General features: G+C 72.7%; 71 protein-coding genes, 2 pseudogenes and 1 riboswitch. Of the genes and pseudogenes, 33 read left to right on the top strand and 40 right to left on the bottom strand.

What is annotated here, in order from left to right; translation table 11 throughout:
• The first annotated feature begins 534 nt into the window (after nt 1–534).
• Both ACWCXX_RS26930 and ptsP read left to right on the top strand, forming a co-directional pair.
• Nucleotides 535–984 carry a PTS sugar transporter subunit IIA gene (locus ACWCXX_RS26930; RefSeq protein ID WP_451131532.1) on the top strand — a complete coding sequence of 150 codons (450 nt, stop codon included), beginning with the start codon at nt 535–537 and terminating at the stop codon, nt 982–984.
• 76 nt (nt 985–1,060) lie between these two features.
• Complete coding sequence (ptsP, locus tag ACWCXX_RS26925; protein ID WP_451131530.1) at nt 1,061–2,731, top strand: phosphoenolpyruvate--protein phosphotransferase; 1,671 nt, start codon at nt 1,061–1,063, stop codon at nt 2,729–2,731.
• A gap of 69 nt (nt 2,732–2,800) precedes the next feature.
• Here ptsP and ACWCXX_RS26920 read toward each other — a convergent pair whose 3' ends face one another.
• Complete coding sequence (locus ACWCXX_RS26920; protein ID WP_451131528.1) at nt 2,801–3,667, bottom strand: hypothetical protein; 867 nt, start codon at nt 3,665–3,667, stop codon at nt 2,801–2,803.
• Nucleotides 3,668–3,844: 177 nt separating this feature from the next.
• On the bottom strand, nt 3,845–5,821 hold the full coding sequence (locus ACWCXX_RS26915) for an acetoacetate--CoA ligase (protein WP_451131526.1): 1,977 nt from the start codon (nt 5,819–5,821) through the stop codon (nt 3,845–3,847).
• Between the two features lie 221 nt (nt 5,822–6,042).
• On the opposite strand from ACWCXX_RS26915, the gene ACWCXX_RS26910 reads away from it, so the two are divergent.
• The gene (locus ACWCXX_RS26910) at nt 6,043–8,430 is read left to right on the top strand and encodes a glycoside hydrolase family 31 protein (protein ID WP_451131524.1); all 2,388 of its coding nucleotides are present in this window, start codon (nt 6,043–6,045) and stop codon (nt 8,428–8,430) included.
• A 104-nt stretch (nt 8,431–8,534) separates the two neighbouring features.
• On the opposite strand, the gene ACWCXX_RS26905 is transcribed toward ACWCXX_RS26910, so the two are convergent.
• Entirely contained in the window at nt 8,535–9,068 is a 534-nt protein-coding gene (locus tag ACWCXX_RS26905; RefSeq protein WP_451131522.1) for an NUDIX domain-containing protein, read from the bottom strand.
• A 57-nt stretch (nt 9,069–9,125) separates the two neighbouring features.
• Here ACWCXX_RS26905 and ACWCXX_RS26900 point away from each other — a divergent pair, with 57 nt between their 5' ends.
• Together ACWCXX_RS26900 and ACWCXX_RS26895 are read left to right on the top strand one after the other, a co-directional pair.
• On the top strand, nt 9,126–9,932 hold the full coding sequence (locus ACWCXX_RS26900; protein WP_451131520.1) for a M15 family metallopeptidase: 807 nt from the start codon (nt 9,126–9,128) through the stop codon (nt 9,930–9,932).
• 118 nt (nt 9,933–10,050) lie between these two features.
• On the top strand, nt 10,051–10,398 hold the full coding sequence (locus ACWCXX_RS26895) for an Mpo1-like protein (RefSeq protein WP_451131518.1): 348 nt from the start codon (nt 10,051–10,053) through the stop codon (nt 10,396–10,398).
• A 268-nt stretch (nt 10,399–10,666) separates the two neighbouring features.
• Here ACWCXX_RS26895 and ACWCXX_RS26890 read toward each other — a convergent pair whose 3' ends face one another.
• Genes ACWCXX_RS26890 through ACWCXX_RS26875 form a run of 4 tightly spaced genes read right to left on the bottom strand, consistent with a single transcriptional unit; the run spans nt 10,667 to nt 15,005 of the window.
• A complete protein-coding gene (locus ACWCXX_RS26890; RefSeq protein WP_451131516.1) occupies nt 10,667–11,272 on the bottom strand; it encodes a GTP-binding protein in 606 nt (201 codons plus the stop codon).
• On the bottom strand, nt 11,253–11,675 hold the full coding sequence (locus ACWCXX_RS26885; RefSeq protein ID WP_451131514.1) for a DUF742 domain-containing protein: 423 nt from the start codon (nt 11,673–11,675) through the stop codon (nt 11,253–11,255). Before ACWCXX_RS26885 ends, ACWCXX_RS26890 begins: the two co-directional genes overlap by 20 nt.
• Before the next feature lie 7 nt (nt 11,676–11,682).
• Complete coding sequence (locus ACWCXX_RS26880) at nt 11,683–12,126, bottom strand: roadblock/LC7 domain-containing protein (RefSeq protein WP_451131512.1); 444 nt, start codon at nt 12,124–12,126, stop codon at nt 11,683–11,685.
• Complete coding sequence (locus ACWCXX_RS26875) at nt 12,123–15,005, bottom strand: nitrate- and nitrite sensing domain-containing protein (protein ID WP_451131510.1); 2,883 nt, start codon at nt 15,003–15,005, stop codon at nt 12,123–12,125. The genes ACWCXX_RS26880 and ACWCXX_RS26875 overlap by 4 nt, the downstream gene beginning before the upstream one ends.
• A 477-nt stretch (nt 15,006–15,482) precedes the next feature.
• Between ACWCXX_RS26875 and ACWCXX_RS26870 the strand changes: the two genes are divergently transcribed.
• On the top strand, nt 15,483–15,956 hold the full coding sequence (locus ACWCXX_RS26870; RefSeq protein ID WP_451131508.1) for a hypothetical protein: 474 nt from the start codon (nt 15,483–15,485) through the stop codon (nt 15,954–15,956).
• 53 nt (nt 15,957–16,009) lie between these two features.
• On the opposite strand, the gene ACWCXX_RS26865 is transcribed toward ACWCXX_RS26870, so the two are convergent.
• From ACWCXX_RS26865 to ACWCXX_RS26840, 6 genes are all read right to left on the bottom strand, one after another.
• Nucleotides 16,010–20,824 (bottom strand): hypothetical protein, encoded by a 4,815-nt coding sequence (locus tag ACWCXX_RS26865; RefSeq protein ID WP_451131506.1) that lies wholly within the window; start codon nt 20,822–20,824, stop codon nt 16,010–16,012.
• An 85-nt stretch (nt 20,825–20,909) separates the two neighbouring features.
• On the bottom strand, nt 20,910–21,836 hold the full coding sequence (locus ACWCXX_RS26860; protein ID WP_451131504.1) for a hypothetical protein: 927 nt from the start codon (nt 21,834–21,836) through the stop codon (nt 20,910–20,912).
• A gap of 238 nt (nt 21,837–22,074) precedes the next feature.
• Entirely contained in the window at nt 22,075–23,601 is a 1,527-nt protein-coding gene (locus ACWCXX_RS26855) for a hypothetical protein (RefSeq protein WP_451131502.1), read from the bottom strand.
• A gap of 181 nt (nt 23,602–23,782) precedes the next feature.
• The gene (locus ACWCXX_RS26850) at nt 23,783–27,436 is read right to left on the bottom strand and encodes a hydantoinase B/oxoprolinase family protein (protein ID WP_451131500.1); all 3,654 of its coding nucleotides are present in this window, start codon (nt 27,434–27,436) and stop codon (nt 23,783–23,785) included.
• 150 nt (nt 27,437–27,586) lie between these two features.
• Nucleotides 27,587–29,005 carry a HEAT repeat domain-containing protein gene (locus ACWCXX_RS26845; protein ID WP_451131498.1) on the bottom strand — a complete coding sequence of 473 codons (1,419 nt, stop codon included), beginning with the start codon at nt 29,003–29,005 and terminating at the stop codon, nt 27,587–27,589.
• Between the two features lie 219 nt (nt 29,006–29,224).
• Nucleotides 29,225–29,617 (bottom strand): ankyrin repeat domain-containing protein, encoded by a 393-nt coding sequence (locus ACWCXX_RS26840; protein WP_451131496.1) that lies wholly within the window; start codon nt 29,615–29,617, stop codon nt 29,225–29,227.
• Nucleotides 29,618–29,919: 302 nt separating this feature from the next.
• On the opposite strand from ACWCXX_RS26840, the gene ACWCXX_RS26835 reads away from it, so the two are divergent.
• Nucleotides 29,920–30,114 carry a hypothetical protein gene (locus ACWCXX_RS26835; protein ID WP_018103962.1) on the top strand — a complete coding sequence of 65 codons (195 nt, stop codon included), beginning with the start codon at nt 29,920–29,922 and terminating at the stop codon, nt 30,112–30,114.
• 47 nt (nt 30,115–30,161) lie between these two features.
• Nucleotides 30,162–31,778: pseudogene (locus tag ACWCXX_RS26830) on the top strand (hypothetical protein); the annotation flags it as partial.
• A 72-nt stretch (nt 31,779–31,850) separates the two neighbouring features.
• Here ACWCXX_RS26830 and ACWCXX_RS26825 read toward each other — a convergent pair.
• Entirely contained in the window at nt 31,851–33,350 is a 1,500-nt protein-coding gene (locus ACWCXX_RS26825) for an SCO1417 family MocR-like transcription factor (RefSeq protein WP_451131494.1), read from the bottom strand.
• Between the two features lie 102 nt (nt 33,351–33,452).
• Between ACWCXX_RS26825 and yczE the strand changes: the two genes are divergently transcribed.
• The 4 genes from yczE to ACWCXX_RS26805 all read left to right on the top strand — a co-directional run bounded on the left by yczE (nt 33,453) and on the right by ACWCXX_RS26805 (nt 36,988).
• Nucleotides 33,453–34,166, top strand: a complete 714-nt coding sequence (yczE, locus tag ACWCXX_RS26820) for a membrane protein YczE (RefSeq protein WP_451131492.1) — start codon at nt 33,453–33,455, stop codon at nt 34,164–34,166.
• Nucleotides 34,163–34,927 (top strand): glycerophosphodiester phosphodiesterase, encoded by a 765-nt coding sequence (locus tag ACWCXX_RS26815; RefSeq protein WP_451131490.1) that lies wholly within the window; start codon nt 34,163–34,165, stop codon nt 34,925–34,927. The genes yczE and ACWCXX_RS26815 overlap by 4 nt, the downstream gene beginning before the upstream one ends.
• 80 nt (nt 34,928–35,007) lie before the next feature.
• Nucleotides 35,008–36,348 (top strand): MFS transporter, encoded by a 1,341-nt coding sequence (locus ACWCXX_RS26810; protein ID WP_451131536.1) that lies wholly within the window; start codon nt 35,008–35,010, stop codon nt 36,346–36,348.
• Nucleotides 36,349–36,613: 265 nt separating this feature from the next.
• Nucleotides 36,614–36,988 carry an RNA polymerase-binding protein RbpA gene (locus ACWCXX_RS26805; protein WP_007262928.1) on the top strand — a complete coding sequence of 125 codons (375 nt, stop codon included), beginning with the start codon at nt 36,614–36,616 and terminating at the stop codon, nt 36,986–36,988.
• Nucleotides 36,989–37,159: 171 nt separating this feature from the next.
• On the opposite strand, the gene fxsA is transcribed toward ACWCXX_RS26805, so the two are convergent.
• The 4 genes from fxsA to ACWCXX_RS26785 form a co-directional block, all read right to left on the bottom strand.
• Nucleotides 37,160–37,747 (bottom strand): FxsA family membrane protein, encoded by a 588-nt coding sequence (fxsA, locus tag ACWCXX_RS26800; protein WP_451131488.1) that lies wholly within the window; start codon nt 37,745–37,747, stop codon nt 37,160–37,162.
• A gap of 88 nt (nt 37,748–37,835) precedes the next feature.
• Nucleotides 37,836–38,603, bottom strand: coding sequence for a polyprenol monophosphomannose synthase (locus tag ACWCXX_RS26795; RefSeq protein WP_451131486.1), 768 nt, complete (start codon nt 38,601–38,603; stop codon nt 37,836–37,838).
• 546 nt (nt 38,604–39,149) lie between these two features.
• A complete protein-coding gene (locus tag ACWCXX_RS26790) occupies nt 39,150–40,796 on the bottom strand; it encodes an amidohydrolase (RefSeq protein WP_451131484.1) in 1,647 nt (548 codons plus the stop codon).
• Nucleotides 40,797–40,887: 91 nt separating this feature from the next.
• Nucleotides 40,888–41,328 (bottom strand): Lrp/AsnC family transcriptional regulator, encoded by a 441-nt coding sequence (locus tag ACWCXX_RS26785; RefSeq protein ID WP_352280100.1) that lies wholly within the window; start codon nt 41,326–41,328, stop codon nt 40,888–40,890.
• A gap of 203 nt (nt 41,329–41,531) precedes the next feature.
• Between ACWCXX_RS26785 and ACWCXX_RS26780 the strand changes: the two genes are divergently transcribed.
• The gene (locus ACWCXX_RS26780) at nt 41,532–41,930 is read left to right on the top strand and encodes a hypothetical protein (RefSeq protein WP_451131482.1); all 399 of its coding nucleotides are present in this window, start codon (nt 41,532–41,534) and stop codon (nt 41,928–41,930) included.
• Between the two features lie 537 nt (nt 41,931–42,467).
• Here the strand turns inward: ACWCXX_RS26780 and ACWCXX_RS26775 are convergent.
• Nucleotides 42,468–43,640 carry an acyl-CoA dehydrogenase family protein gene (locus ACWCXX_RS26775; RefSeq protein WP_451131480.1) on the bottom strand — a complete coding sequence of 391 codons (1,173 nt, stop codon included), beginning with the start codon at nt 43,638–43,640 and terminating at the stop codon, nt 42,468–42,470.
• 375 nt (nt 43,641–44,015) lie between these two features.
• Between ACWCXX_RS26775 and ACWCXX_RS26770 the strand changes: the two genes are divergently transcribed.
• A complete protein-coding gene (locus ACWCXX_RS26770; protein ID WP_451131478.1) occupies nt 44,016–45,290 on the top strand; it encodes a glycoside hydrolase family 18 protein in 1,275 nt (424 codons plus the stop codon).
• Between the two features lie 87 nt (nt 45,291–45,377).
• On the opposite strand, the gene ACWCXX_RS26765 is transcribed toward ACWCXX_RS26770, so the two are convergent.
• The 3 genes from ACWCXX_RS26765 to ACWCXX_RS26755 all read right to left on the bottom strand — a co-directional run bounded on the left by ACWCXX_RS26765 (nt 45,378) and on the right by ACWCXX_RS26755 (nt 47,789).
• The gene (locus tag ACWCXX_RS26765; RefSeq protein ID WP_451131476.1) at nt 45,378–45,539 is read right to left on the bottom strand and encodes an SCO1431 family membrane protein; all 162 of its coding nucleotides are present in this window, start codon (nt 45,537–45,539) and stop codon (nt 45,378–45,380) included.
• A 432-nt stretch (nt 45,540–45,971) separates the two neighbouring features.
• Nucleotides 45,972–46,139, bottom strand: a complete 168-nt coding sequence (locus ACWCXX_RS26760; protein WP_451131474.1) for a phosphopantetheine-binding protein — start codon at nt 46,137–46,139, stop codon at nt 45,972–45,974.
• A 207-nt stretch (nt 46,140–46,346) separates the two neighbouring features.
• Entirely contained in the window at nt 46,347–47,789 is a 1,443-nt protein-coding gene (locus tag ACWCXX_RS26755) for an MFS transporter (protein ID WP_451131472.1), read from the bottom strand.
• A 199-nt stretch (nt 47,790–47,988) separates the two neighbouring features.
• Between ACWCXX_RS26755 and ACWCXX_RS26750 the strand changes: the two genes are divergently transcribed.
• From ACWCXX_RS26750 to ACWCXX_RS26700, 11 genes are all read left to right on the top strand, one after another.
• Nucleotides 47,989–48,153 (top strand): hypothetical protein, encoded by a 165-nt coding sequence (locus ACWCXX_RS26750; protein WP_451131470.1) that lies wholly within the window; start codon nt 47,989–47,991, stop codon nt 48,151–48,153.
• A 163-nt stretch (nt 48,154–48,316) separates the two neighbouring features.
• Nucleotides 48,317–49,285: an iron-containing redox enzyme family protein gene (locus tag ACWCXX_RS26745; RefSeq protein ID WP_451131468.1), complete on the top strand. Its 969-nt coding sequence runs from the start codon at nt 48,317–48,319 to the stop codon at nt 49,283–49,285.
• A gap of 107 nt (nt 49,286–49,392) precedes the next feature.
• Nucleotides 49,393–50,073, top strand: a complete 681-nt coding sequence (locus ACWCXX_RS26740; RefSeq protein ID WP_451131466.1) for a HemK2/MTQ2 family protein methyltransferase — start codon at nt 49,393–49,395, stop codon at nt 50,071–50,073.
• On the top strand, nt 50,057–50,293 hold the full coding sequence (locus ACWCXX_RS26735; RefSeq protein ID WP_451131464.1) for a CDGSH iron-sulfur domain-containing protein: 237 nt from the start codon (nt 50,057–50,059) through the stop codon (nt 50,291–50,293). The genes ACWCXX_RS26740 and ACWCXX_RS26735 overlap by 17 nt, the downstream gene beginning before the upstream one ends.
• A gap of 76 nt (nt 50,294–50,369) precedes the next feature.
• The gene (locus tag ACWCXX_RS26730) at nt 50,370–51,407 is read left to right on the top strand and encodes an NAD-dependent epimerase/dehydratase family protein (RefSeq protein ID WP_451131462.1); all 1,038 of its coding nucleotides are present in this window, start codon (nt 50,370–50,372) and stop codon (nt 51,405–51,407) included.
• 126 nt (nt 51,408–51,533) lie between these two features.
• Nucleotides 51,534–51,689 carry a DUF6131 family protein gene (locus tag ACWCXX_RS26725; protein ID WP_385327443.1) on the top strand — a complete coding sequence of 52 codons (156 nt, stop codon included), beginning with the start codon at nt 51,534–51,536 and terminating at the stop codon, nt 51,687–51,689.
• Between the two features lie 162 nt (nt 51,690–51,851).
• The gene (locus ACWCXX_RS26720) at nt 51,852–52,400 is read left to right on the top strand and encodes a hypothetical protein (protein ID WP_451131460.1); all 549 of its coding nucleotides are present in this window, start codon (nt 51,852–51,854) and stop codon (nt 52,398–52,400) included.
• A gap of 89 nt (nt 52,401–52,489) precedes the next feature.
• Nucleotides 52,490–53,044, top strand: a complete 555-nt coding sequence (locus ACWCXX_RS26715; RefSeq protein ID WP_451131458.1) for a hypothetical protein — start codon at nt 52,490–52,492, stop codon at nt 53,042–53,044.
• A 191-nt stretch (nt 53,045–53,235) separates the two neighbouring features.
• Nucleotides 53,236–54,714: an aminotransferase class I/II-fold pyridoxal phosphate-dependent enzyme gene (locus tag ACWCXX_RS26710; protein ID WP_451131456.1), complete on the top strand. Its 1,479-nt coding sequence runs from the start codon at nt 53,236–53,238 to the stop codon at nt 54,712–54,714.
• A gap of 258 nt (nt 54,715–54,972) precedes the next feature.
• Nucleotides 54,973–55,839: a VOC family protein gene (locus tag ACWCXX_RS26705; RefSeq protein WP_451131454.1), complete on the top strand. Its 867-nt coding sequence runs from the start codon at nt 54,973–54,975 to the stop codon at nt 55,837–55,839.
• A 111-nt stretch (nt 55,840–55,950) separates the two neighbouring features.
• The gene (locus ACWCXX_RS26700; RefSeq protein ID WP_451131452.1) at nt 55,951–56,520 is read left to right on the top strand and encodes a type 1 glutamine amidotransferase domain-containing protein; all 570 of its coding nucleotides are present in this window, start codon (nt 55,951–55,953) and stop codon (nt 56,518–56,520) included.
• A 34-nt stretch (nt 56,521–56,554) separates the two neighbouring features.
• Here the strand turns inward: ACWCXX_RS26700 and ACWCXX_RS26695 are convergent, their stop codons facing one another.
• Nucleotides 56,555–57,520, bottom strand: coding sequence for an LLM class F420-dependent oxidoreductase (locus ACWCXX_RS26695; protein WP_451131450.1), 966 nt, complete (start codon nt 57,518–57,520; stop codon nt 56,555–56,557).
• Between the two features lie 127 nt (nt 57,521–57,647).
• Nucleotides 57,648–57,866, bottom strand: coding sequence for a hypothetical protein (locus tag ACWCXX_RS26690; RefSeq protein ID WP_451131448.1), 219 nt, complete (start codon nt 57,864–57,866; stop codon nt 57,648–57,650).
• A 203-nt stretch (nt 57,867–58,069) separates the two neighbouring features.
• On the opposite strand from ACWCXX_RS26690, the pseudogene ACWCXX_RS26685 reads away from it, so the two are divergent.
• Together ACWCXX_RS26685 and ACWCXX_RS26680 are read left to right on the top strand one after the other, a co-directional pair.
• Nucleotides 58,070–58,681 (top strand): annotated as a pseudogene (locus ACWCXX_RS26685) (PA14 domain-containing protein); the annotation flags it as partial.
• A gap of 445 nt (nt 58,682–59,126) precedes the next feature.
• Nucleotides 59,127–59,471, top strand: a complete 345-nt coding sequence (locus tag ACWCXX_RS26680; protein WP_451131446.1) for a VOC family protein — start codon at nt 59,127–59,129, stop codon at nt 59,469–59,471.
• Nucleotides 59,472–59,555: 84 nt separating this feature from the next.
• Here ACWCXX_RS26680 and ACWCXX_RS26675 read toward each other — a convergent pair whose 3' ends face one another.
• Nucleotides 59,556–60,923 (bottom strand): peptidase C39 family protein, encoded by a 1,368-nt coding sequence (locus ACWCXX_RS26675; RefSeq protein WP_451131444.1) that lies wholly within the window; start codon nt 60,921–60,923, stop codon nt 59,556–59,558.
• 181 nt (nt 60,924–61,104) lie between these two features.
• On the opposite strand from ACWCXX_RS26675, the gene ACWCXX_RS26670 reads away from it, so the two are divergent.
• Together ACWCXX_RS26670 and ACWCXX_RS26665 are read left to right on the top strand one after the other, a co-directional pair.
• A complete protein-coding gene (locus tag ACWCXX_RS26670) occupies nt 61,105–61,707 on the top strand; it encodes a uridine kinase family protein (protein ID WP_451131442.1) in 603 nt (200 codons plus the stop codon).
• A 385-nt stretch (nt 61,708–62,092) separates the two neighbouring features.
• Nucleotides 62,093–64,027: an AAA family ATPase gene (locus tag ACWCXX_RS26665; protein WP_451131440.1), complete on the top strand. Its 1,935-nt coding sequence runs from the start codon at nt 62,093–62,095 to the stop codon at nt 64,025–64,027.
• Between the two features lie 74 nt (nt 64,028–64,101).
• Here the strand turns inward: ACWCXX_RS26665 and ACWCXX_RS26660 are convergent, their stop codons facing one another.
• The 10 genes from ACWCXX_RS26660 to ribD all read right to left on the bottom strand — a co-directional run bounded on the left by ACWCXX_RS26660 (nt 64,102) and on the right by ribD (nt 72,649).
• Nucleotides 64,102–65,199: a hemolysin family protein gene (locus ACWCXX_RS26660; protein WP_451131438.1), complete on the bottom strand. Its 1,098-nt coding sequence runs from the start codon at nt 65,197–65,199 to the stop codon at nt 64,102–64,104.
• On the bottom strand, nt 65,196–66,569 hold the full coding sequence (locus ACWCXX_RS26655; protein WP_451131436.1) for a hemolysin family protein: 1,374 nt from the start codon (nt 66,567–66,569) through the stop codon (nt 65,196–65,198). The genes ACWCXX_RS26660 and ACWCXX_RS26655 overlap by 4 nt, the downstream gene beginning before the upstream one ends.
• Before the next feature lie 187 nt (nt 66,570–66,756).
• Nucleotides 66,757–67,221 (bottom strand): PH domain-containing protein, encoded by a 465-nt coding sequence (locus ACWCXX_RS26650; RefSeq protein ID WP_451131434.1) that lies wholly within the window; start codon nt 67,219–67,221, stop codon nt 66,757–66,759.
• A 35-nt stretch (nt 67,222–67,256) separates the two neighbouring features.
• On the bottom strand, nt 67,257–68,105 hold the full coding sequence (gene hisG, locus ACWCXX_RS26645; protein ID WP_451131432.1) for an ATP phosphoribosyltransferase: 849 nt from the start codon (nt 68,103–68,105) through the stop codon (nt 67,257–67,259).
• A gap of 66 nt (nt 68,106–68,171) precedes the next feature.
• Nucleotides 68,172–68,444, bottom strand: coding sequence for a phosphoribosyl-ATP diphosphatase (locus ACWCXX_RS26640; RefSeq protein ID WP_148833253.1), 273 nt, complete (start codon nt 68,442–68,444; stop codon nt 68,172–68,174).
• Between the two features lie 35 nt (nt 68,445–68,479).
• A complete protein-coding gene (gene ribH, locus ACWCXX_RS26635; protein ID WP_451131430.1) occupies nt 68,480–68,965 on the bottom strand; it encodes a 6,7-dimethyl-8-ribityllumazine synthase in 486 nt (161 codons plus the stop codon).
• A gap of 29 nt (nt 68,966–68,994) precedes the next feature.
• Nucleotides 68,995–70,293: a bifunctional 3,4-dihydroxy-2-butanone-4-phosphate synthase/GTP cyclohydrolase II gene (locus tag ACWCXX_RS26630; protein WP_451131428.1), complete on the bottom strand. Its 1,299-nt coding sequence runs from the start codon at nt 70,291–70,293 to the stop codon at nt 68,995–68,997.
• Nucleotides 70,290–70,934, bottom strand: coding sequence for a nicotinamide mononucleotide transporter family protein (locus tag ACWCXX_RS26625; protein ID WP_451131427.1), 645 nt, complete (start codon nt 70,932–70,934; stop codon nt 70,290–70,292). Before ACWCXX_RS26625 ends, ACWCXX_RS26630 begins: the two co-directional genes overlap by 4 nt.
• Nucleotides 70,931–71,548, bottom strand: coding sequence for a riboflavin synthase (locus ACWCXX_RS26620; protein WP_451131425.1), 618 nt, complete (start codon nt 71,546–71,548; stop codon nt 70,931–70,933). Before ACWCXX_RS26620 ends, ACWCXX_RS26625 begins: the two co-directional genes overlap by 4 nt.
• Entirely contained in the window at nt 71,549–72,649 is a 1,101-nt protein-coding gene (ribD, locus tag ACWCXX_RS26615) for a bifunctional diaminohydroxyphosphoribosylaminopyrimidine deaminase/5-amino-6-(5-phosphoribosylamino)uracil reductase RibD (protein WP_451131423.1), read from the bottom strand.
• Nucleotides 72,650–72,802: 153 nt separating this feature from the next.
• Nucleotides 72,803–72,933: riboswitch (FMN riboswitch) on the bottom strand.
• Nucleotides 72,934–73,200: 267 nt separating this feature from the next.
• On the opposite strand from ribD, the gene ACWCXX_RS26610 reads away from it, so the two are divergent.
• Complete coding sequence (locus tag ACWCXX_RS26610) at nt 73,201–75,534, top strand: chitinase C-terminal domain-containing protein (protein ID WP_451131421.1); 2,334 nt, start codon at nt 73,201–73,203, stop codon at nt 75,532–75,534.
• Between the two features lie 87 nt (nt 75,535–75,621).
• On the opposite strand, the gene ACWCXX_RS26605 is transcribed toward ACWCXX_RS26610, so the two are convergent.
• Complete coding sequence (locus ACWCXX_RS26605; RefSeq protein ID WP_451131419.1) at nt 75,622–76,806, bottom strand: ROK family transcriptional regulator; 1,185 nt, start codon at nt 76,804–76,806, stop codon at nt 75,622–75,624.
• Between the two features lie 148 nt (nt 76,807–76,954).
• On the opposite strand from ACWCXX_RS26605, the gene ACWCXX_RS26600 reads away from it, so the two are divergent.
• Nucleotides 76,955–78,187 carry an MFS transporter gene (locus ACWCXX_RS26600; protein ID WP_451131417.1) on the top strand — a complete coding sequence of 411 codons (1,233 nt, stop codon included), beginning with the start codon at nt 76,955–76,957 and terminating at the stop codon, nt 78,185–78,187.
• 347 nt (nt 78,188–78,534) lie between these two features.
• Nucleotides 78,535–79,926: a uracil-xanthine permease family protein gene (locus ACWCXX_RS26595; RefSeq protein ID WP_451131415.1), complete on the top strand. Its 1,392-nt coding sequence runs from the start codon at nt 78,535–78,537 to the stop codon at nt 79,924–79,926.
• Between the two features lie 21 nt (nt 79,927–79,947).
• Here ACWCXX_RS26595 and ACWCXX_RS26590 read toward each other — a convergent pair whose 3' ends face one another.
• Together ACWCXX_RS26590 and ACWCXX_RS26585 are read right to left on the bottom strand one after the other, a co-directional pair.
• Complete coding sequence (locus ACWCXX_RS26590; RefSeq protein ID WP_451131534.1) at nt 79,948–81,105, bottom strand: FAD-dependent monooxygenase; 1,158 nt, start codon at nt 81,103–81,105, stop codon at nt 79,948–79,950.
• Nucleotides 81,081–81,374 (bottom strand): hypothetical protein, encoded by a 294-nt coding sequence (locus ACWCXX_RS26585; protein ID WP_451131413.1) that lies wholly within the window; start codon nt 81,372–81,374, stop codon nt 81,081–81,083. The genes ACWCXX_RS26590 and ACWCXX_RS26585 overlap by 25 nt, the downstream gene beginning before the upstream one ends.
• Here ACWCXX_RS26585 and ACWCXX_RS26580 point away from each other — a divergent pair.
• A complete protein-coding gene (locus ACWCXX_RS26580; protein ID WP_451131411.1) occupies nt 81,373–81,696 on the top strand; it encodes a CGNR zinc finger domain-containing protein in 324 nt (107 codons plus the stop codon). The two genes, ACWCXX_RS26585 and ACWCXX_RS26580, sit on opposite strands and share 2 nt — an antisense overlap.
• Before the next feature lie 96 nt (nt 81,697–81,792).
• Here the strand turns inward: ACWCXX_RS26580 and ACWCXX_RS26575 are convergent, their stop codons facing one another.
• Together ACWCXX_RS26575 and ACWCXX_RS26570 are read right to left on the bottom strand one after the other, a co-directional pair.
• Nucleotides 81,793–82,725 carry a GNAT family N-acetyltransferase gene (locus ACWCXX_RS26575; RefSeq protein ID WP_451131409.1) on the bottom strand — a complete coding sequence of 311 codons (933 nt, stop codon included), beginning with the start codon at nt 82,723–82,725 and terminating at the stop codon, nt 81,793–81,795.
• On the bottom strand, nt 82,722–84,346 hold a 1,625-nt coding region (locus ACWCXX_RS26570), incomplete at its 5' end, for a peptidase C14 (protein WP_451131407.1). The genes ACWCXX_RS26575 and ACWCXX_RS26570, both read right to left, overlap by 4 nt.

The following is an 84,346-nucleotide window of genomic DNA, read 5'->3' as shown; positions in this document are numbered from 1 at the left end:
CGCGGGCTTTCCTCCGGGCTTTTCCCTCCGGTCTTGCGTTTCCGACTCTATCAGACCCTTCCGGGCCCGATTCCCGGCCGGACCGGGATCCGCCTCCGGGTTCCGCGCTTCCGCGTTTCCCTTTCCGGCGGTTCCGACTCTACCAGAACCTTTTCCCGTCCCGTTTCCGGACCGGATTTCGAATTCCAGCGACCGTCGAAGTGGTCTTTTGCCTTTCGGCGGATTTCAGACTCTACCAGCCATTTTCCATTCCCTTGACCAACCCCTGCAGGCATGCAGGTGCCGAGTCGTGGTTAGAGTAAGGGCTTAAAAGTCGCCGCCGACCCACGACTCAAAGTCGCGTTGTGGTCAGGCAGGAGTACGACAGTACAGGCCGCCGGTAGTCGAGGCAAATCGTTTCCGGTACGTCTCTAAGGCCGCGAACCGCCATGACTTGGGCGGAACCGGAACTTCTTATGACTTACGCTGCTGAACAGCACGCCCTCGCCCACAGCTGCGTCGGCGCAGATCGAGCTCCACCCCTGGGAGGCCCCTATGACCACTGTGACGTCCCCTCTTGCCGGACGTGCCATCGGGCTCGCCGCGGTACCTGACCCCGTCTTCTCCGGCGCGATGGTGGGCCCCGGTACCGCCATCGACCCCGTGCGTGAGCCGTCCGAGGCTGTGTCGCCGGTCAACGGCGTGATCGTCTCCCTGCACCCGCACGCATTCGTCGTCGTGGACGAGCGCGGGCACGGGGTGCTCACGCACCTGGGCATCGACACCGTTCAGCTCAACGGCGAAGGCTTCGAACTGCTTGTGAACAAGGGGGACACCGTCACGCGGGGTCAGGGCATCGTGCGCTGGGACCCCGCGGGCGTCGAGGCGGCCGGCAAGTCGCCCGTGTGCCCGGTCGTGGCACTGGAGGCCACCACCGACTCCCTCTCCGAGGTCCGTGAGGACGGCGACGTGAAGACCGGCGACACCCTGTTCGGTTGGCAGTGACGGACTCTGCGCGATGACGGCCGACTGGATATCCACCGCGGCAGCACGGGCCGCCGCACAACCGGAGACGGGTGAAATGGAGACAACGCTGCGAGGCGTCGGTGTGAGCCACGGAGTGGCGATCGGCGAAGTGCGTCACATGGGTACGGCGGTGCTCGAACCGCCGGCCAAGCAGATCCCCGCCGAGGAGGCCGAGCGCGAACAGGGGCGCGCCCGGCAGGCCGTGGAAGCGGTGGCGGCCGATCTGACGGCGCGCGGCAACCTGGCCGGCGGCGAGGCCCAGCACGTGCTGGAGGCCCAGGCCATGATGGCCCAGGACCCGGAGCTGATGGCCGATGTCGAACGGCGCATCGCCGTCGGCAGCACCGCTGAGCGCGGCGTCTACGACGCGTTCGCCGCCTACCGGGCGCTGCTCGCCAACGCCGGGGAGTACCTGGCGGGACGCGTCGCCGACCTCGACGACGTGCGCAACCGGATCGTGGCCCGTCTGCTCGGTGTGCCGATGCCCGGCGTGCCGGACAGCGACGAGCCCTATGTGCTCATCGCGCGGGACCTGGCGCCCGCCGACACGGCACTGCTCGACCCGACCCTGGTGCTCGGTTTCGTGACCGAGGAGGGCGGGCCGACCAGCCACAGCGCGATTCTGGCGCGGGCGCTCGGAGTGCCCGCCGTGGTGGCGCTGCCCGGTGCCGGTGAGCTGGCCGAGGGCACCGTCATCGCCGTGGACGGCAGCACGGGCGAGATCTTCGTCGACCCGAGCATCGAGAAGCGTGCCGAGATGGAGCAGGCCGCCGCCGCGCGCAAGGCCGCGCTGTCGGCCTCCACCGGCCCCGGCACGACCTCCGACGGTCACAAGATCCCGCTGCTCGCCAATGTCGGCGGGCCCGGCGACGTACCGGCGGCGGTCGAGGCCGGTGCGGAGGGCGTGGGACTGTTCCGTACGGAGTTCCTGTTCCTGGACGACAGCAAGCGGGCGCCGTCCGAGGAGAAGCAGGTCGCCGCGTACCGGGCCGTGCTCGAGGCGTTCCCCGAGGGGCGGGTCGTCGTGCGGGTGCTGGATGCCGGGGCCGACAAGCCGCTGGACTTCCTGACACCGGCCGACGAGCCGAACCCGGCGCTGGGTGTGCGCGGGCTGCGCAGTCTGCTGGACCACCCGGAGGTGCTGCGTACGCAGCTGACCGCGTTGTCGAAGGCGGCCGAGGGGCTGCCCGTCCATCTCGAGGTCATGGCGCCCATGGTGGCGGACCGTGCGGACGCGAAGTCCTTCGCCGACGCCTGCCGCGAGGCCGGGCTGCGGGCGAAGTTCGGTGCGATGGTGGAGATTCCGTCCGCCGCACTGCGGGCCCGTTCGATCCTGCGGGAAGTGGAGTTCCTCTCGCTGGGCACCAATGACCTGGCGCAGTACACCTTCGCCGCGGACCGGCAGGTGGGTGCGGTGTCCCGGCTGCAGGACCCGTGGCAGCCCGCACTGCTCGACCTGGTGGCGCTCTCGGCGGAGGCCGCCAGGGCCGAGGGCAAGAGCTGTGGTGTCTGTGGTGAGGCCGCCTCCGATCCGCTGCTCGCCTGTGTTCTGACGGGGTTGGGCGTGACGTCGCTGTCGATGGGTGCCGCATCCATTCCTTATGTCCGCGCCGCGCTGGCGAAGTACACGCTCGCGCAGTGCGAGCGTGCCGCGTCCGCCGCGCGTGCGGCGGACTCCGCCGAAGAGGCGCGAGTGGCGGCCCAGGCGGTGCTGTCGGGCGAGTAGCCGCCGCGGCATCGGGTCGTGAAGGGGCTCCCCGCCGAGGGCGGGGAGCCCCTTCGGCCGTCGGTGCCGTCAGTGGTGCGACTCCGGCTCGTCCGCGCCGAGGTCGAAGCCGGCGCAGTATTCCACGTGTGATTCCGGGGCGACCGGTTCTCCGGTCTCGGCGTCGGTGCAGTAGGCGCTGAAGACCTGGCCGGCGCTGAGCGGCAGCAGGCTGCCGCGCGACAGGCGCCAGCCGTGGACGCGGTCCTGGGCGCCGGGCCTGGTCGTACGGAGTACGACTCCGCCGGGTTTTTCGAGGGCGATGCCGACGGCGAGCACCGTGACGAACTCGGCCCCCTCGTCCGATTCGAGCCGGACGGGGCTTGTGGTGTCGTCACGCTCGGTGTGCAGGACGGCGAGCAGGTTCTCGTTGTCGGTGGGGGTGCTGCAGACCAGGTGGTGGGCGCCCGGACCGGCCGTCTCCAGCATGCGGAGCAGGAGGTGGGAGGCCCGGTCGAAGGCAGCGCGGCCGATGTCCTGGCCACAGTCGGCACATTCGCCGAGGCCCGCCAGGAGCATCGTGGCGTACTCCCAGGTGGCCCGGCGGACGGCTCGGCCGACCAGGAGCGGGACCAGGGTGTCGAGGGGTTGTCCGGTGTAGGCGACGGTGGCTCCGGCCGCCGCGATCTCGGCGGTGAAGCGGCTGCGGCTGGCCGGGGTGTCGGGGGCGAGTCCCGACTCGGCGCAGAACTCCGCGTACTCCTCGGGGTCGAAGAGCGCCACCGTGGCGTGCACGCCCTGGGCGGACAGGGACTTCAGCAGGCGCTCGACCTGCTGGAGGTAGACCGTGTGGTCGTCGAAGGCGAAGGTGCGGTAGCGCCGCATCGCCGCGAAGTCCTGCTCGTCGGCCAGGAGGCCGATGGTGCTGGGTGCTTCGCGGCGCAGCGCGCGTCGCATGGATGCCCCGGACCTGCGAGGGCCGGCCCTCCGGCCGTACCTGCCGTCTCCGGTGTGCTCGTTGTTTCCGGTGTGCTTGCTGTTTTCGGTGTTCCTGGTGTGCGCCATGACGGTCCCCCAGTGCACTGTCGAACATTGCTCACTCAGAGTAATCACAGGTACTGACAATGCGGACGGTCAGTGACGCTTGCGGGCGAGGTCCTCGTAGAAGTGGAGGAGCTCGATGTTGTCGATCGAGCCGGGGTTGACCGCCTTGGCCAGGGCCGTTCCCTGCAGGAGGCGTTTGACCGGAACCTCGATGCGCTTGCCGGTGAGGGTGTGCGGAATGCCGGGGACCTCGATGACCTCGTCGGGGACGTGGCGCGGCGAGAGGTTCTCCCGGATGGTCCGCTTGATGCTGTCGCGCAGCGCGTCGTCGAGCCGCGCGCCCTCGGCGAGGTGGACGAAGAGCGGCATCCAGTACCCCCCGTCGGGTTCTTCGAGGCCGATGACGAGGGACTCGCGGATCTCGGGGAGCCGTTCGACGGCCTCGTAGATGTCCGCGGAGCCCATCCGTACGCCCTGGCGGTTGAGGGTGGAGTCGGAGCGGCCGTGGATGACGACCGAGCCGCGGTCGGTGATCGTGATCCAGTCCCCGTGGCGCCAGACGCCGGGGTACATGTCGAAGTAACTGTCGTGGTAGCGGCTGCCGTCGGGGTCGTTCCAGAAATGGATCGGCATGGAGGGCATGGGCGCGGTGACGACCAGTTCGCCGACCTCGCCGACGAGCGGTTCGCCCGCCGGGTCCCAGGACCGGAGGTCGGTGCCGAGGCAGGGGGCCTGGAGTTCGCCGATGTGGACGGGGAGGGTGGGGACCGCGCCGGCGAAGCAGCTGCAGACGTCCGTGCCGCCGCTGACGGAGGCGATCCACAGGTCGTCGTCCACCTCGTCGTGCAGCCAGCGGAAGCCGTCGGGCGGGAGGGGGGAGCCGGTGGTGGCGACGCACTGGACGCGGGAGAGGTCGAAGTCGCGTCCCGGGTGGATGCCCGCCTTGCGGCAGGCCATGACGTAGGCGGCCGAGGTGCCGAAGAGGGTCGCCCCGGTCTGCTCGGCCACCCGCCACTGGGCGCTGACGTCCGGGTGGCCGGGGCTTCCGTCGTACAGCACGACCGTGGTTCCGGTGAGCAGGCCGGAGACGAGGAAGTTCCACATCATCCAGCCGGTGGAGGTGTACCAGAAGAAACGGTCGTCGGGGCCGAGGTCGCAGTGCAGGCCGAGCTGCTTGAAGTGTTCGAGCAGGATGCCGCCCTGGGACTGGACGATCGCCTTGGGGAGCCCGGTGGTACCGGAGGAGTAGAGCACCCACAGCGGGTGGTCGAACGGCACCTGCTCGAAGACGGGCTCGGTGTCCGCGGCGATGAGGGCGGACCAGTCGAGGGCGCCCTCCGGGGCCTCGGTGCCCAGCAGCGGGATGTGGACGACGGCACGCAGGGTGGGCAGTTCGCGGCGCAGCTCGGCGACGGTGTCGGCGCGGTGGTGTTCCTTGCCTCCGTAGCGGTAGCCGTCGACGGTGAACAGGACGACGGGTTCGACCTGCTGGAAGCGGTCGAGGACGCTGCGGGCGCCGAAGTCGGGGGCGCAGGAGGTCCAGACGCCGCCGACGGCGGCGGTGGCGAGGAAGGCGACGACGGCCTCGGGGATGTTGGGGAGATAACCGCTGACGCGGTCGCCGGGGGTGACGCCGAGGGCGCGGAGTTCGGCGGCGAGCGAGCCGACCCGGCGGCGGAGCTCCGACCAGGAGAGGGGGACCTGGGTGTGGGTCTCGTCGACGTGGAGCAGGGCGGGGGTGTCCGCGCGCAGGGGATCCTCGGCGGTGCGCAGCGCGTGTTCGGCGTAGTTGAGGGTGGCCCCGGGGAACCACTGGGCGCCGGGCATGGCGCGGTCGCCGATGACGGTCTCGTACGGGGTGGAGAAGCGCACGTCGAACCAGTCGGCGACGGCCTTCCAGAAGGTGTCGAGCTCGTCCACGGACCACTGGTGCAGAGCCGGGTAACCGCCCTCGGCCGGTGCTCCGTGGTGCTCGGCCGCCCATCGCTGGAATCGGGTGACTGCGGCGGCCTCGACGCGGTCGGGGCCCGGCTGCCAGAGGGGGGCTTCGTTGGCTGCTGCGGTCATGGGGCGGCTCCCTGGCTGTTACGGCGTACGCGGGGTGGGCGTGGGTGGCGCGCACACGTGCCGGGGTGTGCGCGTGGCGGCTTTCACGGACGATGCCATGTGATCGTCTTTCGCACCAGGGTTCCCCGGCGCGGCCGGGGTGGGGACATGTCGTGCGACCGTGGGTGAACGGAAGTTGAACGGAGCCCGCGCCCGCCCCGCCGGATGGCAGGGTGAGCCGCATGGATGGTCGTGGCCTGGTGCGTTCGGTGAAGTTGGTCGGTTCGGTGCGGGGGCTGCGCACGGTGCGCTCCTCCTGGCGGCGCCGCCGTGCGGACGCGCGGGCGCTGCCGGCCCGCGGTGCGGAGCGGGCTCGGGTGCCCGGTCCGGTGGTGGGGGCGGAGCCGGAACCGGGCGGGGGCGTGGTGCGGTTCACGCGTTCGGAGCTGCGGGTGCGGGTGGCGGTGGGCGGCGCGGTGTTCCTGGGCTGGGACGGCGCGGAGCCCTCGCCGTCGTACGCGCTGGCCGGTGCGGTGCCCGAGGTGGACCCGCGGGCCGAGCTGGAGCCGGACAAGGACGGTGGCTGGCAGGTGGTTTCGGAGCGGCTGACCGTCGCGGTGTCGCGGCACGGGGCCGTGGAGCTGCGCACTCCCGGCGGGGTGGTGCTCCGGCGCGAGTCGCCGCCGCGCTGGTGGGAGCCGGTGGCGAGCGGGGGTGCGCGGGAGCGTGCGGGGGACGGCGGCGCGGTGGGGGCGAGGTGGGTGCAGCGTTCCCTGGTTCCGGCGGACGCCCGGTTCTTCGGGCTGGGCGGCCGGGCGTCGGGGCCGCGGCTGCGGGACGGCGTGTACGGCCTGTGGAACACCGATCCGGGCGGGCGCTTCGGGCCGGGCGACGATCCGCTGTATCTGACGATGCCGGTGCAGTTCGTGGTCTCCGACGCGGGGACGCATCTGGTGTTCCACGACAACACCTGGTCGGGGCGGGTGACGCTGCGCGAGGGCGAGGAGGGCGCGGGATCGGGCCACGACCGTCCGGGGACGTGCGAGGTGCGGATGGACGGGGGGCCGTTGCGCTGCTGGGTGATGGCGGGGACGCCGGCCCGGGTGCTGCAGGGCTGGACGGGGCTCACGGGTGCTCCGGCGCTGCCGCCGTCCTGGGCGCTGGGGCCGCAGCACGCCCGGTGGGGGTTCGGGAGCGAGCGGGAGGTGCGGCGGGTCGTCGCCGGGTACCGGGAGCGGGGGCTGCCCCTGTCCGTGCTGCATCTGGACATCGACCACTACGACGCGCACCGGGTGTTCACCGTCGACCACCGGCGCTTCCCCGATCTGCCGGGGCTGGCGAAGGAGCTTCGGGAGGACGGGGTGCGGCTGGTGTCGATCGTCGACCCGGCGGTGCGGGCGGAGACGGGCGACGCGGTGTTCGACTCGGGGGCGGCGGTCGGGGGCGGCGGGGCCTTCGTCCGGGACGCGCGGGGGCGGATGGTGCGCGGGGAGATGTGGCCCGGTGAGTGCGTGTATCCGGACTTCACCGATCCGCGGGTGCGGGAGTGGTGGGGCGGTCTGTACGAGGAGCGGCTGGCGCAGGGGTTCTCGGGGGTGTGGCACGACATGAACGAGCCGGTGTCGTTCGCCGCGTTCGGGGAGCCGACGCTGCCCCGGTCGGCTCGGCACTGTCTGGAGGGCCGCGGGGGCGATCACCGCGAGGCCCACAACGTGTACGGGCTCGCGATGGCGCGTGCCGGGTACGAGGGGCTGCGCCGGCTGCGGCCCGAGGAGCGGCCGTTCCTGTTCTCGCGCTCCGGCTGGGCGGGGATGCAACGGTACGGGGGCACCTGGTCCGGGGACGTGGAGACCGGGTGGCCGGGGCTGCGGGCCTCGCTGGCGCTGGTCCTGGGGCTGGGGTTGTGCGGGGTGCCGTACTCGGGGCCCGATGTGGGCGGTTTCGACGGGTCGCCGTCGCCGGAGCTGTATCTGCGGTGGTTCCAGCTGGGTGCGTATCTGCCGTTGTTCCGTACTCATGCCGCGATCGACGCGGGCCGGCGCGAGCCGTGGGAGTTCGGACCGCAGGTGCTCGGACACGCGCGGGCCGCGCTGGAGGAGCGGGAGCGGCTGCGCCCGTACTTCGTGACGCTGGCGCACCTGGCCCGGCTGACCGGTGCCCCGTACGTGCGGCCGCTGTGGTGGCGTGCGCCGGGGGACCGGGCGCTGCGGGAGTGCGAGGACGCGTTTTTGCTGGGTGACTGTCTGCTGGTTGCGCCGGTGCTGGAGCCCGGGGCGGACCGGCGGGGGGTGCGGTTGCCGCGGGGGCACTGGTACGACACGGCGACGGGTGAGGTGCACGAGGGGCCGGGCCAGGTGTTGCTCGACGCGCCGCTGTCCCGGGTGCCGGTGCTGGCGCGGGCGGGTTCGGTGCTGCCGGTGCGGGGCGCGGCCGGGGGTCTGGAGCTGGAGGCGTGGGCTCCGGTGGCGGGGCGCACCGGGGGCGGTCCGGTGGTCCGGGACGCGGGGGACGGCTGGGAGCGGGCGGAGGTCGAGCGGTACACGTCGCGGTGGGTGGACGGGCGGGTGCTGGTGGGGCGGGAGGGCGAGGAGGGGCCGGTGGATCTCCCGGTGCGGGTGCGCGGGCTGTAGGGGGATCGGGGCGGATGTGCGGGCTCGCCGGGCGCCCGGGGCGGGTGCACGGTGCCAGGACGTCCGGGGCGGGTGCCCGGGTTGCAGGACGTCCGGGCGGCGGGTCAGCGGTAGCCGCCTTCGAACCAGGTGCGGACGGCCCGGGTGTGCAGGGGGAAGGCGAGTTCGGCGGGTGCGCGCAGCAGCCGGAATCCGGCGGTCTCGTCGGTGGGTGCGGAGGCCGGGAGGTCGGCCGCGGGGCGCGGCGGGAGGAGGCCGAAGAGGAGCAGGTGACCGGCCGGGGAGCTGAGGGCGTCGGCGAGGCGGACGTCCTGTTCGCCGGCCTCGATCCCGGTCTCCTCGCGCAGTTCCCGGACGACGGCGTGCTTCCAGTCCTCGTCGTGGTCGATGAAGCCGCCGGGGAGGGCGAGGCCGCCGCGGTGGGGCGGGACGGTGCGGGTGATGACGACGAGGCCGGTGCCGTCCGGGTCGGTGACGGGGAGCAGGGCCACGGCGACCGGCAGCGGATTGCGGTAGGCGGTGCTGCCGCAGGCGGTGCAGGTGCGGGGCCAGCCGACGGCCGCGGCGTACGGTGCTCCGCAGCTGCCGCAGTGGGAGTTCTCGGCCGGTTCTCGGGAGTTGCTCGTGGGTGCGGACACGCGCGGACTGTATCCGATCGCCGGGCGCGCTCCCCCGCACTCCGGGATTATGTGCTCATGACAGCTCTTGCTTCCGCTTCCCGTGTCCTGGCGACCTCCGCCGCCACTCTGCTCGCCCTCGTCGCCACCGCTCCCGTGGCCGGGGCGAAGCCCGAGCCGAAGGCGCCCGAGGAGTTCGTCGCGCTGCGCTCGGTGGATCCGACGATCATCCAGGAGATGCGCTACCCCACCGCGCACAACTTCATGGGCGTTCCGGTGGACGGCTACCGCCAGCCGCTCTGCATCCTGACCCGGCCCGCCGCCCGTGCCCTGCACCGCGCGCAGACCCGGCTGCTGCGTCAGGGCTACTCGCTGAAGGTGTACGACTGCTACCGGCCGCAGCGGGCGGTCGACCACTTCGTGCGGTGGGCGAAGGACCTCGACGACGAGGCCATGAAGGGCGAGTTCTATCCCCGGGTCGACAAGACGCGGCTGTTCGCGGACGGTTACATCGCGGAGAAGTCCGGGCACAGCCGGGGCAGCACGGTGGACCTGACGCTGGTGAAACTGCCCGCCGCACCGGCCCCGGCGGACCCGCCCGGCCAGGAGCAGGTGCCCTGTTACGCGCCCGCGGCCGAGCGTTTCCCGGACAACTCCGTGGACATGGGCACGGCGTTCGACTGCTTCGACACGCTCTCCCACACCGACGATCCGCGCGTCCGGGGGGAGCAGCGCGCTCACCGGCAGTTCCTGAAGAAGACGCTCGCCGACGTCGGCTTCGTCAATCTGGCCGAGGAGTGGTGGCACTACACCTTCAAGCCCGAGACGTTCCCGGACACCTACTTCGACTTCCCGGTGGCCAGGAGGTCCGTGGCGGGGCACTGAGGCCACGGCACGGAAGGGGCGGCCGGGAACACCCCCGCGGATTCCGGCCGCCCACTTCTCCCGACTTCGACGCGAACCGACCGTTTCCGGTTGCCGTTCGGGCCATTACGGTGCCCGTATGTCACAGCAGACGTTCGATTCCTACGAAGAGTTCTGGCCCTACTACGTGGCGATGCACTCCAGGGCGGCGACCCGGTGGGTCCATCTGACGGGCACCCTGACCGGTCTCGCGATCAGCGCCTACGGCCTCGCGCGGGGGCGCAGGAGGTATCTGGCCGCGTTGCCGCTGATCGGTTACGGGACGGCCTGGCCCGCGCACTTCCTGATCGAGAAGAACAACCCGGCCACCTTCGGGCATCCGGCCTGGTCGCTGCGCGGCGACGCGCAGATGATCCGGATGATGCTGGCGGGACGCGACCGGGAACTGGCGGAGACCGCGGCCAAGTGGCTCGCCGAGCACCGCTGACGCCGTTCCGGGCGGCGGTCCGCGCGTCCGGCTCGTCCCGCGCGGGTCCGCCGGGACTCCCCCGCAGCGTGGACCGCCGCCCGGAACGCCGCCGTGCGCGGTCCGGGCGTACCGGCCCTCAGCAGCCTCGACGGTCCGTCGCGGCGGAGAAAGCTCCTTGGGGGAAAGCTCCTTGGGGGAAAGCTCCTTGCACGGGTACCGGACGGCGTGTGGCCCCGGCCCCGGGCGGCGGGGTACGGGTCACACGTCGTGAACCGGACGCGGGGCGCTACGTCGTGGCGGGTTCGCGGACGCGTTCCACGCGGGCCACGGCGTGCTCGACCACCGTGGCCAGGACCTCCCGCACGGAGGAGCGGTCGCGTGCGTCGCACATGAGCACGGGCACCTCGGGGTCCAGGTCCAGCGCGGCCTGCACCGTCCCGGTGGGGAAGCGCTCGGCCCCCTCGAAGCAGTTCACCGCCACGGCGAACGGGATGGCTCGGCGTTCGAAGTAGTCGACCGCCGCGAAGCAGTCCTCCAGGCGCCGGGTGTCCGCGAGCACGACCGCGCCAAGCGCGCCCTGGGCCAGTTCGTCCCACAGGAACCAGAAGCGGTCCTGCCCCGGCGTGCCGAAGAGGTAGAGCACCAGGTCCTCGCGGAGGGTGATCCGGCCGAAGTCCATGGCCACCGTGGTGGTGGTCTTCGCCTCCACCCCGGCCAGGTCGTCCACCGGACGGCCCGCCTCGCTCAGCCTCTCCTCCGTGCGCAGCGGCCTGATCTCGCTGACCGCGCCGACCAGGGTCGTCTTGCCCACTCCGAAGCCGCCCGCCACCAGGATTTTCAGGGTAACGGGCTCCACGGGCCGCTTCTTGCGGCTAGAGCGCCCGAAGGCCATTGATCACCTCGCGAAGAATGTTCACGTCCGGCAGCTCGGCCGGCGGAACGGGACGGGTCACATGCACCAGTTCGTCCTCGACGAGGTCGCCGACCAGCACCCGGACCACCCCGACGGGGAGGTCCAGGCCGGCCGCGAGCTCGGCGATCGACTGGGGCATGCCGGAACAGAGCTCGACGATCTCCACGTGTTCCGGGGAGAGCGTCTGGTCCCTGCTCGGATCGTCGGCCTCCGGTTCGGGGACGACGACCGCGATCAGGTCGAGCCGGTGGCGGGAGGCGCTGCTGGTACGACCCCGGGTCATCGCGTACGGACGTACCACCGGCCCCGCTTCGGCGTCGTACCAGTGCGATGCCTGCGGGTCGGTGGGCGTTGCCGGAGATCTGGAGGATTCGGCGCTCACCGTCCATTCACCCCCCGGCGGCCGAACCGGGCGTCCGGGGGGCGTTGGTCAGGTGGGCTCCGACGCGCTTGACCATCAGCGTCATCTCGTACGCCACCTGGCCCACGTCGGAGTCGGAGTCGGCCAGTACCGCGAGGCAGCTTCCGTCCCCGGCCGCGGTGACGAAGAGGAACGCCTCGTCGAGTTCGACGACGGTCTGGCGGACCCGGCCCGCGTCGAAGTGCCGCCCGACGCCCTTGGCGAGGCTGTGGAATCCGGAGGCGACGGCCGCCAGATGCTCGCTGTCCTCGCGGGTCAGGTCCTTCGACGTGCCGGTGGCGAGACCGTCGCTGGAGAGCACCAGCGCCTTGTGGATGCTGGAGACCCGCTCGACGAGTTCGTCGAGGAGCCAGTTGAGCTGGCCGGAGCCCTGGCGGGCGGCATCGGGCGCAGCGGCGTTCGGTGCGGTCATGGACCGTCCCCTCCCGGAGTGGTTCCTTGTGCTGTGTCACCGGGACCGGACGCGTCCTCGGCGTTCTGCCGACGTCCGCGCTGCCAGCCGCGTTGGAGCGAAGCCATGCGGCTGCGCACCTCGTCCGCGTCGCGGTCGAAGTCCTGGGCCGGGTCCGTCCGGGCCGGTTCCGCGTCGCGGAGGCCCGAGTCCTCGCGCAGCTGCGGGGCGAGGCTGGCCTGCCGGATGCGGCGGGGCAGCCCTCCCACGGTCTCGCGGGGGCTCGGGGCCCCGGAGGAGGCGGGCCCTGCGGGTGTGGCGGGCTCGGTGGGTTTCCGGAAGCCGGTGGGCTGCCGGGGTTCGGTGGCGGCACCGGAGTGCCACGGGGCGGCGGCCGACGGCGTGATCCGCGTGTCCGGCGGTTCGGAGCCCGGCTCGGAGCGTGCGGTGTCGAGGGGCCTGAGGCCGGAGGTCTCCGCGGAGCCGCGCCCGGCGGGCACGGAACGGGCCCGGCCCGCCTCGTCGACCCGGCGGCCGTTGTCGGCGACCAGGGTCGGTGGCTTGCGGCGGGGCAGCGGCACCGGCCTGCCGGGGTGCGCGCCGGCTGTGGCCTCCCCCGGCCGGTCCGCGGCCTGCTGGTGCTGGTCGCGGCCGCCCTCGCGTCGCAGCTCGCGGGCCCGGAAGATGCCGCCGCGCCCGCTCTCGGTGTCGTCGAGGTCGGAGGCGCCGCCCAGCAGGGGGTCGAGCAGCGGATCGAGGGCGGGGTCGTCGTCGAAGTCCAGTGCCCCGACGGGGCCTTCGAGTTCCACGGGCCCGTCCAGGAGGGCCGGGTCCATGAGGCCCGCCGGCACGGGGGCGAGGGTGGAGGGCCGGCCGGACCGGCGGTCCGGTGCGCCGTCGCCGCGGTCCCGGTCGCCGCCGGCCGCCTCGCCTGCCGTCCGTCCGGCCGCGCCGATCGCCCTCTCGGCCCTGCGGTCCAGGCGGAAGCCGGTGCCGTGGGTCTCCGGGGCGTCGGTGAGCAGCGACGCCGGGATGAAGACGACCGCGGTCGTGCCCCCGTACGGGGAGGGCTGCAGCGAGACCCGGACGTTCTGGCGCTGCGCGAGGCGGCTGACCACGAACAGGCCGAGCCGGTCGGTGTCGGAGAGCTCGAACTCGGGGGTCTCGGCGAGCCTCAGATTGGCGTCCAGGAGGACTTCGGGGGGCATGCCGAGGCCACGGTCGTGGATCTCCAGCGTGAAGCCGTTGGCGACGCGTTCGCCGTGCACCTGGACCGCGGTGTGCGGGGGCGAGAACACGGTCGCGTTCTCCAGGAGTTCGGCGATCAGGTGGGTGAGGTCGGCGACCGCGGGGCCGCCCACGCCGATGCGCGGCAGTCGGCGGACCTCGATCCGTTCGTAGTCCTCGACCTCGGCGACCGCCGCCCGCACCACGTCCATCAGCTGGATCGGCTTGCGCCACTGACGGGAGGGAGCGGCGCCGGAGAGGATCACCAGGCCCTCGGCGTGGCGTCGCATGCGGGTGGTCAGGTGGTCCAGGCGGAAGAGGTCCGCGAGTTCGTCGGTGTTCTCGGTCCGGCGCTCCATCGCGTCCAGGAGCGTCAGCTGGCGGTGCAGCAGCACCTGGTTGCGGCGGGCGAGGTTGACGAAGACCTCGGACACGCCGCGTCGCATGTCGGCCTGTTTGACCGCGGCCTCGACGGCCGCTCGTTGCAGGGTGTTGAGGGCCTGGCCGACCTGGCCGATCTCGTCCCGCTCGTACTGGAGGTGCGGGGCCTCCGTCTCCACGTCGACCTGTTCCCCCGAGGCCAGTCGGCGCATCACGCTCGGCAGTCGCACGCCGGAGACCTCGTGGGCGTCCTTGCGGAGCCTGGAGAGGTCGCGGACGAGGTCGCGGCCGATGCGCACGGAGACGAACAGCGAGGCGACCAGGGCGAGGAATCCGAGGACGCCCGCGATGCCGGCCTTGATCAGGATGTTGTACCCGGCGGGCCTGCCGCGGTCCTGGAAACGGTTGTTCATCTCGGTGGAGTCGTTGGCCAGCCGCTCCAGGACCGGTGCGGCCACTTCCTGCCAGCGTTCGGCGTCGACGGCCCGCGGGTCCTGGGTGGGGCCTTCCTGCACGAGGGTCTTCTCCACGGCCCTGAGCGGTTCGCTGTCCGGGCCCGCCCAGTACTGCTCGATGCGCTGCCGCTCCGCGGCGGGAAGCATCTCGGCATTGATCTCGTAGAGCAGTGCGCGATTGGCCACGAGGTCGGAGACCTGGCGCAGTTCGGGGGCGGTGAGTCGGCCGGCGATGAGCGACGAGGCGACCAGTGCGTCCTCGCGGGAGAGCATTTCACGGGCGCGGGAGATGCCGGCCAGGGCGCGGACCTGCTTGTCCATCGACACGTTCTCCATCGTGCGGAGACCGGTCAGAAAGCGGTAGCAGGGATCTATGAGCCGACCGTAGAACTCCATCGCTTTGGAACGGTCGATGGTGCGTTCGTCGACCGATTCGCGGAGTGCGCCGAGGCCCTCGACGGTGCCGAGGATGGAGTCGAGCTGGGAGTCGTCCTCGGAACTGAGGGCCTTGCGAATGTCTTTCTGGCGGGCTCCGTCCTTGAGGCCCGTCAGGACGCGGTCGGTGGCCGCTCTTTGCCGCTGCAGGAGCGGGAGGGCGTCGGAGGCCCTGGGGTCGGCGAGGAAGACGAGAGTCTGGCGGCGTTCGTCCTGAATGGCGCGGACCGTGTCCTCCAGCGGATGGCCGACCTTCTCCACGATGGCGCTCGCGCTCATCAGCTGCCTGGCCTCGCGGCCCGTCAGAAAGGTGGCGAATCCCCAGAGCCCGGTGAGGGAGACGAGTGGCACCAGCAGCAGCGCCACGATCTTCCTGCGGATGGACTTTCCGCGAAAGCGCATGGACTCCCCCAGCTCGACCCCGTGGGCCGGGGGTCGTGTTCCGTCAACAAACGGCGCGAGCCTACTACCGACACAGAGGCAACTCGAAGAGACGTCCGGACGATTTTCAGCCGTGCTCTTCGGCGTTGATCACGGGTTGTCCTGGTATTCCGGGCAATGAAATTCGCGAAAGCGGCAGAAGAGCCCCGTCAGTGCTTCATCATGTTCGACAGGGCAGTTGGCTGGAATTATTCGCTCCATGATGGATCGGGGGAATCTTCACGACCGGCCACTCGTCTCTCTGTACGGGGCATCCGTGCGGGGCGGGGGCAGAACGGGGAGAGACGGTGCCCGCCAGGCGGGATCATGGTGGGGGTTGCATCCCCCGGCCCGCCGAGGGAAACCGGCGAGGGCAGGACGGTCCGATCCGCCCGCGTAGAAACGGCGCATGCCGGGCAGCAACCCTGAAGTCGGACAGCGGTGGGGAGTTGAGGGTCCTTGGAAACGGAACAGCGTCGGGGTGCGGTGCCGTCGGCACCGGCCGCGGCAGCACGCCCGGCGGCGGCGAACGGGGCGCGGATCCCGCGCCAGCAGCTGTGGGTGGAAGAGCCCGCAGGACGGTACCGGATGCCGGACCCGGTCCGTACGTCCGCCGTGCGCGCGGTTCTCATCATGTCGCTGACGATCATTCAGGCGATGGTGGCGTTCCTGTGCACGCTGGCCGGGTCCTGGCTGGCCTTCCCGATGGTACTGAGCAGTGTGGGCAGCACGGTGGTCGCGACCTGGTCGGTGCTGGACGTCTGGGTCACCCGGCAGGTCTGGAACCAGCGCAACGGCGTGGTTTCCGTGCCGAGCAGCTCGGCACGGCAGTTGCGCCGCGAGCGGCGCAGAGCACGGCGGGCGGCACGGGCCGCGCAGCGGGACGAGGCACGGATACGCCGCCGGGGCGCTGGAAACCTCTCACAGGCCTGAGCGCCCCGGGCCGGTCCGCACGTGTCGACGGGGGCCGGGGCCTCCCGTTCGGGTCATGCCGGTGCGTCGTGCCGGGCCGATCCGGACGAAAGGCCCTGGGCGTCCTGGTCCGCGGGAGTCCGGTCGGGGCCGGACGGTGTCGTGGCGCGCTTGAACATGCGAGTGGCGGTGATCTCGCCGTGCACCGTCTCGCCGCCCGGGTCCTGCTGCGGCAGACCGGGACGCAGATGCTCCTCCACGCTGATGTACTTCAGCCCGGCGCGCAGGTCCGCATCGTTGCGCAACCGGATGACCAGCGGGAATTCGGCGAGTGCCGTGGTGTCGAACAGTCCGGTCGTGTAGAGCAGCTGCACGCCCAGGGCGTCGGACACCGCGCGCTGGAGCTCCAGCAGATAAGTGGCGTTGGCGCGGCCGATGGGGTTGTCCAGGAAGAGGGTGCCCGCGTGCCGGTGCTGGTGCCGGTCCCTGCCCCGGTCGTTGCTGCGCAGCGCGGCCATGGTGCAGTACAGGGCGATGGCGGCGGTGAGCAGCTGGCCGCCGGAGAAGACGTCACCCATCTGTCCGACCGGGACGCGCTCGGCGCGGAGCACCGCGTCCGGCTTGAGGATCTCCACGGCGACGCCCCGGGGCTCCAGTGCCGCCTGCACACCGCGCAGCAGGAGGGACATGCCGTCCCGGCGCAGGTCGGAGTTCTTCCTCAGCGCGGCACGGGTGGCCTCGTCGACGACCTCGCCGAGCCGCTCGGTGAGCGTCGCCTGGTCGGGTTCCTCGAAGCGGATGCGGAGGAATTCCTGGCCGGACCACTCCCCCAGTCCCTCCGGGAGCCGGGAGAGCCGCTGGGCGGAGCGCAGGGTGGTGAGCGCGGACTCCACGAGCCCGCGCAGCCGGTCGACGATGGAGTCGCGGTTGCGTTCCAGCTGGGCCAGCTCGTCGGTGAGCACGCGCAGCCGGGGCGCGAAGGCGGCGGCCCACTTCTCGGCGTGCTCGGGCAGCGCCGCGGCGGGCAGCTCGCGGATCTGCTGACGTGCGGGGGTGCGGACCTGCTCGTAGCGGGTGGAGTTGGCGTGCCGTACGAGGACGTCGCTCGCTTCCCGTACGGCGCTCTCGGCGGCGGAGAGGTCGGTGGCGCAGCCGCGCAGTGACCGGCGGGCCTCGGCCGCGGACTGCCGGGCCTCGTCGAGGCTGCCGGGGTACGGCTCGGGGGCCTCGGTGTCGTCGTCCGCACCGTGGTCCCTGAGCAGGTCCCGCAGGAGTGCGGCCGTCTCGTCGAAGCCGCCCGCCGAGTCCTCGGCGGTGCGGTGGGCGTGCAGCAGCTCGGCGTGGGCGGCGCGGGCGGTGTCCAGCGTCGCGGTGGCGGAGGCCAGTTCGGCCGTGGCGGTGCGCAGGAGGGCCTGGGCCTGCTCGGCGTCGGCGGGGACCAGTTCGTCGGGGAGTTCGGTGTGGTGGGACTCGCCGTCGGCCGGGGCCAGGCGCTCGGCCTCGCCGCGCAGCCGGCCCAGCTGCTCGCTCGCCGTGGAGGCCCGGCTCTCCAGGAGCTGCACCAGGGACTCGGCACGGGCCGCGGCGGCCTGCCGGGAGGGTCCGTCGGCGCCGTCGGTGCCTTCGAGGAGCTGGGCGGCCCGGGTGCGGACCTTGTTGGTGAGCCGGTCCAGCTCGGCGAGGGCGGCGCTCTCGTCGCTCTCCGCGCGGGCCTGTTCGGCGCGCAGGTCCGCGCCGACGCCCACCTTCTCGTACAGCTGGGAGGCGGCCCGGTACGCCTCGCGCAGGGCGGGGAGCGCGGGGCGCGGGGCATCGCCGTCGGGCTCCGGGAGCTGTTCGGGGGCGCCCGCGATCTCGGCGCGTTCGGCGCGCAGGGCGCGGGCCGTGCGGCGGGCGTCGTCGGCGGCGCGCTGCGCGGCCCTGCGGTCCTCGTCGGCGGCGCGGGCCCGCTCCAGGCAGACGGTGGCGCGGGCTTCGGACTCGGCCGCCTCGTCGGTCAGTTCGCGGAGCTTCGCCTGCCAGCCGGCGCGTTCGCGGAGCCGGTACGCGAGGCCCGCGAGGGCGTCGGCGGCCCGGCGGGCGCGCTGGGCCGCCTCCTGGCGCTCGTCACGGACGCGGGCGGTGTCCGCGGCCGCCTCGTCGGCCTCGGCGCGTACCGTACGGGCTTCCGCGAGCTCGGCCTCGGCCGTCTCCGCGGCGGTGCGGGCGGTACGGGCGGCCCCGGCGAGTTCGGCGAGCATGCCGGGCGGGCAGTCGGCGCGCCAGGAACCGATACGGGCGGCGAGGGCGCGGTCCGCGGTGAGCCGGGCGGCGAGGGCGCGAATGTCCTCGTCGCGGGCCGTGGTCCGGGTCCTGAGGGCCTGTCGCTCCTCGTCGGCCGCGTGCTCGTCGTGCATCGCCGGGTTCGGCGGGACGAGGAACACGCCCTCGGTGTGCGGGCCGACGGCCGGGACGGGGGCGAGCAGGGCGGCGGCGGTGCCGACGGCGACCGCGGAGCGCGGCAGCAGGGCGGCGCCGTCGAGGACCTCGCGGGCGCGGGCGTGCGAGTCGGGGTCGGTGATGACCACGCCGTCGACCAGCTCGGGGCGGGTGGCGAGGACCGCCGCGTGGTCGGCGGGGTCCACGGCCTGGGCGAGGTACCGCCAGCCGGGCAGGGCGGGGATGCCGTGCTCGCCGAGATATTCGACGGTGGCCAGGACGTCGGGTCCGGGCGGCAGCAGACCGCCGTCGCCGAGCGCGCCGAGGATCCGCGCGTCGTCGGCGGCCGCGGTGCGCAGTTCGAAGAGGCGTCGTTCGGCGGAGGCGATGCCCTGGTCGAGCAGTTCCCGCAGTTCGTCGGCGCTGCGGTCGAACTCCTGGGCCGTGAGCGGCTGTTCGCGGTTACCGGGCTGTTCCGCGGTGGCGGTGTGCGGGTGGTCGCCGCGGGCGGACCGGTCGGTCCCCCTCTCCCGGCCGGTCTCTCTCGCGGCGGGACGCGGGCCGGGGTCCGGCGCGGTGCCGTCCGTGCCGTGCGGGGCGTCCGGGTCGGTCTTTGTGCCGTGGAGTGCGGGAAGGCCCAGCAGGTCGGCCAGGCGGTGGTCGGCGGCGATCGACTCGGCGGCCCTGAGCTCGGCCTCGTACGACTGCTCCGCGGCCTGCGCGGCGTCGGCGGCACGGGCCGCGGCCAGTTCGGCGCGGCTCTCGGCGGCCGCGGCCTCCCTGGCCCGGTCGGCTGCCGAGCGGGCGGCTTCCCTGGCGGTGTCCCAGGCGGCGACGGCGGACTGTTCGGCGTCGCTCGCGGCGAGGGCGGCGCGCGCCGGGTCGGCGTCCGGCGCGGTGTCGTCGAGCCAGCCGGCCCGTACCGCCTGGGCCGTCTCCTGCTCGACCTCGGCGAGGCGCTGGCGCAGGTGCCCGGCCTCGCTGCGGGCGCGCTGGGCCTCGGTGGCGGCGGTGGTGGCGTCCCGGTGGGCGGTCTCGCCGGCGCGTTGCAGGGCGTCGGAGCGTTCCTCCTCCTCGTTGGCCAGGTTCTCGCCGGCCTCCGCGGCGATGTGCAGGGCCTGGACCAGGTCGGCGGCGGCCTCGGCACGGGCGGCGAGCGCGGGCGCGGCGTCCCGTTCGGCCTCCCGGATGGCGGCGGCCACCCGCGCGGAGCGGTCGGCGGCCGCACGGTGCCGCAGTACGGCCTCGGCGGCCTGCCAGGCGGAGTGCAGGGTGCGGGCGTCGACCAGTTCACGGCGCTGGGCGGCGGCGCCCTTCTCCGCCGCGGTCAGGGCCAGGGAGGCGTGCCGGTAGGCCAGTTCGGCGGCGACCAGGGCGCTGCGACTGCGCGCTTCTTCGGCCGTGGTGACGGTGTGGGCGGCGCCCGTCACCTGCTGGGCCAGTTCGGTGCTCCGGCCGCGTTCCCGGCCGGCGCGGGCGGAGAGCCTGCGGGCGAGCGTGCGGGTGCGGCGCTCGGCGCCGGCGTGGACGTCCCGGGCGCGGGAGCGGGTGTCGGCGGCCTCCACGATCCGTCCGAGCAGATCGACCGAGCCCGCCGTGAAGTCGCGTTCGGCGGTCAGTTCGGCCCGGCGGCCCAGCTTGTTGCCGAAGCCGCCGACCAGGTCCGCGAGACCGTCCGTGTCGCGGGTGTCGGTCACGGCCCGGAGCAGCAGGTCGGTGAAGTCGGAGTCCTTCTTGACCGCGAAGAGGCCCGCCGCCTCGCCCTCGTCGGCGTTCATCTCGCGCTGGTAGCGGAAGAGTTCGGGGTCGAGCCCGAGGTCCCCGAGGTGTTCGTTCCACCGGTCGTGGATCTCTTCCCAGTGCACGTCGAGGTGTTGGTAGAACTTGCCCGCCTCGGTCAGGGCGTCACGGAAGCCCTTCATCGTGCGTCGTCTGCCCCGCGCGCCGGAGGCGCCTTCGGCGGACGGGCGTACGGAGGTGGCCTCGGCGACCGGCAGGGAGTCCAGGCTGAGTCCGGGGCCGGGCCGGAAGGAGTACCAGGCCTCGGCGAATTTCCTCGGGTCGTTGGAGACCTGCCGGCCGCGCCATTCGCTGACCTTGCCGACGACCACGCACTCGCCGGTGAGGGTGTGCTGCCACTCCAGGGCGACGTGGCCGCAGTCGTCGGCGAGGAGGAACTTGCGCAGCACTCCGGAGCTGGCGCCGCCGAGGGTGTTGCGGTGGCCGGGCAGCATCACCGAGAAGATCAGCTTCAGCAGCACCGACTTGCCGCCGCCGTTCTCCAGGAAGAGCACACCGGCGGGCGCCGGGCGGCGCGGCGGGCCGATTGGCTCCTCCTCGAAGAACTCCGCCTGGGCCGGCGCGGGGTTGGGCACGGGCTCGCCCACTCCACGCAGGTCAAGCACGGTGTCGGCGTAGCGCGCACCGGCAGGCCCGATGGAGTAGAGGCGGACCCGGGACAGCTCGTACATGGCGGCGGACTCTCGTCGTTCGGACGGTGGAGACAGAGGGTGGTAAAGGCAGTGAGGCGGTGAGGAGGGAAGCGGCGGGAGCCGGTCAGGCGTGGAAGGGCAGACCGGCGTCGGCGACCAGCTCCAGGTCGTCGGGGTCGGGCGGCGGCAGCAGCGTCGCCGTGCCGTCGGTGACCGGGACCACTCCGAGGTCCAGCAGTTCGGCCATGGCGGCGCCGCCGGCCATGTCGCGTACCTGGAGCTGGTAGCGGGCGGTGGTGCGGAAGGCGCCGCCGGCGTCGTCCCCGGTGCGCTGGAGGAAACCGGAATCGGTGAGGAAGGCGACGGCCTTCCCGACGATGCCGGTGGTGGAGCCGGCCAGCCGCCGGGCGTCCTTCGTCGCCCCGGTGGCGCTGCGCCGGGCGTAGATCCGCCAAGCCGCTTCGAGGCCGGGGGCATCGGTGGCCGGGTCGGTGTTGTCCCCGTGCTCCTCCGCGCGTTCCTCCAGCCGACGGCATGCCTGACGTACGAAGGAGTCGACGCCGTTGACCGTGATGCGGCCGATGTACGCGTCGTCGGCGAGGTCCTCGGGGCGGGGGAAGGCCATCGCGGCGACGGCAAGGTGTGCGAGCCCGTGCAGGAAGCGGTCGGCGGAGTCGGCGGAGGCGCGACGGGCGTAGTCGCCCATGCGGACGGCGAAGACGGAGTCCTCCCCCGCCGTCACGGCCATGCCCGCACGGGGGGACACCTCCAGGACGACCAGGCCCAGTCCGGTCGCCACCGCGTCGGCGAGCCGGGCGAAGGCGGGCTCCTCCCGGTAGCGGCGGAGCAGTTCGGCGTACTCGGCGTCGCGGGCGGGCAGCAGCTTGGGCTGGAGGCCGAAGGCGACGAGCCGGGCGGCGTCGGCCGCGTCGGCCGGGGTGACGGACGCGGGGGCAGGACTCGCAGGGTCGGCGGGCGCCGTGCTCTCGGTGGCGTACGCGGCGGTCGGCTCGCTCCACGCGTCGGTGTGCTGTGCGCGGTGGTCGCTCACGACTGTCGCTCCTTGCTGCGGAAACTCTTCGGTACGGAGTGGACGGCACCGGATCTCGCGGTCGCCGCCGCGGCGGATGCCGGGCGAGCGGTGGCTCTCGCGGTCGCCGCCCGGAACGGTGCGAAGTGGCCGGCGTACCCGCCGAGGGCTGTCGCGCACACACCGACGAGGCACGGCCGGCCCCGGTCGGCGGACGCGGGGCGGGGCGAGGGGCGGTGGGCCGGGCGCGGTGCGCCGGTCATGACGCCTCCGAGCGATCCGCGGCCATCCCGGCGGCGTCCAGCAGGGCCGTGCCCACGATCAGGTCGGCGCCGCCGAACTCCGGGTCGTCGAGCTGCGTTCCGTCGTCCACGGAGAACAGCAGGCGCTGCTCCCCCTGCCGGTAGGCGGTGCCGACCGGCGGGCTCGCGGCGTGCACCGCGAGCAGGGCGACCAGATAGGGCAGTTCCGGGTCGCGGCGGCGGGCCTCGGCGAGGAGTCCGGAGAGTCTTCTCGGGGCCTCGTGCTCCAGGTCGAGGAGCTCCATGGCGCTCGCGAGCTGCTCCTCGCTGAACCGGCTGTCGTCCGGGGTGGCGATCAGGTCGGGTTCGGGCATCTCGGCGCCCAGGTGCTCCCGCTCCAGAGGCGGGGTGAGCAGCATGTCGACGAGGTCGCCCATCCGTACCGAGGAGGGGGTGCGCAGCCCGGTGCCGCGGGCGAAGAAGGCGTCGGTGACGCGGATGGCCCGTTCCACGGGGAGCGGCAGCAACGGGGCGACCAGCTGGCCGTAGAGGTCGAGGCCGGTGCGGGCGGCGGGGGTGGCGAACGCCTGCCGGTCCTGTTCGGCGCGGAAGAGCGGGCCGGCCTCCAGCAGGCGGGACTGCAGCTGGGTGTGGCGGCGGATGCAGTCCTTGACGATGTCGACGAGTTCGGCGGCGCGCCTCTTGTTCTCGGGGTCCTCGGCCTCGTCCCGGGCCTTGCGGATGTTGGTGAGGATCGCGTTCTCGTGGCGGTAGCGGTCGGCGACGTGGTCCAGCGCTTCGGCGATCATGTCGGGCACGGCGTTGAGCCAGTCGACCGCCCGGACGTTGCGCCGGGTGGCCTCCAGCGTCCTGCGGAGGGTCTCCGCGTACTGGACGGTGCGGTAGCGGGCCTGTTCGGCGGCGAGCTGCGCGTCCGCGAGGCGGCCCCGGCTGATGAGGACCTCCAGCTTGACCTCGGCGGCGATCTGGGCGCTGGTGACGTCCGTGTCGAGGGCGCCGACCAGGACGTTGACGGCCTCGTCGGTGGTGCGGAGGTAGACCGTGCCGCCGTGTCCCGGGACCTCTTCGATCAGTTTGAAGTCGTAGTCCCGGCGGGTGTAGAGGCCGTCGGCGCCGAAAGTGCCGTACACGGCGCGGAATCCGCGGTCCACGCTGCCGACGTTGATCAGGTTCTCCAGCACCCAGCGGGCCACCCGCTCGTGCTCGGCGGCCGGGCGGGCGGGAGCCTGGGCGGCGACGCGGGGAAGCAGCCTGCTCACTATCTGGTCGTGGTCGGCGCCGGTGTCGAAGTCCATGTTGAGCGTCACGAGATCGATCGCGGCGAGCGCCACCTCGGCCATCGCGTAGACCGTGTACTCCCCGGCCAGATTCGCCTTGCGCACATCGAGGTCGTGCAGCGGCGCCGTGCAGGCGAGCGCGCGCAGCCGCCGCGCGAGCCCCTCGTCGGCGGCCGGGCCCGGGGCGGGTCGCGGCCCCGCGCTGAGCTGGGGCGCAGCGTTGTCCGTGTAGGCAGGCGAAGTCACGGTGCACAGATTAGGTCCTCACACCGACACCGGTCGAAACGACGCAGAAGCGACCCCTGCCCCGGCACCGCCGGCAGCGCGGCCGGGTGCCGTCGCGCAGCGGCCCGGCCACCGTCGTCACCGCCGTCGTGCGGGGTTCCGGCGGCGCCCCGGCACCGCCGCGCGAAGTCCTGCGGCAGCGTCACGGCCGGCCGTCGGCGGGTTCGGCCGAGGGGTCGTCGCGGTCCGGTTCCGGGGTCCCGTATCCCCCGCCGCCCGGGGTGCGGAGCACCAGTACGTCGCCCGGCTCCAGGTCGGCCGTGTCGCAGCCGCGCAGCGGGGTGGGCGGGCGGCCGTCCGGGTGCTCGACGTGCTGGTCGCCCGGGGCGCCGGGTTCGCCGCCCGCCATGCCGTAGGGGCGGACCCTGCGGTGGCCGGAGAGCAGGGCCACGGTGACGGGTTCCAGGAAGCGGATCCGGCGCTCCACGCCGCAGCCGCCGTGCCGGCGGCCGACGCCTCCGCTGCCCTCCCGTACCCGGAAGCTCTCCAGCAGTACGGGGTAGCGCCATTCGAGGACTTCGGGGTCGGTGAGGCGGGAGTTGGTCATGTGGGTCTGCACGGCGTCGGCTCCGTCGAAGTCCTCGCCCGCGCCCGAGCCGCTCGCCACGGTCTCGTAGTACTGGACCCGTTCGTTGCCGAAGGTGAGGTTGTTCATGGTGCCCGAGCCCTCGGCCTGGATGCCGAGGGCGGCGTACAGGGCGCCGGTGACGGCCTGGGAGGTCTCCACGTTTCCCGCGACGGTGGCCGCGGGGTGGACGGGCGCCAGCATGGAGCCTTCCGGAATTCTCACTTCCAGGGGTTTGAGGCAGCCGCTGTTGAGCGGGATGTCGTCGTCGACCAGGGTCCGGAAGACGTACAGCACGGCTGCCATGACCACGGACTTCGGCGCGTTGAAGTTGTCCGGCTGCTGCGGTGACGTGCCGGTGAAGTCGACGACCGCGCTGCGGGCGGTCCGGTCCACGGTGAGGGAGACCTCGATGACCGCGCCGTTGTCGGTCTCGTAGCGGTAGGCGCCGTCGTGCAGTGCGGCGACGATCCGGCGGACGGACTCCTCGGCGTTGTCCTGCACGTGGCCCATGTACGCGGCGACGGCGTCGCGGCCGAACTGTTCGACCATGCGACGGAGTTCGGCGATGCCCTTCTCGTTGGCGGCGATCTGGGCGCGCAGGTCGGCGATGTTGGTGTCGGGATCGCGGGAGGGGTACTCGGCGGTGGTGAGCAGTTCGCGCGTCTCGGCCTCGCGGAACCTGCCGTCCCGCACCAGCAGCCAGTTGTCGAACAGCACGCCCTCCTCGTGGACGGTGCGGCTGAAGGCGGGCATGGAGCCGGGGGTGATGCCGCCGATCTCGGCGTGGTGTCCGCGCGAGGCCACGAGGAAGAACGGTTTCCCGCTGCCGCCCTCCTCGAACACCGGGGTCACGACGGTGATGTCGGGCAGATGGGTGCCACCGTGGTACGGGTCGTTGACCGCGTACACGTCCCCGGGGCGCATCGACCCGCCGTTGCGGCGCAGCACCTCCTTGATGGACTCCCCCATCGAGCCGAGGTGGACGGGGATGTGCGGGGCGTTGGCGATCAGGTTGCCGTCCGCGTCGAAGAGCGCGCAGGAGAAGTCCAGCCGCTCCTTGATGTTGACGGAGTGGGCCGTGTTCTCCAGACGCACACCCATCTGTTCGGCGATCGACATGAAGAGGTTGTTGAAGACCTCCAGCATGACGGGATCGACCCGGGTGCCGACGGCCGTGCGCTCCGGCCGCGGGGTCGCCCGGGTGAGCAGCAGATGGCCGGTGTCGGCGAGCGTGGCCCGCCAGCCCGGGGTGACGACCGTGGTGGCGTCCGCCTCGGCGATCACGGCGGGGCCGGTCACGGTGTCCCGGGGGCACAGCTCGTCGCGACGGTGGAGGGGGGTCTCGTGCCAGTGTCCGTCGGCGAACATCCGCACGGTGTCGTGCGGGCGCGGTTGCGCGCCGTCCCGGCGCGGGCGGCCGACCGGTCGGGGCCGGTGCCGGCCCGCCGCCCCGGTCGCCTCGACCGACACGGCTTCGACGACCAGGGGCTTGTCCATGGTGAACGCGTAGCGGGAGCGGTGCTCGGCGGTGAACGCCTCGGCCATAGCGGGTGCGGTGTCCAGGTCGACGGGCAGGCTCGCGTCCGTTCCGGCGTAGCGCAGGAGCACCCGGGCGCGGGTGCTGATCGCGCTGTCGGGGATGGCGTCGGCGCGCAGTTCGGCGCGGGTGCGGGCGGCCAGTTCGTCGCAGAGCGCGCCCACCTCCTCGCGGGTCGCCCCGTCCAGTTCCGCCTCCACGGACCGCTCGCGCATGGCGGTGGCGTCGGCGAGGCCGATGCCGTACGCGGACAGCACACCGGCGAGCGGGGGCACCAGGACCGTGTCGATGCCCAGGGAGTCGGCGACGGCGCAGACGTGCTGGCCGCCGGCGCCGCCGAAGCCGGTGAGGGCGTAGCGGGTGATGTCGTGTCCGCGTTGCACGGAGATCTTCTTGACCGCGTTCGCCATGTTGAGCACGGCGATCTCCAGGAATCCGGCGGCGACCTCGGCGGCGGCGGGCCGGGTTCCGGTGGCGTGCGCGATCTCGTCGGCGAGTGCGTCGAAGCGTTCGCGCACGAGGTCGGCGTCGAGCGGGAGGTCGCCGTCCGGTCCGAAGACGGCCGGGAAGTGCGCGGGCTGGATGCGGCCGAGCATCACGTTGGCGTCGGTGACGGTCAGCGGTCCGCCGCGCCGGTAGCAGGCCGGGCCGGGTACCGCGCCCGCCGAGTCGGGGCCGACCCGGTAGCGCCGGCCGTCGAAGTGCAGGACGGAGCCGCCGCCGGCCGCGACGGTGTGGATGCTCATCATGGGGGCGCGCATCCGGACACCGGCCACCTGGGTGCCCAGTTCGCGTTCGAACGCGCCCGCGTAGTGCGACACGTCGGTGGACGTGCCGCCCATGTCGAAGCCGATGACGCGGTCGAAGCCGGCCTGTCCGGAGGTGCGGGCCATGCCGACCACGCCGCCGGCGGGCCCGGAGAGCACCGCGTCCTTGCCCCGGAAGTGGGAGGCTTCGCGCAGCCCGCCGTTGGACTGCATGAACATCAGCCGGATGCCGTCGAGTTCACCGGCGATCGTGTCGACGTACCGGCGCAGGATCGGCGACAGGTAGGCGTCGACGACGGTGGTGTCGCCGCGCGGTACGAGCTTGATCAGTGGGCTCACCTCGTGCGAGCAGCTGATCTGGGTGAAGCCCGCCGCGCGGGCGGCGGCGGCCACGGCGCGTTCGTGCGCGGGGTGGCGGTAGCCGTGCATCAGGACCACGGCGACGCCGCGCAGTCCGTCGGCCCGTGCGGCCGCCAGGTGCCCGGCCAGGGCGTCCAGGTCCGGCGGGGTCAGGACCCGGCCCCGGGCGTCGATCCGCTCGGGCACCTCGATCACCCGCTCGTAGAGGGCCTCGGGCAGCAGGATGCGGCGGTCGAAGAGCTTCGGCCGGTTCTGGTACGCGATACGCAGGGCGTCCCGGAAGCCCTCCGTGACGACCAGGACGGTCGGCTCGCCGCGCCGTTCCAGCAGGGCGTTGGTGGCGACCGTCGTGCCGATCTTCACCGTGTCCACCCGGTCGGCGGGGACCGGTTCGCCGGGGCCGAGGCCCAGCAGTGCCCTGATCCCGGCCACGCCCGCGTCGCGGTAGCGGTCCGGGTCGTGGGAGAGGAGCTTGCGGGTGACCAGCCGTCCGTCCGGGTCCCGGCCCACCACGTCGGTGAACGTGCCGCCACGGTCGATCCAGAACTCCCAGCGTCCGCTCATCCCTCCATGGTGGCCCGTGGGGCGGGCCGGGTACAGGAGGGCGCGGCGGGGCCGGGGGGTGCTCGGCCCGTACGGAGGGTGGCGGGCCTGCGGGCGCGGGCCCGGTCCCGCGGGGTGTGCGTCCGGGTGCCGGGGCCACGCCCCGTGCGGTCAGACCGCGGGGGCGTCGGGCCCGATCCTGCTGCGCACCGCCGTCTGCACCTCGGCCTCCTCGGCCGGGTCCGCGGCGAGGCGGCGCAGGCGTTCGGCGACCTTGATGTCGCCGGTCTCCGCGTGGAGTGCGGCGACCTCCCGGGTGGTCTCCTCGCAGTCCCACAGGCATTCGACGGCGAAGCCGGTGGCGAAGGAGGGGTCGGTGGCGGCCAGGGCGCGGGCCGCCCGGCCGCGCAGGTGCGACGAGGACGTCTCCCGGTAGACGTGCCGCAGCACGGGGGCGGCGCAGGCGATGCCCAGCCGGCCCGCGCCGTCGACGAGGGTCCACAGCCGCGGGGCGTCCGGTCCCTCGCCCCGTACGGCCTCGCGGAGCGCGCCGAGGACCAGGGGGGCGTCCTGGGCGTTGCCGCGGCAGGCGAGCACACCGGCGGCGGAGGCGCCGAGCGCGTCGGGTCGCCGGGCCCAGCGTCTGGCCCGGTCCACGGCCGCCTCGCCGCACATCCGCTCGAAGGCGGCGACGGACGCCTCGGCGACGGTGCGCGAGAGGCTCACCGCCCCGGCCTCGATCAGGTCGAGCACGGCCGGGTCCCTGGCCTCCGCCAGGTAGTGCAGGGCGGCGCAGCGCGCGCCGTCCGGCCCGCTGCGGGCGGCCTCGACGATCACCGGCCGGTCCTCGGGGCCCGCGACGGCGTTGAGGCAGCGGGCGGCGGGCACGTGGAGGGCGCTGCCGCGCTCGTGTCCCTGCTGGGCCCAGTCGAGGACGGCCCGGACGCTCCAGCCGGGGCGGGGTCCGCCGGGCCGCATCTGGCGCTGCCAGCGGTCGAACGAGCCGCGTTCCGAGGCAGCCCTGACCCGGCCGCCGACCGCTTCGCGCGGGTCGTCCGCCCAGAGCCGCCAGGGGCGGGGTTCGTAGGCGTCCCGCACGGCCGCGGCCAGTTCGGCGGCGCCCTCCTCGGTGTCCGGGAACCTGCCGAGGACGGGTACGGCGAGGGCGCGCAGTTCCGCGTCGTCGTCGCGCAGGGCGAGTTCGTCCAGGGCCCAGGCCCAGTTGGCGCCGGTCGCGGCGTACCGCCGCAGCAGGGCCAGGGCGTCCTCGCGTCCGTACGAGGCGAGGTGGCCGAGCACGGAGAGGGCCAGTCCGGTGCGTGAGTCGTCGGTGTCGAGGTGGTCGTCGGGACCGCACAGGTGCCGTTCGATCTCTTCGACGCCGCCGTCGAGGTCGAGATACAGGCGTGCGTAGTAGAGGGAGCGGTTCTCCACCTGCCAGTCGTGGCGGGGGTCGCTCAGGACGCAGTGGTTGAGAGCCGTCAGGGCCTCGGGGCGCGGTGCGGCGAGCGCGTGGAGCGTGCCGTCGCCGCGGCCTCTCTGCAGCAGGCCGAGCAGGGTGCCGCTCGGCGCTATGAACGGATCGAACATGGAAAAAGCCTCACATCAAGCTGTCGACGCAACCGGGACTGTGCAGTTCCAAGTGCCGGGTGGGCACTACGCCGCGCAGCGACATGATCGTCCGACCGCCGTCTTCTGCTTGGTGTAGAGCATCTTCCTCTGCCTCTCGTCGGTGGCCCGAACCAGGGCCCGCGACGTCATGATGACCCAGCCATTTCGCCACCGCGACCACATTTACGGCGTACCCGGTCAGCGGGAGCCGAAGAGTTCCAGCAGGTCGGCCTTGCCGAACATGCGGGCCGTGTCGAGGGCGGAGGGCGTTCCGGCGGCCGGGTCGGCCCCTGCGGCGAGCAGGGCCCCGATCACCGCGTCCTCGCCCTTGAAGACCGCACCGGCGAGCGGCGTCTGCCCCCGGTCGTTGGCCCGGTCCGGGTCGGCTCCGCGCTCGACGAGGGCCGTGACGGCGGCGGCGTGCCCGTGGTAGGCGGCGAGCATCAGCAGCGAGTCCCCGCGGTCGTTGGTGAGGTTGGCGGGCACGCCGGCGTCGACGTACGCGGCGAGCGTCTCGGTCTCACCGCGGCGAGCGAGGTCGAAGACCTTCGTCGCCAGCTCGATCACCTCGGGATCGGGGGTTTCGCTCATCACGGGGGCCGCCTTCCGTTTTTCCGGTCCCGACTGTTGCCGAACCGCCTGGACGCACGCCGTGAAGGCCGTGCGAATGAACCGACAGGGTACTGCCCGACCGGCCGGACGGACCGGCCCACCCGGAACGGGGAATCGCCTGCGGCGTACCTCGCCCCGCATTCCGCTTCGCCGGAACCGCCCTACGGCCATTCAAGTGAAAATAACGACTTTTCACCCGAATGCGACTTTTGCCGTATGGATACTTCCGGTGAACCTGGAAGGACTCATGGTGACCGTCCCCTCAACCAGGAGAACCTCTCATGATCCTGTCCATGTCAGGCGTCGTCATTCTCGGCATCATCGTCTTCCTGTTCTTCAGGAAGGACGGCCTCAAGGCCTCGCACGCCCTCGTCACCGCCCTGTTCGGCTTCTACCTGGCGGGCACCGCCATCGCGCCGAGCATCACCGCGGGCGGCGCGAGCCTCGCCGGTCTTCTGGGCGGGATCAAGTTCTGACCCTCCGCGACCGCTCCCACCCCTTCAGGAGACATCAGGAGACAGACGTGGCCCGGCGACCACTTCCCCGCATTCTGAGCAGCGGCAGCGCCTCGATCACTCGCAGTCGCGAGTTCGCGCGCACGGCCGCCGACAACGCCACCGACGTCCTCCACCCGCTGATCACGGTCACCCGTGGTCTGCGGCTGCTGGCCGGCGCCGGACGGCAGAGGTGGGCCGCGACGCCCAAGGACAGGCGTGGTCCCACGCTGTTCCTCGTCGCGGCCTGCGTCCTCGTGTTCGCGCTCCTCCCGTACGGGGGCCTGATCGCCCTGGTCACGGTGATGGGCGCCGCCGCCTGGGCGGGGCGGGAGCGGACCCCCGCGAAGACCGGCCCCGACGAGGCGGAGACCGCCCGGCTCCGTTCCCTGTACGAGGCGCTCGTGCCGTACTTCTCCGTGGCCGACGACCCCGATCCGCTGTTCGCCCACGGCGGCGACTGGGAGAAGGCCCTCGGTGAGTACCGGTTCGACGACAACGGACGGCCGACCCGCCTCCAGGTGACGTACCCCGCCCACTTCACCGACAGCGAGGCCGACTCCCGGGCCCGGATCGAGCAGCTGCTGCACACCAAGTCCGGCCGTGGCCGCGAGTACCGCTTCACCTGGGACGAGGAGGCGAACCGGCTCGTCATGAACGTCCTCGACGCCCTGCCCACCTCGATCTGCGCCCAGCGGTTCGTGACCGCGCCCGGCGAGACCGTGCTGGGCTTCACCGACGACGACGCGGTGCAGCGCACGGTCCCCGTGCAGGACGGCGACACGATGCGCGACGCCCCTCCGGTCGTCTGGCGCACGGGCGCCCGTTCCACCGAGCCGCACCTGCTGGTCGTCGGGCAGCCCGGCAGCGGCACCACGACCCTGCTGCGCTCCATCGCCCTCCAGGCGCTCCAGCACGGCGACATCCTGATCGTCGAGGGCGGGGGGACGGGCGAGTACGCCTTCCTGACCGGACGCGACGGCGTGCTGGGCGTGGAGTGCGGCTCGGCCGGTGCGTCGGCGACCCTGGAATGGGCGGTCCACGAGACGGAGCGGCGGCTGCTCGCCGCGAACCGGGCCCGGCAGGCCGGCCGTCCCGCCCCCGACGACGTCCGGCGCCCGCTCTGGATCCTGCTGGACCGGCCCGGCGCCCTCGGGCACCTGGCCGCCGCCGACGGCAGGCCCGACCCGCGGGAACTGCTCCAGGTGCCGCTGCGGCACGGCAGGGCCGCCAACGTCACCGTGGTGCTGGCCGAGCAGTTCGACGGCCTGGACTCCCTCGGCGAAACCGTGCCGGCCCACACCCGGGCCCGGGTGGTGCTCGGCCACTGCTCCCGCGAGCAGATCGAGACGGTGCTCGGCGCCGAGCCGCCCACCGTCCCGCCCCCCGGCATCCCGGCCGGCCGTGGCTACGCCCGGCTCGGTACCGGTCCGGTGCTCCGGCTCCAGGTGCCCGCCACACCCGACCCCTACGACGAGGCCACCGGCGAGGCGCAGCGGCAGGCGGTGCTCTGCCTGCTCCCGGAGCGGCGGGACCCGGCCGGTACGGCGACGGCGGCGGACGGAGCGGACGCCGGGCCGGGCGTCCCGGAACCGGTGCTGCCGCGCACCATGACCGCCGCCGCGGCCGTCGAGGCGGCCGACTGAGCGGGCCGGGGCGCGGGCCCGTCCCGGTGGCGGGCCGCACGGCCGGTCACCGGGACGGCCCCGCCGCCCCGGTCAGGCCACGAACGTCCGCGGCGTCTCGACCCCCGCGCCCGCGCCCGACCCCACCAGCCGCGCGGCCGCCGCGAGCCGGACCGCCGCCTCGTCCGCGACCGGCCCCGTGACCGTGAACGGCAGCCGCACGTACCCCTCGAAGGCGCCGTCGACCCCGAAGCGGGGGCCGGAGGGGACCCGGATGCCGACCCGCTCCCCGGCCACCGCGAGCCGGGAGCCGGAGAGGCCGCCGGTGCGCACCCAGAGCGTGAGGCCGCCGCTCGGCACGGAGAACTCCCAGTCGGGCAGCTCCCGGCGGACCGCGGCGACGAGCGAGTCCCGGTTCTCCCGCGCCTGTTCGCACCTCAGCCGGACGGCCTCCTCCCAGCCGCCGGTGCGCATCAGCCAGTTGACGGCGAGCTGTTCCAGGACGGGCGTCCCCATGTCGGCGTAGGCGCGGGCGGCCACCAGGCTGCGGATGACGTCCGGGGCCGCGCGCACCCAGCCGATCCGCATGCCTGCCCAGAACGCCTTGCTCGCCGACCCGACGGTGAGCACGGTGGAGCCCGCCGGGTCGAAGGCGCAGACCCGGCGCGGCATCCGCACGTCGTCGTCGAGGCGGAGCTCGTTCATCGTCTCGTCGACGACCAGGACCGTGCCGGCGGAACGGGCGGCTTCCACCAGGTCCCGCCGCCGGTCCTCGTCGGCCAGCGCGCCGGTCGGGTTGTGGAAGTCGGCGACGACGTAGGCGAGCCGCGGCGCCGCGTCCCGCAGCACCTGCCGCCACCGGTTCATGTCCCAGCCGCCGAGCCCCTCCTCCATCGCCACCGGCACCAGCCGGGCGCCCGTCTCCCGCATCAGCTGCAGGATGTTGGCGTAGCTCGGGGACTCCACCGCGATCCGCTCGCCGCGGCCGGCGAAGAGATGGCAGATCGCATCGATCGCACCCATCGCCCCGGTGGTGACCATGATCTGTTCGGGCATGGTCGGGATGCCGCGCCCGGTGTACCGGTCGGCGATCATCTGCCGCAGGTCGGGCAGTCCGGCCGGGTAGTCGCCGTGGGTGTGGGCGTACGGCGCCAGTTCCTCGATGGCGCCCTGCACGGCCCGGGTCAGCCAGGGTTCGGGCGCGGGCAGCGAGGCGCACCCCAGGTCGATCATCGAACCGAGCGACTCCGGGGGCAGCGGTTCCAGGCCGCGGGCGGGCAGCGGGTTGCCCGCGGGTACGGCGGTCCAGCTGCCGGCCCCCCGGCGGGACTCCAGGAACCCTTCGCTCCGCAGCGCCTCGTAGGCGGCGGCGACGGTGGTGCGGCTGACGGACAGCGCGAGCGCCAGTTCGCGCTCGGCGGGCAGCCGGGCGGCGACCGGCACCCGGCCCTCCAGGACCAGGAGACGGATGCCGTCGGCCAGTGCACGATAGGCGGGCGGCCTGCGGGTGCCCGGCCCGGCGGGCCGGGACTGCTGGGCCTGGAGCTGCCGGGCGAGCTGTGTCGCACCCACCGCCGAAGTCCACTGAGCCATGGAAATCAGTCCACCTTCCTCGGATTGGCCATAGTTGGCAGCCAATCCCCTGCCACAGAGTGACACGCGGCAGTCCACACCCACCACACCAGGGGGCACCTCTTGTCCACCGCCACCGCCCCTCGCAGGGCCCGCCTCTCCCGTCGGCTGATCCAGCTGTACGTCGGTCTCGCGCTGTACGGGGCGAGTTCGGCGCTCCTGGTACGGGCCGGCCTGGGCCTCGAACCCTGGGGCGTGCTGCACCAGGGACTGGCCGAGCGCACCGGGCTGTCCATCGGGGTCGTCTCGATCGTCGTCGGCGCCGTCGTCCTGCTGCTGTGGATCCCGCTCCGGCAGCGGCCCGGACTGGGCACCGTCTCCAACGTCTTCGTCATCGGCATCGCCATGGACGGCACGCTCGCGCTCGTGCCCGAGCCGCACGGCCTCGCGATACGCAGCGCCGTGCTGGTCGCGGGGGTCGTCGTCAACGGGATCGCGACGGGCCTGTACATAGCGGCACGCTTCGGCCCGGGTCCGCGCGACGGGCTCATGACCGGGCTGCACCGGCGCACCGGCCGCTCCGTCCGGCTCGTGCGCACCCTGCTGGAGGTGGCGGTCGTGGTGACCGGCTTCCTGCTCGGCGGTTCCCTCGGCGCGGGCACGGTCCTGTACGCCCTTTCCATCGGCCCGCTCGCCCAGTTCTTCCTGCGCCTGTTCGCGGTCGACGGGGAGGCACCGGCCGGGGAGCCCGCGGTGTCGTCCGCCACGTCCGCGCCGGACGACGGAGACGGGGCCGCCACCGGCCGGACACCCGGGCAGGCCATACTTCCGCAGTGACCTCCGTACGCCATCCCTACCTGGATCACCCCGCGACGATCCCCTTCGCCCACCGGGGCGGTGCGGCGGACGGGATCGAGAACACCGTGGCCGCGTTCCGCCGGGCCGCCGACGCCGGGTACCGCTATTTCGAGACCGATGTGCACACCACGTCGGACGGCCGCCTGGTGGCCTTCCACGACACCACCCTGGACCGGGTGACGGACGCCCGCGGCCGGATGGCCGAGCTGCCGTGGAGCGAGGTGCGGCGGGCCCGGGTGGGGGGCCGGGAACCGCTGCCGCTCTTCGAGGAGCTGCTGGAGACGTTCCCCGGGGCCCGGTGGAACGTCGACGTCAAGGCCGAGTCCGCGCTGGTCCCGCTGATCGAGCTGATCCGCCGGACGGACGCCTGGGACCGGGTGTGCGTCGGCTCGTTCTCGGAGGCCAGGGTCGCCAGGGCCCAGCGGCTGGCGGGCCCCCGGCTGGCCACCTCCTACGGCGTCCGCGGCGTGCTGGGACTGCGGCTGCGCTCGTACGGCATACCGGCGGCGCTGCGGGCGGGAGCGGTGTGCGCCCAGGTGCCGGAGAGCCAGAACGGGATCCGGGTGGTCGACCGCCGCTTCGTGCGCGAGGCGCACGCGCGCGGGCTCCAGGTGCACGTATGGACCGTGAACGAGCCGGAGCGGATGGCGACGCTTCTCGACCTCGGCGTGGATGGCATCATGACCGATCACATCGAGACGCTGCGCACGGTGTTGAGCGAACGGGGAGCCTGGGCCTGACGCCACCGTGCGGGGTCTTCACGGGGAGAGATGAGGGGGGTGGCGGTTTGAACGCCGAGACCGCGGACGCCGCTGGGCCGATCGGACCGACCGAGGAGTCCGACGACGGCGCGAGCCGCAGACGCGAACAACGCGGCTGGTATTTCTACGACTTCGCCTGCTCGGTCTACTCGACGAGCGTGCTGACGGTGTTCATCGGGCCCTATCTCACCTCGATCGCCAAGGCCGCCGCCGACGCCGACGGCTTCGTGCATCCGCTCGGCATCCCGGTGCGCGCCGGATCGCTGTTCGCCTACGCGGTCTCCGTGTCCGTCGTGATCGCGGTGATCCTGATGCCGATCGCGGGGGCCGCGGCGGACCGCACGGGGCGGAAGAAACCGCTGCTCGCGACCGCCGCCTACGTGGGGGCCGCCGCGACCACCGGCATGTTCTTCCTGGACGGCCACCGCTATCTGCTCGGTGCCTTCCTGCTGATCGTGGCGAACGCGTCGGTCTCGGTGTCGATGGTGCTCTACAACGCCTATCTGCCGCAGATCGCCGAACCCGAGGAACGGGACGCGGTCTCCTCGCGGGGCTGGGCCTTCGGGTACACCTCGGGCGCGTTCGTCCTCGTCCTGAACCTGGTCCTGTACACGGGCCACGAGTCGTTCGGCCTCTCCGAGTCCGACGCGGTACGGATCTGCCTGGCCTCGGCCGGTGTGTGGTGGGGCGCCTTCACGCTCGTGCCCCTGCGCAGACTGCGCGACCGGCGGGTGGCGCCGGGCGGCGAGGGGGCGGTCGGCTCGGGATGGCGACAGTTGCTGGCCACCCTGCGCGACATGCGCCGCCATCCGCTGACGCTCTCCTTCCTGCTGGCGTACCTCGTGTACAACGACGGGGTCCAGACGGTGATCTCCCAGGCGTCGGTGTACGGCTCGGAGGAACTGGGCCTCGACCAGACGACGCTGATCACGGCGGTGCTGCTGGTGCAGGTGCTCGCGGTGGCCGGAGCCCTGGGGATGGGCCGACTGGCACGGACGTACGGTGCGAAGCGCACGATCCTCGGCTCGCTCGTCGTCTGGACGCTGATCCTGGTGGCCGGTTACTTCCTCCCGGCCGGCGAACCCCTCTTCTTCTACCTGCTGGCCTCGGCGATCGGCATGGTGCTCGGCGGCAGCCAGGCGCTGTCGCGCTCGCTGTTCTCCCACCTGGTGCCGCGCGGCAAGGAGGCCGAGTACTTCTCCGCGTACGAGATGAGCGACCGCGGCCTGAGCTGGCTGGGGCCGCTGGTGTTCGGGCTCGCGTACCAGCTGACCGGCAGTTACCGGGATGCGATCATCTCGCTGGTGGTCTTCTTCGCGGTCGGTTCCGTGCTGCTCGCACGGGTGCCGATCCGGCGTGCCGTGGCGGCTGCGGGCAATCCCGTACCGGAACGGATTTAGACGTTGAAGTGAAAGGCCGGTAGTGTACGCCTTTGGCCTGCCCGGAGGACCGTTACTGCGAGTGGAAGAAGCCGAACCGTTGGGTGACAACTACCGCCAGATGTGACAAACCGGGCATGGGTGGGTACCCCACCCCTGAAAAAGCAGCGGCACGACGGGCGACGCATGACCGGCAACGGGAATCTTTGCCGCCGACCGGACGTTGACCGGATGACGACGACAGCGACACCTGTCCTGTGGGCGACAAGCCCGGGAGGCACGATTCATGAGTGAGCGAGCTCTCCGCGGTACGCGCCTCGTGGTGACCAGCTACGAGACGGACCGCGGCATCGATCTGGCCCCGCGCCAGGCGGTGGAGTACGCATGCCAGAACGGACATCGTTTTGAGATGCCGTTCTCGGTAGAGGCGGAAATTCCGCCGGAGTGGGAGTGCAAGGCGTGCGGCGCCATGGCACTCCTGGTGGACGGGGATGGCCCCGAGGAGAAGAAGGGCAAGCCCGCGCGTACGCACTGGGACATGCTCATGGAGCGGCGCACCCGCGAGGAGCTGGAGGAGGTGCTGGCCGAGAGGCTGGCGGTCCTGCGCTCCGGAGCCATGAACATCGCCGTGCATCCGCGGGACAGCCGGAAGTCCGCCTGACCGCGCAGCACCGCACCACCACAGAGCCGCGGGCCGCGACACCGAATGCGTGTCGCGGCCCGCGGCTCTGTCGCGTCCCCGCGCACCCGCCCCGCGGCCGTCGTGGGGCCCCGGGGCGCCTTTCGTCCCCGCCCGGCCGGGCGGGGACGGTCGGGTGCCGGGTGCGCGCGGTCAGGGGGTCAGCGGCGGGCGGGGGGTCTCGTCGGGGCGTGCGCCGGGCCCCGCCTCGTCCTGGCGGACGACCTCGCCCTGGATGACCTTTCCGTCCGGCCGGTGCATGCGGGCCTGCTGGAAGGCGCCGGAGAGGCTGCCGGGGGCCGCGGCGCTCATCCGGCGCTCCAGCGACCGCTCCGCGTACCGGCCGAGCCGCGCGCGGACCGGCGGCACCAGCAGCAGGAGCCCTGCCACGTCCGAGATCATTCCCGGGATCATCAGCAGCAGCCCGCCGAGCATCAGGAAGCCGTTGCCCTCGTTTCCCGAGGGGGCGGGCTGCTCCGGATCGGCCCCGGGGCCGCCCGGCATCCGCTGGAACGTCGCGGTGAGGTTGCGGAAGGCCCGGCGGCCGGCCCGCTTCACCACCGTGGCCCCGAACACGATCCCCGCCACCAGGAGCAGCAGCACGGTGACCCCGCCCGCCGCGTCGGCCACGAGGGTGAGCAGCCAGATCTCCAGCACCGCCCAGGCGGCGACGGCGAGCGGGACGAGGGTGCGGGCGCGAGAGCGTCCGGGGGCGGTCGGGGGCGGTGTGCCGGTCGTCATGGTCCCCAGTGTGCCTGTACGGCGGTCCGGGCGGCACGAGGGGGGTGATCACGGGCGGCGGACCGGCGCCCGCCGTCCCGGCCCCGGGTCAGATCGCCTTGCGGCCCAGGACCCGGTTCGCGCGGGAGGCGACCCCCCAGGCGGTGACCCGCCAGAGCGCCTCGACCAGGATGTCGCGGCTCATCTTGGAGTCGCCGACCTCCCGGTCGACGAAGGTGATCGGGACCTCGACGACGTGGTAGCCGGCCTCGACGGCCCTGCGGGCCAGGTCGACCTGGAAGCAGTAGCCCTGCGAGGCGACCTGGTCGAGGCCGAGGCCGTCCAGGGTTTCCACCCGGAAGGCCCGGAAGCCGCCGGTGACGTCCCTGGTCCGCAGCCCGAGCAGGAGCCGGGAGTACGTGCTGCCGCCGCGGGAGATCATCTCGCGGGACTTGGGCCAGTTGACCACCCGGCCGCCCGGCACCCAGCGGGAGCCGAGAACCAGGTCGGCGCCCTTGAGCGCGGTGAGCAGCCGGGGCAGTTCCTCGGGCTGGTGGGAGCCGTCGGCGTCCATCTCCACGAGCACGCCGTATCCGTGCTCGGTGCCCCAGCGGAAGCCCGCGAGATAGGCCGCGCCGAGCCCTTCCTTGCCCTTGCGGTGCAGCACCTGGACCTGACTGTCCTCGGCGGCCAGCTCGTCGGCGACCTTGCCGGTGCCGTCGGGGCTGTTGTCGTCGGCGACCAGGATGTCGGCCTCCGGCACAGCGGCGCGCACCCGGCTGACGATCGGCTTGATGTTCTCGGCCTCGTTGTAGGTCGGAATGATCACCAGGATCCTGCCGAGCGGGCCGTACCGCCGCTGACCGCCGTCGTTCACTTACTGCCCCTTAAGTCCGTACGCAGGTGCACACCATATCCAGCGGGCGGACACCGATCGCCGACCCGGTCGGGGGAGGCCGGGCGGCGCCGGGGACAGAAGGACGGAAGTGCGGACAGAAGCCCTGTCGCGGCTGCGGGGGAACTGCGGGTGGGGGCCCAGCGCCCTTCGGGCCGACCTGGGACCCGCTGGCTGCGGGTCGACCTAGAGCCGTTGTCTACTGAACGTCCGGGCCCCACCCGGGTCGCACCGCCGTCCGGCTGAAACCTTCCCTCGCCCCGAGGCGCGGACGCTGAACCTGGCTGTCAGTGGTGCTGCGCCGGTGCGGCGCAGCACCCCGTGACCCAGCGGCATTCGACGACTGCGTGGAGGTTCAACCGGTCGGACGTCCTGGTGGACTCCGCCGAACCTACCGGCCGGTGGGCGCTTTCTGTCAATAGCCGTCTGACCTGCGACCTTTATGGAACTTGCCTGGTCAGTAGCGAAGATCCGCAGGTCGCGGCGGAACGGGCCCGGCCACGACCTGCGGTACGGGACGTCCGCACGTCACTCGTTCGGCCGCTCGTAGACCGTTCGCCCGCGGACCACGGTCCTCAGGCAGACCGGCAGCTCGGCGCCGGGGCTGAGATCCGGCAGGCCGGGCGTCCCCGAGCGCGGGTCGGTCGACCAGCGGGCGACCCGGTCGTCCGGGGCCTGGACCACCAGGTCGGCGGTGCGCCAGACCGCGTAGTCGGCCGGGGCGCCGGGCACCAGGGTCCCCCCGTCGTCACGGCCGACGGCCCGCCAGCCGCCCCTGGTGTGGGCGGTGAAACCGGCCCGTACGGAGATCCGGTGCTCGGGCGTGCGGTGGAAGGCCGCGGCCCGGACGGTGCCCCACGGGTCGAGCGGGGTCACCGGGCTGTCGGAGCCGAAGGCCAGGGGCACCCCGGCCCGCAGCAGCGCCGCGTACGGGTTCAGGGTGCTGGCCCGCTCGGCTCCGAGCCGCCGCGCGTACATGCCCTCCTCGCCGCCCCAGGCCGCATCGAAGGCGGGCTGGACGGATGCGGTCAGGCCCAGTTCCGCGAACGCGGCGACGGTCTCGGGGGTGAGCATCTCGGCGTGCTCGACGCGGTGCCGGGCGGCCCGGATCCGGGCGAGGCCGAGCGTCTCGGCGGCGGCCCGGACGCCCTCCACCACGGCGGAGACGGCCGCGTCCCCGATGGCGTGGAAACCGGCCTGCAGCCCCGCCCCGGTGCACGCGGTGACGTGGGCGGCGATCTGTGCCGCGTCCAGGTGGGCGGTGCCCGTGTGCCCGGCCGGGCCGTCGGCGTACGGCTCGTGCAGGCAGGCGGTGTGCGAGCCGAGCGAACCGTCCACGAACAGGTCGCCGGCCGCCCCGATCGCGCCGAGTTCCTCGATCCGGCGGGCGTCCTTCTCGTCGGCGACCCGCTCGGCCCAGTAGCCGAGGACCCGCGGTCCGTCCTGCGCCTCGGCGAGCTTCAGCAGGCCGGCGAAGTCCTCCTCGTCGGAGATGTCCGGGCCGCCGCACTCGTGGAGGGTGCCGATGCCGAGCGACGCGGCGCGGCGCAGGGCGGCGCGCTGGGCATCGGTCCGCTGGAGCGGCGAGACGGCGCCGTGGGCGGCGGCGCGGACCGCATGGTGGGCGGCGTCGGTCAGGGGGGCGTCGGGGTGGTACCCGGTCAGCCCGGTGACGCCGGGGACCAGGTCGAGCAGGGCAGTGGTGACGACGGCGGAGTGCACGTCGACCCGGGGCAGGTAGACAGGGCGTCCACCGGCCGCCGCGTCGAGTTCGCCCCGCGACGGCGGGCGCTGCTCCGGCCAGCGTGTGGCGTCCCAGCCGTGGCCGAGGACGACCCGGTCCCCGGGGTGCTCGGCCACGTACGCGCGCAGCAGGCCGAGCGCCTCGTCGAGGGTCCGGGCGCCGGAGAGGTCGAGGCCGGTGAGGGCCAGGCCGGTCGACGTGGTGTGGACGTGGGCGTCGGTGAACGCGGGGGTGACCAGCGCACCGTCGAGGTCGATCACTTCGTCGACGCCGCTCGCGAAGGCGTCGGCGGCCCCTTCCGAGCCCACCCAGGCGACGTGGCCGCGTTCGACCACCATGGCGGTGGCGAAGGGGTCGGCGGGGCTGTGGACGTCTCCACCGCGCAGCAGCACGGTGCGGTGTTCGCTCTGGGGGGCGGTGCTCTCGGTCATGGCACCAGTCTCGCGCCTGCCCGGAGGCGCACGGTCCGCGCCCCCCTCGGAAGCCGTCTCCCGGTCCCCCGGGGGCCGTTGCCCGGTTCTCTCAGATCCGCGGGGGCCTGGCCTCGTAGGGCGTGGACAGGACGACGGTGGTCCTGGTGGAGACACCGGCCAGCGAACGGATCCTGCTGAGCAGGTGCTCCAGCTCCAGCGGCGTGGCGACGCGCACCTTGAGGATGTAGTTCTCGTCGCCCGCGACGCTGTGGCACGCCTCCAGCTCCGGGACGCCCGCAAGCCGCTCCGCGATGTCGTCCGGCGCGCTCGGGTCGAAGGGTTTCACCGAGATGAACGCGGTGAGCGGCAGGCCGACGGCCTCGGGGTCGACGACCGCGGCGTACCCCCGGATCACCCCGCGCTGCTCCAGCCTGCGGACACGCTGATGAACGGCCGATGTGGACAGGCCCGTGGCCTTGCCCAGGTCGGTGTAGCTCATCCGCCCGTCCTTGACGAGCAACTCCACGATCTGTCGGTCCAGCTCCTCCATACGGATCAACCTATTGCCCCGGGCCCTTCCGGGCACAGCGGAGGTACGCGTGAAGGGGCACCTGCGGCAGGCATGTGACGAATGCCACAGGTTTACGGATGGGTAGCCGATCACGCCGCGATTACGGCCGATGCGCGGCGGGAAGTGCTTGGTGTGGCCGAGGCGACGTCGCCCAGTCGGCCCACCCGAGGGGGGAATTTCCCATGCAGAGCCTGAAGCTCACCGCCCGTGTCGAACCGGAGCCCGTCGATCCCGTCGAGGACATCGTTCCCGACGTGTACGACACGTTCGAGATGCACCGGGTGATCTGCCCGGACTGCTCGCAGCCGATCGCGCTGCCGACGGACGAGGACGTGCTGCCGGAGCACGCCCTGTGCCCGACGCCGTGGAATCCGTTCGTGCTGACCGTCTGCGCCGGTACCGGCCGGCCCGCGTCGCTGTCGCGGCCCGCCGACGAGTCGCTCGACGCCCAGGAGCAGGAGACGGGCCTGCTGTTGACGCTTCCTCAGGGGCTCGACTGGAGAATGCAGCCGTTCTCGCACGCCGGAGGTCCCGGCTCGCGCCCGCTGCGGGTGCCGCAGATGCGCCGCAGCGCCGCCTGACGGCGGCTCCCGCACCGGAACGGGGCGGCCCGGCCGCGTCCGGGCCCGTCCGGCACGATCCGCCCCGCACCACGACCGTCCCGCGGCGTGGTGCCCGCGGCCACCGCACACCGCGGCCGGGCCGACCGGGGGCGGCACGCACCACCCCGGAAGGAGCCGCTGCGGCGACGCCGGGCGGGAAGTCCGTCGCCCGGGGAGGCGACGAACAGGCTCTCGAATCGACCGGACAGTGACCCGGGGTCGCTCCGCAGCGTTGCCCATGCATGATCCCGCCGCATCCCACGGCCGGCCTCGGCCGCCGTCGCCTCGCCGCACCGACCACTGAAGAAACGATTCCGCAGCCCGGTTCACCACCGGTGCCCCGGCCCGTCTCCCCCCGCTCCGTGCCGCGCCCGGGGCCGCACTTCACCGATCCGCCCATCTACCAGGCCCTGTTGCGCCACTGGGAGAGCACGAACCGGACCCTGCCGGGCCGTCACGACCAGGAGTGGATCCGGATCATGACGACGCCCGTGTGGTCGGACCGGCCGGTGCGGGTCAGCGCGTCTCGGGACCCGCGAGGTGGCGGGCGATGACCATGCGCTGGATCTGGTTGGTGCCCTCGACGATCTGGAGCACCTTGGCCTCGCGCATCAGCCGCTCGACCGGGAAGTCCAGGGTGTAGCCGTACCCGCCGAGCACCTGGACGGCGTCGACGGTGACCCGCATGGCCGTGTCCGTGCAGAACAGCTTGGCCATGGCCGCCTGGCGCGAGAAGGGCTTGCCCTCGTCGCGCAGCCGCGCCGCCTCCAGGTAGAGCGCCCGGCCCGCCTCGATCTGGGTGGCCATGTCGGCGAGCATGAAGCGCAGCCCCTGGAAGTCCGCGATGGGGCGGCCGAACTGCTGCCGCCCGGCGGCGTAGCCGAGCGCCTCGTTCAGGGCCGCCTGGGCGACGCCGATCGCGCAGGCTGCGATGCCCAGGCGCCCGGAGTCGAGGGCGGACAGGGCGATCGCGAAGCCCTGGCCCTCCTCCCCGATCCGGCGGGCGTCGGCGACGCGTACGTCGTCGAAGTTCAGCTGGGCGGTGGGCGAGCCCTTCATGCCCATCTTCTTCTCGGGGGCGGCCGCGCTCAGCCCCTCGGCGTCACCGGGGACCAGGAAGGCGGTGATACCGCGGGCACCCTCGACCCCGGTACGGGCCAGGACGGTGTAGAAGTCGGCGATGCCGCCGTGGGTGATCCACGCCTTGGTGCCGGTGAGGACCCAGTCGCCGCCGTCCCGGACGGCCTTCGTGCGCAGCGAGGCGGCGTCGGAGCCCGAGGCGGGCTCGGAGAGGCAGTAGGCGCCCAGCAGGCCCCCTCCCAGCATCGCCGGGAGGTGTTCGGCCTGCTGCTCCTTGGTGCCGTATCCGGCGATCGCGTGGCAGGCGAGGGAGTGGACGCTGACGCCGAGGCCGACGGTGAGCCGGGCCGCGGCGAGCTCCTCCAGGACCTGGAGGTACACCTCGTACGGCTGGTCGCCGCCGCCGTGGGCGGAGTCGTAGGGCAGTCCGAGCAGGCCGGACTCGGAGAGCAGGGAGAAGACCTCGCGCGGGAACCGGCCCGCTTCCTCCTCCTCCGCGGCCCCGGGCGCGATCTCCCGCTGGGCGATGTCGCGGACGAGCGCGACGAGTTGTCTGGATTCCTCGGTGGGCAGACGGCGTTCCACCACATGCAAGGCACGGTCGGACATGACGGCGCTCTCCTCCCTGTCGGGCGTTGCGACGGTCGCGCGCGAAGGGGGTGTGGGCGGCGCCGTCGGGGGTTTCCGGGACGGGCCCGGACAAGCACTGCTGCCCAACCGGTGTCGGCCCTCCCGGATTACGAGAGCTGCTGGCCAGCGGCTGTGGCGGGTCGAGTATGCCCGATCGGACGATATCCGTCACGGGGCGGCCGGGCGACTCGGCGGCGGGCGGGACGACCACCGGAATTGGTCCGAACCATTGACCCAACTGGTCTAGTCCTTCTACGGTTCCAGGCAGACCGGCCTTTCCGCGTTCATGCCAAATCCATGCGGTGGCCGGCCGTACACCCCACATGTACGTTCCCTCCCCCACGAGGAGCCAAGATGTTCGGACCGCATCGCCCCCGCGCCCGCTTCCGGGCGCTCACCGCAGCCGCCTGTACCGTCGCCCTCGGCGCCGCCCTGCTGGGTGTCGCGGGTACCGCGTCGGCCGGCACGGTCCCGGCCGCCCCGCGTGCGGCGGCCCCCGCGAACGCCGACGCCGCCCCCACGGCGGCCGGTGACAAGGTGGTCGGGTATTTCACCAACTGGGGCGTCTACCAACGCAATTACCACGTCAAGAACATCAATTCCTCGGGTTCCGCCGACAAGCTCACGCACATCAACTACGCCTTCGGCAACGTCCAGGGCGGCAAGTGCACGATCGGTGACGCGTACGCCGACTACGAGAAGGCGTACACCGCCGACCAGTCGGTGGACGGCGTGGCCGACACCTGGGACCAGGAACTGCGCGGCAACTTCAACCAGTTGCGCAAGCTCAAGAAGAAGCACCCGGACCTGAAGGTCATCTGGTCGTTCGGCGGCTGGACCTGGTCCGGCGGTTTCGGTGAGGCCGCGAAGAACCCGGCCGCGTTCGCCGAGTCCTGCTACAACCTGGTGGAGGACCCCCGCTGGGCCGATGTCTTCGACGGCATCGACATCGACTGGGAGTACCCCAACGCCTGCGGCCTGACCTGTGACACCAGCGGCCCGGACGCGCTGAAGGGCCTCACCTCGGCCCTGCGTGCCAAGTTCGGCGGCGACAACCTGGTGACCGCCGCCATCACCGCCGACGCCTCCGACGGCGGCAAGATCGACGCCACCGACTACGCAGGCGCCGCCCAGTCCCTGGACTGGTACAACGTGATGACCTACGACTTCTTCGGCGCCTGGGACGCGAAGGGCCCCACCGCTCCGCACTCCCCGCTGACCTCCTACGAGGGCATCCCGCAGGAGGGCTTCGACAGCGAGGCCGCCATCGCCAAGCTGAAGACCCAGGGCGTGCCCGCCTCCAAGCTGCTGCTCGGCATCGGCTTCTACGGCCGCGGCTGGACCGGTGTGACCCAGGACGCCCCCGGCGGCACCGCCACCGGCCCCGCCCCCGCCACCTACGAGGCCGGCATCGAGGACTACAAGGTCCTCAAGAACAGCTGCCCCGCCACCGGCACGGCCGCCGGCACCGCCTACGCCCACTGCGGCACCAACTGGTGGAGCTACGACACCCCGGCCACCATCACGTCCAAGACGACCTGGGCGAAGGGCCAGGGCCTGGGAGGCACCTTCTTCTGGGAACTCAGCGGTGACACCACCGACGGCGAACTGATCAAGGCGATCCAGTAGTCACGAGAACCCGGGGACGGGGCGGCGGGCCGGTCGGCCTTCCGTCCCGTCCCGCCCGTGCCGGGGCGTCCCGTACCGCCCTGCCCCTCACATGAGGCCGGCCCGGGTGACGAACACGGCGACCAGCACGACGAGCGTCCAGCCCAGCACGGTCTCCAGGATCTTCGGACCGTCCTGGGGGCCGCCGGTGCGCGCGCGGAGGCGGGCGGTGAGGTGGGTGGTGACGGTTTCGGCAGCAGTCGCGGTCATGGCATCTCGCTCGGTTCGGCCGGCATGTGGTGTCCCCCGAGGACCCGACCACAGTGCCAGTACGACCGGCTCCCGGGGTAGAGACGCGCGTCACGGCCCGGGGCGGGGCCGGGGCACCGGTCGTACGCCGACGGCGGCCGGATTCCGCTCCCGGAGCGGCCCCGGGGCTCCAGAGGGGCGAGGGCGGCGGGCGGCCCCTGTGCCGCAGACCACATGGCCCCGGCCGCGTTCCGTCCGGCTCTCGCACCCGGGCGGGGACGCCGGCCGCCCGTCGTCGACGGAGAGTCCGGCCACCGGGACGCTGTCGTCGAGGTGACGGAGCGGACCGGTGCAGGACCGGGCGAACCCGCTCGCCGGGTGGGTGCAGAACACGGGTGTGCCGTGCCCGTGCTCGCGCAGGGCGATGAGTACGTCGAAGCTGTTGCCGCCGCCCTAGCCCCTGGTCCTCCTGGCGAGTCGGGCCGCGGTCGGCGCCTCGAACAGGGCGCGGATTCCCAGCCGGGCCCCCAGGGCGTCCCGTACCCGGCCGATCAGCCTGGTGACCAGCAGCGAGTGTCCGCCGAGGTCGAAGAACCCGTCGTCGACCGATACCCCGGACACCCGAGCACCTCGCCGAACAGTTCGCACAGGAGCCGTTCGACGTGGTCGCGGGGGGCGGTGCCGGTGTGCCGCCGGTCCTCTGGGGCGAGCAGCACGAAGCGGTTCGCGGTGCGGTGTTCACTCGGTGCGGGACCGGCGGGCATCGGATGATCGATGCCCGCCGGTCCCGCACCGCGGTGACGTCCTTCGCGCGCTCGCGCGTCGTGGTCACGCGCCGACCGATTCGCCGTCCTTCCGCGGCGCGGCGTCCCGGCCCGGGGCCGGTTCGCTCTTCTCGCCCCGCATCAGGGCCAGGGTGAGCAGTCCGCCGGCCGCCGCGATCGCCGCCGCCGCGGTGAAGGCCGAGGCGAACCCGTCGGTGAGGGCGGGCAGATCACCGAGCCTGCCCGCGCCCCGGGACGTCGCCAGCGCGGTGAGGGCGGCGAGGCCGAGGGCCGAACCCACCTGATAGGTGGTGTTGACGATGCCGGAGGCGAGACCCGCCTGCTCCTGGGGGGCTCCCGACATGGCGGTCATCATCGCCGGGATGTAGGCGAGGGACATGCCGAGCGCCGCGACCAGCGACGCGGGCAGGACGTCGACCAGGAAGGTGCCGGTCGGCTCGACGGCGGACAGCCACACCAGTCCCGCGGCCAGGACGAACAGTCCGCCCGCGACGAGCGGCTTGGCACCGAACCGGGCGAGGAGACGGGCGGTGATCGTCGTCATGAAGATCATCAGCAGGACCGTCATGGGCAGGAGCGCCGCGCCGCTGGCGAAGGCGCCGTATCCGAGCACCTGCTGCAGATAGAGGTTGAGGAAGTACCACATCGGGATCCAGGCGGCGCCGAGCAGGGCCATGGCCAGGTTGGACGCCCCGAGCCGCGGGGTCCGCCAGATGCCCAGCGGCATGAGCGGAGTGCGGACGGAGCGCTGGATCACCAGGAAGAGCGCCAACAGCACGGCCGCCGAGCCGAGTTCGAGCATGGTCGAGGTCGCACCCCAGCCGATCTCGGGTGCGCGCACGACGGCGAGGACCACGAGTGCGAGTCCCGCGGTCACCGCGGTCGCGCCCAGGACGTCGACCGAGCCCCGGCGCCCCTGGACGGCGGGCAGCAGACCGGTGGCCGCCAGGGTCACGAGGCCGATGGGGATGTAGATGACGAAGACCCAGGGCCAGCTGGTCCATTCCGTGAAGACGCCGCCGAGGAAGACTCCGGCCGTACCGCCCGCGGGGGCTGCCGCGCCGTAGAAGGCGAGCGCCTTGCCGAGCTCCTTCGGGTTGTGGCCGAAGAGCATCATCAGCAGCGTCATCGAGGCGGGCGCGATGAGGGCGCCGCCCACGCCCTGCACGGCGCGCCCCACGATCTCGGTGGTGGCGTCACCCGCGGCCGCGGCCACGACGGAGCCCGCGACGAGGATCGCCCAGCCGCCCGCGAACACCTTCCGGGCGCCGAGCAGGTCGGAGAGGCGGCCGCCGAGCAGCAGGAGCCCGCCGAAGGCGATGACGTACGCGTTGAAGACCCATTGCAGGTTCCCCTGGGTGAAGCCGAGATCGCGCTGCATCTCGGGGAGCGCGACCCCGATGATCGAAGTGTCCATGATGACCATGAACTGGGCGGTGGCCAGCACGCCCAGTGCCCACCACCGCCGAGGGTTGACAGCCGACATCACTTGCTCCCTGATCGGATCTTTGTACCCCTGGGGGGTATCCGGACGACCGGAAGGTAACATACCCCAGCGGGGTATGGAAGCGGCGTTGCACATCCGCCCGCCAGGCGAGAGGAAGTCCGACGGCGGACACACCCCGAAAGCCGGCTCCATCCGGTTCCCCCTGGCGCCACATACCCCCCATCCGTATGCTCGGCGCATGTTCTCCACCGTTCTGCATCTGCCGACGAAGAACTCCGGGCTCCCCTGCTCGCCCCTCTGCGGCAAGGGCGCCGCCGAGGTGGTGACACTCGGTCAGGTCCTGGGCCTCTGCCTGAAGTTGCGGATCGCGCTGAGTGGTGCGTGTCCCGGCGGACGGGGCTGACGCCGCGTCGCCGACGCCGTGCCGGAAGCCCGGGGCCGCGCGGCGCCAAAGATGCGCGAAGGCGCGTGCGGGGCGAGCATCGAGGGGCGGGCGGGCCGCTGCGCGTGGTGCCCGCCCGACGGGACTCGCGCGGGGCGCCCGGCCCCGGACGGGGGTGAGAGACATGGACACGGACGCGGACCCACGTGGACCGGCACTGCCACGGCACCGGGGCCCGCTCTCCGAGGCGTTGACCGGCTGCCTCCTGGGACGGTGCCCGCCGCCCGGCCCCGCGGCGGCGCGGGAGACGGATCCCTACGGCGACGACCTCCAGTTGGCGCTGTACACCGCCTACGAATTGCACTACCGGGGTTTTGCCGGGGTGGCTCCCGAGTGGGAGTGGAATCCCTCGCTCCTGACCGTGCGCGCCGTGCTGGAGGACCGCTTCCTGACGGCGCTGCGTCGTGACGCCCCCGCCCGGCTTCCCCTGGACGACGTCCTGGCCGGACTGCTGGTGGAGCCCGTGGAAGGAGGCGGGGTACCCGAATTCCTCCAGGAGCGCGGCACGTTGCGCCACCTGCGCGAGTACGCGGCGCAGCGTTCCCTGTACCACCTGAAGGAGGCGGATCCGCACGCGTGGGTGCTGCCGCGGCTCGGCGGTCGCGCCAAGGCGGGGATGGCCGCGGTCGAGTACGACGAGTTCGGCGGGGGCCGGGCCGAGCGCGTGCACGCCCGGCTGTTCGCGGACCTCATGACGGATCTGGGCCTGGATCCGGAGTACGGCCACTATCTCGACGACGGCCACGCGGAGATGCTCGCCCTGGTGAACGCCATGTCGCTCTTCGGCCTCCACCGCCGTCTGCGCGGTGCTCTGGTGGGGCACTTCGCCGCCGTGGAGATCACCTCCTCGCCCGCCTCCCGGCGCCTGGCCCTCGCCATGAGGCGCACGGGCGCCGGTCCGGCCGCGGAGTTCTTCTACACCGAGCACGTCGAAGCCGATGCCGTGCACGAGCAGGTGGTCCGCCGCGACGTCGTCCGCGGACTCCTCGACGACGAGCCCGGCCTGGAGCAGGACGTCGCGTTCGGCATCACCGCCACCTCGTACCTGGAGGACCGTCTCGCCGACCGGCTCCTCGCACGCTGGGGCGCCTGAGGACCTGGGCGCCCGGACAGCGGTGGTCCCGCCTCCCGGGAGGCGGCCCGGACCGTCCGGGAGGAACCTGGAAACACGGCCCGGTCCTCTTCGACGGGAGCAGACGCATGGCTGGGGAACTCACGGAATTCTCGGGCTCTTCCCTCATCACGCTGCCGGGCGTCTACGCGCCGCAGAGCGACACCGGGCTGCTGATGACGGCTCTCGAACGGGAGGGCGTGCGCCCCGGCACCGACGTGCTGGACCTCGGCACGGGAAGCGGGGCCCTGGCCCTGCGCGCCGCACAGCTGGGCGGGCGCGTGACCGCCGTCGACATCGTCCGCCGGGCCGTGGTGACGGCCCGGCTCAACGCCCTTCTGCACCACCGGCGGATCACCGTACGCCGCGGCGACCTCACCTCCGCGGTCGGTGGACGCTCCTACGACCTGGTGCTCTGCAACCCGCCGTACGTGCCGTCCCCGAGGGCGGGGGTTCCCGCGCGGGGCGCCTCGCGGGCCTGGGACGCGGGGCCGGACGGGCGGGCGGTGGTGGACCGGGTCTGCGACAAGACCCCCACGATGCTGCGCCGGGGAGGGGTGCTCCTCATGGTGCACTCCGGACTGTGCGATCCCGACGCCACGGTGCGCCGTCTGTCCCGGGCCGGTCTGGAGACGTCCGTCAGCGCACGGACCCGCATACCGCCGGGGCCGGTTCTGCGCTCCAGGATGCGGTGGCTGCGCGCGCGAGAACTCATGACCGCGGACGACGGATACGAGGAACTGGTGGTCATCCGTGCCGAACAGACCTGAGTCCCGACGACGTGTCACCCTGACCGGCCACGGCCCCCTGCTGGTGGAAGGTCCGGTGGAAGTGACCGGCCCGGACGGAACGACCGCGGTCTCCGACCGCTTCGTCGTCGCCGTCTGCACCTGTCGGCGCAGCCGGATCCCCCCGTGGTGCGACACCAGTCACCGGCGTCGTACCGGCCGGCGGCCGGCCGCCCCCGGCCCTGCGGCGAAGGACGAATGACCCGAGGACGAACGGTCCGGGGCGCAGGCCGTCGGAGCACGGCGGCCCCGCGCCGGGCACGAACGGAGGAATGACGATGAACTCACACGCGGGCCTGCGCGTCGTGGTCACCGGAGCCACCGGGAACGTGGGCACCAGTGTCGTCCGGGCCCTGTCGGAGGAACCGCAGGTGGACACGGTCCTCGGGCTGGCCCGTCGGGTCCCGGAGGTCTCGCTGCCGGGGGTGGAGTGGGAAGCGGTGGACCTCTCCCGGCGCGACAGCCAGGGCGCGCTGGAGGCCCATTTGGCGAACGCGGACGCGGTCGTCCACCTGGCCTGGCGTTTCCAGCCCACCCACGACCCCGTGATCACCTGGCGGAGCAATGTGCTCGGATCGATGCGGGTCTTCGACGCCGTGGCGAAGGCGGGCGTCCCGGCCCTGGTGCACGCCTCCTCCGTGGGCGCCTACTCACCGGGGCCGAAGCGCGAGCCCGGCGTGGACGAGGACTGGCCCACGCACGGCTGGCCCGACGCCGCCTACTGCCGGGAGAAGGCGTATCTGGAACGGGTGCTGGACACCTTCGAACTGCGGCATCCACAGGTCCGGGTGGTCCGGATGCGGCCGGGGTTCCTCTTCAAGGAGACGTCGGCCAGTGAACAGCGCAGGATCTTCGCGGGCCGGTACGTGCCCGGCGCCCTGCTGCGCCCCGACCTCCTGCCCTTCGTGCCCGATCTCGAAGGGCTGCGCTTCCAGGCCCTGCACACCGACGACGCGGCGCAGGCGTACCGGCTGGCCGTGCTCAACCCCGTCCGGGGGCCCTTCAATCTGGCGGCGGGACCGGTGATCGACGCCCGGGAGCTCGGCGACCTGCTGGGGGCCCGGGTGGTGCGGGTACCGAGAGCCGTGGTGCGCACCGCGCTGGCGGCCGCCTGGCGGGCGCACGCCGTTCCGGCCTCTCCCCACCTGTTCGACGCGGTGCTCCGGCTGCCGGTCCTGGACTGCGGCCGCGCCCACGAGGTCCTGGGCTGGCGCCCCACCAGAACGGCGCGGGAGGCACTGGACGCCTTCTTCGAGGGCGTACGCCACGGCGCGGGCGAGGAAACCGCTCCGCTCACCGCGAAGCAGTGGGGCTGAGCCTCGGGAGAGCGGTGCGAGCGGCCGTTCGCACCGCGCGGCCACCCGGGCCGCGGCCCCGGGCGTTTGCCCCGGCGGCCCGTACGAGACACAGTGAAAGAAGCACATACGAGATCGGAGCACACCGTGATCGTTCTCGGAGTCATCCTGCTCGTCATCGGTTTCGTGACCGGTATCTCCATCCTCTGGACGATCGGAATCATTCTCGCCGTGGTGGGTCTGATCCTGTGGATCCTCGGAGGAATGGGACATGCGGTCGCCGGTCGGCGGCACTACTGGTAGGAGCGGCGGGACGCTTGTCCGTCGGCTCCCAGGAACTCACTCGACGTCACCCACCGGCGGCCTCCGCCGGGAGAGGGGGCGCGGGAGTGGCCTGCCCGGGAAGAGCCACAAGAACGTCTCCGGCCATTCCTCGTTTCTCGGCAATCGACGGGCGGAGGAGCCATGTCGACCGGAACCCTTGTAGCGATCGTCGTCGCGGCGGTGGTCGTGTTGCTGTTGTGCGCACTCGTGGCCCGGGTGTTCGTGCGCAGACGCCATCTGAAGAAGCAGTTCGGTCCCGAGTACGAACGGGTCGTGGCGGAGAAGCAGAGCCGTCCGGCGGCGGAACGCGAACTGCGGGAACGGGAACAGCGCCACGACGCGTTGGAGATCAAGCCGCTCTCCGCCCCGGACCGGGAGAAGTACGCCCAGGGCTGGAGCCGGGCCCAGGAGCATTTCGTCGACCGCCCCGACGACGCCGTCCACGAGGCCGACCGGCTGGTGACGGCGCTGATGAGCGAGCGCGGCTATCCGACCAAGGATTTCGAGCAGCGGGTCAGCGACCTGTCGGTCGAGCACGGCCGCACGCTGGAGCACTACCGCACCGCCCACGAGGTCAGCGACCGCAGCAGCCGGCACCAGGCGACCACGGAGGAACTCCGGGGCGCGATGGTCCATTACCGGGACCTGTTCGACGAGTTGCTCCAGGACAGCGGAGGGCGGCGGCAGTAGCCGGGAAACGCCCGGACGCGCCTTCTGCCCCGACCGGCCCGCCGAGGGCGCCTGGCCGTACGGGGACACCGGACCGGATGGAGGAAGAGATGGCGAAGGGACGCCGGGACCCCCTCGGGTCCGACGCGAGCAATCTGTCCACCGACGATCTGCGCGGTGGCGACACCTCGGCGGCAGAAGTCCGCGAGCCCCCTGCCGGAGCCCCACAGGCCGGCGCTCCCCCGGCCTTCCCCGGGGAGGCCACGTCTGACGCGCCGGGCGCGCCGGGCGCCGGTCCGAGCGATATGGAGGGTCCGAGCGGTACGGACGGGGCACGGCAGGTGCCGTCGTCCGGCACCGACTCGGCCGCCGCTGGAGGCCGGGAAGGGGACGGGACGGACGAACCCCTGCTCGGCGGGGAGCAGGAGGAGTTCCGCAACCGGTGGCAGCGGATCCAGGGCGGCTTCGTGGACGACCCCCGAGAAGCGGTCGGCGCGGCGGACACCCTGGTCGCGGAGGTGATGCAGGCACTCGCCCGGACCTTCTCCGACCACAAGCAGGGGCTGGAGAGCCAGTGGCAGCGGGGCGAGGAAGTACCGACCGAGGAACTGCGGGTCGCCCTGCAGCGCTACCGGTCGTTCTTCAACCGGCTGCTGAAAACCTGAGACACGGTACGGGCAGGCCCCCTCCGCCAAGTGGTGGCGGCCGGACGCGTGAGGCCCGTGGACCGCTACGACCCGTCCCGCGGCAGGGCGTTCGGGACGTGTGCCGTGGCGCCGGCCGCCGCCAGGCCCTGCGGAGCACCCCGTGACGCCGGGGAAGCGGGGCGCGGCGGAATTACGGAAAGGCGTCGTACATGCGCATGGACCACAACGAGGCGCCCGTCCTGGACGCGCTCGCCGCGTACCACGAGAGGAACGAACTCGGCTTCTCGCCCCCCGGCCACAAGCAGGCGCGCGGCGCCGACCCGGCCGTGCGCGCCGTGCTCGGGGACGCCGTTTTCCTCAGCGACGTCCTGGCCAGCGGGGGGCTGGACGACCGGCGGACGAGGGGGCACGTGCTGGAGCGGGCCGAGGAACTGATGGCGGACGCCGTCCACGCGGAGCACACCTTCTTCTCCACCTGCGGCAGTTCCCTCTCGGTGAAGGCGGCCATGCTCAGCGTCGCGGCGCACGGCCAGGAACTCCTGGTGGGACGGGACGCGCACAAGGCCGTGGTGTCCGGCCTGATCCTGTCCGGCATCGAGCCGGTGTGGGTCGAACCGCAGTGGGACACCGAACGCCATCTGGCACATCCGCCCTCGGCCGACGCCTTCGAGCGGGCCTTCGAGGAGCATCCCGCCGCCCGCGGCGCCCTGGTGACCAGCCCCACCCCGTACGGCTCCGCCGCGGACCTGCGGGCGATCGCCGAGGTGTGCCACCGTCGCTCGCGTCCCCTGGTCGTGGACGAGGCGTGGGGCGCCCATCTGCCGTTCCACCCGGACCTGCCCTCCTGGGCCATGGACGCGGGCGCCGACACCTGTGTCACCAGCATCCACAAAATGGGCAGCGGTCTGGAGCAGGGGTCGGTCTTCCATCTGCAGGGCGGACTGATCGACCACGACACCCTGGCCTCCCGGGCGGACCTGCTGGGAACCACGAGCCCCTCGGTCCTGCTCTACGCCGGAATCGACGGCTGGCGGCGCCAAATGGCCCTGCGGGGGCGGTCCTTGATGACGTACGCCCTCGACCTGGCCGCCTCCGTACGGCAGGAGATCGAGACCGTCGACGGCATGCACGTCAACGACCGCGCCGACTTCTGCGGGCCGGGGGCGGGTGCCGAGTTCGATCCGCTGCCGGTCGTCGTCGACATCGAGGCACTCGGCACTTCCGGGTATCTGGCGGCCGACTGGCTCCGCGAGCACCACCGGATCGACCTGCACCTGATGGACCACCGCCGGATCAGCGCGCAGCTCACCCACGCCGACGACGCCGACACCACCGGCCGTCTGATGACGGCGCTGCGCGACCTCGCCCGCCACGCGGACGCCCTGCGCCCGTCGGCGCGGGTGGAGATCCCCGGCCCGGACGAGCTCAGGCTGCCCCAGGTGTGTCTGCCGCGCGACGCCTACTTCTCGGTGACCGAGGACGTTCCGCTGGAGAAGGCCGCGGGGCGGACGGCCGCGGAGATGATCACGCCCTACCCGCCGGGCATCCCCGTGGTCCTGCCCGGTGAGCGACTGACCGAGCCCGTGCTGCATTACCTCCGCTCGGGCATCGAGGCGGGCATGAACGTCCCCGACCCCGCGGATCCCTCCCTGCACACGGTCCGTGTCCGTGCGAACGGCGGCCCATGAGCGGTACGTGGGCGCTGACGGCCCCTGGGGGAAGGGGCGCCCGGACCGCGTGGCCGGCCGTGCGCCACGGCCCCGTCACGGCCGGCCCGGGGCGGGCCGTGAACCGCACCCTTTGCCCGCGCCTCCGCCCGCTCCCGGCACGGGGCCGGGGAGGAGCACAGCGGCATCCCCCTTCCCGGCCCCGCTGTGCGCTCGCCGCCGGGGCGCCGGACGTGCACGCTGGTGGGGAGACCGTCCCCGCGCCGTCAGGGTCCTCCCATGGTGTCCACCCCGAGCCCACCCAAACCCCACAGATCCTCGGCGCATGCCGCCGGACGAGGCGACTGCACCGTCGGGGCTCCCTGCTGGGCGAGTCTCGCCACGTCCGACACCGAGGCCGCGCAGCGCTTCTACGGGGCCGTGCTGGGGTGGGTCTTCCGCCGCACCTCGCTGGGCGAGGACTTCCGGATGGCGCTGTCGGGGGGCGTGCCCACCGCGAGCCTGGGGTGCACGGCGCCGGCGTTGCAGGTGGCCCTCGACTGGACGCCCTACTTCTCCGTCCCGGACGCCGGCGGAACGGCGGCCCGCATCATGGAGCGCAGCGGCACCATCGCGGTGGGCCCGGTCCGTCTCCCCCTGGGGCGCGGTGTCCTCGCGGCCGACCGGGAGGGCAACCGTTTCGGCATCTGGGAGGGGCCGCTGATCACCGACTGGGACTCGTGGCGCACCCACCGTCCGTGGCGGCTGGAGCTGCACGCGGGCGACATGTTCGAGGCCGCCATCTTCTACGGCGAGGTGCTGGAGTGGGCCTGCGGCCGGCCCGGCTGCTGCGAGGTCCGGTACGAGAACGGCGGTGTCACGCTCCGGGACGTCGGCAGCCCGGCCGCCAGGATCGTGCCGGTGGGCTCGCCCCTGAGCGGCGAACGGGCGCGTCCGGGGTGGCACCTCTACTTCCCGGTGCCGGACGCCGAATCGGCGGCGGCGGCCGCGTGCCGGTACGGCGGCGGAGTCGTCGGCCGGTCGGCGGAGAAGAACCGTCGCACGGTCCTGCTGCACGACCTGCACGGCGCGGTCTTCGGTGTCGAGTCCCCTGGCAGGACTGTGGTCGTCCGCCGCGGGACCGTCCCTCCTCCGGCCCCCGGGTGACGGGCCCTCCGCGCGGGCCCGGCAAGTTCCGTACGGCCTTGCGGATCCGGGGCACCCCACGACAGCACATCCGCTCCGGGCGGACCGTTCTCCTCCCGAAAGGACACCGGAATGTCTGACAACGACGTGAGCAGGCGGAGCGTACTGGCGATCGTCACGAACTACGGCGTCGAGCAGGACGAACTCCTGGTGCCGCTGGAACACCTGCGCGGCTGGGGCGCCGAGGTCGACGTGGCCGCCGTGTCGACGGACGAGGTCCGGACCCTGGTGGGCGACAGGAACCCCGGAAGGACGGTCCGGCCCGAACTGGCGCTGAGCGATGTGGACCCGGCCGATTACGATCTGCTGCTCGTCCCGGGCGGCACCCTGAACGCCGACACCCTGCGCGGGCAGGAGCCCGCCACCGACATCATCCGCTCCTTCGCCTCCTCCGGCCGGCCCGTGGCGGCCATCTGCCACGGGCCGTGGGCCCTGGTCGAGGCGGGGGTCGTGGAAGGGAAGAGGCTGACGTCCTACCCCTCGCTGAAAACGGACATCCGCAATGCCGGGGGCGATTGGACCGACGAGCCGGTCGTCACGGACCGCACCGGGGACTGGACCCTCATCACCTCGCGCAACCCGGGCGACCTGGGACCGTTCCTCCGCGAGGTGGATTCGGCACTCGCCGTGAGCACGGTGTGAGCGCGCCGGGCCCGGGTCCGCTGCCCCGGCCCGCTCAGAGTTCGCGCAGGGCGGGCAGGAGCACCTCCTGCGCCCACCGGAGGAACGGCCGCTGGTGGGCGCCGCCGATCTGGACGAGCGCGATCTGGGTGAAGCCCGCCTCGGTGTAGGCGCGCACGGCGTCGACGAACTCCGCGACATCGTCGCCGCAGGGAACGGCCTTCGCGACGTCCTCGGGCCGGACGAAGCGGGTGGCCTGTTCGAAGGCCGCCGTGCCCGGCAGTTCGGAATTGACCTTCCAGCCGCCGAGCGCCCAGCGGAACTGCTCGTGGGCGCGGTCGACGGCCGCGCTCCGGTCCGGGTCGTAGCAGACCGGCAGCTGCCCGAGCCGGGGCTTCCCCGCGCCGCCGTGGCGGTCGAACGCGGCCAGCAGTTCCTTTCCGGGTTCCGTGGCGATGACGAGGTCGGCCAGTCGGCCCGCGATCTCGCAGGAACGCGGGCCCGAGACCGCGATGCCGACGGGCACGCGGGTCTCGGGCAGATCCCACAGCCTGGCGCCGTCCACGTCGAAGTGGGCGCCGTGGTGGTTGACGTACCCGCCGTCGAAGAGCGCCCGGATGATCTCCACCGCCTCCTCGAACATCTCCAGCCGGACGTCCGCGGCCGGCCAGCCCGCGCCGGTCACGTGCTCGTTGAGGTTCTCCCCGGAGCCGAGGCCGAGCCGGAAGCGTCCTTCGGAGAGCAGTTGCAGCGTCGCCGCCTTCTGCGCCACGACTACGGGGTGGTAGCGGACGGTCGGGCAGGTCACACAGGTCATCAGCGGGATGGTCGAGGTGGCCTGCGCCGCCGCGCCCAGGACGCTCCAGGCGTACGGGGCATGTCCCTGGGATTCCAGCCAGGGAAAGTAGTGGTCCGAGGTCACGGAGAAGTCGAAACCGGCCCGCTCCGCCGCGACCACGTCGTCGACGAGTGCACGCGGCCCCGCCTGTTCGGTCATCATCGTGTATCCGAATTGCGCCATACAAGACGATTTTCCGGAGCTGTTCGACCGAAACGCATGTTCAGATCAATGGCCCAGCGGGCGGGCACCACCGGCAGAGCCCCGGCCCGCGCTTCCGTCCGGGGCCGCCCCCGGCGCCGTCCGGGCCTCAGTGGTCCCGGGCGCTCTCGTTCTCCGGATCCGCTTCCGGTTCCGGTTCCTCCAGGTATTCGGGGCAGTCGGGGTTGCCGCAGGGGCCCGGGGCCCGCACGGGCACGAAGACTCCGAGGGTCTTGTGCCGCCTGGTGATGGTGAGGGGCAGGGGCTGCTTGCAGACCGGGCAGACAAGCGTCCCCTGAGGACCGGTCTCATGCTCGGTTCTGCTCATTCTTCAACCATAGGCCGTACGACCGCGGACCGGACGGTCGGCGGCCGGGCCCCTCCGACCGGCGGCGACGGGCCGGAACCGGATTCCACCGGTCTACAACCAAGCCCGTTCCTCACGAGTCTTGATCGTCGGCAGTCACGTGCTGCCCCCCAACAGTCACGTCCTGCCCCGGAAGATCGAGAAGCTCGGGACCGAAGGAACGAATGCACCGCCCCATAGGCACAACGGTCGCCACCGCCGGCGCCGTCGTACTCGCCACCGCAGGGGGTCTGCTCACCGTGCCCGCCCCCGCCGCCTCCGCCGCCGTGACCTGCGCGTCGCCCGTCTTCAAGCGGACGTTCTACGCGAACACCACGTTCTCCGGGACCTCCAAGGGCACGGACTGCGACTCGGTGATCGACCAGAACTGGGGAACCCGCGCACCCGGCGTCAAGGGCATGCCCGCCGACAACTTCGGTGTCCGCTGGTCCATGACCCGCGACTTCGGCTCGGGCGGCCCCTTCACGTTCACCGCCTCCTCCCGCGACGGCATCCGCGTCTACCTCGACGGTGTCCGCAGGATCGACCTGTGGAAGAACGTCTCCACCGCCGTCTCCAAGACCGTCCACGTGACCGTCCCGTCGGGCAGGCACAGCCTCCGCGTCGACTACGTCAACTGGACCGGCGCAGCCGACGTCACGTTCTCCTGCACCCCCCGCACCTCGGCCACCGTCGACAAGGTCAGACCGCTCGTGCCGACCGGGACCACCGTCGCCTACAGCCCGACGAGCACGTCCACGAGGGTCGGCTGGGCCGGGAACAAGGAGATGGACCTCCGGCCGACCGCCCCACCCGCGGCCGGCGCGCCCCTCGGCCACCTCGGTGCCGATGCGTCCGGCCGGATCTCCTGGTTCCTGTCCAGCGACCGGAACGAGAACGGCAGCCCGGTCTCCGGCTTCGCGATCCACCGCTGGAACCCGCGGACCGGGATGTTCGAGCGGATCGGCACCGAACCCGAGGACGACTCGAGCACCGGCGACTGGGTGGACCTCGACCGGCCGGACGCCACCACGGTGTACTACCGCGTCACCGTCCTCTACGAGGACGGCACCGAGTCGGGCGCGAGCGAAGCCGTCACCGTGACCGGCTGAGCACACCGCCGTGACGGGCCGGGGCGCCCCACCGGCCGCGGCGGGGGGCCCCGGAACGGAACCCGGTCCGCCGCACGACGGAAACCAGGGAGCCGTCCGGGGCTCTCGGGGCCGTCATGGGCTTCCGTCCATGCGCGCACATCTGAGTCAGATCGTCGTGGACTGCCGGGAGCCCGGGTCCCTGGTCCGTTTCTGGGCACAGCTGCTGGGCGGCGCCCCGGTCGAGCGCGCCCGCGGCTGGTCGCACATCGAGCTGCCGGGGCTCGCACGGCTCGCCTTCCAGCCGGTGCCCGAGGGCAAGGCCGTGAAGAACCGGCTCCACCTCGACGTCGCGGTCGACGACCTCGAAGCCGCCGTCGCCGGAGCGGTGGAGCTGGGCGCGGCCCGGTCGGGCGAGACGGTCACCGACGACCAGGGGTCCTTCCAGGCCATGCTCGACCCGGAGGGCAACGAGTTCTGCTTCGTCGGCGCCTGACGAAGGGTCCGTCCCGGCCGTCCCGTACGGGGCTGCCGGGGCGGACCCGTCAGACGACCGGTGCGGCCGTGGCGCCGCACCTGCTCACAGCAGGCCGAACGACTTCAGAACCCGGTGCTGGCCCGGTGTCGGCCTGGCGGGCCAGTAGATGTAGCAGACCCCGCCCGAACCACCCCTGACCTTGCCGTTCGCGTCGTAGCGCTTGGTGCGCAGCCAGATGTTCTCCCATTCCCGGCGCTTGTAGATCCGGCGCACGGCGTCGTTGTTCGGCGAGGCCGGGTCGTTGGCGATCACGTCGCCGTCCTCGGTGAATCCGATCACGGTCATCAGGTGGCCGGACGTGCCGTACCCCGCCCCGGTCAGCTCCTCCTTGAGGAAGGACTGGGACGTGATGACCGGGATGCCCGCGCGGATCAGTGTCTCCACGTCCGTGAGCGAGGCCAGCCGGGTCACCGCCGCGCGCATGTCGTCGTACGTCGCGGCGTACGCGGCGTTGAACGGCCAGTTGCCGCAGCCCTCGTACTGGTAGTCGTAGGTGAACCGGGCCGCGTGGCAGACCTGCGGGTCGGCCAGCTCCGGCTTGACCCAGGCGAGGTCCTCGGCGGTGGGCCTGCGCCCCCAGTACTCGATGATCATCTGGGACGAGGTGGGGCTGCACCAGGCCTCGCCGCCGTTGTCGTACTCCGGGTACTCGCCCGCGTGGACGTTCTGCGAGTAGCGCGGCACCGCCAGTTCCCGGACGAGGCCGGGGCTGCTGGCCGGCACGGTGAAGCGGTCCGGGACGTCGGAGGCCATCGCCCCGAGCCGCCGGACGGTGGGCGTGAGACGGCTGCCCGGGGTGCGGTGGAGGGTGAGGCGCAGCCGGTACGCGATCAGCCGCAGCCCGCTCGCCGCGTCGTCCACCGCGAGGGTGTCGGTCCAGACGGAGCTCTTGCCGTCGGTCTGGTCGTCGACGGAGGTCCGGCGGATGTCCCCGTCGCCCGCGGCCCAGCGGCCCATCACGTACCAGGGCGTCCGCGTGGCGTCCGAGTAGTGGCCCTGCAGCTCGACCTGGATCCAGGTGCCCGCCGGGGTCTCGGCGTTCCAGGAGGCGATCAGCTCGGTCGCCGGGACGGCGGACCGGTGGAGCGGGGAGGTCCAGGTGGCGTACTCCCAGGAGGCGGTCGTACCGGTGTGCGGGTCGGTGTAGTCGGTGCTTCCCTCGGCGTGGCCGATCACCAGACCGGGCCGGAGGCCGGACACGACGCGCGTCCCGGCGCCGGAGCCGCCGCGCCAGTCCGCGGCGGTGTGCCAGAAGTGGTTGTCCACGGTGCAGGCCGCCGAGGAGGTTCGGGACGGGGCCGCGGAGCGTGCCGCGGCGGTCGCGGAGCCGGCGGAGGACACCGAGCCGGCGGTGGCCGCCACCGCGAGCGCGGCGGTCAGCACGGTCCTGCGTGAGGTCGGTCTGTTCATGGGCGGGACCCCCGGTCGTAGTCGTAGGCGGAATGGGGCTGCGGATGCACGACAGTGCGCCAACTATCGCGGGTCGCGGCCGGATTCGGCCAGTGATTCGTCTCGCGCCGGGAAACCAATATTGGTCTGGTCCACTGGCGTGACCTGCGTCTGTTCCAAAACGGCTCGTAGGCTGGGGCGCATGAACGCCCTCTCGCTTCTCGCCGCGCGGCTGCCCGCCCTGGCGCCGTCCTGCGGCCCGGTGCGGCTGATCGCCGTCGACGGCCACGCGGGCTCGGGGAAGAGCACCTTCGCCGCCCGGCTGGCCGCCGCGCTCGGCGGCGCTCCCGTCCTGCACCTGGACGACCTGGCCGCCCACGGCTCCTTCTTCGCCTGGACGGACCGGCTGCGGGAGCAGGTGACCGGGCCGCTGGAGCGCGGCGAGTGCGCGCGCTACGCGCCGTACGACTGGACCGCGCGACGGTTCGGGGCGCCGCGCGTCCTGGAGCCCGCGCCGGTGGTCCTGGTCGAGGGGGTCGGGGCCGGACGGCGGGCGCTGCGGCCTCACCTGGCACGGCTGTTGTGGATGGACCTCGACGCCGCGGCGTCCTGGGAACGCGGCCGCCGCCGGGACGGTCCGGCGCTCTCGGGCTTCTGGGACGGATGGACGGCGGCCGAGGCGGAGCACTTCTCGGCCGACCCTTCACGCCCTCACGCGGACACTCTGGTACGGCAGTTGCCTGTGGGGTACGAGCTACGGGAGGGCCCTCGCACGGCAGCAGGAACGAACCATTCCGTCACGTAACGTGAGCACGTCGCGCCGCCGTACCGAATGGTGAGAAAACACCCCGGAAGTGCCCCAACTCCGCTTGACCCGAGGGCGGTACAGGTCTTACGTTCTCAATGTGCGGCTTTTCGGAGCCCCCATGGACACGAAGCCCCCGGTTGTTCCCCCGTGATCGGGGGCTTCGTTCTGCTCCCGCACCCTTCCCCCACCCCGGACCGACTCGTTCCGATCACCCTGGGTCACGGCTTTCTTCCGGCTGCGATGCCCTTAGTCGTGCACTCCCCACGCAGGTACGATGCCTTTCGGTGCGGTCAATTCCCGTCCGTGACACATTGATTCGGCGCGCCCCGGCGAGCCGGTCGGGCGGCGGGACATCCTGGGGGCACGGTTTGTGGGGGACCAGATGGACATCGGCACGCAGGGTGCTCAGGCCCCGGCCGACCTCGCCTGGCTGCGCGGCGTGGACGCCTACACCATGGGCGCCTACCCACAGGCCGAGGAGGAATTCAGAACCGCGGTACGCCTCGACCCGGGCATGGCGGACGGCTGGCTCGGCCTCCATGCGCTGAGGGTCGACACGACGACGGCGCTGCTGCGCATGCACCGCCACCGCGAGCGCTTCGGCGAACAGCGCACCCGGCACCGGCGCACGCTCAACTCCTGGTACTGGCTGGGCTGGTGGGTGCAGCCGGTGCTGGAGAGCCCGCGCGATCTGCTGCTCGCACACGCCTCGCACTGGCTGGACGGCCGCCACGTCCCCGAGCTGGACCGGGCGCTCGCGGGCCTGCCGCCGGTGGACGCCGACCCGCAGGTGCGCTTTCTGCACGCCTGCCGCTCGTACCTGGTCAAGGACTGGGAACAGCTCGTCCGCAACACCGACCGGCTGACGGACGACCCGCTGCTCGGCATCGAGGCGGGACTGTTCGGCGGGATGGCCCGGGTGCGGCTGGAGATGTACGGGCAGGCCGAACCGCTGCTCGCCACCGCCCTGATGCGCTGCCGCAGCGAGCAGCCCCAGCGCAAGGAGCTGCGCTACTGGCTGGCCCGTGCGTACGAGGGCACCGGCCGCAGCGCCGCCGCCCTGCCGCTCTACCGGGCGGTGCACCGGGTCGACCCGGCGTTCATGGACACCTCGGCACGGCTGGCCGCGATCGCGGACTACGACGGTCTCGAAGGTTCCGACGAGGCCTCCGATCTGGCCGCCGTGTCCCTGGCGGGCCCGTGCGCGGACAGCACCGTGGTGGGGACGGACAGCACCGTGCCGGAGGCCCAGCCGGACATCGATCCGCCGTTCGGCGCCGATCTGCTGGACGGCCGGGAGCTGCGGCCCGGTGGTGAGCCGCCGGGGCTCACGGGCCTCGGGGTGCCGCCGCCGTCCGCCGGGGTGCGGCGCAAGGCCGCGGCGTCCGGCCGTCCGCCGGCGCCCTTCCCGGCGGGCCCCAGCGATCCGGTGCTGCTCGCCGAGGCGCTGGCCGAGCTGGAGCGGATGGTGGGCCTGGAGCCCGTCAAGCGCCAGGTCAAGGCGTTGTCCGCGCAGCTGAACATGGCGCGGCTGCGGGCCGGGCAGGGGCTGCCCGTCCAGCCGCCGAAGCGCCACTTCGTCTTCTCGGGCCCTTCCGGCACCGGCAAGACCACGGTGGCGCGCATCCTGGGCCGGGTCTTCTACGCGCTGGGGCTGCTCGGCGGCGACCATCTGGTCGAGGCCCAACGGGCCGATCTGGTGGGCGAGTTCCTCGGCCAGACCGCGGTCAAGGCCAATGAGCTGATCGACTCGGCGCTCGGCGGGGTGCTCTTCGTCGACGAGGCGTACAGCCTCTCCAACAGCGGCTACAGCAAGGGCGACGCGTACGGTGACGAGGCCCTCCAGGTCCTCCTCAAGCGCGCGGAGGACAACCGGGACCACCTGGTCGTCATCCTCGCCGGCTACCCGGAGGGCATGGACCGGCTGCTGGCCACCAATCCCGGGCTCTCCTCGCGCTTCACCACCCGGGTGGACTTCCCGAGCTACCGGCCGCCGGAGCTCACCTCGATCGGCGAGGTGCTGGCGGCGGAGAACGGGGACGCCTGGGACGAGGAGTCGCTCGACGAGCTGCGTTCCATCAGCGGCCACGTCGTCGAGCAGGGCTGGATCGACGAGCTGGGCAACGGACGGTTCCTGCGCACCCTGTACGAGAAGAGCTGTGCCTACCGGGACCTGCGGCTCTCCGGGTACACCGGCGTGCCGAGCCGGGACGATCTGGCCACGCTGCGGCTGCCGGACCTGATGCAGGCGTACGGCGAGGTGCTGTCCGGCCGGGGCCCGGCGGGCCGGGGACCGCAGGAGCCGCCGCCCCTGTGAGGGCGACGGCTCCCGCGGTGCCGTACGTACGGCCGGGCCCGAGGGCTGTCCCGCAATGCCTGGCGGGACCGCCCTCAGCGGGCCGACGCGGCGAGTTCGCCGGTGCCGGAGGTCGTCTCCGCCGTCCGGCGCGGCACCGAGATCCGGTGGGCCGGGTCGCGCACCTCGCCGACGAGCATCTCCAGGACGTCCTCCATGGCGACCAGGCCGAGGATCCGGCCCGACGCGTCGGCGACCTGGGCCAGATGGGTCGCCGCCCTGCGCATCACGGTCAGGGCGTCGTCCAGGGGCAGCTCGGCGCGCACCGTCGCCATCGGGCGCCACACCTGCTGCGGGACGGCCCGTTCGCCGTCCTCCAGGTCCAGGACGTCCTTGACGTGCAGGTAGCCCATGAACGGGCCGCCGCCCTCCGCGCACACCGGGAAGCGCGAGTAGCCGGTCCGTACGGTCAGCTCCTCGATCCGGCGCGGGGTGACGGACGGGTCCACCGTCACCAGGGAGGCCCGCTTGAGCAACACGTCGGTGACCGGCCTGCTGCCCAGCTCCAGCGCGTCCTCCAGCCGTTCCTGGGCCTCCGGCTCCAGCAGTCCGGCCTGGCCGGAGTCCTCGACGAGCCGGTTGAGCTGCTCGCTGGTGAAGACGGCCTCCACCTCGTCCTTGGGTTCCACGCCGAAGAGCCGGAGCACCAGCCGGGCGCAGGCGCCCAGCGCCGCGGTGACCGGCCGGCACAGGCGGGCGAAGCCCACCAGGCCGGGGCCGAGCCAGAGCGCGGTCCGCTCCGGTGCCGCCATCGCGAGGTTCTTCGGGACCATCTCGCCGATGACGAGGTGGAGGAAGACCACGAGGGCGAGCGCCAGGACGTAGCCGAGCGGGTGGATGAGTCCCTCGGGCAGGTGGACCGCGTGGAAGACCGGCTCCAGCAGATGGGCGACGGTCGGTTCGGCGACGGCGCCGAGGGTCAGCGAGCAGACGGTGATGCCGAACTGGGCGGCGGCCATCATCTGCGGCAGGTTCTCCAGGCCGTACAGCACCTTGTGGGCCCGGCCCGATCCGCTCGCCGCGAGGGGTTCGACCTGGCTGCGCCGTACGGACACGAGGGCGAACTCCGCGCCGACGAAGAAGCCGTTCGCCAGCACCAGGAGCCCCGCGAAGATCAACTGGACCAGGCTCATCGCACGGCCTCCAGGACCTCGGGGGTCACCGGGGCCCCGGTGACGGGGACGGTGACCGGAGCGGCCGTGCGCACGAAGCGGACCCGCTCGGCGCGGTAGTGGCCGACCTGGCGGACGGAGATCCGCCAGCCGGGCAGCTCGGCCCGGTCGCCGGGGGCCGGGATGCGGCCCAGCAGATCGGCGACGAGCCCGGCCACGGTCTCGTACGGCCCGTCGGGGACGTCGAGTCCTATCCGGCGCAGGCTCAGGACGCGGCAGCTGCCCTCGACGTCCCAGGCCGGACGGCCGTCCTCGGGGGCGGCGGGGACCAGTTCGGGCCGGTCGGCGCCCTCGGCGTCGTGCTCGTCGCGGACCTCGCCGACGAGCTCCTCGATGATGTCCTCCAGGGTGACGACCCCGGCGGTGCCGCCGTACTCGTCGACCACGACGGCGATCGGCTGCTCGTTGCGCAGCCGCTGGAGCAGTTGTTCGACGGGCAGGGTCTCCGGGACCAGCAGCGGCGGCACGGCGATCCGTCCGGCCGGGGTGCGCAGCCGGTCGGCGGCGGGCACGGCGAGCGCGTCCTTGAGGTGGACCATGCCGACGACCTCGTCGATGCGCTCCCGGTAGACGGGGAAGCGGGAGAGGCCGGTGGCGCGGGTGAGGTTGAGGACGTCCGCCGCGGTCGCCGAGGACTGCAGGGCGCTGACCTTCACCCGGGGGGTCATGACGTGCTGGGCGGTGAGCCCGGCGAGCGACAGGGTCCGTACGAAGAGATCCGCGGTGTCCTGTTCGAGGGTGCCGGCCTCGGCCGAGTGCCGGGCCAGGGAGACCAGTTCGCCAGGGGTGCGGGCGGAGGCCAGCTCCTCGGTGGGTTCCACGCCCAGCAGCCGCACCAGCCGGTTGGCCACGGTGTTCAGCAGGCTGATCACCGGCCGGAACGCGGCGGAGAAGCGGTGCTGGGGACCGGCGACGAACCGGGCGACCTGGAGCGGCCGGGAGACCGCCCAGTTCTTGGGCACGAGTTCGCCGATCACCATCTGGACGGCGGAGGCCACCAGCATCCCGACGACCACGCTGATGCCGGAGACGGCGCCGCCGGGCAGTCCGGTCGCGGTGAGGGGGTCGTCCAGCAACTGGGCGAGTGCCGGTTCGGCGAGCATGCCGACGACCAGTGAGGTGATGGTGATACCCAGTTGGGTGCCGGAGAGCTGGAAGGAGAGCTCGCGCAGGGCTTCGACGACGGTACGGGCCCGCCGGTCGCCCTCGGCGGCGGCGCGCTCGGCGTCCGGCCGCTCCACCGTGACGAGACCGAATTCGGCCGCCACGAAGAATCCGTTGGCGAGGATGAGAAGGAATGCCGCGCTCAGCAGCAGCAAGGGGGTGGTCATGCCGCCGCCTCCGGGGAGGGGGCGGCGCAGGTACTACCGGACGATCCGTCCATTGCTGGAAGGAGTCACTCCTTGGGTCGCAGGAAAGCCCCGCCGGTCTCGGGGACCTTCCGGTGCGGGGCGGGGGCGCACAGGGGCGCCGCCGTCCTCCAGAGTAATCAAGAACGGCCCGTGCGGGGCAGGGGGCTCAGCCGATGTCCTTGCCCGTGCCGCGGCTCTCGGCGAGGGCCCGCAGCGCGCGGGCGTCCCGGATGGCCTGCTGCTTGGCGACGCCCGGCTGGATGCCGAGGGCGGGCATGCTCGTCCCGTCGCTGAGGTCGAGGAAGACCCAGGGGTCGCCCGCGCGCAGGTTGACGCGGAGGATCTCCGCCCAGGACAGCCGACGCGTCCGGGTGAGGTTGACCACCGTCACCCCGTCCTCCTCCGCCACGATCTTCGGGCGGCTGAGCAGGGCGAGCACGCCGAAGAACAGCAGCGCGGTGAAGACGAAGCTGATCCGCTCTCCCCCGCTCAGCTGTTCCAGGGTCAGGGCGACGGCGGTGATGACGAGGAACATCGCCGCCCCCACGGTCAGCAGGACCACCCGGGTTCGGGTCGGCCGGAACGTGACCGGGAGGGTGGGAAGTTCGGGCCGGGGTGCGGGGGCGGACATGGTGTTCTTCTGTCTTCCGGGTGGGCGCCCGGCCGTCAGAGGCGGCAGGCGTGGATGGCGGTGGTGAGGATGGCGCGGGCGCCGAGGTCGTACAGGTCGTCCATGATCCGCTGCGCCTCCCGGGCGGCGACCATGGAGCGGACGGCGACCCAGCCCTCGTGGTGCAGCGGGGAGATGGTCGGCGACTCCAGACCCGGGGTGAGGGCGACCGCGCGCTCCAGGTGCTCGACGCGGCAGTCGTAGTCCATCATCACGTAGGAGCGGGCGACCAGGACGCCCTGGAGGCGGCGGAGGAACTGCTGCACCTTGGGGTCGTCGGCCGGGGCGCCGGTGCGCCGGATGACGACGGCCTCCGACGTCATGATCGGCTCGCCGATGACTTCGAGGCCGGCGTTGCGCAGGCTGGTGCCGGTCTCCACGACGTCGGCGATGACCTGGGCGACGCCGAGTTCGATGGCGGTCTCGACCGCGCCGTCGAGGTGGACGACGGAGGCGTTGACGCCGACGTCGGCGAGGTGCTTGGCGACGATGCCCTCGTAGGAGGTGGCGATCGTCTTGCCGTCGAAGTCCTGCGGGCCCTGGGCCGTGCCGGGCCTGGTGGCGTAGCGGAAGGTGGAGCGGGCGAAGCCGAGCTGCAGGATCTCCTCGGCGTCGGCCCCGGAGTCGAGCAGCAGGTCACGGCCGGTGATGCCGATGTCCAGGCGGCCGGAGCTGACGTAGATCGCGATGTCGCGGGGGCGCAGGTAGAAGAACTCGACCTCGTTCTCGGGGTCGACGAGGACGAGTTCCTTGGACTCCTTGCGCTGCTGGTATCCGGCCTCATGGAGCATCGCCATCGCAGGCCCGGAGAGTGAACCCTTGTTGGGGACGGCGATGCGCAGCATGAGGTCAGGTTCCTTTGCGAGAAGGCGTGCGATGTGCGATGGGGACGGGGTGGTGCGGGGTCCTGCTCAGAGGTGGGCGTAGACGTCGTCGAGCGAGATCCCGCGGGCGACCATCATCACCTGGACGTGGTACAGCAGCTGGGAGATCTCCTCGGCGGCGGCGTCCTTGCTCTCGTGTTCGGCGGCCATCCAGACTTCGGCGGCCTCCTCGACGACCTTCTTGCCGATGGCATGGACGCCCTTGCCCACCAGTTCGGCGGTGCGGGAGGTGGAGGGGTCGCCGTTGGCGGCCTTGAGCTGCAGCTCGGCGAAGAGCTCTTCGAAGGTTTTGTTCGCCATGATGGTTCTTAGCCTACGGGGTCCACACGCCCCACTCAGCGCCAGGGCTCGCTGACGGTGCGCAGCGTGGCGGCGGTGGCGACGGCCGCGGTGACCGCTTCGTGCCCCTTGTCCTCGTTGGACCCTTCGAGGCCGGCCCGGTCGAGCGCCTGCTCCTCGGTGTCGCAGGTGAGCACCCCGAAGCCGACGGGGACCCCGGTGTCGACGGCGACCTGGGTGAGGCCGTTGGTGACGCCCTGGGAGACGTACTCGAAGTGCGGGGTGCCGCCGCGGATGATGACGCCGAGGGCGACGACCGCGTCGTAGCCGCGGCCCGCGAGGACCTTGGCCACGACCGGGAGCTCGAAGCTGCCGGGGACCCGGAGCAGGGTCGGCTCGTCGATGCCGAGGTCGTGCAGGGCGCGCAGCGCGCCGTCGACGAGTCCGTCCATGACCTTCTCGTGCCACTGCGCGGCGACGACCGCCACGCGCAGGTCGCCGCAGTTGCGTACGGACAGTTCGGGTGCGCCCTTGCCGCTCATGTCTCTCCTGTCGCTCGTTTCCGTGATCGTCACTGGTTGCCGCAGGTCGACGCCGTGGCGGTGTCGAGCCAGGGCAGGTCGTGCCCCATGCGGTCGCGCTTGGTGCGCAGGTAGCGCAGATTGTGCTCGCCCGCCTGGACGGGCATCGGCTCGCGGCCGGTGACGGCCAGTCCGTGTCGCAGGACGGCGGCCGTCTTGTCGGGGTTGTTGGTCATCAGTCTGAGGCTGCGGACGCCGAGGTCCTTGAGGATCTGGGCGCCTGCGGCGTAGTCGCGGGCGTCGGCGGGCAGGCCGAGTTCCAGGTTGGCGTCGAGGGTGTCGACGCCGCGTTCCTGGAGTTCGTAGGCGCGCAGCTTGGACAGCAGTCCGATGCCCCGGCCCTCGTGGCCGCGCAGGTAGACGACGACGCCGCGGCCCTCCTCGGTGATCCGGCGCATGGACGCGTGCAGCTGGGGGCCGCAGTCGCAGCGCTGGGACTGGAAGATGTCGCCGGTCAGGCACTCGGAGTGGACCCGGACCAGGATGTCGTCGCCGTCGCCGAGGTCGCCGTGGACGAGCGCGACGTGCTCGACGCCGTCGGTCGTGGAGCGGTAGCCGTAGGCGGTGAACGGGCCGAAGCCGGTCGGCAGCCGTACCTCGGCCTCGCGGCGCACCGTCGGCTCCGAGCTGCGGCGGTAGGCGATCAGGTCCTCGATGGAGATGATCGTGAGGCCGTGCTTGCGGGCGAACGGGATCAGCTGCGGCAGCCGCAGCATCACGCCGTCCTCGCCGGCGATCTCGACGATGGCGCCGGCGGGCCGCAGTCCGGCGAGCCGGGCGAGGTCGACGGCGGCCTCGGTGTGGCCGTTGCGGACCAGTACGCCGCCGGAGCGGGCGCGGAGCGGGAAGACGTGGCCGGGCCGTACGAAGTCGGCGGGGCCCGCCTCGCCGCCCGCCAGCAGCCGGAGGGTGGTGGCCCGGTCGGCGGCGGAAATGCCGGTGGTCACGCCGTGGGCCGCCGAGGCGTCGACGGAGACGGTGAACGCGGTCCGCATCGACTCGGTGTTGCGGCCGACCATCTGCGGGAGTTCGAGCCGTTCCAGCTCGTCGTTCTCCATGGGGGCGCAGATCAGGCCGCGGCACTCGCTCATCATGAAGGCGACGATCTCGGGGGTGGCCTTCTCGGCGGCGACGACGAGGTCGCCCTCGTTCTCCCGGTCCTCGTCGTCGACGACCACGACGGGCCGGCCGGCGGCGATGTCGCGGATCGCCTGCTCGACGGGGTCGAGCGAGAGGTCCTCCAGGTCCCTTCCGTGGTCCCGGTGCAGCCAGGTGGGCTGGGCAGTCATGCCGTGGCTCCTTCCAGAGCGGGTGTCCGCGAACGCAGCCACCAGTCGCGCATGCCCCACAGGACGAGGGCGCCGTACACGACGTAGATGAGACCGGAGAAGGCGAGGCCGCTGTGGAAGTTCAGCGGTACGCCGACCAGGTCGACCAGCAGCCAGGCGAACCAGAACTCGACCATGCCGCGGGCCTGGGCGAGCATCGCGACGAGGGTGCCCGCGAAGATGTACGCGTCCGCCCACGGGCTCCAGGACAGCGAGGGGAACGCGGTGAACAGACCGCCGACCGCGAGGGTGCCGAGGGCGGCGCCGCCCAGCAGGTACCCGCGCTCTCGCCAGGTGGCGAACCGTACGGCGATGGAGCCGTCCTGGGCCTGCTGCCTGCCCCGGGTCCACTGCTGCCAGCCCCAGACGGCCACCGCGATGACGACGAGCTGCTTGCCGACGCTGCCCGCCTGGTGCACGGAGGCGTTGGCCGCGACGAGGACGACGCCGGACAGGAGCTGGGCGGGCCAGGTCCAGACCGAGCGGAGCCAGCCCAGGGTCAGGGCGATCAGACCGACCGTGTTGCCGATCATGTCGGACCAGATGATGTGCTGCCCGAGGACGGTGAACGCCTCCGAGTTCAGCCAGTTCAGGGCGGTCACTTCACCGGCTCCTCGGGTTCCTGCGCGGTGTGGCCGAGCAGCCGCTCGACGTACTTCGCGATGACGTCCACCTCCAGGTTGACCGGGTCGCCGGGCTCCTTGATGCCGAGCGTGGTCAGGGCGAGGGTGGTGGGGATGAGGCTGATGGTGAAGTAGTCGGGTCCGGCGTCGACGACGGTGAGGCTGACGCCGTCTACGGTGATCGACCCCTTCTCGACCACGTAGCGGCTCAGGTGCTCGGGGAGGGAGACCTTCACGAGCTCCCAGTTCTCGGAGATCCTGCGCTCGACGATGCGGCCGGTGCCGTCGACGTGGCCCTGGACGATGTGGCCGCCGAGCCGGCCGCCGACCGCCATGGGGCGTTCCAGGTTGACCCGGGAGCCCGTGTCCAGGGCGCCGAGGCTGGACCGGTTCAGGGTCTCGGCCATCACGTCGGCGGTGAACTCGCCGTCGCCGAGGCCGACGACGGTGAGGCAGACGCCGTTGACGGCGATGGAGTCGCCGTGCTTGGCGCCTTCGGTGACCACTCGGCCGCGCAGGCGGAAGCGGGAGGCGTCGTCGAGCTTCTCGACGGCGGTGACCTCGCCCAGTTCTTCGACAATTCCGGTGAACACTCAGTTTTCCTTCCGGTCGGTGCCGGGGACGGCGGTGATGCGCAGATCGGGGCCGATGCGGACGGTCTCGGTCACATCGAGGCGCAACGCCTCGGCGATGGTGGAGATTCCGGCGTCGGCGAGGGCCGCGGGGCCGGCGCCGAGCAGCACGGGGGCGAGGTAGCCGACGACCTTGTCGACCGTTCCCGCGGCGACGAAGGCCCCGGCCAGGGTCGGGCCGCCTTCGAGGAGTACGGAGCGGATGCCGCGCCCGTGCAGGGCGTCGAGCAGGGCGGGGACGTCGAGGCCGCGTCCGGTGGCGGCGCGCGGCAGCCGCAGTACGGCCCCTTCGGGGAGGTGGCGGGCGTCGGCGTCGTCGGCGACGGCGATCAGGGTGGGCGCGCCCTCGTCGAGGACGCGGGCGCCGGGGCGCACGGCGGTGGCGGTGGTGTCCACGACCACCCGCAGGGGCTGTACGGCGCCGTCGATGCCCCGGACGCCGAGCTGCGGGTCGTCGATGCGGGCGGTGCCGGAGCCGACCACGACGGCGTCGGCCTCGGCGCGCAGCCGGTGGACGTCGGCGCGGGACTCGGCGGAGGTGATCCAGCGGCTGGTGGCGTCGGCGGCCGCGATCCGGCCGTCGAGGCTCGCCGCGTACTTCCACAGGACGTACGGGCGGCCGAGCCGCACCGAGGTCAGCCAGGCCGTGTTGCCCGCTTCGGCCTCGGCGGCGAGGAGTCCTCGCTCGGCCTCGACCCCGGCCGCGCGCAGGGTGTCCGCACCGCCGGTGGCCTGCGGGTTCGGGTCGCCGACCGCGTAGACGACCCGGGCGACGCCGGCCTCGATCAGCGCCTGGGCGCAGGGTCCGGTGCGGCCGGTGTGGTTGCAGGGTTCGAGGGTGACGTAGGCGGTGCCGCCGCGGGCCCGGTCGCCCGCTGCGCGCAGGGCGTGGACCTCGGCGTGCGGGCCGCCGGCCCGCTGGTGGAAGCCCTCTCCGGCCCGGCGGCCGGTGGCGTCGAGGACGACGCAGCCGACGACGGGGTTGGGGCTGGTGGAGCCGAGGCCGCGGGCGGCGAGCTCGATCGCTCGGCGCATGGCGGCGATGTCGGCTGCGGTGTCCACCGGGTCCTCCTGCCTCTTCGGGCACGGACTCCGGGGCTGTCGACGACGACAGAAGAGCGGGACGCTGCAGGGGGACGCCGAATTGCCGGAAGAACGGACGGATCGGTCGCCCGAAACCATCCGCCGACGGCGGCGTACCCGTGAAACGGCCCGCCGCGCACTGCCTCCCATCCGGACTTTAACCGTCGGTCCAGGAATTTCACCTGGTCAACCGGCCGCTGGATGCGGACGGGTCGCGGACTTTAACCGCCGGCTCGGAATTTCACCGACCCCGGAGTGCGCTGCTGCTGGTACACGATCAGTGTGCCACGCCCGCCGGTGGGCCATGCGGGTGAGCGGCTGTGCACTGGCTCACAAGGGGGCGCGCGGCGGGGCGCAGCCGGACAGCCATCCCCTGAAGGTCCAGACCTATTGACTCATTGGTCTAGTCCTCTTAATCTCTGCGTCACCTCCGAGGAGCCGTTCCGCGGTGTGCGCACACCCGGGACATCAACACGCCCCACCCCCTTGCCAGTTGCGTTTTTGCCGAACCTCCCCGAGAGGAACCGAACGTGCTGTCCCCCACCCGTGCGAGAGCCACCCTGCTCGCGGCCGGTGCCACCGTCGCCGCGCTGCTGCTGGGTTCGCTCGCCGCCACCCCGTCGGCCGCCGCCGACCAGGAGTCCTGTCGCCCCGACGGGCTCTACGAGACCCCCGGCGTCGCGGTCCCCTACTGCTCCGTCTACGACACCGAGGGCCGCGAGAAGATGGGCGCCGACCATCAGCGGCGGGTCATCGGATACTTCACGAACTGGCGTACCGGGAAGGACGGCAGGCCCGCCTACCTCGTCCCCGACATCCCCTGGGACAAAGTCACCCATCTGAATTACGCCTTCGCCCACGTCGACGGCGGCAACCGGCTCTCCGTGGGCGCCGACGGCCCGGACAACGCCTCGACCGGCATGACCTGGCCGGGTGTCACCGGCGCCGAGATGGACCCCGCACTCCCCTACAAGGGCCATTTCAACCTGCTCACCAAGTTCAAGAAGAAGCACCCGAACGTGAAGACCATGGTGTCGGTGGGCGGCTGGGCCGAGACCGGCGGCTACTTCGACGCCGACGGCAGGCGGGTGGACTCCGGCGGCTTCTACTCGATGGCGACCAACGCCGACGGCTCGGTCAACCAGGCCGGCATCGACACCTTCGCGGACTCGGCCGTCGACTTCGTCCGGAAGTACGGCTTCAACGGCGTCGACATCGACTACGAGTACCCGACGACCATGAAGGACGCGGGCAACCCGCTGGACTGGGCGCTGTCCAACGCCCGCCGGGCCGGCCTGGTCAAGGGCTACGCCGCGCTGATGAAGACCCTGCGCGAGAAGCTCGACCGCGCGTCCGCCGCCGACGGCACCCACTACCTGCTGAGCGTGGCCGCCCCCTCGTCGGGCTATCTGCTGCGCGGCATGGAGACCTTCCAGGTCCAGAAGTACCTGGACTACGTCAACATCATGTCGTACGACCTGCACGGCGCCTGGAACGAGTACGTCGGTCCGAACGCCGCGCTGTACGACGACGGCAAGGACGCCGAACTCGCCCAGGCGAGCGTCTACTCGACCTCCCAGTACGGCGGCACGGGCTACCTCAACACCGACTGGGCGTACCACTACTTCCGCGGTTCGATGCCGGCCGGCCGGATCAACATCGGCCTGCCGTACTACACCCGCGGTTTCAAGAACGTGCAGGGCGGCACGGACGGGCTGTGGGGCAGGGCCGCCACCACCGACTGCCCGGCCGGGGCGGGGCTGACCAAGTGCGGTGACGGCGCCGTCGGCATCGACAACCTCTGGCACGACCTGGACACCGACGGCAAGGAGTCGCCCGCCGGTTCCAACCCCATGTGGCACGCGAAGAACCTGGAGAAGGGCGTCGTCGGCGACTACGTCACCGACTACGGCTTCCCCGCCGACACCAGGCTGACCGGCACCTATGCCCGCAAGTACGACTCGACGCTGGTCGCACCCTGGCTGTGGAACGCCGAGAAGAAGGTCTTCCTGTCCACCGAGGACGAGCAGTCGGTCGCCGCGAAGGCGGACTACGTGGTCGACAAGGGCATCGGCGGCACCATGGTCTGGGAGCTCGCGGGCGACTACGACTGGAACGCCGCCAAGGGGCAGTACGAGCCGGGCTCCACGCTCACCTCGACGATGTACGACGCGTTCAAGTCGGCCGCCCCGTACGGCGCGAAGCGCTCCACCGTCGACCTGCCCACCGAGGCGCTCGACATCGACGTGTCCTTCGGCCAGTTCCCGCTCGGTGACTCCAACTACCCGATCAGCCCCAAGCTGACGATCACCAACAACACCGGGACCACCCTGCCGGGCGGCACGGAGTTCCGGTTCGACTACGCGACCTCGGCGCCCGGCAACGCCAAGGACCAGTCCGGCTTCGGCACCACGATCGTGCGCAGCGACCACACCGCCGCCGGCAACGTCGGCGGTCTGAAGGGCGACTACAACCGCGTCTCGCTGAAGCTGCCGGGCTGGCAGAGCCTGGCTCCCGGCGCCTCGGTGCAGGTGGACTTCGTGTACTACCTGCCCACCTCCACGCCGTCGAACTGGACGGTGACCTTCGGCGGGAAGTCGTACGCCCTGGCCGCCGACCTGGCGCGCGGGACCACCGTCGTCGAGCCGGGCACGGGCACCACCCCCACGCCCGGCCCGTCGACCACCCCGACCCCCGGCGGTGGCAGCTGCACCGCGCCCGCCTGGAGCGCGACCTCCGAGTACGGCGCCGGTGCGACGGTCGGCCACGGCTCGCACCGGTGGAAGGCCCGGTGGTGGACGAAGGGCGAGACGCCCGGCTCCACCGGGGAATGGGGTGTCTGGCAGGACCTCGGCGTCTGCTGACCCTCCCCCGAACCGCCCGGCGGTGACCGGATCGCCCCCGGTCGCCGCCGGGCTCGCCCGCGTTCCGGGGGCTGCCCGGCGGGCGATTCAGCCCGCGGGGGCGAACAGTTCGTCCTGGGCCGCCTCCCGGGCGGCGAGCAGCGCGCCCCTCAGGACCGCACCGCCGCCCAGCCGGCCGGCCCTGACCTCGGTGCGCAGCGGGGACATCCGGGCCAGCCGCTCCTCGACGCGGGCCGCGAGCGCGTCGCCGCCCGCGTGGCCCACCTCGCCCGCGAGCAGCACACAGCCCGGGTCGAGGACCGCGGCGACAGCGGCGGCGCCCAGCGCGAGGCGTTCGGCGAGGACGTCCAGGAACGCCTCGTGCCTGCCCTCCCCCGCCAGGGCGGCCCGCACGGCCGACGCGGCGCCCGGTTCCTTGTCCCCCTCGGCCGCGTCCGGCGGTACGACGATGCCGTGGGCGGCGGCCAGTTCGCAGACCGGGGCGGAGCCGACCAGCGAGTGGAAGCCGCCCTCGCAGTTGAGCGCCGAGGGGGCGCCGGCCACGCCGGGCACCGGCATGAAGCCGATCTCGCCCGCGCCGCCGGAGACCCCGCGGCGGAGCCTGCCGTCCAGCATGACGGCGGCGCCGACGCCGTGGCCGAGCCAGAAGAGCACGAAGGTGTCGCGGTCGCGGGCCGCCCCGCCGCGGTGTTCGGCCACGGCGGCGAGATTGGTCTCGTTCTCGACCAGCACGGTCGCGGGCAGCCGCTGCTGGAGCACCCGCACCAGCCGTCGGTGCCAGGCGGGCAGGCCGGTGGTGTCGCGCAGTTCGCCGGTGACCGGGTCGATCAGTCCGGGCGCGCCGATGCCGACGCTGTGCAGGGGGGCGGGGCCGGCCTCGCGCGCGGTGCGTTCCAGCAGGGCGGCGGCCTGTTCCGCGGCGGAGTCGGTGTCGCCGTCCACGGGCAGGGTGGCCTCGGCGAGCGTGGTGCCCAGCAGATCGGCGACGACCACGGCCACACCGCGGGTGCGCACGTCGAGGGCGGCGAGGTGGGCGCGGTCGGCGACGATCCCGTACAACCGGGCGTTGGGGCCGCGCCGGTCGGCTCCGGTCTCTCCGACGACCTCGACCAGTCCGGCCTCCCGGAGCCGTTCGACGAGGTCGGCGACGGTCGGCCGGGACAGGCCGGTCAGGGTCTTCAGCTGCGTGGCCGTCAGCGGGCCCTCCTGCTGGAGCAGTCGCAGGGCGAGCCGGTCGTTGATGGCTCGGGCGGTGCTCGGTGATGCGGGCATGCCGGGATCCTTCCAGATCTCCGCCGGACCGGGACGCAGGGGCGGACTATTTATCAGGCAGGGTTCCTGATAGTTTACGGCCCGCACTGCCGACAACGAGCGCCGGGCGACCGGCGACGGAAGAATCCCAGGGGAGGGGCACGGCGGCATGACAACGGATTCCACCGAGACGGTCTTCGGCACGGAGCAGGTGAGGCGGGCCAGGTTCGCCGTCGCCGCGGTCTTCACCGTGCACGGTGCGGTGACCGGCAGCTTCGCCACCCGGGTGCCCTGGATCCAGGACCACGCCGGGGTCAGCGCCGGGCAGCTCGGGCTGGCCCTGGCCTTCCCGGCGATCGGCGCCTCGCTCGCGATGCCGCTGGCCGGCGCGATCAGCCATCGCTTCGGCGCCCGGACCGCGCTGCGCGGACTGCTCGCCCTCTGGACGCTGGCACTGGTCCTGCCCGCCCTGGCGCCCAATCTGCTGACGCTGTGCGCGGCCCTCCTCGTCTACGGGGCGACGGCCGGCATGTCGGACGTGGCGATGAACGCCCTCGGCGTCGAGGTGGAGAACCGCCTCCACAAGTCGATCATGTCCGGACTGCACGGGATGTGGAGCGTGGGGGCCCTGATCGGTTCGGCGGCGGGCACGCTGGCCGCGCACCTGGGCACCGACGCCCGGCTGCACCACGCCCTGGCCGCCCTGGTGCTCACCGCGTTCGGTCTGCTGGCCTGCCGGGGCGTGCTGGACCTGCGCAGCGAACCGGACGAGGAGCCGCCGCCACGTTTCACCCTGCCGCCGAAGTCGGCGCTGATCATCGGCGCGGTGGGCTTCTGCGCGGTGTTCGCCGAGGGGGCCAGCCTGGACTGGTCGGCGGTCTATCTCCGGGACGTCATGGACACCTCCGCCGGGCTCGCCGCGGCCTCCACCACGGCGTTCGCGCTGACCATGGCGGTCGCCCGGATCGCCGGTGACAAGGTCGTCGACCGCTTCGGCGCGGTGCGCACCGTACGGGTCGGCGGGGTTCTCGCGACGGTCGGCGGGGTGCTCGTGGTCGCCGCGCCGGGCGCGGTGCTCGCCATGTGCGGTTTCGGGCTCCTCGGCCTCGGGGTCGCCGTGGTCGTCCCGCTCGCCTTCGCGGCGGCGGGGCGCAGCGGCCCGAACCCGAGCCAGGCGATCGCGGGTGTCGCCACGATCACGTACACCTCCGGGCTCATCGCCCCGTCCGCGATCGGCTCGCTGGCCGAGGCGACCTCGCTGGTCGTCTCCTTCGGTCTGGTGACGGTGCTGGCGTTCGGCCTGGTGCTGGGGGCCGGGGTGCTGCGGGCGGGCGACCGCCGGGCCGCACCGTCCCCGGGCGCGGACGCCCCGGGGACGGCGCCGGCCGAACAGCGCCCCTGAGCCGGGGGCCGCGCCCCGCCGGGTGCCGTACCGCCCGGGGCACGTGCCCGAGCGGAGGGCCGGGAAGGCCGGGGCGCGGCCCCGAGGAGGCCGGGGAAGGCCGGGGCGCGTCCACGATCAGGGAGCCTCGTCGGCCGGACGGCGCCCCGGGCGAGGGTCCCGGGAGGGCGGGGGCACGTGCCCGAGCGGAGGCCCGGGAAGGCCGGGGCGGGGCCGAAAAGGCTTCCGACCTGCGGCCCGGCCGAGAGGCCCCCGCGATCCGGCATTACCATGGCGCTGATCATTTCGGCGGCAGCGCCACGCCCTGCGGGGACGACGGGCTCCGCGTCTACACACAGGGAGCGACCATGGACCTCGGCGTGCGCTGGACTCTGCACGGCGACGGGAAGACCCCCGCGCCGGGGGCCGTGGTCCGTCCGGACGAACGGCTCTCCTGGCCCCGCACGTTCGGCCTCGGGGCCCAGCACGTGGTCGCGATGTTCGGTGCGTCGTTCGTCGCACCGGTGCTGATGGGCCTGGACCCGAACCTGGCGATCATGATGTCGGGTGTCGCGACGGCCATCTTCCTGCTGGCCACCCGCGGCCGGGTGCCCAGCTATCTCGGTTGCTCGCTCTCCTTCGTCGGGGTCGCGGCGACCATCCGGGCGAGCGGCGGCAGCAGCGCCGTGGTCACCGGTGCGGTGTTCGTCGTCGGCGTGGCGCTCCTCCTCGCCGGTCTCGCGGTGCAGAGGTTCGGCGCCCGGATCATCCACGCGGCCATGCCACCGGTGGTCACCGGCGCCGTCGTCATGCTGATCGGCTTCAACCTGGCGCCGGTGACCGCCTCGACGTACTGGCCGCAGGACCAGTGGACGGCGCTGCTGGTGATGCTGTTCACCGGTTTGGCCGTAGTGTGCCTGCGCGGATTCTTCTCGCGCATCGCGATCTTCCTGGGCCTGGTCTTCGGATACGTCCTGTCCTGGGTCCTCGACCAGGTCTTCGGCAAGATCCACTCCCCGGCGGGCGGCGCCGAGGCCGTGGACCACTGGCGGCTCGACCTGTCGGGTGTCGCCAAGGCCGACTGGATCGGGCTGCCGTCCTTCCACGCGCCGAGCTTCGAGTGGTCGGCGATCCTGGTCGCACTGCCGGTGGTCATCGCGCTGATCGCCGAGAACGCCGGGCACGTGAAGGCCGTGGGCGAGATGACCGGCTCCTCGCTGGACGACAAGCTGGGCACCGCGATCGCCGCCGACGGCGCCGCGTCGATGCTGTCGACCGCGGTGGGCGGCCCGCCGAACACCACGTACTCGGAGAACATCGGTGTCATGGCCGCGACCCGGGTCTACTCCACCGCCGCGTACTGGGCCGCCGCCTGCTTCGCCCTGCTCTTCGGGCTCTGCCCCAAGTTCGGTGCGGTCGTCGCCGCGGTCCCCGGCGGGGTGCTCGGCGGCATCACCGTCATCCTCTACGGCATGATCGGCCTCCTCGGCGCCCAGATCTGGCTGCACGCCGAGGTCGACCTGCGCAACCCGCTGAATCTGGTCCCGGCCGCCGCGGGCATCATCATCGGCGTCGGCGGCGTCGGCCTGAAGATCACCGACAACTTCGAGCTGAGCGGGATCGCCCTGGGCACCATCGTGGTGATCACCGGCTACCACGTGCTGCGGGCCTTCGCCCCGGCGCACCTCAAGACCCAGGAACCGCTGCTGGACTCGGGGACGTCGGCGTACGACGAGCCGGAGCCGGACAAGAAGCCGTAGGGCCCTTCGGCCGGGCCGGTCTCACCCCGGGGACTCGCGGGACAGGACGCGGCGCAGGACCTCCGCGAGGGCGCCGCGCGAGGAGCCGGGAGCGACCCAGGCGACATGCCCGTCGGGGCGCACGAGGACGGCGCCGTCCGGTTCCCCGGTGCCGCACAGTCCGTCCCACTGCCCCGGGACGGCTTCTCGCCGTGCGCCGGATTCGAGGGGGCGGACGACGACCGGGACTCCCGTCCCGCGGACGGCATCGGCCTCCTGACGCCATGCCGGGCTGTCCGTCCTCGTGAGGAGGGTGAAGCCGGGGCCGACGAGGTCGAGGGTGGAGGTGACTTCGGACGGCCCGCCGACGAGGCGTACGTGAGGTGCGCGCCGCCCGGGGGCACGGCCCGGGTGGTGGCCCGTGGGATCCAGCGCGGTGCGCCCGGCCGTTCCGGCGCCGGGGACGACCGCGGTGGAGCGGTAGTCGGCGGTGAGCAGGAGTTCGTCGTCGATGCGGTAGCCCGCGCGGTTGCGGGCGTTGTCGGTGGAGATGTCGATGACCTGGCGGGCGACCGGCCGGCGTTCGGCCTCGTAGGTGTCGAGCAGGGCGTCGGTGGCGTGTCCGGCGACGACGGCCGCGAGCTTCCAGGCGAGGTTGTCCGCGTCCCCGATGCCGGTGTTCATCCCGTGCCCGCCGGTCGGCGGTATCGCGGGGGCCGCGTCGCCCGCGACCAGCACGCGTGAGCTGCGGTAGGCGGCGGCGAGCCGGGCGTCCATCCGCCAGGTCATCGTGTCCCGCACGGTCGCGTCCAGGTCCTCGACGCCCGCCGCGGTGCGGATGAGCCGGACCAGGTCGTCGTGGCCGGGGAGGGCCTGCGGTTGCTCCGTCCCCGGATCCAGCGGGTACTGGTAGATCCAGTGCCGGTCGTTGTCGACGGCCATGAAGCCACCGCGTCCGGGCACCGTGAGGAAGTACGGGGCACTCGCGCGGTCGGCCACCACGTCGCCCAGCGGTGCCTCGAAGCGAACGCTGAGGTAACGGCCCAGACCGGTGGGGCCCTCCATCGCGATTCCCGCCCCTGTGCGTACCCTGCCGGCCGCGCCGTCACAGCCGACGACCCGGTCCGCGCGCACGGAGTGCCGGATTCCGGTGGCGGTGTCCTCCACGACGGCCGTCACGCCGCAGCCGTCGTCGGCCATGGACACCAGCCGTGTCCCGAACCGGACCCGCGCGAACCGGCCTGCTCCGTGGCACGCCGCAGCAGGACGGGCTCCAGCACGTCCTGGGAGCAGATCAGCCCCGGTGACGGAGTGTGTTCCTCCTCGCCCTCAAGGGGTTGGTGCGCCAGGCCGGTACGGACGAAGTCCGGATCCACGAGGTCGCGGCCGCGGTAGAAGAAGACCTGGGAAGCCGGGAGGCCGGCCTCCCGGATCCGGGCCTCCAGGCCCATCCGCCGGAAGATCTCCATGGAACGGGCCGACGCGATCAACGACCTGCTCGACCGGTACCCGGCCCGGCCCCGTCTGGTCCGTCTGCCCGAACGCCCCTGGTCGCTCCACACCCGGGCACCCCACAACGCGGAACCGGCCCACTGGCTCCTGTCCACGGCCGCCCTCGCCCTCGCGCTCTGGCTCAGCGAACGCGGGTACTGCGCCTGGGGCCGGTGCGCGGCGCCCGGCTGCCTCAACTACTTCGTCGACACCGGCCGCCGCTCCCCGCAGCGCTACTGCTCACCCCGGTGCGGCACCCGCGTACGCGTCGCCGCGCACCGCGCACAGCGCAGCCGGTGAGCCGGTGCGGACGCCTGAGTACCGGCACGCGCGCGGGGGCGTCTCCCGCCCACTCCCCGCTGCCGAGAACGCCCGTCCTCGCTTCCGCCAAAGAGCCTAGAAACAGTCGCCGTACCAGTGCGTCGCGCCGGGCGCCGTGACCGTGGCCCGGACGGATTCCGCGGAGGCGTGCAACGGGCGTGCCATGCCCACCCGTTCCGTCACCCGCCGGGCGCCCGTCAGCAGGGCCGGCAGCGCGGCCCGGACGCCGGGTTCGTCGGGGAGCCTGACCCGGGTCCGGTCCAGCCCCGCCGCCCGGCCCCGTTCACCCACCGCGGCGAGCAGGTCGCCCAGGCACCCGGGTGCCCCAGCGAACTCCCGTACCTCGACGTACTCCCCCACGTGCTGGGCCACGATCCAGCCGACGGGCGTCCCCGACGCGGGGTCCTCGGCCACGAGCGACCGCTCGACCGGGCCGTACCAGGCGGGCACCCGCACGGCCCAGTCCTCGGCGCTCCGCAGCGAGCTGAGCGGCCTGGTCCCGTTGTACGCACGGTGCAGGGCGGCCACCCCGGCGGCGTCCCGCGCGGTGGCCGGCCGGACCCGGAAGGTCCCCGCGGCGGACGGCGGTGCGAGCGTCCCCTCGGTGTACACGCTGTCGAACTCCTGCCAGCCCGAGCCCCGGTAGACGCCGGGCGTGTCGGTGAACAGCAGCGACCAGGCGCACCCCTCGGCCCGCATGGTGCGTTCCGCCTCCGCCAGCAGCCGCCGCACCAGCCCTTGGCCTCGGGCCTCGGGGCGGGTCGCGACGCTGCCGATGCCGCCGACCCGCTGCGGGACGCCGTGCGCGTCGCGGATCAGCCTCGGCACGTGGACGACGACCGCGTCGATCCCGTCGCCCGCGGAGTTCTGTGCGACGAAGGTGTGCCGGTGGCGGTCCGGGTCGAGGGCGTGCAGATCAGCGATCTGCGGGGCGTCGAAGCAGCGCCGCCACAGGGCGGCCAGCGCCGGGCCGTCGGCCGGGGTGGCGGTGCGGATCGTGGCGGTCACAGGGTCAGGTTCCCGTCCGTGCGTGCCTTCTCACCGTTCACCGGCATGGCGGTGCGCTTCGTGCCGTCCTCCACGCACGCGGTGTGCAGGGCCGAGTCCAGGGCCTGCGGGGCGAGGTGGAGCGTGCCGCCGGTGAAGCGGCTGCCGGTCGCCGCGTAGTGGTTGGTGCCGTCGGCGATGCGGATGTGGGCGGTGTCCGGGCCGGAGGCGGAACTGCTGAGACCGTTGATGTCCCAGGTGAGCTTCCCGGCGCCGGCGGCCCGGCCGAGCAGCGCCTTGGCCTTGTTGCCGCCGGTGAGGCGGGTGCCGCCGGTGACGGTGATCCGCTGGTCGCGCACGGCGCTGAGTTCGATGCCGGTGTTGTCGTAACGGCCGCCGTCGATCCACAGCTCCGCCGATCCGACCGAGAGGGGGGCCGCGTCCTCGGTGCCGGTGACCGTGCAGTCGGTGAAGTGGACGGGCCCCGCCCCGCGCAGGATCGCGCCGTCGACCCCCTTGAACGTGCAGCGCACGAAGTGCACGGGGGCGGTGACCGGGGTCTGGACGAGAACGGCGCCGGCGGGCGGCTCGAAGGAGCAGTCGCTGATGGTGGTGGGACGGCTCGAACGGGCGGAGCGCTGGGCGACGGCGAAGGTCTTCGCGGTGCAGCCGCGCAACTGGGCCCCGTCGGCGTTGACGGTGAGGGCGCCCGCCTGGTCGAAGGTGGGGCGGGCGATCACCGTGACGTCCTCCAGGGTCAGGTCGGTGACCTTGGTGTTGGCGGTGAACCAGGAGCAGACGTGCCGGCGCACGGTGATCCGCTTGGCGGAAATCCCCCACTGTGCACCGGAGTTGGCGATGTCCATCAGTCCGGAGTTGCCGTCGAAGAGCAGGTCGTGCTCGTACTGGCCGTGGGTGGTGAAGGGGTTGCCGCCCGCGTCGTCGCCGTCGCCGTGGCAGTTCACGACGGTGCAGTAGGCGGAGGCGGTGAGGTCGTTGAGGTGGCGCACATTGCTGGTCGTGCAGTCCGCGACCCGCCCGTACAGGCAGTAGATCTGCTGGGTGAGGTAGCCGGCGCCGCCGTACTCGACGGTGGGCGGGTTCTTCAGGGAGCAGTCCTCGGTGCGGAAGCGGGTGCACCAGCGGCGCATGACGACCGGCCAGAAGGAGCCGGTGGCATGGATGCCGGAGACGTCGCAGCCGACGGCGTACTCGAAGCTGACCGGGTGGGAGCCGGTGTACTCGTCGTGGCCCGCGCCCTCGAAGACCATGTTGCGGACGTGGGCGTTGCGGACCGGTTCGACGCGGGTCCAGGTCAGGGTGCGTCCGGCGGCGAGTTCCCAGCCGTTGAGGTAGCCGATCCGGATGTGTCCGGCGTCGACGATCTCGGTGATCTCGACCAGCTTCTGCAGCTCGCGCTCGTCACGGCCGCCGCCCGCGACCGGGTCCACCCGCACGGTCCACCACTGGCCGACCCCGAACGCCTTGGCGTCGGGGACCGGGAAGGTGTCGGTGAGCTCGACGACCTTGCCGGAGAGCGTGTGTTCGACGGTGGTGTCGGTGGGGGTGCCGCGGAAGGAGAGGACGGCGCCGAAGGGGTTGTCGTGGGTGTTCTTCTCGATGCCTTCGGTGCGTATGCGGT

The sequence above is a fragment of the Streptomyces sp. NPDC001732 genome, assembly GCF_053596315.1.
The sequence above is the reverse complement of the archived record's forward strand: the minus strand, read 5'-3'. Positions and strand labels throughout refer to the sequence as shown.

What these genes read in the sequence shown, in the direction of transcription:
- ACWCXX_RS26670 (WP_451131442.1), top strand. Translation starts at nt 61,105, where the DNA reads ATGAACGCCCTCTCGCTTCTCGCCGCGCGGCTGCCCGCCCTGGCGCCG.
- ACWCXX_RS26770 (WP_451131478.1), top strand. Translation starts at nt 44,016, where the DNA reads ATGTTCGGACCGCATCGCCCCCGCGCCCGCTTCCGGGCGCTCACCGCA.
- ACWCXX_RS26750 (WP_451131470.1), top strand. Translation starts at nt 47,989, where the DNA reads ATGTTCTCCACCGTTCTGCATCTGCCGACGAAGAACTCCGGGCTCCCC.
- ACWCXX_RS26710 (WP_451131456.1), top strand. Translation starts at nt 53,236, where the DNA reads ATGCGCATGGACCACAACGAGGCGCCCGTCCTGGACGCGCTCGCCGCG.
- ACWCXX_RS26605 (WP_451131419.1), bottom strand. Translation starts at nt 76,806, where the DNA reads ATGCCCGCATCACCGAGCACCGCCCGAGCCATCAACGACCGGCTCGCC.
- ACWCXX_RS26825 (WP_451131494.1), bottom strand. Translation starts at nt 33,350, where the DNA reads ATGGCTCAGTGGACTTCGGCGGTGGGTGCGACACAGCTCGCCCGGCAG.
- ACWCXX_RS26915 (WP_451131526.1), bottom strand. Translation starts at nt 5,821, where the DNA reads ATGACCGCAGCAGCCAACGAAGCCCCCCTCTGGCAGCCGGGCCCCGAC.
- ACWCXX_RS26780 (WP_451131482.1), top strand. Translation starts at nt 41,532, where the DNA reads ATGCAGAGCCTGAAGCTCACCGCCCGTGTCGAACCGGAGCCCGTCGAT.
- ACWCXX_RS26730 (WP_451131462.1), top strand. Translation starts at nt 50,370, where the DNA reads ATGAACTCACACGCGGGCCTGCGCGTCGTGGTCACCGGAGCCACCGGG.
- ACWCXX_RS26655 (WP_451131436.1), bottom strand. Translation starts at nt 66,569, where the DNA reads ATGACCACCCCCTTGCTGCTGCTGAGCGCGGCATTCCTTCTCATCCTC.
- ACWCXX_RS26585 (WP_451131413.1), bottom strand. Translation starts at nt 81,374, where the DNA reads ATGGAGATCTTCCGGCGGATGGGCCTGGAGGCCCGGATCCGGGAGGCC.
- ACWCXX_RS26835 (WP_018103962.1), top strand. Translation starts at nt 29,920, where the DNA reads ATGATCCTGTCCATGTCAGGCGTCGTCATTCTCGGCATCATCGTCTTC.
- ACWCXX_RS26580 (WP_451131411.1), top strand. Translation starts at nt 81,373, where the DNA reads ATGGAACGGGCCGACGCGATCAACGACCTGCTCGACCGGTACCCGGCC.
- ACWCXX_RS26900 (WP_451131520.1), top strand. Translation starts at nt 9,126, where the DNA reads ATGACAGCTCTTGCTTCCGCTTCCCGTGTCCTGGCGACCTCCGCCGCC.
- ACWCXX_RS26630 (WP_451131428.1), bottom strand. Translation starts at nt 70,293, where the DNA reads ATGACTGCCCAGCCCACCTGGCTGCACCGGGACCACGGAAGGGACCTG.
- ACWCXX_RS26875 (WP_451131510.1), bottom strand. Translation starts at nt 15,005, where the DNA reads ATGCGCTTTCGCGGAAAGTCCATCCGCAGGAAGATCGTGGCGCTGCTG.
- ACWCXX_RS26785 (WP_352280100.1), bottom strand. Translation starts at nt 41,328, where the DNA reads ATGGAGGAGCTGGACCGACAGATCGTGGAGTTGCTCGTCAAGGACGGG.
- ACWCXX_RS26890 (WP_451131516.1), bottom strand. Translation starts at nt 11,272, where the DNA reads ATGGCCTTCGGGCGCTCTAGCCGCAAGAAGCGGCCCGTGGAGCCCGTT.
- ACWCXX_RS26680 (WP_451131446.1), top strand. Translation starts at nt 59,127, where the DNA reads ATGCGCGCACATCTGAGTCAGATCGTCGTGGACTGCCGGGAGCCCGGG.
- ACWCXX_RS26590 (WP_451131534.1), bottom strand. Translation starts at nt 81,105, where the DNA reads ATGGCCGACGACGGCTGCGGCGTGACGGCCGTCGTGGAGGACACCGCC.
- ACWCXX_RS26880 (WP_451131512.1), bottom strand. Translation starts at nt 12,126, where the DNA reads ATGACCGCACCGAACGCCGCTGCGCCCGATGCCGCCCGCCAGGGCTCC.
- ACWCXX_RS26895 (WP_451131518.1), top strand. Translation starts at nt 10,051, where the DNA reads ATGTCACAGCAGACGTTCGATTCCTACGAAGAGTTCTGGCCCTACTAC.
- ACWCXX_RS26650 (WP_451131434.1), bottom strand. Translation starts at nt 67,221, where the DNA reads ATGTCCGCCCCCGCACCCCGGCCCGAACTTCCCACCCTCCCGGTCACG.
- ACWCXX_RS26765 (WP_451131476.1), bottom strand. Translation starts at nt 45,539, where the DNA reads ATGACCGCGACTGCTGCCGAAACCGTCACCACCCACCTCACCGCCCGC.
- ACWCXX_RS26740 (WP_451131466.1), top strand. Translation starts at nt 49,393, where the DNA reads ATGGCTGGGGAACTCACGGAATTCTCGGGCTCTTCCCTCATCACGCTG.
- ACWCXX_RS26665 (WP_451131440.1), top strand. Translation starts at nt 62,093, where the DNA reads ATGGACATCGGCACGCAGGGTGCTCAGGCCCCGGCCGACCTCGCCTGG.
- hisG (WP_451131432.1), bottom strand. Translation starts at nt 68,105, where the DNA reads ATGCTGCGCATCGCCGTCCCCAACAAGGGTTCACTCTCCGGGCCTGCG.
- ACWCXX_RS26695 (WP_451131450.1), bottom strand. Translation starts at nt 57,520, where the DNA reads ATGGCGCAATTCGGATACACGATGATGACCGAACAGGCGGGGCCGCGT.
- ACWCXX_RS26640 (WP_148833253.1), bottom strand. Translation starts at nt 68,444, where the DNA reads ATGGCGAACAAAACCTTCGAAGAGCTCTTCGCCGAGCTGCAGCTCAAG.
- ACWCXX_RS26845 (WP_451131498.1), bottom strand. Translation starts at nt 29,005, where the DNA reads ATGTTCGATCCGTTCATAGCGCCGAGCGGCACCCTGCTCGGCCTGCTG.
- ACWCXX_RS26705 (WP_451131454.1), top strand. Translation starts at nt 54,973, where the DNA reads ATGGTGTCCACCCCGAGCCCACCCAAACCCCACAGATCCTCGGCGCAT.
- ACWCXX_RS26775 (WP_451131480.1), bottom strand. Translation starts at nt 43,640, where the DNA reads ATGTCCGACCGTGCCTTGCATGTGGTGGAACGCCGTCTGCCCACCGAG.
- ptsP (WP_451131530.1), top strand. Translation starts at nt 1,061, where the DNA reads ATGGAGACAACGCTGCGAGGCGTCGGTGTGAGCCACGGAGTGGCGATC.
- ACWCXX_RS26850 (WP_451131500.1), bottom strand. Translation starts at nt 27,436, where the DNA reads ATGAGCGGACGCTGGGAGTTCTGGATCGACCGTGGCGGCACGTTCACC.
- ACWCXX_RS26755 (WP_451131472.1), bottom strand. Translation starts at nt 47,789, where the DNA reads ATGTCGGCTGTCAACCCTCGGCGGTGGTGGGCACTGGGCGTGCTGGCC.
- fxsA (WP_451131488.1), bottom strand. Translation starts at nt 37,747, where the DNA reads ATGACGACCGGCACACCGCCCCCGACCGCCCCCGGACGCTCTCGCGCC.
- ACWCXX_RS26920 (WP_451131528.1), bottom strand. Translation starts at nt 3,667, where the DNA reads ATGCGACGCGCGCTGCGCCGCGAAGCACCCAGCACCATCGGCCTCCTG.
- ACWCXX_RS26930 (WP_451131532.1), top strand. Translation starts at nt 535, where the DNA reads ATGACCACTGTGACGTCCCCTCTTGCCGGACGTGCCATCGGGCTCGCC.
- ACWCXX_RS26720 (WP_451131460.1), top strand. Translation starts at nt 51,852, where the DNA reads ATGTCGACCGGAACCCTTGTAGCGATCGTCGTCGCGGCGGTGGTCGTG.
- ACWCXX_RS26700 (WP_451131452.1), top strand. Translation starts at nt 55,951, where the DNA reads ATGTCTGACAACGACGTGAGCAGGCGGAGCGTACTGGCGATCGTCACG.
- ribH (WP_451131430.1), bottom strand. Translation starts at nt 68,965, where the DNA reads ATGAGCGGCAAGGGCGCACCCGAACTGTCCGTACGCAACTGCGGCGAC.
- ACWCXX_RS26600 (WP_451131417.1), top strand. Translation starts at nt 76,955, where the DNA reads ATGACAACGGATTCCACCGAGACGGTCTTCGGCACGGAGCAGGTGAGG.
- ACWCXX_RS26840 (WP_451131496.1), bottom strand. Translation starts at nt 29,617, where the DNA reads ATGAGCGAAACCCCCGATCCCGAGGTGATCGAGCTGGCGACGAAGGTC.
- ACWCXX_RS26660 (WP_451131438.1), bottom strand. Translation starts at nt 65,199, where the DNA reads ATGAGCCTGGTCCAGTTGATCTTCGCGGGGCTCCTGGTGCTGGCGAAC.
- ACWCXX_RS26715 (WP_451131458.1), top strand. Translation starts at nt 52,490, where the DNA reads ATGGCGAAGGGACGCCGGGACCCCCTCGGGTCCGACGCGAGCAATCTG.
- ACWCXX_RS26745 (WP_451131468.1), top strand. Translation starts at nt 48,317, where the DNA reads ATGGACACGGACGCGGACCCACGTGGACCGGCACTGCCACGGCACCGG.
- ACWCXX_RS26910 (WP_451131524.1), top strand. Translation starts at nt 6,043, where the DNA reads ATGGATGGTCGTGGCCTGGTGCGTTCGGTGAAGTTGGTCGGTTCGGTG.
- ACWCXX_RS26865 (WP_451131506.1), bottom strand. Translation starts at nt 20,824, where the DNA reads ATGTACGAGCTGTCCCGGGTCCGCCTCTACTCCATCGGGCCTGCCGGT.
- ACWCXX_RS26805 (WP_007262928.1), top strand. Translation starts at nt 36,614, where the DNA reads ATGAGTGAGCGAGCTCTCCGCGGTACGCGCCTCGTGGTGACCAGCTAC.
- ACWCXX_RS26595 (WP_451131415.1), top strand. Translation starts at nt 78,535, where the DNA reads ATGGACCTCGGCGTGCGCTGGACTCTGCACGGCGACGGGAAGACCCCC.
- ACWCXX_RS26675 (WP_451131444.1), bottom strand. Translation starts at nt 60,923, where the DNA reads ATGAACAGACCGACCTCACGCAGGACCGTGCTGACCGCCGCGCTCGCG.
- ACWCXX_RS26690 (WP_451131448.1), bottom strand. Translation starts at nt 57,866, where the DNA reads ATGAGCAGAACCGAGCATGAGACCGGTCCTCAGGGGACGCTTGTCTGC.
- ACWCXX_RS26790 (WP_451131484.1), bottom strand. Translation starts at nt 40,796, where the DNA reads ATGACCGAGAGCACCGCCCCCCAGAGCGAACACCGCACCGTGCTGCTG.